This is a genomic window from Marinobacterium sedimentorum (genome assembly GCF_024267675.1).
Classification (GTDB): Bacteria; Pseudomonadota; Gammaproteobacteria; order Pseudomonadales; family Balneatricaceae; genus Marinobacterium_A; species Marinobacterium_A sedimentorum.
Genome location: NZ_JALDYX010000002.1, coordinates 57,672 through 173,014, shown reverse-complemented (window position 1 = coordinate 173,014; position 115,343 = coordinate 57,672). Strand labels below are relative to the sequence as shown.

The 115,343-nt window shown below is 59.5% G+C and carries 96 protein-coding genes, 1 other RNA gene, 1 pseudogene and 1 riboswitch (2 of these 99 cut by a window edge); of the genes and pseudogenes, 42 read left to right on the top strand and 56 right to left on the bottom strand.

Going from position 1 to position 115,343, the window contains the following annotated elements; genetic code table 11:
• The 5 genes from paaD to MRS74_RS03160 form a co-directional block, all read left to right on the top strand.
• On the top strand, positions 1-348 hold the 3' portion of the coding sequence (gene paaD / locus MRS74_RS03180; RefSeq protein WP_254578821.1) for a 1,2-phenylacetyl-CoA epoxidase subunit PaaD. It extends 213 nt beyond the left edge of the window; only the last 348 of its 561 coding nucleotides appear in the window; its start codon lies beyond the left edge, outside the window; its stop codon occupies positions 346-348.
• A 178-nt stretch (positions 349-526) separates the two neighbouring features.
• Positions 527-1,597, top strand: a complete 1,071-nt coding sequence (paaE, locus tag MRS74_RS03175) for a 1,2-phenylacetyl-CoA epoxidase subunit PaaE (protein ID WP_254578820.1) — start codon at positions 527-529, stop codon at positions 1,595-1,597.
• 203 nt (positions 1,598-1,800) lie between these two features.
• Complete coding sequence (locus MRS74_RS03170) at positions 1,801-2,820, top strand: TRAP transporter substrate-binding protein (RefSeq protein WP_254578819.1); 1,020 nt, start codon at positions 1,801-1,803, stop codon at positions 2,818-2,820.
• A gap of 11 nt (positions 2,821-2,831) precedes the next feature.
• The gene (locus MRS74_RS03165; protein WP_254578818.1) at positions 2,832-3,365 is read left to right on the top strand and encodes a TRAP transporter small permease; all 534 of its coding nucleotides are present in this window, start codon (positions 2,832-2,834) and stop codon (positions 3,363-3,365) included.
• A 122-nt stretch (positions 3,366-3,487) separates the two neighbouring features.
• The gene (locus tag MRS74_RS03160) at positions 3,488-4,816 is read left to right on the top strand and encodes a TRAP transporter large permease (protein ID WP_254578817.1); all 1,329 of its coding nucleotides are present in this window, start codon (positions 3,488-3,490) and stop codon (positions 4,814-4,816) included.
• Between the two features lie 203 nt (positions 4,817-5,019).
• On the opposite strand, the gene MRS74_RS03155 is transcribed toward MRS74_RS03160, so the two are convergent.
• The 3 genes from MRS74_RS03155 to MRS74_RS03145 all read right to left on the bottom strand — a co-directional run bounded on the left by MRS74_RS03155 (position 5,020) and on the right by MRS74_RS03145 (position 8,212).
• Positions 5,020-5,940: a glutaminase gene (locus MRS74_RS03155; protein WP_254578816.1), complete on the bottom strand. Its 921-nt coding sequence runs from the start codon at positions 5,938-5,940 to the stop codon at positions 5,020-5,022.
• 215 nt (positions 5,941-6,155) lie between these two features.
• A complete protein-coding gene (locus MRS74_RS03150; protein WP_254578815.1) occupies positions 6,156-6,530 on the bottom strand; it encodes a hypothetical protein in 375 nt (124 codons plus the stop codon).
• Between the two features lie 1,328 nt (positions 6,531-7,858).
• Positions 7,859-8,212, bottom strand: a complete 354-nt coding sequence (locus MRS74_RS03145) for a RidA family protein (RefSeq protein WP_254578814.1) — start codon at positions 8,210-8,212, stop codon at positions 7,859-7,861.
• Positions 8,213-8,486: 274 nt separating this feature from the next.
• Here MRS74_RS03145 and MRS74_RS03140 point away from each other — a divergent pair, with 274 nt between their 5' ends.
• Together MRS74_RS03140 and MRS74_RS03135 are read left to right on the top strand one after the other, a co-directional pair.
• Positions 8,487-9,281, top strand: a complete 795-nt coding sequence (locus MRS74_RS03140; RefSeq protein ID WP_254578813.1) for a tRNA (adenine(22)-N(1))-methyltransferase — start codon at positions 8,487-8,489, stop codon at positions 9,279-9,281.
• Positions 9,282-9,393: 112 nt separating this feature from the next.
• Positions 9,394-9,539, top strand: a pseudogene (locus MRS74_RS03135) (transposase); the annotation flags it as partial.
• A 176-nt stretch (positions 9,540-9,715) separates the two neighbouring features.
• Here MRS74_RS03135 and MRS74_RS03130 read toward each other — a convergent pair.
• Positions 9,716-10,531 (bottom strand): class I SAM-dependent methyltransferase, encoded by an 816-nt coding sequence (locus MRS74_RS03130; protein WP_254578812.1) that lies wholly within the window; start codon positions 10,529-10,531, stop codon positions 9,716-9,718.
• 1,127 nt (positions 10,532-11,658) lie between these two features.
• The gene (locus MRS74_RS03125; protein ID WP_254578811.1) at positions 11,659-11,961 is read right to left on the bottom strand and encodes a nickel-binding protein; all 303 of its coding nucleotides are present in this window, start codon (positions 11,959-11,961) and stop codon (positions 11,659-11,661) included.
• Positions 11,962-12,109: 148 nt separating this feature from the next.
• Here MRS74_RS03125 and MRS74_RS03120 point away from each other — a divergent pair, with 148 nt between their 5' ends.
• Complete coding sequence (locus tag MRS74_RS03120; RefSeq protein ID WP_254578810.1) at positions 12,110-13,105, top strand: GlxA family transcriptional regulator; 996 nt, start codon at positions 12,110-12,112, stop codon at positions 13,103-13,105.
• Between the two features lie 62 nt (positions 13,106-13,167).
• Here MRS74_RS03120 and MRS74_RS03115 read toward each other — a convergent pair whose 3' ends face one another.
• On the bottom strand, positions 13,168-14,196 hold the full coding sequence (locus MRS74_RS03115; RefSeq protein ID WP_254578809.1) for an alpha/beta hydrolase family protein: 1,029 nt from the start codon (positions 14,194-14,196) through the stop codon (positions 13,168-13,170).
• Positions 14,197-14,923: 727 nt separating this feature from the next.
• On the opposite strand from MRS74_RS03115, the gene dctP reads away from it, so the two are divergent.
• From dctP to MRS74_RS03100, 3 genes are read left to right on the top strand one after another with little or no spacing between them, the layout of a single operon-like run.
• The gene (gene dctP / locus MRS74_RS03110) at positions 14,924-15,934 is read left to right on the top strand and encodes a TRAP transporter substrate-binding protein DctP (RefSeq protein WP_254578808.1); all 1,011 of its coding nucleotides are present in this window, start codon (positions 14,924-14,926) and stop codon (positions 15,932-15,934) included.
• Complete coding sequence (locus MRS74_RS03105; protein WP_254578807.1) at positions 15,934-16,467, top strand: TRAP transporter small permease subunit; 534 nt, start codon at positions 15,934-15,936, stop codon at positions 16,465-16,467. The genes dctP and MRS74_RS03105 overlap by 1 nt, the downstream gene beginning before the upstream one ends.
• Positions 16,468-16,520: 53 nt before the next feature.
• Positions 16,521-17,846, top strand: coding sequence for a TRAP transporter large permease (locus MRS74_RS03100; protein WP_254578806.1), 1,326 nt, complete (start codon positions 16,521-16,523; stop codon positions 17,844-17,846).
• Between the two features lie 313 nt (positions 17,847-18,159).
• Here the strand turns inward: MRS74_RS03100 and MRS74_RS03095 are convergent, their stop codons facing one another.
• The 4 genes from MRS74_RS03095 to MRS74_RS03080 all read right to left on the bottom strand — a co-directional run bounded on the left by MRS74_RS03095 (position 18,160) and on the right by MRS74_RS03080 (position 20,387).
• The gene (locus MRS74_RS03095; protein ID WP_254578805.1) at positions 18,160-18,795 is read right to left on the bottom strand and encodes a glutathione S-transferase family protein; all 636 of its coding nucleotides are present in this window, start codon (positions 18,793-18,795) and stop codon (positions 18,160-18,162) included.
• Positions 18,796-18,831: 36 nt separating this feature from the next.
• Positions 18,832-19,530: a helix-turn-helix transcriptional regulator gene (locus tag MRS74_RS03090; RefSeq protein WP_254578804.1), complete on the bottom strand. Its 699-nt coding sequence runs from the start codon at positions 19,528-19,530 to the stop codon at positions 18,832-18,834.
• Positions 19,531-19,572: 42 nt separating this feature from the next.
• Positions 19,573-20,046, bottom strand: coding sequence for a GNAT family N-acetyltransferase (locus tag MRS74_RS03085; RefSeq protein WP_256557777.1), 474 nt, complete (start codon positions 20,044-20,046; stop codon positions 19,573-19,575).
• A gap of 110 nt (positions 20,047-20,156) precedes the next feature.
• Positions 20,157-20,387, bottom strand: coding sequence for a DUF2269 family protein (locus tag MRS74_RS03080; protein WP_254578802.1), 231 nt, complete (start codon positions 20,385-20,387; stop codon positions 20,157-20,159).
• Positions 20,388-20,946: 559 nt separating this feature from the next.
• Between MRS74_RS03080 and MRS74_RS03075 the strand changes: the two genes are divergently transcribed.
• From MRS74_RS03075 to MRS74_RS03060, 4 genes are all read left to right on the top strand, one after another.
• A complete protein-coding gene (locus MRS74_RS03075; RefSeq protein ID WP_254578801.1) occupies positions 20,947-21,120 on the top strand; it encodes a DODA-type extradiol aromatic ring-opening family dioxygenase in 174 nt (57 codons plus the stop codon).
• A 57-nt stretch (positions 21,121-21,177) separates the two neighbouring features.
• Complete coding sequence (fdhA, locus tag MRS74_RS03070) at positions 21,178-22,377, top strand: formaldehyde dehydrogenase, glutathione-independent (RefSeq protein ID WP_254578800.1); 1,200 nt, start codon at positions 21,178-21,180, stop codon at positions 22,375-22,377.
• Positions 22,378-22,587: 210 nt separating this feature from the next.
• Positions 22,588-22,812, top strand: coding sequence for a hypothetical protein (locus MRS74_RS03065; protein WP_254578799.1), 225 nt, complete (start codon positions 22,588-22,590; stop codon positions 22,810-22,812).
• A 473-nt stretch (positions 22,813-23,285) separates the two neighbouring features.
• A complete protein-coding gene (locus MRS74_RS03060) occupies positions 23,286-24,734 on the top strand; it encodes an NCS1 family nucleobase:cation symporter-1 (RefSeq protein ID WP_254578798.1) in 1,449 nt (482 codons plus the stop codon).
• Between the two features lie 178 nt (positions 24,735-24,912).
• Here MRS74_RS03060 and MRS74_RS03055 read toward each other — a convergent pair whose 3' ends face one another.
• From MRS74_RS03055 to MRS74_RS03035, 5 genes are all read right to left on the bottom strand, one after another.
• On the bottom strand, positions 24,913-26,502 hold the full coding sequence (locus MRS74_RS03055) for a phage tail sheath family protein (protein WP_254578797.1): 1,590 nt from the start codon (positions 26,500-26,502) through the stop codon (positions 24,913-24,915).
• A gap of 823 nt (positions 26,503-27,325) precedes the next feature.
• Positions 27,326-27,604, bottom strand: a complete 279-nt coding sequence (locus tag MRS74_RS03050; RefSeq protein ID WP_254578796.1) for a hypothetical protein — start codon at positions 27,602-27,604, stop codon at positions 27,326-27,328.
• A 465-nt stretch (positions 27,605-28,069) separates the two neighbouring features.
• Positions 28,070-28,708, bottom strand: coding sequence for a dihydrofolate reductase family protein (locus MRS74_RS03045; RefSeq protein WP_254578795.1), 639 nt, complete (start codon positions 28,706-28,708; stop codon positions 28,070-28,072).
• Between the two features lie 1,503 nt (positions 28,709-30,211).
• Complete coding sequence (locus tag MRS74_RS03040; RefSeq protein ID WP_254578794.1) at positions 30,212-30,361, bottom strand: hypothetical protein; 150 nt, start codon at positions 30,359-30,361, stop codon at positions 30,212-30,214.
• An 83-nt stretch (positions 30,362-30,444) separates the two neighbouring features.
• The gene (locus MRS74_RS03035; RefSeq protein ID WP_254578793.1) at positions 30,445-31,620 is read right to left on the bottom strand and encodes an MFS transporter; all 1,176 of its coding nucleotides are present in this window, start codon (positions 31,618-31,620) and stop codon (positions 30,445-30,447) included.
• A 178-nt stretch (positions 31,621-31,798) separates the two neighbouring features.
• On the opposite strand from MRS74_RS03035, the gene MRS74_RS03030 reads away from it, so the two are divergent.
• On the top strand, positions 31,799-32,728 hold the full coding sequence (locus tag MRS74_RS03030) for a LysR family transcriptional regulator (RefSeq protein WP_254578792.1): 930 nt from the start codon (positions 31,799-31,801) through the stop codon (positions 32,726-32,728).
• A gap of 363 nt (positions 32,729-33,091) precedes the next feature.
• On the opposite strand, the gene MRS74_RS03025 is transcribed toward MRS74_RS03030, so the two are convergent.
• From MRS74_RS03025 to maiA, 8 genes are all read right to left on the bottom strand, one after another.
• On the bottom strand, positions 33,092-33,682 hold the full coding sequence (locus MRS74_RS03025) for an NADPH-dependent FMN reductase (RefSeq protein WP_254578791.1): 591 nt from the start codon (positions 33,680-33,682) through the stop codon (positions 33,092-33,094).
• Between the two features lie 293 nt (positions 33,683-33,975).
• Entirely contained in the window at positions 33,976-35,250 is a 1,275-nt protein-coding gene (locus MRS74_RS03020) for a TRAP transporter large permease (RefSeq protein WP_254578790.1), read from the bottom strand.
• Positions 35,247-35,750, bottom strand: a complete 504-nt coding sequence (locus tag MRS74_RS03015; RefSeq protein ID WP_254578789.1) for a TRAP transporter small permease — start codon at positions 35,748-35,750, stop codon at positions 35,247-35,249. The genes MRS74_RS03020 and MRS74_RS03015 overlap by 4 nt, the downstream gene beginning before the upstream one ends.
• A gap of 44 nt (positions 35,751-35,794) precedes the next feature.
• The gene (locus MRS74_RS03010; RefSeq protein WP_254578788.1) at positions 35,795-36,775 is read right to left on the bottom strand and encodes a TRAP transporter substrate-binding protein; all 981 of its coding nucleotides are present in this window, start codon (positions 36,773-36,775) and stop codon (positions 35,795-35,797) included.
• 143 nt (positions 36,776-36,918) lie between these two features.
• On the bottom strand, positions 36,919-37,620 hold the full coding sequence (locus MRS74_RS03005) for a fumarylacetoacetate hydrolase family protein (protein WP_254578787.1): 702 nt from the start codon (positions 37,618-37,620) through the stop codon (positions 36,919-36,921).
• A gap of 40 nt (positions 37,621-37,660) precedes the next feature.
• On the bottom strand, positions 37,661-38,692 hold the full coding sequence (locus MRS74_RS03000; protein ID WP_254578786.1) for a cupin domain-containing protein: 1,032 nt from the start codon (positions 38,690-38,692) through the stop codon (positions 37,661-37,663).
• A 30-nt stretch (positions 38,693-38,722) separates the two neighbouring features.
• Entirely contained in the window at positions 38,723-39,934 is a 1,212-nt protein-coding gene (locus MRS74_RS02995) for a 3-hydroxybenzoate 6-monooxygenase (RefSeq protein WP_254578785.1), read from the bottom strand.
• A gap of 40 nt (positions 39,935-39,974) precedes the next feature.
• Positions 39,975-40,616 (bottom strand): maleylacetoacetate isomerase, encoded by a 642-nt coding sequence (gene maiA / locus MRS74_RS02990; protein WP_254578784.1) that lies wholly within the window; start codon positions 40,614-40,616, stop codon positions 39,975-39,977.
• Between the two features lie 184 nt (positions 40,617-40,800).
• Here maiA and MRS74_RS02985 point away from each other — a divergent pair, with 184 nt between their 5' ends.
• Positions 40,801-41,718 (top strand): LysR family transcriptional regulator, encoded by a 918-nt coding sequence (locus tag MRS74_RS02985; protein ID WP_254578783.1) that lies wholly within the window; start codon positions 40,801-40,803, stop codon positions 41,716-41,718.
• A gap of 232 nt (positions 41,719-41,950) precedes the next feature.
• Here the strand turns inward: MRS74_RS02985 and iolB are convergent, their stop codons facing one another.
• Both iolB and MRS74_RS02975 read right to left on the bottom strand, forming a co-directional pair.
• The gene (gene iolB / locus MRS74_RS02980; protein ID WP_254578782.1) at positions 41,951-42,757 is read right to left on the bottom strand and encodes a 5-deoxy-glucuronate isomerase; all 807 of its coding nucleotides are present in this window, start codon (positions 42,755-42,757) and stop codon (positions 41,951-41,953) included.
• Between the two features lie 59 nt (positions 42,758-42,816).
• On the bottom strand, positions 42,817-43,659 hold the full coding sequence (locus MRS74_RS02975) for a MurR/RpiR family transcriptional regulator (protein ID WP_254578781.1): 843 nt from the start codon (positions 43,657-43,659) through the stop codon (positions 42,817-42,819).
• A 551-nt stretch (positions 43,660-44,210) separates the two neighbouring features.
• Between MRS74_RS02975 and MRS74_RS02970 the strand changes: the two genes are divergently transcribed.
• The 5 genes from MRS74_RS02970 to MRS74_RS02950 all read left to right on the top strand — a co-directional run bounded on the left by MRS74_RS02970 (position 44,211) and on the right by MRS74_RS02950 (position 51,123).
• Positions 44,211-46,145: a bifunctional 5-dehydro-2-deoxygluconokinase/5-dehydro-2-deoxyphosphogluconate aldolase gene (locus MRS74_RS02970; RefSeq protein WP_254578780.1), complete on the top strand. Its 1,935-nt coding sequence runs from the start codon at positions 44,211-44,213 to the stop codon at positions 46,143-46,145.
• 16 nt (positions 46,146-46,161) lie between these two features.
• Positions 46,162-48,012: a 3D-(3,5/4)-trihydroxycyclohexane-1,2-dione acylhydrolase (decyclizing) gene (gene iolD, locus MRS74_RS02965; protein WP_254578779.1), complete on the top strand. Its 1,851-nt coding sequence runs from the start codon at positions 46,162-46,164 to the stop codon at positions 48,010-48,012.
• 68 nt (positions 48,013-48,080) lie between these two features.
• Positions 48,081-48,980, top strand: a complete 900-nt coding sequence (gene iolE / locus MRS74_RS02960) for a myo-inosose-2 dehydratase (RefSeq protein ID WP_254578778.1) — start codon at positions 48,081-48,083, stop codon at positions 48,978-48,980.
• A gap of 47 nt (positions 48,981-49,027) precedes the next feature.
• The gene (locus MRS74_RS02955; RefSeq protein WP_254578777.1) at positions 49,028-50,530 is read left to right on the top strand and encodes a CoA-acylating methylmalonate-semialdehyde dehydrogenase; all 1,503 of its coding nucleotides are present in this window, start codon (positions 49,028-49,030) and stop codon (positions 50,528-50,530) included.
• 254 nt (positions 50,531-50,784) lie between these two features.
• Positions 50,785-51,123 carry a DUF2956 family protein gene (locus MRS74_RS02950; RefSeq protein WP_254578776.1) on the top strand — a complete coding sequence of 113 codons (339 nt, stop codon included), beginning with the start codon at positions 50,785-50,787 and terminating at the stop codon, positions 51,121-51,123.
• Positions 51,124-51,150: 27 nt separating this feature from the next.
• Here the strand turns inward: MRS74_RS02950 and MRS74_RS02945 are convergent, their stop codons facing one another.
• The 8 genes from MRS74_RS02945 to fadB form a co-directional block, all read right to left on the bottom strand.
• On the bottom strand, positions 51,151-52,626 hold the full coding sequence (locus MRS74_RS02945; RefSeq protein ID WP_254578775.1) for a cobyric acid synthase: 1,476 nt from the start codon (positions 52,624-52,626) through the stop codon (positions 51,151-51,153).
• Positions 52,623-53,606 carry a threonine-phosphate decarboxylase CobD gene (gene cobD, locus MRS74_RS02940; protein WP_254578774.1) on the bottom strand — a complete coding sequence of 328 codons (984 nt, stop codon included), beginning with the start codon at positions 53,604-53,606 and terminating at the stop codon, positions 52,623-52,625. Before cobD ends, MRS74_RS02945 begins: the two co-directional genes overlap by 4 nt.
• 42 nt (positions 53,607-53,648) lie before the next feature.
• Complete coding sequence (gene cbiB / locus MRS74_RS02935; protein ID WP_254578773.1) at positions 53,649-54,614, bottom strand: adenosylcobinamide-phosphate synthase CbiB; 966 nt, start codon at positions 54,612-54,614, stop codon at positions 53,649-53,651.
• An 11-nt stretch (positions 54,615-54,625) separates the two neighbouring features.
• Complete coding sequence (gene bluB / locus MRS74_RS02930; RefSeq protein WP_254578772.1) at positions 54,626-55,168, bottom strand: 5,6-dimethylbenzimidazole synthase; 543 nt, start codon at positions 55,166-55,168, stop codon at positions 54,626-54,628.
• A gap of 111 nt (positions 55,169-55,279) precedes the next feature.
• Complete coding sequence (gene cobO, locus MRS74_RS02925; protein WP_256557760.1) at positions 55,280-55,933, bottom strand: cob(I)yrinic acid a,c-diamide adenosyltransferase; 654 nt, start codon at positions 55,931-55,933, stop codon at positions 55,280-55,282.
• The gene (locus MRS74_RS02920; RefSeq protein ID WP_254578771.1) at positions 55,930-56,511 is read right to left on the bottom strand and encodes a hypothetical protein; all 582 of its coding nucleotides are present in this window, start codon (positions 56,509-56,511) and stop codon (positions 55,930-55,932) included. The genes cobO and MRS74_RS02920 overlap by 4 nt, the downstream gene beginning before the upstream one ends.
• 14 nt (positions 56,512-56,525) lie before the next feature.
• Positions 56,526-58,313: a TonB-dependent vitamin B12 receptor gene (gene btuB / locus MRS74_RS02915; RefSeq protein ID WP_254578770.1), complete on the bottom strand. Its 1,788-nt coding sequence runs from the start codon at positions 58,311-58,313 to the stop codon at positions 56,526-56,528.
• A 133-nt stretch (positions 58,314-58,446) separates the two neighbouring features.
• Positions 58,447-58,717: riboswitch (cobalamin riboswitch) on the bottom strand.
• A 117-nt stretch (positions 58,718-58,834) separates the two neighbouring features.
• Entirely contained in the window at positions 58,835-60,976 is a 2,142-nt protein-coding gene (gene fadB, locus MRS74_RS02910) for a fatty acid oxidation complex subunit alpha FadB (protein ID WP_254578769.1), read from the bottom strand.
• Between the two features lie 256 nt (positions 60,977-61,232).
• Here fadB and MRS74_RS02905 point away from each other — a divergent pair, with 256 nt between their 5' ends.
• Positions 61,233-62,240, top strand: coding sequence for an AraC family transcriptional regulator (locus MRS74_RS02905; protein WP_254578768.1), 1,008 nt, complete (start codon positions 61,233-61,235; stop codon positions 62,238-62,240).
• A 626-nt stretch (positions 62,241-62,866) separates the two neighbouring features.
• On the opposite strand, the gene ilvY is transcribed toward MRS74_RS02905, so the two are convergent.
• A complete protein-coding gene (gene ilvY, locus MRS74_RS02900) occupies positions 62,867-63,754 on the bottom strand; it encodes an HTH-type transcriptional activator IlvY (protein WP_254578767.1) in 888 nt (295 codons plus the stop codon).
• A gap of 248 nt (positions 63,755-64,002) precedes the next feature.
• Between ilvY and ilvC the strand changes: the two genes are divergently transcribed.
• Positions 64,003-65,478: a ketol-acid reductoisomerase gene (gene ilvC / locus MRS74_RS02895; RefSeq protein WP_254578766.1), complete on the top strand. Its 1,476-nt coding sequence runs from the start codon at positions 64,003-64,005 to the stop codon at positions 65,476-65,478.
• Between the two features lie 162 nt (positions 65,479-65,640).
• Positions 65,641-67,083, top strand: a complete 1,443-nt coding sequence (gene modF, locus MRS74_RS02890; RefSeq protein WP_254578765.1) for a molybdate ABC transporter ATP-binding protein ModF — start codon at positions 65,641-65,643, stop codon at positions 67,081-67,083.
• A 59-nt stretch (positions 67,084-67,142) separates the two neighbouring features.
• On the opposite strand, the gene MRS74_RS02885 is transcribed toward modF, so the two are convergent.
• Positions 67,143-68,384, bottom strand: a complete 1,242-nt coding sequence (locus tag MRS74_RS02885) for a DEAD/DEAH box helicase (protein WP_254578764.1) — start codon at positions 68,382-68,384, stop codon at positions 67,143-67,145.
• A 1,477-nt stretch (positions 68,385-69,861) separates the two neighbouring features.
• Between MRS74_RS02885 and MRS74_RS02880 the strand changes: the two genes are divergently transcribed.
• The 4 genes from MRS74_RS02880 to MRS74_RS02865 all read left to right on the top strand — a co-directional run bounded on the left by MRS74_RS02880 (position 69,862) and on the right by MRS74_RS02865 (position 73,711).
• On the top strand, positions 69,862-70,245 hold the full coding sequence (locus tag MRS74_RS02880; RefSeq protein ID WP_254578763.1) for a VOC family protein: 384 nt from the start codon (positions 69,862-69,864) through the stop codon (positions 70,243-70,245).
• Between the two features lie 540 nt (positions 70,246-70,785).
• Positions 70,786-71,307 carry a hypothetical protein gene (locus tag MRS74_RS02875; protein ID WP_254578762.1) on the top strand — a complete coding sequence of 174 codons (522 nt, stop codon included), beginning with the start codon at positions 70,786-70,788 and terminating at the stop codon, positions 71,305-71,307.
• A 638-nt stretch (positions 71,308-71,945) separates the two neighbouring features.
• A complete protein-coding gene (locus MRS74_RS02870) occupies positions 71,946-73,148 on the top strand; it encodes a tetratricopeptide repeat protein (RefSeq protein WP_254578761.1) in 1,203 nt (400 codons plus the stop codon).
• A gap of 176 nt (positions 73,149-73,324) precedes the next feature.
• Positions 73,325-73,711, top strand: a complete 387-nt coding sequence (locus MRS74_RS02865) for a GFA family protein (protein WP_254579048.1) — start codon at positions 73,325-73,327, stop codon at positions 73,709-73,711.
• A gap of 484 nt (positions 73,712-74,195) precedes the next feature.
• Here the strand turns inward: MRS74_RS02865 and MRS74_RS02860 are convergent, their stop codons facing one another.
• The 3 genes from MRS74_RS02860 to MRS74_RS02850 all read right to left on the bottom strand — a co-directional run bounded on the left by MRS74_RS02860 (position 74,196) and on the right by MRS74_RS02850 (position 77,214).
• On the bottom strand, positions 74,196-75,128 hold the full coding sequence (locus MRS74_RS02860; RefSeq protein WP_254578760.1) for a sugar ABC transporter substrate-binding protein: 933 nt from the start codon (positions 75,126-75,128) through the stop codon (positions 74,196-74,198).
• Positions 75,129-75,348: 220 nt separating this feature from the next.
• The gene (locus MRS74_RS02855) at positions 75,349-76,365 is read right to left on the bottom strand and encodes a Gfo/Idh/MocA family oxidoreductase (protein WP_254578759.1); all 1,017 of its coding nucleotides are present in this window, start codon (positions 76,363-76,365) and stop codon (positions 75,349-75,351) included.
• 33 nt (positions 76,366-76,398) lie between these two features.
• Entirely contained in the window at positions 76,399-77,214 is an 816-nt protein-coding gene (locus MRS74_RS02850) for a TIM barrel protein (protein ID WP_254578758.1), read from the bottom strand.
• 778 nt (positions 77,215-77,992) lie between these two features.
• On the opposite strand from MRS74_RS02850, the gene MRS74_RS02845 reads away from it, so the two are divergent.
• The 3 genes from MRS74_RS02845 (at position 77,993) to MRS74_RS02835 (ending at position 81,765) form a co-directional block, all read left to right on the top strand.
• Positions 77,993-79,045, top strand: a complete 1,053-nt coding sequence (locus MRS74_RS02845; protein WP_254578757.1) for a LacI family DNA-binding transcriptional regulator — start codon at positions 77,993-77,995, stop codon at positions 79,043-79,045.
• A gap of 263 nt (positions 79,046-79,308) precedes the next feature.
• Positions 79,309-80,214, top strand: coding sequence for a dienelactone hydrolase family protein (locus MRS74_RS02840; protein WP_254578756.1), 906 nt, complete (start codon positions 79,309-79,311; stop codon positions 80,212-80,214).
• Between the two features lie 408 nt (positions 80,215-80,622).
• Complete coding sequence (locus MRS74_RS02835) at positions 80,623-81,765, top strand: sterol desaturase family protein (protein WP_254578755.1); 1,143 nt, start codon at positions 80,623-80,625, stop codon at positions 81,763-81,765.
• Between the two features lie 8 nt (positions 81,766-81,773).
• Here the strand turns inward: MRS74_RS02835 and MRS74_RS02830 are convergent, their stop codons facing one another.
• A complete protein-coding gene (locus MRS74_RS02830; protein WP_254578754.1) occupies positions 81,774-82,259 on the bottom strand; it encodes a group I truncated hemoglobin in 486 nt (161 codons plus the stop codon).
• A 351-nt stretch (positions 82,260-82,610) separates the two neighbouring features.
• Between MRS74_RS02830 and MRS74_RS02825 the strand changes: the two genes are divergently transcribed.
• The 5 genes from MRS74_RS02825 to MRS74_RS02805 all read left to right on the top strand — a co-directional run bounded on the left by MRS74_RS02825 (position 82,611) and on the right by MRS74_RS02805 (position 88,520).
• The gene (locus tag MRS74_RS02825; RefSeq protein WP_254578753.1) at positions 82,611-82,946 is read left to right on the top strand and encodes a putative quinol monooxygenase; all 336 of its coding nucleotides are present in this window, start codon (positions 82,611-82,613) and stop codon (positions 82,944-82,946) included.
• Between the two features lie 389 nt (positions 82,947-83,335).
• On the top strand, positions 83,336-84,376 hold the full coding sequence (locus MRS74_RS02820; RefSeq protein ID WP_254578752.1) for a sensor domain-containing diguanylate cyclase: 1,041 nt from the start codon (positions 83,336-83,338) through the stop codon (positions 84,374-84,376).
• Between the two features lie 193 nt (positions 84,377-84,569).
• The gene (locus tag MRS74_RS02815; RefSeq protein ID WP_254578751.1) at positions 84,570-86,249 is read left to right on the top strand and encodes a sensor histidine kinase; all 1,680 of its coding nucleotides are present in this window, start codon (positions 84,570-84,572) and stop codon (positions 86,247-86,249) included.
• A complete protein-coding gene (locus MRS74_RS02810; protein WP_254578750.1) occupies positions 86,246-86,938 on the top strand; it encodes a response regulator in 693 nt (230 codons plus the stop codon). The genes MRS74_RS02815 and MRS74_RS02810 overlap by 4 nt, the downstream gene beginning before the upstream one ends.
• 124 nt (positions 86,939-87,062) lie before the next feature.
• Complete coding sequence (locus tag MRS74_RS02805; RefSeq protein ID WP_254578749.1) at positions 87,063-88,520, top strand: carbon starvation CstA family protein; 1,458 nt, start codon at positions 87,063-87,065, stop codon at positions 88,518-88,520.
• Between the two features lie 314 nt (positions 88,521-88,834).
• Here MRS74_RS02805 and MRS74_RS02800 read toward each other — a convergent pair whose 3' ends face one another.
• Positions 88,835-89,218, bottom strand: coding sequence for a VOC family protein (locus MRS74_RS02800; RefSeq protein WP_254578748.1), 384 nt, complete (start codon positions 89,216-89,218; stop codon positions 88,835-88,837).
• 368 nt (positions 89,219-89,586) lie between these two features.
• Positions 89,587-91,407, bottom strand: a complete 1,821-nt coding sequence (locus MRS74_RS02795; RefSeq protein WP_254578747.1) for a monovalent cation:proton antiporter-2 (CPA2) family protein — start codon at positions 91,405-91,407, stop codon at positions 89,587-89,589.
• 274 nt (positions 91,408-91,681) lie between these two features.
• Here MRS74_RS02795 and MRS74_RS02790 point away from each other — a divergent pair, with 274 nt between their 5' ends.
• Positions 91,682-91,861 carry a hypothetical protein gene (locus tag MRS74_RS02790; RefSeq protein WP_254578746.1) on the top strand — a complete coding sequence of 60 codons (180 nt, stop codon included), beginning with the start codon at positions 91,682-91,684 and terminating at the stop codon, positions 91,859-91,861.
• 114 nt (positions 91,862-91,975) lie between these two features.
• Here the strand turns inward: MRS74_RS02790 and MRS74_RS02785 are convergent, their stop codons facing one another.
• From MRS74_RS02785 to peaA, 8 genes are all read right to left on the bottom strand, one after another.
• On the bottom strand, positions 91,976-93,391 hold the full coding sequence (locus MRS74_RS02785) for an aldehyde dehydrogenase family protein (protein WP_254578745.1): 1,416 nt from the start codon (positions 93,389-93,391) through the stop codon (positions 91,976-91,978).
• Between the two features lie 71 nt (positions 93,392-93,462).
• Entirely contained in the window at positions 93,463-94,809 is a 1,347-nt protein-coding gene (locus MRS74_RS02780) for an alginate export family protein (RefSeq protein WP_254578744.1), read from the bottom strand.
• Positions 94,810-94,980: 171 nt separating this feature from the next.
• Positions 94,981-95,658, bottom strand: coding sequence for a subtilisin-like serine protease QhpE (gene qhpE / locus MRS74_RS02775; protein WP_254578743.1), 678 nt, complete (start codon positions 95,656-95,658; stop codon positions 94,981-94,983).
• Positions 95,651-97,381 carry an ABC transporter ATP-binding protein gene (locus MRS74_RS02770; protein WP_254578742.1) on the bottom strand — a complete coding sequence of 577 codons (1,731 nt, stop codon included), beginning with the start codon at positions 97,379-97,381 and terminating at the stop codon, positions 95,651-95,653. The genes qhpE and MRS74_RS02770 overlap by 8 nt, the downstream gene beginning before the upstream one ends.
• Positions 97,382-97,512: 131 nt before the next feature.
• Positions 97,513-98,622, bottom strand: coding sequence for a quinohemoprotein amine dehydrogenase subunit beta (gene peaD, locus MRS74_RS02765; protein WP_254578741.1), 1,110 nt, complete (start codon positions 98,620-98,622; stop codon positions 97,513-97,515).
• Positions 98,623-98,637: 15 nt separating this feature from the next.
• Entirely contained in the window at positions 98,638-98,961 is a 324-nt protein-coding gene (gene qhpC, locus MRS74_RS02760; RefSeq protein ID WP_254578740.1) for a quinohemoprotein amine dehydrogenase subunit gamma, read from the bottom strand.
• Between the two features lie 2 nt (positions 98,962-98,963).
• The gene (peaB, locus tag MRS74_RS02755) at positions 98,964-100,394 is read right to left on the bottom strand and encodes a quinohemoprotein amine dehydrogenase maturation protein (protein WP_254578739.1); all 1,431 of its coding nucleotides are present in this window, start codon (positions 100,392-100,394) and stop codon (positions 98,964-98,966) included.
• 46 nt (positions 100,395-100,440) lie between these two features.
• Positions 100,441-102,045: a quinohemoprotein amine dehydrogenase subunit alpha gene (gene peaA / locus MRS74_RS02750; RefSeq protein WP_438362314.1), complete on the bottom strand. Its 1,605-nt coding sequence runs from the start codon at positions 102,043-102,045 to the stop codon at positions 100,441-100,443.
• Positions 102,046-102,283: 238 nt separating this feature from the next.
• On the opposite strand from peaA, the gene MRS74_RS02745 reads away from it, so the two are divergent.
• Both MRS74_RS02745 and MRS74_RS02740 read left to right on the top strand, forming a co-directional pair.
• Positions 102,284-103,015, top strand: a complete 732-nt coding sequence (locus MRS74_RS02745) for a response regulator (RefSeq protein ID WP_254578737.1) — start codon at positions 102,284-102,286, stop codon at positions 103,013-103,015.
• Between the two features lie 60 nt (positions 103,016-103,075).
• Positions 103,076-109,369: an AAA family ATPase gene (locus MRS74_RS02740; protein ID WP_254578736.1), complete on the top strand. Its 6,294-nt coding sequence runs from the start codon at positions 103,076-103,078 to the stop codon at positions 109,367-109,369.
• A gap of 98 nt (positions 109,370-109,467) precedes the next feature.
• Here MRS74_RS02740 and MRS74_RS02735 read toward each other — a convergent pair whose 3' ends face one another.
• The 6 genes from MRS74_RS02735 to MRS74_RS02715 form a co-directional block, all read right to left on the bottom strand.
• Positions 109,468-110,637, bottom strand: a complete 1,170-nt coding sequence (locus MRS74_RS02735; RefSeq protein WP_254578735.1) for an amidase — start codon at positions 110,635-110,637, stop codon at positions 109,468-109,470.
• Entirely contained in the window at positions 110,634-110,807 is a 174-nt protein-coding gene (locus MRS74_RS02730; protein ID WP_254578734.1) for a hypothetical protein, read from the bottom strand. Before MRS74_RS02730 ends, MRS74_RS02735 begins: the two co-directional genes overlap by 4 nt.
• Before the next feature lie 239 nt (positions 110,808-111,046).
• Positions 111,047-111,976 (bottom strand): phenylacetic acid degradation operon negative regulatory protein PaaX, encoded by a 930-nt coding sequence (paaX, locus tag MRS74_RS02725; RefSeq protein WP_254578733.1) that lies wholly within the window; start codon positions 111,974-111,976, stop codon positions 111,047-111,049.
• 84 nt (positions 111,977-112,060) lie between these two features.
• A complete protein-coding gene (locus MRS74_RS24155) occupies positions 112,061-112,243 on the bottom strand; it encodes a DUF6538 domain-containing protein (RefSeq protein WP_368671247.1) in 183 nt (60 codons plus the stop codon).
• A gap of 79 nt (positions 112,244-112,322) precedes the next feature.
• Positions 112,323-112,419: signal recognition particle sRNA small type (ffs, locus tag MRS74_RS02720), an RNA gene on the bottom strand.
• A gap of 110 nt (positions 112,420-112,529) precedes the next feature.
• Positions 112,530-113,147 carry a LysE family translocator gene (locus tag MRS74_RS02715; RefSeq protein WP_254578732.1) on the bottom strand — a complete coding sequence of 206 codons (618 nt, stop codon included), beginning with the start codon at positions 113,145-113,147 and terminating at the stop codon, positions 112,530-112,532.
• A gap of 228 nt (positions 113,148-113,375) precedes the next feature.
• On the opposite strand from MRS74_RS02715, the gene MRS74_RS02710 reads away from it, so the two are divergent.
• Complete coding sequence (locus MRS74_RS02710; protein ID WP_254578731.1) at positions 113,376-113,948, top strand: cytochrome b; 573 nt, start codon at positions 113,376-113,378, stop codon at positions 113,946-113,948.
• Positions 113,945-114,520 carry a YceI family protein gene (locus tag MRS74_RS02705; RefSeq protein ID WP_254578730.1) on the top strand — a complete coding sequence of 192 codons (576 nt, stop codon included), beginning with the start codon at positions 113,945-113,947 and terminating at the stop codon, positions 114,518-114,520. The genes MRS74_RS02710 and MRS74_RS02705 overlap by 4 nt, the downstream gene beginning before the upstream one ends.
• Positions 114,521-114,871: 351 nt before the next feature.
• On the opposite strand, the gene MRS74_RS02700 is transcribed toward MRS74_RS02705, so the two are convergent.
• A protein-coding gene (locus MRS74_RS02700; protein WP_254578729.1) for an LOG family protein crosses the window boundary here: on the bottom strand, positions 114,872-115,343 show its 3' portion. The gene runs 92 nt beyond the window's last position; the window shows 472 of its 564 coding nt (coding positions 93-564); the start codon falls outside the window, past its right edge; it ends in the stop codon at positions 114,872-114,874.

The window sequence follows — 115,343 nt, the reverse complement described above, 5'->3', positions numbered from 1 at the left end:
CCCACCTACTCCGGCTGCCCGGCCACCGCCTTTATCGAGCAGGAAATCCTGCAGGCGCTGCACCAGGCGGGCATAGCGGATGTGCAGCTGCACCAGCAGCTGGCGCCCGCCTGGACCACCGACTGGATCAGCGAGAGCGGCCGCAACAAGCTGCACGACTATGGCATAGCGCCCCCCGTGGGCAGTGCCAGCAAGCGCAGCCTGCTGGGTGAGGAGCCGGTCATCGCCTGTCCGCAGTGCGGATCGGAGCACACCGAACGGGTCAGCGAATTTGGGTCCACCGCCTGTAAGGCGCTGTACCGCTGCACCGACTGCCTGGAACCCTTCGACTATTTCAAATGCATCTGAGCCGGTTGCCCCTGCATTGGGTGTTAGGTAACGGTTGTGTGCCGGATGTTGGGTTTTGCACCTTCGGGCCGCTACCCAACCTACGCCAAAACCACGATTTGTAGGTTGGGTGGAGCGAAGCGATACCCAACACCCGAGGATCAGACAACCGATCCGAGTCAACAAGAGTGAGAAAATTATGAGCCGTTTTCATCTGCTGGAAGTCGCGGACGTACGCCAGGAAACCCGCGATGCGGTATCCATCGCCTTCAAGGTGCCCGCGGACCTGAAACAGGAATACCGCTTTACCCAGGGCCAGCACCTGGTGCTGCGTACCACCCTGGATAACGAAGAAGTACGCCGTTCCTATTCCATCTGTACCGGCATCCATGACGATGAACTGCGCATTGCCGTCAAGCGCGTCTCCGGCGGCCTCTTCTCCAACTACCTCAATGACAGCGCCAGGGCCGGCATGCAGCTTGAAGCCATGCCCCCGTCCGGCCACTTCTACACGCAGCTGGATGCCGCTCGCACGGGCAACTACCTGGCCGTGGCGGCCGGCAGTGGCATCACGCCCATTGTGTCCATCATCAAAAGCACCCTGGAAACCGAGCCCAAAAGCAACTTCACCCTGTTCTACGGTAACCGTGCCACCGCCAGCACCCTGCTGCGCGAACAGCTCGAAGACCTGAAGAACCGCTTTATGGAGCGTTTGAATCTGGTGTTTATCATGACCCGCGAGCAGCAGGACATAGAGCTGTACAACGGCCGTATCGACGCCGACAAGTGCCGCGAGCTGTTCGATCGCTGGCTCGAGGTGCCAACCCTGGATGCCGCCTTCCTCTGCGGCCCCCAGACACTGATCGAAACGGTGAGTGAAGAACTGCAAGCCCACCAGCTCGACAAGTCACGCATTCACTTCGAACTCTTCGCCGCCACCGGTGCCCAGCAGCAGCGCCAGCGTGAAGTAGCCGCCGATGCGCCCACCGAGCTGTGCCAGATCACCGTGATTTCCGATGGTCGCCAGCTGGCGTTTGAACTGGCCAAGAACAGCGACAGCATTCTGGATGCCGGTAACGCCCATGGCGCCGATCTGCCCTACTCCTGCAAGGCCGGTGTCTGCTCCACCTGCCGTGCGCGGGTGGTGGAAGGTGAAGTGGAAATGGACGCCAACTTTGCGCTCGAGGACTACGAACTGCGCGAAGGCTATGTGCTGTCATGCCAGTGCTACCCGCTGACCGACAAGGTGGTGCTGGACTTCGATCACTGAGCCCGGCCCCCGCCCCTGCGGCCCCACAACCGCCGGGACGGGATTATTTCCAGAACAGAAACAATGTTGTGAGCAAGACCCCGATGATCTGCGGCTTTGCCGGCGTTAATCTGGCGGGCATCCATGCTGTGGCTTGCGTCCGGCCTGGCGGCTTTAGCCCCGATCATTGAACGAAAGTTGATAACCATAATAAGGATACTTCGATGAACGCCAAAAAACTCATTGCACTCGCGACCTCCGTCCTTGCTTTTTCCGCCACCTCGGTGCTGGCCCAGACCGAAATGCACGTCGCCAGCTGGCTGCCGCCGACTCACCCGCAAAATGCCGTGGTCCTGCCCACCTGGGGCAAGTGGATAGAGGAAGCCACCGACGGTCGCGTCAGCCTTAAAATCGATTATGATCTGGGCCATCCCAAGGACATCTTTACCCTGGTGGAAGACGGCGTGGCCGATGCCGGCTGGTCTTTCCACGGTTATGTACCGGGGCGCTTTCGCCTGACCCAGATCGTCGAGCAGCCACTGCTGGGGGCCGGTGCCGAGGCCGCCTCCGTGGCCTACTGGCGCATCTACGAGAAATACCTCGCCAAGGCCAACGAGCATGCCGGCCTCGAAGTCGTCGGCCTCTTCACCCATGCCCCGGGCCAGATTCAGACCGCAGACCCCGTTAACAGCCTGGCGGAACTTGAAGGCAAGAAGATCCGCCTGGGCGGCGGCATCCAGAGCATTCTGGGTGAAAGGATGCATGTCACCGCCGTCAACGCGCCGGCCCCCAAGGTCTACGAAATGATGCAACAGGGCGTGATCGACGGCGCCCTGCTGCCGGTGTGCGAACAGAAAACCCTGCGCCTGAGTGAAGTCGCCACCAACCTGACCCTGCTGCCGGGCGGACTCTACCTGGGCAGCTTCGGCATTTTCATCAATCAGGATTTCATGGCTGGCCTGCCTGAAGCGGATCAGGCGGCGATTCGCAGCGTCTCCGGCGAGAAGCTGTCACGCCTGGCAGGGGAAGTCTGGGATCAGTGCGGTACCGATGCCCTGGCCGACAGCCGCAGCAATGGTGTCAATGTGGTGGAAGTCGCCGCAGACGCTCCCATGATGGACGAATTCCGCACCCTGGCCGCAGGTCTGGATGATGTCTGGTTCAAGGAAGTCAGCGATCTGGATGTGGACGCAAAGGCGGCACTGCAGGAACTGCGTGACGTCGCCCGCCACTATCAGAACTGAGGAGTAAAACCATGCGTTTTTCTGCCTGGCTGCACGAGCATTACAAGGAGAAAGGCCCGGTACGCTGGCTCGCCTTCGCCCTTGAGGCGTTGGCCGCCCTGACCCTGGCACTGCTGATGCTGCTGACCTGCGCCGATGTGGTGGGCCGCTACTTCTTCAGCAATGCGGTGGATGGCGCGGTCGAGATGACCGAAATCGCCATCGCCATTATCGTCTTCGCCGAGATCCCGGTGATCACCTGGCGCGCCACCCATGTGGTGGTCGATATCATGGATGGCTTCCTGGGCCCCGTCTGGGTGCGGGCGATGGAGGCGCTGTCGGTGCTACTGATCTCGGTGGCGCTGTACTTTCTGGGGCAGCAGATCTTCCTGCAGGCGGCGCGTTCCATAGGCCGCAACGAAGTGACCGAGCATCTGCAGATGCCGCTGGGCTACGTGGTGCAGTACATAGGCCTGATGTGCTGGGTTGCCGCTGCCGGCACCCTGGGCTGGGGCCTGTACCGCCTGTTCGCCGGCTCTGCGCCTGCGCGCGACGCCCTGCAATAAGAACAACATTCGGATACCAACGCCATGACTGTTGCCCTGCTTCTGCTGCCGATTGCGCCACGGGGTAGCCGCGCTCCCGGCACACCCGACTATAAGAACCCATAATACCGGATACCAACGCCATGACTGTTGCCCTGATAGGCTTCGCCCTGCTTCTGCTTTTGATTGTAATGGTGCGCATACCCCTGGCCTTCGCCATGGCCCTGGTGGGCTTTTTCGGCTTCGCCTACCTGTCGGGCCTGCGCATCGACAACCTGATGGATTTCCGCTGGACGGCGCCACTGGCCATGGCCACGTCGCGGGTCATTTCCACCGCCCAGGAATACAGCTTGTCGGTGATTCCGCTGTTTATCCTGATGGGCAACCTGGTCACCCGCTCGGGACTGTCCCACGAGCTCTATCGCGCCTCCAATGCCTTCATGGGCCACATGAAGGGCGGACTGTCGATGGCCACCGTGGTTGCCTGCGGCGGTTTTTCCGCCATCTGCGGCTCCAGCCTTGCGACCTCCGCCACCATGGCCAAGGTCGCCATGCCACCGATGCGCAAGTATGGCTACGATGATTCCCTGGCCACCGCCTCCATTGCTGCCGGCGGTACCCTGGGCATTCTGATTCCGCCCAGCGTGATTTTGGTGATCTACGGCCTGCTGACCGAAACCAGCATCCGCGAACTCTTTGCTGCAGGCTTTATTCCCGGCATGATCGGCATCCTGCTGTATCTGGGTGCCGTGCGCTGGGTGGTCTGGCGTCATCCCGAAAAAGGCCCGGGCGGCGAACGCCAGAGCTGGCCGCAGCGCCTGGGCGCGCTCAAGGATGTGCGCGATATCCTGCTGTTGTTCCTGCTGGTGATGGGTGGCATTTACCTCGGCGTATTCACGCCCACTGAAGCGGCCGGTATCGGTGCCGGCGGCGCCTTTGTCATCGCCCTGCTGCGCAAGTCCCTGACCCTGGCGTCGCTGTTCGAGCTGCTGACCGACACCGCCCGCACCAGCGCCATGCTGTTCACGGTGCTGATAGGCGCACTGATCTTCTCGAACTTCATCAACCGCGCCGGCCTGCCGGACGAACTGCTGACCTTCGTCACTTCGCTGGACGTATCGCCCATGACCGTGATCTTCGTCATCCTGATGATCTACATGGTGCTGGGCATGGTGTTCGAGAGCCTGTCGATGCTGCTGCTCACGGTGCCGATCTTCTTCCCGCTGGTGCAGAGCCTGGGCTTTGATCCGGTGTGGTTCGGCATAGTGGTGGTGATCGTGACCGAGATCAGCCTGATCACGCCCCCGGTGGGCATGAACGTTTTCGTGCTCAGCGCCGTGCTGCCGGACGTGCGCACCGGCACCATCTTTCGCGGCATCACGCCCTTCTGGTGCGCTGATATCCTGCGCCTGACCCTGATCACCCTGGTCAGCTGGATTTCGCTGGTACTGCCACAGCTGCTGTATCGGTAGCGTCAGCATTGGTACCAACCACCCTTAACAAAAAGCCGGGAAAATATTCCCGGCTTTTTGGTTTCAAGCGAGTCGATACCCGGATCAGATTACCAGAGCCCGCACAGATAACGGCGCTTGTGTGCAGACCACTGCGGGCAACCTGGTTATCGCTGACGGTAATACGCCTCTTGCGTTCACGGAACTGTCCCTGAGCAACTAACTCAGTGCCCGAACACCGACCAGCCGGTTTTTTGCACCAGCATTTCCAGCGCTTCGGTGCCCAGCTTGCTGTTGCCGATTCGATCCAGACCCGGCGACCAGACCGCAATGGAACCCTTGCCCGGCGCGATGGCCAGAATGCCGCCGCCGACGCCACTTTTGCCTGGCAGGCCAACCCGGTAGGCAAATTCGCCGGAGCCATCATAGTGGCCGCACATCAGCATCATGGAGTTGATACGCCGCGCCCGCTGGGCCGAAACCACCCGCACGCCGGTGCTCGAGTTCACGCCATCGGACACCAGGAACAGGCCGGCCTGGGCCAGTTGCTGGCAGGTCATGGAAATGGAGCAGTGATGGAAATAGGTGCCCAGCACCTGGTCCACCGGATGCTTGAGGCGGCCGAACGAGGCCATGAAGTGCGCCAGGGACGCGTTGCGATCGCCGGTTTTCAGCTCGGATCGCGCGACGGTCTCGTCAATGCCGATGGTCGAATCATTGGCGATAAATCGCACGAACTGCAGTATCTCCGCCAGGGTTTCCTTGGGCTGGTGCCCCATCATGATGGCATCCACAATGGCAATGGCGCCGGCATTGATAAAGGGATTGCGCGGTTTGCCACTCTCATGCTCAAGCTGCACGATGGAGTTGAACGGATCACCCGAGGGTTCCCGTCCAACCCGCGACCAGACCGCATCGCCGAGCTTACCGAGGGCGATGGTGAGGGTAAACACCTTGGAGATGCTCTGGATGGAAAACAGATCGCTGGCGTTGCCGGCACTGAAGGTACGCCCATCCGCCAGCGCCACACTGATGCCGAACTGCTGCGGGTCAACGGTGGCGAGCTCCGGAATATACTGCGCTACCTCTCCCCGGTCTTCCCGGGTGTTCAGGGTTGCGGTGATCTCGTCCAGAATGTCTTGCATGGGTGCTCCGGCAGGCGCCTGTGTTGTAATGGTTAGCGTTTGGCGGGCGCATTATAACCGGGGCTTGAAGGCGGGTACTACCCGATGGCACACAGGTTTTTAGGCTGGAAAACCGGGTGGGTGAAATCTGGGCCCTACATCGATTAAGGCTGGGCGCAAGCCAGGATGAGCACCACAAAAGCCGGCACCGTTAGGATCGCGCATTAAGTGCAATGCTATCGGTTGATTGCAATGCTGACATTGTAGGAAGCGCGTTCTGCCAAGCCATCAACGGTCGAGACGCCGACCTTGACGGACAGCAGTCCGGGTGAATACTGCGCATTTTGCTGTACCCAGTCCGCCATTGCCTGGCCCCAGGTGTCCAGTGCAGATTCCACGGCCTTAAAATCGTCAAGCACCATGTAGGGCGCCAGGAGTACCGGAACCCGGGACTCCAGTCCCGCAGCCAGCTGCATGACGAAATCCACCTCCAGTGCCAGACACAACGGCGGATCTGCCAGTGCATGCAGTGCTATCAGAAGCTGCTGATGAAATTCGTCCACAGAGGTCAGCACCATAGTGACCAACCTCGGGGTTTCGCTGGATTCCATTGCACTCTCCCTTAAGCCTGGCGTTCGAATCAGGGGCGAGCCCAGGCTCACCCCATCGGGATACTGTAGGGCGCCTCGAAAAACCGTAACGAGCGGTTCAGAGGCAAGGCGCACGGCGCGCAGGAACCGCAGTGTATGGGGTATACATGAGGATTCCGAGCACCGCGCAACGCAGCATATGAGTCACGCAGTAGGTTTTTAGAGATGCCCTGTACTGTTGCACGCTATATGAAGATTATAACGGCCCCTTTTTCCGCCATCCTGCGTTGTTCGTTGTCGCCGCAGCCCCACCAAGACTGTGCCTCACGCCTTGGCTGGCGAAAAAATAAGCGCGCTCTAAAGCCCCCCCAAGAGTGCACCAGGACACTAGAAATACACCCACCATAACGGCATACCGCTGCAGAACGTGACAATCACTGCCGAGATCGAGTCGGATCTATAATGCGGACTGGAGAGTATGAGGGTAATGAGCAAGGATACCAGTGGCCAGGGCAAAAAAACGATCAGGGCTCCCAGCATGATCTCTGGGCTGGATAGAAAAGTAGCTGGCCGCAGGAAAACGCAAATACTGAGCAGCCAGTAAACAACGAAGCTCATTATAACGACGCGGCCCTGAGCCGTGCGCATCAAAGCCTCTTTGACGAAAATATGCAGTGGTTTACTCTCTAAATCCATGCGTCTTCCTTGCGCTGCAACCACCCGTTGGTCGGGTGTACTGCCTTGCTTTATTATTATCCGCGCAAGCCAACGCTTAACACGATCACAAAATACCTGTTTATTAACCCGCCGGGTTGATACATGAAGCAGGGATGCTTCAGCACACACGCATCCATGCGTGTGCGGCATGACCGCCAAGGATGGCGGAAATCCTTACTTTGCAGGAGCAAAAGTTAAGGGACCGTACTTCCTGTACATAACGGGCAAACAGGGAGGGAACCTATTTGCCCGCCAGGTTAATAGCTCCATGCCCCCATCAAAAGCGCTTTCAATGCAGGGAAGCTATCACGCAGACATAACCTCATCCATCGTCCGTCCCTGTCAGGCTGGCTACTAAAAATACCCTTAACTCCCAGGTTGTGCCAGCTATAGCCTTGATATCGAAGCATATTTCAACAAAAAATAGTTTCTAAGACCGTCAGCACCGGCTGCCATCAAGGTCGGCGAAATGAGCTCGATACAGCCAGGGGCAACTGAGGTCGCGATCCGGCAGGATGAATAGCCCCTGTGCGCGTAAAAATCCGCTGAGGGCGGCGCTGGAGACAGAGGCCTGTCTTGCTGGCGCGACCCGCAGCTTATTAAAGGCCGATGTTTTTACACCCGCGTCAACCTTACTGACCCGCCGCCGCGACAAAGGCGATCTCCACCAGCAGTTCCGGCCGCGCCAGTTCCGCTTTTACGCAGGCGCGACTGGGCGCACAACCTGCCGGCAGCCAGGCCTCCCAGGCCGCGTTGAAGCTTGCGAAGTTGGCGAAATCGGTAACATAAATGGTCACGGACAGAATGCGCGACTTGTCACTACCCACGGATGCCAGCGATGCCTCGGCCTGCTCGAAAATCTGCTGCGCCTGCCCCACGATGTCTGCACTGGTATCGCCTTCGGCCACTTCAACAAAGTGTGCGATACCGTTATAGACAGTGGCGTCCGACCAGCGCGGACTCGGATTGATACGTTGAATATCCACAGAAAAACCCTGAGAAATAGATGATTGAATCAGGCGCGGATGATAGCCGATTCCCGCAGGCACGGTAAGGCAGGAGGCAAGGCGGGGCAAAAGCGGCAAGGCACAAGAAAGAACCAGAACAAGGCCTGTACCACCGCGGGATCTAGAAACGCAATTCCCAGGCAGAAGGCTATGGAGTCCGGTAACTGCCTGGCTTCTCCATGTTGGTGAAACCCACTACAATGCGCGCTTTTAGGCACAAAACACCCAGCAGAACGGAAATACAGGACAGACATTGGGCATCACACTGGGAAAGCGGCTTGCACAGATCGACGCCATGGTCAGATCAGGCTATGCCCATATCTGGGATTGTTGCTGCGATCACGGTTTGCTGGGGGCAAACTTGCTGTCACGCCAGATCGCACCCTGTATCCACTTTGTCGACAGAGTGCCCGATCTTATGCACGAGCTGGAGGCAAAACTGCAGCGCTTTTTTCCTCTGGAATCACCCCATCTCGGGCCTGACTTGAGTACGCCGTCACCCCGCGCCCTGCCATACTGGCAAGTTCACTGTTTAGACGTTGCCGCCCTGCCACTGCAGCAATATTGCGGAAAACACCTGGTCATTATCGCAGGTGTCGGCGGTGATCTGATGATGCAGCTTGTCGCAGCGATTCATAAGATGCACCCCGCAGCAGATATCGACTTCCTGCTGTGCCCGGTACACCATCAGTTTGCACTGCGACAACAGCTGATCCAGCTGAAATTTGGCCTCCGAGAAGAAGCCCTGGTTGAAGAAAAGCAGCGTTTCTATGAAGTCCTGCTGGTTTGCACCCACGCCGCAAGGAACCAAGACTGCGCCAAAATCAGTGTCATTGGCGAACGCATCTGGCAATCATCCAGCAGCGCCCAGGCAAAAACCGCCTCTGACTACCTGAAAAAAACAATCAGCCATTATCAACGAATACAACGGGGTAATGCTGTTGATGTTCAGCATATTATCCAGACATACCAGGCCGTGACTATTGGCCCATCGGCTGATAAAAATCCGGCCAACCGGCAACCTGCGACGAGTAAAACGAATACATAAAAGGCCCCCTCTTTGCCCGAGAGAGACGTCTTTTCCGCACGACTTAATGGATGCAGAAGGCAGAAGGCAGAAGGCAGGGCAAGAGATGGACAGGCACCTTCTTGATTAGGGCAAGCATGAAGCATCCGGCAAAAATACCAGCAACTCCCGCAACGGCAAGAGCCGCACGTCCGTTCGGTTCACTGCGATCTGGAGCTTGAGGTGCCGCATGACCGCAACGGCACGTTCGAGCTAAGGCTCGTCAGCACAAGCGAGAAGTGACTACCCTGGTATAACAACTCACAAGGGGTCTATCACACGACGACATTAGATCGGGTCGCGGCAATAAATATACTCTCCTCGCAATTGCTGTTCTCACAATTGCGGTCCTCGGAAGTGGCCCGCAATTGGCTGCAACCTTACGGGCCTGATGGCCGGCCCGTCCACAACAACAGTTACAGGCTGGCCACCGCAATGTGTGCAAACATCGGAAAGCTAACGCTGTCGGCGTCACTGTATTTGCGAACCGTTGGCTCTACTTCTACGCGAACGGCCTCAAGAAGAGCCGCCCGGGCTGGCGCGTCCAATTGGGCAAAGGCCGGCACCGCAGCCGCTGAACTGCTCACGGCAAGCGGCACAAAACGCTCCGGTTCGGGGAACCGGACCTTGGTCGATTCGAGGAGAATGTCCACCTTCTTAAATCCCGCCGCCGTACACAACGCCCGCAGCTCGTCGGCATCGTGCAAGGCAAACGGGGTCATGACGGCGGAAACCGGTAGCGAGAGTTGGCGCGCCACCGATTCCATCAACGCCTCAAACACGGGGTGTCGCCCGAGCGCTTGCAAGACGATCACCAAAGCCCGTCCACCGGGCGCCAAGACGCGGTGCATCTCGCTCAACGCGCCTACAGGGTCCGGCATGAACTGTAACCCGTGTTGGCAGAGCACGACATCAAAGGCGCCATCCGGAGACGGCAGGGCCATGGCATTTCCTTCCTGCCAGTTAATAGTCGCGCCAGACGGCACCGGCTGGGCACGAGCAACAGCGAGCATTGCCGGGTTCATATCAATTGCGACCACCTGCCCGTCCGCCCCAACCATTGGGGCTGCCTGGCGCGCAACAATACCCGTCCCGCATGCCACGTCGAGCACCCGCTCCCCTGCCTGGGGGGCAGCATGGCGGAGCAGAAGAGTGGCCCAGGGAAGGAACATGGCCGGGACAAAATAGTGCTCATATGTCTCGGCTGGATTCCTTGATTGCGGTTGGTTCATGGCGTTCTCCCAATATGCTGTGACAGGCAGGTGACGAACGAACAGAGCATCGGAAGCGGGGCCTAAACGATCACACGCCCATGACGCCCAACGCCAAGGTTTTGAGCAGCCTACGCAGCAGGCCGTCGCAGCCGAAGGCGACAAAACCACCTCGTTATGCATGGCGCTACTGCCGATTTTAAATTGCCTGCTTAACGGTTGGCGCAACTGATTTAGGTGTGATGCCAGGCTCTATACAGTATTTAGTTTGCAGCCAAATAGAAAGCTGATTTTGACCTTTGCTGATGTTACAGCCGCAACAACATAGTGCGATATTTTCCAGGGTAATAATGGAAGCATCAATGACGATGCGCTACCAGTTGGCCGCTGACCTCCCGGATACTTTTGCAGGGGTAATCTCACCGCGGAAAACCACACAATCCTTGTCTCTTTCGCGGACTTCCCTCTCAAGCCAATCTGGGATATTCCAGTTATTCGCCATATCAGCCCGGCGGGTTAATACATGAAGCAGGGATGCCTCATCATTGGCCGCAGGCCAATGCGAACGCCATCTTTTTCCCCTGAGGAAGGCCAGTATGTCCACGCACCTGCGCCCATTCTTTTGGAATAAAGAACCTATGGCGTCGCCGCTAACACGCCCATGTGCGCGGCATGACCATCAGGGATGACGGAAGCCCTTACATTGCAGGAGCAAATAGCAGGAACCGTAGTTCCTGTACATAACGGACAAGTAGGAAGTGGGTATAACATATTGATTTTCATTAATAAAAGTGTAGCTCGATTCCGGTGCGCACAACGGTTGAACTAGCAGCCTGTCGGACTTAACACTGATCTACTGCGGAAACGCCGATTTTGGCCATTTTTCGTACTCTTTTTTACTCGTCGCAGGCTCCTCGGTCTGCGACCCCGCTAAAGCGGTTCTTTTCACTGCGTTCCAAGTGTTAAATAGAACCACTATTCGCCTTAAAAGAGCCCAAAAACTGACTTAAAACGGCCATTCCCTCGCTACGACCGGTCAAGTCCGACAGGCTGCTAGCCGGCAATTTGCAGGGGGGCGCTAGGCCGAGTGAATTGCTTTGGTGGGAGGAGCGTGCTACCAACCTTAGCGTCGTTGGTAGCACCTTGGCTCAGGCAGCATCCGCAACAGACAGCGGATCCTCACGAACTATCACCGTGTTACAGATGGCGGTAACTTCATCAGCAGGCATTCCCACCCGTGCTGCGTGCTTTTGAATAGCAGCGTCATCGACAGCCTGATAGATACACACCGTACCCAGGGTACCATCAGATTCTTCAACGACATAAGAACGAATCCAGCGCACCTCGTCAGCCATTTCCTCATTACCGATACGCATTGACAGTGCAGCTGTGGCTTCCAGCTCGGCTGCATTCTTCCAGGCATTACGCCTGCGAATCACAAATGTTTTCATGGGAGTATTCCTCTATTGATAGTTGATCGTTACTGGCCGGTGAAGTGCTCAACCGACAGGACAGAGTGTGTCAAAAACCGGCTTTGCATACAGATGGCTTATTTGCCATTATTAGGTGGCATAAAAGCCATTTTGTAAGGAGGCAATTATGCATATTACGATCCTGGCTCCAGGCTTCGGTTATGCGTCAACGCTCATCGGCCCCTACGAAGTCTTTACCAGTGCCGGCGTCCTGTGGGATCTGCTCCAGGGCGAAGCGGCCGAGGCGCGCTTTGAGGTCATCATGGCGTCCGAGGATGGACAGCCGGTAACATACGATGGCGGTATCAGTATTCAACCCAAGACATCAGTCCGCAGTGTGCGCCGCACTGATCTCATCTTCGTACCGAGTATCGGCCTGGACTTAGAGCGTGTATTCAACAGCAACCCGCGCATGCTTAAGTTCCTGCAGCAGGAAGCAGCAAAAGGCACCTTGATCGCCGGGGTCTGTACCGGCGTGGCGATGCTCGCCGAAGCGGGACTGCTGAACGACAGACCGGCGACTACGCACTGGGCCCTGGCCGAGGAATACAAAGTCAGATATCCCAAAGTGAACTGGAAGGCTGAACTGTTTATCACCGAGTCCGATAACCTGTTTTGTGGCGGTGGTGTATACGCTTCACTGGATCTGTGTCTGTACCTGGTGGAACGGCTGGCGGGTTACGAGGTGGCAAAACAATGTGGCCGGGCATTGCTCATCAACGCGCCGCGCACCTGGCAGGCCAGTTTCAGCACGCCGCTCATTAACCAGCGACACCAGGATCAAAAAATCAGGCAGATTCAGGAGTACATGGAGGAAAATTTCAGCACCAGCTTCACCGTTGACGAAGTGGCGCAACACGCGGGAATGAGCACCCGAAACTTTACCCGCCGTTTCAAACAGGCCACCGGCGAGGCCCCTCTCAATTATCTGCACAAGCTGCGGGTCAATTGCGCAAAAACATTACTGGAGACCGATTTTATATCCGTGCAGCAAGTGTGTTTCGACGTAGGCTATGAAGACGCGCCGTTCTTTCGGCGGATTTTCAAACGCTATACCGGGTTGACCCCAAGCGATTATAAACAGCGGTTTGGCCGGCCAGGACGGATGGAGGCGGGTGGATGATTGTATTATTAACCCTGCGGGCTGATACCTGAAGCAGGGATGCTTCATCATTAGGCCTTCCACTACTGCTTGAGAGCGGCTTCGATCAAGCCAGTCAGGTGTGCATGAAGTGCTGCGCGTGAGCGCTTGCCCCCGTCACGACAGATACTGCCATCCTCACCCAAATCCTCAAGAATCTCTGCTCCGCCTTTTTTGCACAGGCTAAAAGCACTGAATGGCGTTGCATCAGCCACGGCCTGATAGTGGGATGTCGGTATTCGTACGGCCAGACCCGAGGCATCAAGTTCGGGCTTTATGCCATCAGACTCCCCAAGATTGAGAATACCGACTGGAACCGTAATTTCGGCCAGGCTGGCTTCTGTAAAGGCATGACTTAGCTCCGGATCAATGGCGACGGCTACCTTTACCCGCGCGTCCCTGTTCGAGCGCGCCAGGTCATGGTCGTCCGTGAGGCTCAAATCCACCGCGTTTTTCTCGAACCATGCGCAGTCCATTCCCAGGCCGGGCTTGTCGCATGATTGCCTGTAACTGGCCGGATCAAGCCGTGCACCGGCCAATGCAAGCGCCGACGTAGCACCCAGGAAAAACCCGACAACGCCAACATTAATCGGGTCAAGGTGCGGGCCCAGTGCAGCGTCACCCTCCAGGGCGGTTAGCGCTGCCCTTAGATCGCTGGGACGACGCCAGATTTCTTGCACAGCAACGCCGGCATCCTTGTCTTCCAGGTGGGGCGGTTGCGGCACAGCGACCAGGAAGCCGCGCGATGCCAGGTCAGCTGCAATCCAGTTGCTCATTTGCGGCGCAGCCCTCAAGCCTCCATGGGAAAGCAGCACAACCGGAAATTTTCCATCCGCAATACTCGCCTCCTGCCTGGCAGCGACCCCCTCGAAAATCCTGTTCTCGCCAACCAGACGCAGATCACCGTCGCTTTCTGCCGGGTACCAGAACTTCACGCTAATAGGGTTGTCACGGCCTGGCACCGCGACTGTTCTGGCCTGCAGACCCACGGCATCTGCCGCGTAAGACTGAACACTGGCCACCAACAGCCCAAGATGCAGCGCGACGGACAGCAAACAACTGTTAATTCTCATATGGTTTCCTGCAACTATTTATGACCTTCATTACCTGGCTGTCCGTCTGACCCGCAAAACGGGCGCACTTGGGGGCACGGGCGCGTCACAGGCTCACCCATGAGCCTTATGCGTTGCTGCCGGGAAACATTGTCCACCATGTCCTGTTGAAAGCTGATGACAAAATATTCAGCCGGGCGAATAACCGCGACCTTAATCGTCACCGTCATAATGCCGTTACGGATATCTGCCCCCGCCCCCGTGAGCCTCGCCCAACGCAGGTACAACAACTCGAGCCATCCTGCGACATCAAATCGGATCGGGGAAATAGCTATAAGTCCGCGGACTCCGCTGCAGCCCCGCCACTTCCAAGGTACCTGGCACCCGGCTCGTATTGCGTTGGGGCAGAGACAGACGATGGAATACGTCGGGCGAACGAACCGCCCCTGGTTGCACTAGCTGAACGTAGCTACAAACAGGTCATGCCCCCACAGAACCACAGCGTCATATATCCTGCGTATCAGGAAGAGTCTGAGCCTGAAAAAGCGCCTTGCAATAAGCTGTAAAAACAGTAATTACCCGACATCAGGCTGGTATTTTAGCCAAAAGAACCTATTTTTTAACAGTCAGCCGCCATCGGACGCAAAAATGCATCCCCAGGTCGCATATAAGCATATCGCATAGCGAGTAGCCTGATAGTAATGAGTTACTGATCCAGCAAGAATAATCAACAGGGAATCTCCGAGACATGAAACGACGCGATTTGATCAAAACTGCCGCCGCCGGACTCGTCGCTGCTCCATTGGCAATCGGCGCCACCTCAGCCAATGCTGCAACGACCCTGCGCATGCAGACTTACTGGGGCAAGGAAGCCAACGATATTTTCGATGCGTTTACCGATGATGTGAAAATCGCATCCAATGAGGAGCTCAAGGTACGTCGCTACACAGGCAGCTCCCTGGTACCCGATGCGGAGATGTTCCAGGCGGTCAGCAAAGGCACCATCGACATGTGCCAGGGCTACGCCGGTTACTGGCCGGGGCAGCTCGATATTGCATCCATCGAAGCCGGTCTTCCTGCCGCCTGGACCAACTACGACGAAGCCATGTACATCATGGATACCAAGGGCCTGAGTGACCTGATTCGCGAGTCCTACGCCGAACACAATGTTCATTACCTGGGCCCAATCATGGGTGGCCCCTTCGACCTGCTGACCAAGGAACCGGTGAACAACCTGGAAGACCTGAAGCAGATGAAAATACGTGCCACCCCCAGTATCTCGAAGATTCTTCAGCAGTTCGAGATCCCGACCGTATTCCTGCCCGGATCCGAGCTTTATGTCGGTCTTAGCACCGGCACCATTGATGGCGTCATTTACGCTGGCACTAACGAATACCTGTCGATGAAGCTTTACGAAGCAGCCAAGTACTATACCTCGCTGAACATGGTCAGCCCCGGCTATACAGACGAGATTCTGGTGAACATGGACAAGTGGAAGTCCCTCACCGACGAGCAGCGCAAGTGCATCGAACTGGCATTTGCCAAGCACGCAACCAAGATGCACACCTGGATGGTCAGCGGCTCCATTGATGCCTCTGCCACTGGCCACTTCGTTATGAGTGCCCTGCCACCGGAGGACTCAGCCCGCCTGCGCAAAGCGGCAGAGGTCATCTGGGAAGAGGAAGCCGCCAAGTCCGAACGTAACAAGAAGGCCATCGATATTCTAAAGGCAGCCGCCAAGGCAACCGGGAGAGCTTGATGAAAGGGATATCTCGATTTCTCGATACAGTTGACGGGATATCCGAATTCATTGGCAAGGCCGTCTCCTGGATGTGCCTTGTCATGATTGGCGTCCTGCTCTACGAAATCGCGGCCCGCTATTTCTTCCTCAGCCCGACCTCCTGGGCTCACGAAACCACCACCATGCTGTATGGCACTTTTTGCATACTGGCCGGCGCCTATACTCACCGACATCAGGCCCATGTGCGCAGCGAAGTCGTTTATCACCTGTTTTCCAAGCGCGGCCGTGCGATTCTGGATGTCATAACCGGGTTTATTATTCTCGTGGTCTTCGCGGTCTTCTTTTACGCAGCCTTCGAGTTTGCTCTCGAATCCTGGCAAAACAACGAAATGTCGTCCAAGAGCACCTGGGGGCCGCCCGTCTATCCGTTCAAAACCATGCTGCCCCTGGGGGTCGGCCTGGTCTGGTTGCAGGGCTTGGCAAACTGGATCAGAGACATCCAGATGGCCTTTAATCTTGTACCCACTGACGACTCCAGCGACGCGATATAAAGCTCGCAAAGTCGTAAAGCACCCTATCACCAAGACATTCAAAGGAATTCAAGGTGTCAGAACTTGATCCGCTACTCATTACGATAGGCATGTTCGGAGCCATGTTCGTGATGCTGATGTTGGGCGCTCCACTAGCCTGGTCGCTGCTCAGCGTTGGTATCGTATTCGCCTTTTCCCTCTGGGGACCGGGCTCTCTGGAACTGCTGGCCATCAGCTCTTTTGCGGCTATGGACAACTTTCTGCTCGTTGCCCTGCCGATGTTTATTTTCATGGGGCTGATGCTGGAACGATCAGGCATCACCGACGACCTGTTCGAGATGATGAACAAACTGATGGGGCATATCCCGGGCGGGCTGGGCATCGGTACCGTCATTATCTGCGCACTGATCGCCGCCATGGCGGGCGTTTCAGGCGCCGCAACGGTCAGCCTGGGCGTCATCGCCCTACCCGCCATGCTGAAGCGTGGCTATGACAAGAAACTGGTCACGGGCACTATTATGGCCGGGGGGGCTCTCGGGTTTCTAATTCCCCCCAGCGTGCTGATGATCCTCTACGCGTTCCTGGCCAGGGAGTCCGTCGGCAAACTGTTTGCTGCCGGGCTGATGCCGGGTCTTATGCTCGCGGGCATCTACATCCTCTATGTGCTGATCCGCAGTCGTATCAACCCGTCTCTGGCCCCCCCGGTACCCAAGGAAGAACAGGTCGACTGGGTCGGCAAGCTGAAGTCACTCAAAGCACTGATACTGCCAGGAGCACTTATTACCACAGTACTGAGCTGTATTATCTCGGGGATCACGGCGCCGTCCGAGGCCTCCGCGATAGGCGCAGCCGGCGCCATTCTCTGTGCTGCCATATACCGAACGCTGACATTTGCGATGCTCAGGGATGTATTACTGAGCACTACCCGCCTGATGGGCATGCTCATCTGGATCACCCTGGCAGCCATCTTCTTCAGCAAGGTTTACATTGGCCTGGATGCCGGATTCCTGCTGCAGGACATTGTCGAGAATACCGACCTCTCGCCAATGTGGGTCATTATCATGATGCTGTGTTGTTACTTCGTGCTCGGCATGTTCCTCGACGACTTTGCCATCGTGTTTATCACGGTGCCCCTGTTCGTGCCGATTGTCGAGACACTCGGCTTCGATACGATCTGGTTTGCCGTACTCTTTATCGTGAGTATGCAGTGCGCCTATCTCACGCCGCCCTTTGGCTACAACCTGTTCTATATGCGATCGGTGGCGCCGCCTGAAGTCACAATCTATGACCTCTACAAAGCAGCAGTCCCTTTCATTCTGCTGCAGATTCTGGGTCTTGGCCTGTTGCTGGCTTTTCCGCAAATAGCGCTCTGGCTTCCAGAAGTGCTGTACGGGCCCTGATCCGCATCCACCAACCCAAACACACAACACACAACACACAACACCACGCGGGGCCTTACAGGGCCCCGCGTGGCATTCAGCCTGCTGCAGAGCAAAGACAACCTGCGCTTCTGAATAACGGGAATTTCAGTATTACTGCGGTATCGATCTGCATGCCCGGGTTCTTTATGTCTGCATCCTCGATACCGAAGACCAGATTCGAGTTCACAAGAAAAATTGGAGTCTGACCCCAATTTTGTGATCCCTATTTTGTCTGTCCCGGATTCGGCAAGACCTTCGGGAATTGGGCCACCGAGACAGCGGCCCGGCATCGTTACAGGGCTTGAGGGGCGACCTTTGCCATCAGTTCCTGGATCAACGCATCGGCACGTTTCTTGGCCGGACGCTCCAGCAATGGCGCGACGTAGGCTTCGAATTCCGGCTTGCGCGCAATGAGGTTGAAGGCCATGCCGAAATCGAGCAGCGAGGCCACATAGACGTCGGCGGCGCTGAAGCGGTCGCCGGCCACATAGGATCGACCGGCCAGCCAGCCCGCGAGTGCATCGTAGGTCATCTCGAACGAGCCGTAGCCGAATTGCCGCTGCCCGTCGGCGCTATCGACATCCCATCCGGCGGCCTTGTTCGACATCGCCGGTTCACCGCAGGCGGCCGCGAAAAACAGCCAGCGGTAATAGTCGCCGCGCGCGTCCAGTGCCGGCGCCAGACCCGCCTTGGGGAACGCATCGGCCAGATAGGCGCAAATGGCGGCGGCCTCGGTCACGACCACATCGCCGTGCAGGATGGCGGGCACCTTGCCCATGGGATTGATGTCCAGGTATTCGGGCGCTTTCATGCTGGTACCGTACTCCAGTACCCGCACTGTATACGGCTGGCCGACTTCCTCGAGCATCCAGTGCACGATGGCGCCACGGGACTGGGGGTTGGTGAAGAAAATCAATTCCTGGGTCATGGTGGTCTCCTTCCACTTGGTGGGTGTGAGGCGACTTTACCCCGTACCACTGTCAGTTTTTGTCAGCAGTGTTTGGCGCCATTCCTTCATCATCTGATGACGGCGCCTGGGCGTCCTTTCGCAAAGCACCCGGGCCTCCAGGATGCGGTCGACACGAAAGTGGCGGTAATCATTGCGCAACTCGCACCAGGCCGCCAGCACCTGGGTGCTATCGAAGAAACCAACCGTCACCGGCCAGACCACCCGCTCGGTCCTAGCCCCTTGCTGGTCGGCATAATCAAGGGACAGCTTGCGCTCCTCGTTCAGCGCCTGACGGATCAGCGGCAGGTCTTCCCGCTGCGGCGGCTGCCGGTGGGGGACGATCACCAGGGCATCATCCTCGAAGCGCTGGCGCAGCTCCGGCGGCAGTACCGCCCCGAGTTTGGCCATGGCCTCCCGCGCCGCCTGCCCCATTTCACCGTCGGTGCGCTGCCCGACCCATTTGAGCCCGAGCGCCAGCGCCTCGATTTCCTGGTGCGAGAACATCAGCGGTGGTAACAGAAAACCCGGTTTCAGCACATAGCCGAGCCCGGGCTCGCCATCGATCTGTGCCCCCATCGACTGGAGCGTGGCGATATCCCGATAAAGCGTACGCAGGGATACCCCGGTTTCCTCCGCCAACAGGGCGCCGCTCACCGGCCGGCGGTGACGACGCAGAATCTGCAGGATGTCGAAAAGACGTTCGGTACGTGACATTGAAAGGACGCTACCACAGTTGAACCAGTTGGGATCATTACACTAACTGTTTGCGAAGGCTTCGAGCGCGTCTCCTGACAGCCGATACCCCACCCATTCATCCTGCGGCCTGGCACCGATCGACTGGTAGAAGCGTATGGCCGGTTCGTTCCAGTCCAGCACGCTCCATTCGAAGCGGCCGCAGCCCTTCGCCACCGCCACCTGCGCCAGGTGCTTCAGCAGTGCCTTGCCGGCCCCGGTGCCACGGTGCTCCGGTGACAGGTACAGATCCTCGAGGTAGAGTCCGTGCCGGCCGAGCCAGGTCGAGTAGTTGAAGAAGTACACGGCATAGCCGATCGGTTCGTTGTCCAGCTCGCAGATCAGCGCCTGGGCGGACGAGCCTGGGCCAAACAGCGAGCTTTCGATATCGGCCGCCGTGGCAACGACTTCGTGCTCGGCTTTTTCGTAGGCAGCGAGTTCCCTGACGAACCTGAGTATCAGGCCCGCGTCTTCGACGGTTGCCTGGCGGATTTTCATAGCGGGCACCTTTATATCCTTATCAAGATTACGATAGTCATGCGGGCACAGGCCGTGCCCGATTCTATGGACGTTTTAACTGTCCGGTCCAGCGCTGAACCTTTTTGTGTTCACATTCGCGCCAATGTTCCCAATAATCGCTCAGCGTTTTGGGCAAATACTGGATCAGCGATACCCGCCTTGGTGACCATCAGATAGATTATCAAGACAATCGCCAGGAATGCCGGAACGCCTGGCACAATCCAGCTTTTCATCAGCCGCCTGTAGGCCGGGAAAACATAATCGAGATAATCGTGCCAAATATCATCCTTGATAAACGGGTACGGTCGCAGTTTAAGCACTTGTCCTCTGTCGATATACAGAAGGGCTATTTTTACTCTTACCCCAAACATCCTATCGGCGCCCAGATGGCAGACAAGAGCTTTGAGGGCTTCATGAAACCCCGTAAGGTTCCAGAAGCTACCTGATGGCCAAGATAGTCGCCGGTATGGGCGCCTCCCACCTACCCTCCATCGGCCGGATCCAAGAGCCGCAAAAACAGGCGGATCGCGCCTGGCAAGAGCGTTTCGAAGGCTAGGAGGCGGTCAAGCGCTGGCTTGCTGAAGAGGTCAGGGCAGTCGTCGTCATCCTGGTCTACAATGACCACGGCACCGAGTATTTACTCGACCGTTTCCCGAGCTTCGCGCCGAGTGTCGAGCAGTACCGCGTTGCGGACGAGGGCTAGGCAAAAGGCCCCTGCCCGATTTCCCGGGCAACTCCGAATTATCCAAGCACCTCGCCAATTCACCGGTCACTGACGAATTCAACCTCACGCTGTGCCAGGAAATGGACCTGAACTAAGGTTTCCTGACCCCGGTGTCACTGCTCTGGTCATAAGCTGATGACAGCTGGCCGGTCCAGGTGGTAGCGCTGCTGGTCAACGTAATCCAGCATCCCATGCACAGCGGCAGGCGCAATTACAAGCTCGAACAGGCGATCCACCGCGCCGTCGCATCTTTTGTGCAACACCTGCGCGTTGCGGTGGTGGGTACCGGCATCGGCCTGCTTGCGCTGCAAGATGGCGCTGTGCCGTAGGGCGCGAACGCGCCGACGGTCTAGCCCCTCCTCCATAATTACAAAAAGGAGAACAACATGAGTGCGTCCACAGAAAACCGCGGGGTCGTCTACAAGGGCCCGGGGAAAGTCGCTGTCGAATCCATCCCCTATCCGAAACTCGCCATCGGCAAACGCAAATGCGGTCACGGCGTCATCCTGAAAGTCGTTACCACCAACATCTGCGGCAGCGACCAGCACATGGTGCGCGGCCGTACCACCGCACAGCCCGGCCTGGTGCTGGGCCACGAAATCACCGGCATCGTTATTGAGGCCGGCCACGATGTTGAATTCATCAAACCCGGTGACCTGGTATCGGTACCGTTTAACATTGCCTGCGGCCGCTGCCGCAACTGCAAAGAAGGCCGTACCGGCATCTGCCTGAACGTCAACCCGGCGCGCCCGGGTGCCGCTTACGGCTATGTCGACATGGGTGGCTGGGTCGGCGGCCAGACCGAATACGTCATGGTGCCCTACGCCGATTTCAACCTCCTGAAGTTCCCCGATGCCGACCAGGCAATGGAAAAAATCCAGGACCTGACGCTGCTGTCCGACATTTTCCCGACCGGCTTCCACGGCTGTGTTACCGCCGGCGTTGGCCCGGGTTCCACCGTCTATATCGCCGGTGCCGGCCCCGTCGGCCTGGCCGCGGCCGTGTCCGCCCAGCTGCTCGGTGCGGCCTGTGTCATCGTCGGAGACATGATCGAAGACCGTCTGGCTCAGGCTCGCAGCTTCGGCTGCGAAACCATCGACCTGACTCAGGAAGGTGAAATGGCCGACAAGATCGAGGCGATCCTCGGCGAGCGCGAAGTCGACGCCTTCGTCGACTGCGTCGGTTTCGAAGCCCACGCCTGCGGCAGCAATCACGGCAAGGAAGCGCCGGCCACGGTGCTGAACTCAGCCATGAATCTGACCCGCGCCGGCGGTCAGATCGGCATTCCAGGCCTGTACGTGACCGAAGATCCCGGTGCCGCGGACGACGCCGCCAGGCATGGGGCACTGAGCATGCGCTTCGGCCTCGGCTGGGCCAAGTCCCACAGCTTCCACACCGGCCAGTGCCCGGTAATGAAGTACCATCGCCAACTGATGCAGGCGATCCTGTTCGAGAAGGTCAAGATTGCCGACGCAGTCAACGTCCAGCTAATCACTCTGGACCAGGCACCGCAGGGTTACGCCGACTTCGACCACGGTGCGGCGAAGAAATTCGTCATGGACCCGCACGGAACCGTCGCGGCCTGACGCCACTGGCGCGACAGGGCGATTCCCTTGCCCTGTCGCCAAACCAACCACTGTAGCCAACCCGGTAGACGACAAGTCCCAGACGACGTGTACCGCGCCCGACTAGGCACCTGCGGGGTCATCTGCAGAGTCACCCATTAGCCGACTCCCCCCAGCGGCCGTATCGTTGAGAGACAACATCGACGAACAGCCACTAAGAGGAGCCGACCAATGAAACTGTATGCCGGGATCGATCTGCATTCCAACAACAGCGTCGTATCCGGTATCGATGAGACAGACCGAATCCATACGACAGGCAGCCAGCAAAGTCCGACGAAAACAAAAAGACCGGCCACCGCCACGAACCAGCGCGAGGCGGGCAAGCCCGGCAAGGTACTCGCCCCGGCAACCCGCAGAACTTTGGCATCTTTCGCCATCGCGTGCAGCGCCCCCTGAAACCCGTCACCGACGCTTCGGCCATCGGCCAGGTCGACCTAATGGCTTTTGCAGGCGACACAAGCCTTCGCCACCCGGTAATCCTGCCCCTGAAAAGGCCCCGCCGTCTGGAGAACAATACTGGGCTGCAGTGCCTCCAGGCCGCGCTCAAAGGAGTCACTCCGGTGGTCCTTTACCGCCCGATACCTAGGCACGCGGCGAAAGCCCGTTCAGCTGTGAAACCAGCTGGCCGATCGGCGCTGCGAGCGACCGGCGATATAGAGCCGTATTCCAGGTTCGCTGACCAGCCGGCAGCATATCCGGGCACCGAAATGCCCCGCTCCACCCATGACGACAAGGTTTCGTAATTTATCATCCATGTCGAGAATACCCGGGCTTTGTTGCATAGAATTGAAAAGCCACCTTAGCAGTTGAAGTCAGAACGCACCGATAGCCGGACGGCCCTTGGGCCCATCGCAACAGGGAGCCGAAAGATGCAATCAGACAAGACGAAGAAGATGCCATCCACAAATGGCGAATCAACCCACGGTACAGAGAACCCGCTGCGTCCGGTCACGAAGGAAGAGAAATCCTGGGGATGGTTTGCAATTTTCAACATCTGGGCAAACGATATCCAGTCGCTGTTCGGCTATTCGCTGGTGGCATCGCTCTTCATTTCCTATGGCGTCAGCGGCTGGACAGCGTTCGCCGCACTCATTAGCGCCGGCCTGATGGTCATGCTACTTGTCAATCTGTCCGGCGCTGCCGGTGAGCGTTACGGCATTCCCTACCCGGTGCTCGCCCGGGCCAGTATGGGCACGGCCGGGGCCAAGCTGCCGGCCGTGCTGCGCGCGACCGTCGCGGTCTTCTGGTACGGCGTTCAGGTTTACTTCGCCTCGACGGCGCTTGCACTGCTGATCCGGTCCGTAACCGGCATCACAGCGGGGGAGCAAATCCTTGGGCTCGACAGCATCGACTGGATGTCGTTCGTCATCGTCTGGGCATTCCACATTTTCATCTTCTGGCGCGGCATGGGCTGGGTTGAAACCTTCCTGAACATCGCCGGCCCGTTCGTATACGCGGTGATGATCGGCCTGGTGATGGTACTCTGGAGCAAATCGGACGGTCAGCTGCTGTCCCAGGCCCAAACGATCTTTGCGAACCCCGAAGCAACCTTGGGCTCGGAGATCAAGGGCTTTATCGCCATCGTCGGCACCATGGTGGCCTATTTTGCTGCCGTCATGATCAACTTCAGCGACTTTTCGCGCTACGCCCGGGACAAGAACGCGATGATCAAGGGCAACCTTGCCGGTCTGCCGTTCAACATGATCCTGTTTTCGGCGCTGGCACTGCTCACAACCGCCGGTGCTGCCGTCGTCTATGGCGAGGAGATCATCAACCCGACGGAAATCGTCGGCCGCACCGATAGCGTGCTTCTCGGCGTCATTGCCGCCATCACCTTCTTTGCCGCAACGGTCGGGATCAACCTGGTGGCGAACTTCGTTCCCGCGGTCAACGGCATCGCCAACCTGTCACCGCACAGGATCAGCTTCCGCAGGGCCGGCTTGATCACGTCGCTGTTTGCACTGTTCATCGGCGGATTCTGGACCAGCTTCATCAGCCAGTTCGGCATCAGCGGCTTCGTCAACACCCTAGGCGCGACCCTGGCGCCGCTTTACGGCATCATGATCGTCGATTACTACAGCCTGCGTAAACAGGTGCTCAGGCGCGACGACCTCTACGACATGAAAGGTGGCACCTATCACTTTGGCAACGGCTGGAATGACAATGCGCTCGTCGCATTCGGCATTGCGGGGGCGTTCTCGGTCGCCACGGTCTGGGTCCCGTTGCTGGGCCAGCTCACCGGTTATGCATGGCTCATAGGCGCGAGCCTGGGCGGACTGATCTACTACGTCCGTTGCAAAAAATCGCACCTTGTCTGAGCAAGGCAGCCACCTGGAATTCCCGCCGGGAATTCCAGGATGCGCTGAGGAACGCCGGGCTATTTTTACTCTGACCCCAAATATCTATGACCCCAAATATCTGTCCGGCGGGTCCGTAAAACGGACGCACTTGGCTGGATGGGCGAGTCAAAGGGTCACCGATGAGCCGTATGCGTTGCTACCGGGAAACATTGTCCACCATTATCTGTTGAAAACTGATGACAATAAATTCTGCCGGTCTAACGACAGCGACCTTAACCGTCACCGTCATGATACCGTTGAGAATATCTTCCATCGTCATGGTTGTACCCAGGCCGCATTCAACCTGGAAAGCATCCGACGCTTTCGCGCCCTGCAACCCGCCCTGTTTCCAGATATCGATCAGGAAACGGCTGATCGCACTTTTGACCGCCTCCCATGTATTAGCGTCGTTCGGTTCTGAGCCATAAGCCCGCACTGCTTGCCTGATCGACTGCTCTATGAGCGTGATAGTGCGGCGAACTGAAATATAACGCCAGTCCTGACTATTGCCATCCAACGTGCGTGCGCCCCACACCAGAATCCCCAGACCGTTGAAAAAGCGAATCGCATTGATCGACTTGCCGGATACCGCATCGACATTCAGATCCGCCTGCTGTGTATCATTCAAACGAATGGACAGACTGGCCGCGCCGACAATGCTGGTATTGGCAGCTGCGTGCCAAACACCATTCACATTATCGTTGACCGTATAAACGCCAGCCAGACCGCCGCTTGGCGGAAGCATATTGGCGTCCGCCAACACATGCTTAATAATCTGCGCATAGGTCCTGGACGCAGTCAGCAGCGCTGCATTAAGCTGAGAGCAGGTCAATGCGCCGGTATTCGGCGGATTTTCGATCATGCCAATGATCTTCTCAACCGCTGCATTGGGCGCAGAGGCCGGGTTCAGAATAGCGCCCAGCTGTTTGATATCACCACCAAACAGATTGGTATAGTTGATATCGCCATTGTCCATGATGGTCGTGCCAATAAATGGGTAATAGGCGGCGCCAAACATCAAACCATGGGACCCGGTATGATTGCGGAATGTCTCAATATCCTGGGTATAGGTGACCGGGTCTGGTGCTTTGCCGCCAATAACGTCGAACAGGCACATCGCAGTCTGTAGCTCCTCAGCCTGCAGCAACATGCTTTGCATTAGCGTGCCGTTGTCGTCCACTGACAACAGGGTCGCATCGGGACAGATGTACAGGGTTGGCTCCTGCTCATGTTTGAGCAGCTCCAGGCCATGCTGCAAATCGGCCAGCTGAACATGCGGATTGACAACTTGTGCCCCCACATCCGCCGCCGTGCGACTTGGGACGCCATAGGCGCCGACAGAAACAATGTAAGCATCCCCTCCGCCATTTTGATAAAACAGGCGAATGCTGTTGTAGAGATAGTAGAGGGTGCTGGGGTCAGGGACGACAGCATAAAAAGTGCCGTTTATCTCCAGATAATCCCCTTTGGACGGTTTCTGCCCCTGCTCCAGCAGATAATACTCGGGACTATATTTCGACGCAGGATCGGCTGGCGGAGCCGGATCAGCTTTCATATATATGGATTGAAACTCGGCGAACGAGGAAATCTTATGTGCCTTTCCGTAGTAAGATTCTCCTTCGTATTCCGCCGTGGGCGTGTAACCAACAAACGCTGGCACCGCTGTTTCCACCGGAACAACAGAATTGGGAAATTCGTTTATTTCATCTATATACACGCCAGGTGTTTTTATATTAGAGCTGGACATGCCTTTCGTTCCCTTTGGTTAGAGTCGTCAAACATTCTGCGTCGCTATAGTTATACAGCCACACTGTATAAATAGATATTATTAACCTGGTCTGCAAATAGGTTCATCTATGCCTTTATACGGGGATTAGGTGCCTATCACGGTGCTGACATCGGTGGATGTATCGCCGTTTGTAGGAGCCAGCTCCGCGGGCGATTAGCGCTTGGTCGGGCACCCGATTCGCCCGGAGACCGGGCTCCTACAAATGTCCTGCACTGCTTCGGCTGACAATGTATTTTTCAGCCGGGATGATAGTGTTTGTCTTGAAGGTGATGAAACCGAAGCAGGTTGATGGGGAGTCCGGTTCACATGAAAATAATAGCTTCCCACGGAAATACCGATAAATCACCGAAGCCGCGTAACTGCGAAGTCCTGGTGAGCAAAGCGAGCGTTTTTGACTGATTTACCGTGCGTTTTATCATAGGCAGTCACCATTACCACATGCAGTTAATAAACTAACCAAAAATATTATGGCAAATAAGATTAGTACGTAAATTAACCAGACCACTAAAAGATTAGGCCTTGAAAAAATCTTTATTCTGCTGAATGCATAAACGCCGACACACATAGCTAATAACGAATACACCATTTCGAGCGTAGCGAGGTTTGATCTTAGATTTAGCCAGTACGACGATTGCACTCCGAAAAAGACTATTAGACTGGGAGCGGCTATAGACAGCATAATCGATTGAAAAACACTAAGTTTCATACATCTTTTTGACACATAACCCCCAATGAACGACAGTGAGCGATCTTGACCCCATTGCTATTTTTCATTTGCCTTTTATTTTCTCCAAGCACCCCACATCGCGAAGCCTTCAGCAATCGCCGCCCATTGAACCAGCCCTAAAGTTCCTGCTGCCAGCGAACCGATAAAAGTTCCGTTTGGGACAATAAACCATGACAATAGCGACATGGGAAAACCTGTAATGGTCAGCCAGATATGAGAACTAATGCCGTATTCACCATGGTTTTCGAACAATACGCCATACGCCGAAACGGCCAGACAGACCAATACCCAGCCGCCATATATCTTGATTGTCTTTAGTGTGCTCGGTGCCATTTCGATTATTCACGATGTACATCGTGGCCATGTCGGCCGCTTTGAAACTACCATTTTTGGCGTAGACACACTGGCCGTTGTGACTGCGGACATGAGATCGCACACCAGCGTTTCGATCAAAATATGATCGTGGTTCGGCATCAGGCATTACGCCCAGAATTCCGTTCAAAATTCGTTCGTGAACTGATGCATCGGCTCATTTTAATACTGATTGTCGTCCTCGCAGATAAAGAGGTCACGGGGTCAGGTCTTGCCTTTTACCCCTCAGATAAAAAGGCAGAGCAAAAGACAAGACCTGACTCCATAGCAACGCGAGTAGGTATTTCAAGAATTATTCCTCCCGGCTTTTCTTTATCGAAAAGATCGGGTGACTGATAGTTGAACGTGACGGTACCTTCCGGTCGCCGTATCGCGTGCTGAATATTCCTGAAAACATAGGGACGGCTCACAGGTGTTAGGTCTCTCCTACTCACGCACATAGCGCAAGTGTGTAGCGGTTGGACTATCAACCACCTTGTCAATTCGAAACTGCGGCACGGGCTCGCGTAGGTTATCGAAAAGGCGTTGCCCTCGACCGAACATAACTGGCGCTTGTGCGATCTCCAACTCATCGATCACACCCAGATTTAAATACTGCTGGATTACGTTTGCGCCACCCGAGATGCGAATATCGCGATCGCCCGCGGACTCTCTGGCCTGTTCAAGGGCGCTCTCTGGACCGTCGTTGACGAAGTAGAATGTCGTCCCGCCCGGTCGGACCCAAGGTTCGCGCTTCTCGTGGGTAAGAACGTATAATGGAGTGTGAAACGGAGCTTCCTCGGGCCATGAAATTTCGCCTTGTTCGAACATTCGCTTACCCATGATGCTGGCACCGCTACGCTCCATGGTATAGCGAAACATATCATTAACCTGACCGGTCTCTCCGCCGGGCCCGAACTTGAGGTTCTCGCGGAAATATTGCAGTTTAAGAACCCAGCTCATCATCGCACCCCACTTTGCACCCCAGTCCTTGTAATCAGGCCTATCCCAATTCTCTATCGCCATTCCTTCCGGTGCCATGTAGCCGTCAAGGCTTAGTCCGATGTTTACGAAAACTTTACTCATTGCATTTTTCCTCAAGCTTTCACGTTGTATGTAACAACTAGTCGAAGTTGAGATTGAATAATCGACATACTAAATAGAATTTGTCGACCGAATCAGACTGACGGCCTAACATTTGTATCCTAGCCTCTGAGGCCGTTTTGACTGAGGCCAGTATTCCCTGATGAATTCTCGTCAAAAACGACACAAAGCCAGGCAGCATCAGCCTTCCAGGTCATCTGTTCAATCGAACTGAATCTGACAAAACGATCACCAAGCCTCATATCCACAATTTTACGCCTCGATGTAACTTTTTGATCCTAAAGAAGTATTAGCACATATTTTGCCGCATATCGAGATACTGGCCTGCAAGGCCGTTTATCCGGCCGGATTGACCGAAAGCGCCAAAAACCACGCTACCGCCCTACTGACGACAGTATACCGCCTGCGATGCAACACAGGCCGGGCCAGGAAAACATAGGAATTGAGAATGGGGGCAATTCACCCAGCCTGGCTTCCGTTGCTCAGCTGACGATTTTCTTGTTTGACGATCAACACCAAGCACCGATACTCCATGAGTGCCCAAGGAATAATGCCGAAAGCAGGGATAAGGAGCAAGGGCCTCAACACTAGCACCAAGACATCAGAACGGCTTCCCCCCCCCTTGTGAAGCCGGCGAGCACTGAGGTCATTCGGTGAATTGGCCCGAAGGGGTGAGACAGGGACTGTCGAGCCGCAGATTAGGCACAGGATGTGCCAGCTCTTCACCTTGATGGCCGGCGCCCGCACAATGGCGTCACAGCGCAACGAAAAAGGCTTCATTGGGGCGAGTTCTTTAAGGTAAAAAGCTTTTGCCTACCTTCCTTGTCACATAACAAGGAAAGTAGGTCGCCGACAGGCGTAATACAGACTCGCAGCAATCCCGCAAACCATCCGCCGGCAGGCATGGTAATAGAACCAAAAGCCGCATGACAGTACGCCAGCCGATACCGAAGCACTGCCTCCATTTTCAGAGCTTCGCCGCGGGACGCGGCTCCTACGGGGCTCGAAGTTACATCGCCGACAGGCGAAATACGGACTCGCAGAAAACCCACAAACCATCCGCCGCCAGGCATGGTAATAGCACCAAAAACTGCATGACAGTACGCCGCCCAATACTGGAACACAATCTTCATTTTCAAAGCTTCGCCGCGGGACGCGACTCCTACGGGGCTCGAAGTTACATCGACGACAGGCGAAATACGGACTCGCAGAAAACCCGCAAACCATCCGCCGGCAGGCATGGTAATAGAACCAAAAGCCGCATGACAGTACGCCAGCCGATACCGAAGCACAGCCTCCATTTTCAGAGCTTCGCCGCGGGACGCGGCTCCTACGCGTCCCGAGGCTATGTCGCCGACTGGCGAAATACAGACGCGCAGGAGCGCCACGAAGCCCCCGTCTGCCCAACCCAATTCCTCCTCAGGCCTCCTCCCGCTCGCGCAGTATCGCCTCCAGGCTGATTTTCGGGCACAGGGCATCATTGATCTAATCGATCAGGTTGCGCCCGGCGCGCCTGATGTACTTCTCGGTGGCCGCATCCAGGCAGTTGCCTTCGGCATCGAAGACCTGCTGGATCTTGGCAATGGAGACCGCCAGCGGCAGCAAGGCTGCAACTGGCAATTGCGTGCCCAACATTCGCGATCTCGCGCCTTTTCTGGTGCGAAAACAGCCTTCGGCAGGACATGCTCACAAAGGTCAACAGTCCCTAAACAGGGGGCTCAGTAAGCAGCGGCAAGCTGCTCTTCTTGCGCCTTTTTATGCTTCTGGAACAGCAATACCAGCACCAGGCCGGCGGCAGATGTCGCGGCACCCGCCAGCGCAACGCTTGGCAAGCCCAGCCCGAGATGAATCACCGCACCTCCCAGTGCAGCCCCGCTGGCATTACCCAGGTTGAACGCGGCAATGTTCATTGACGACGCAAGATTCGGTGCGTCTGCGGCTTCGCGCACAACCAGAGCCTGTAACGGTGGCACTATGGCAAAGCTGGCGATGCCCCAGAAGAAAATCAGCGGTGGCACGATCAGGGCATGCTGCATGGTGGCTGCAAATAGCGTCAACAGGATGACTGATCCCAGCAATGACATCACCAGCGTGCCGGTCAGGTTACGATCGGCAAAGCGGCCCGCCAGCCCGTTGCCGACCGCCAGACCCAGGCCATACAGCACCAGCATGCTGGTGACAAACAGGGTTCCGACGCGGGTCTCGTCTTGCAAAATCGGTGCTATATAGCTGAACACGGTAAACATCGAACTGGAGCTAACCACGGTCAGCAAGAGTGCAAAGAGTACCGAGCCTTTACCGAGCACCTTGATCTCATTGGCGATGGTGGTTTGCCCATCCACGGCCAGTTTAGGTAGTGAGACGCGTAGCGCGACCAGGGTAAACAGGCCCAATACAGCCATCCCCATAAAGGCGGTTCTCCAGCCGATGGTTTCACCCACGTAGGTTGCCAGCGGCACACCGCCGATATTGGCAATGGTCAGGCCGGAAAACATGGCGGCCACCGCGCCTGCACGCTTGTGCGGCGGTACCAGTTGCGTGGCGACAACGGCGCCCACGCCAAAAAACGCACCGTGATTGAACGAGGTAACAATACGACCAATCAGCAGGGTGCCATAGCCGTCCGACAGTGCCGAGATCAGGTTGCCGATGGTGAAAATGCTCATCGCCAGCAGCAGCAGACTGCGGCGCGACATGTTGGCAAACCCCAGTGTCATGATCGGCGCACCGACCACCACACCAAAGGCATAAGCGCTAATCAGCATACCGGCGGTCGGGATACTCACGTCCAGATCGCCGGCAATGACCGACAACATGCCCATGGGAGAAAATTCGGTAACACCGATACCGAATGCCCCCAGGGCCAGCGCCAGCAGCGGCAGGTTAAGCTTCATTGTGATCTGTCTCCTCAATTTGTTCATTCGGGGAGTGTAATGTACTCACCCGTTCCCGATAAGTGGGCACCGTGGTCAACCAGCTTTGCGTTCAATTCAAAGATGGAGTGGGTAAAATGTCGATCGGAGGGATTTTCGTCATTACACTGGGCGCCGGCAGCCAACAAAAGAGAACACAATGGACAACAAAAGGACGGACCGTACCGCCGAGATGGAAACCTTTCTGGCCGTGGCCTGTGCCGGGTCACTCAGTGGCGCGGCCCGGCAACTGGGACTCACGCCCTCGGCAGTCAGCCGCCTGGTGACGCGGATCGAGCAGCGCCTGGGCGTGCGGCTGGTGGTGCGCACCACACGCAGCCTGCGGCTAACCCGCGAGGGGGAGGATTATGCCCTGGCGGCACGCCGTATACTGGCGGATCTTGACCAAACCGAATCCGCCATTGCTGACAGAGCCAGCCCCAGAGGACTGGTACGGATCAGTGCCGCCCTGGCACATGGTCGTCTGTCCATTGTGCCATTGCTGCCGGAATTTCTGGCACGTTATCCGGATATCACCGCAGAAGTACAGCTCAGCGATGAAATATCGGATGTGGAAGGGGGGCATATCGACGTTGCCATTCGCTTCGGGCCGCTGCCTGATAGCTTGCTCAGCGCCCGTCGACTGGGAGAAACCGGTCGTTCGGTCGTCGCCTCACCGGAATACCTGCAACGCCACGGCTATCCCCAAACGCTAGAGGACCTGGCGCATCACAACTGCATGGACTTCAGTTTCAAGCGCATCGAACCGGGTTGGCCCTTTCAGGTAGACGGTGAAAACGTCATGTTGCCCATCGACGGCAACGTGCACGCCAACAATGGCGAAACCCTGGTACAACTGGCCTTGCAGGGGGTGGGTATCACGCGGCTTGGCGACTTCCATATCGGCCCTGAACTTGAATCGGGGCGGCTGGTCCCTTTGCTCGACGACTTTAACCCTGGTGACACCGAAGCCATCCATGCCGTATTTTTCGGCGGTACCACCATGCCCGCCCGGGTACGGGTTTTTGTCGACTACCTGGTTGAGAAAATGACGACGGGGAACGGCCAGGACCCTTTTAATGCGGGTTAGGGGATAGTGGATATTGGCAGATGCTCGCGGACGCGGGATAGCCAGGCAGCAATGCGATATACCTGCGCAGGACCTCGCTACACTTGCCCGCTTTTGAATCCAGCAGCATAACTGGCCGACAAGCATGCCGGCCGCTCAGAGCCCGGCCAACAGAACGGCCACCCTCCCCTTATGAGCAGGAAATTGCTCCTGCATTTTCTGGCTACCGGCCATCCATGGCCATACGTCGGCGAGACAGGGACTGTCGAGCCAACGCCAGAAGAGCTTCGCCGCGAGACGCGGCTCCTACGGGGCTCGCGGGCATATCGCCGACAGACTCGCAGAAACACCACAAAGTCCCCGCCTGCCCAATCCAACTCCCCCTCAGGCCTCCTCCCGCTCGCGCAGTATCGCCTCCAGGCTGATTTTCGGACACACGGCATGATTAATGTAATCGATCAGGTTGCTGGCTGAGCGCCGGATGTACTTCTCGGTGGCGGCATCCAGGCAGTTGCCTTCGGCATCGAAGACCTGCTGGATCTTGGCAATGGAGACCGCCAGCGGCAGTGGCATGGCACCGACATGGGCGCAGATGGCGCGCAGCTGTTCAGTGGACTTGATGGCGCCGATTGCACCGGCGGCCACACCCAGGATGGACACCGGTTTGTCGCCGAGCACGCTGGGAAAGCCGAGATTGTCGATGGCCAGTTTCATCGGGCTGCTGATGCCGCCATGGTATTCGGGGGATGCCAGCAGCACGCCGGTGGCGCCCCCCACGGTCTGCTGGAACTGCTTGATGGCGGCGGCATTTTTTGGCGACAGGCCCGGCAGCGGCAGGTCCAGGGATTCAAGCCGGATCGACGTTACCTCGACCCCGGGCGTTTTCTTCAGCTCGTCGATGGCCAGCTCCAGCGCCATGGCGGTGTAGTTGCCGGGCCTTACGCTGCCGCAAATCGTTACTATCCGGATGCTCATATCAATCTCCCTTGCCATTATCGGTGCCTTTATCAGGCTGCTTTCAGCTGGGCGCTGCTGCGCGACACGGGCGCCGCAGCCAGGATTGAAAAGCTTAGCAGCTGGTCAATCAGCCGCAGTACCGGCCAGCGAATAAAGGGCCCGCAGGGGCGAGACAGGGACTGTCGAGCCAACGCCAGAAGAGCTTCGCCGCGAGACGCGTCCTACGGGGCTCGCAGGCTTATCGCCGACAGGCGAATACAAAAAAAGCCCCGCAGGCAAAAGGTGCCGGCAGGGCTCGAAAAGGAATACCGTCAGCCGGCCATCAGGCTCGGCAGCCAGAGGGAAATGGCCGGGAAGAGCGCGATGATCAGCATGCAGGCGAACATCGACAGCAGGAAAGGCACCATGGCGCGGAACAGCGCCCCCATTGGCAGGTTGGCCGCGGTCATGGCGATGTAGAGGCCGGGCCCGACCGGTGGTGTCACCAGCCCCACCAGGGTCGCCAGGCTGATCATGACGCCAAAGTGGATGGGGTCGATGCCAAAGGACAGCGCCGCCGGCAGGATAATGGGCACTATGACGATCATCACGCTGATGCTCTCGAGGAACATGCCCAGCACAATCACCAGCACATACACCAGCATCAGGAAGAGGATGGGCGAGGTGGTAATGCCGCTGATCCATTCCACCAGCATATCCGGCACGGCTTCAAACGACAGCGCCCAGCCAAAGACCGAGGCGGTGGCAATCAGGCCGGTGATGGTGGCGGTGTTCAGCGCCACCGAAGCGAAGATGGCGCCCAGGTCCTTGATGCGAATCGCCTTGTAGGCCCCGGCGCCGATCGCGAACGCCATGATGGAGGCTACGGCGCCGGCTTCGGTGGGGGTCATGACACCGGCAATGATGCAGACGATCACCACCAGCGGTATGGTGGCCGGCAGCAGACCGGCAAGCAGATCCTTGCGCACACGGCTGCTCGGGTGACGCTCGCCGCTGGGCAGGCCCTTGACCAGACCGGTGATAAAGATCACCAGCGCAAAGCCCGCCACGATCAGCAGCCCCGGCAGAATGCCGGCGATAAAGAGCGCCGAAATGGGCTGATAGGCCACCACGCCGTAGATGATCATCAGCATGGACGGCGGAATAATGGGCCCCAGCAGGCCCCCGGCCATAGTCACGGCGGCGGAAAATTCCTTGTTGTAGCCCTTTTCCACCATGGCCGGGATCATCAGCCGGCTCATGACGGCGATCTGCGCGGTGGCCGATCCCAGAATGGAGGCCGCCATGGCATTGGTCAGCAGGTTGACGTAGGCCAGCCCGCCCGTGAAACCGCCGACGAACACATCGGCGGCATTCATCAGCCGTGTGGTCAGGCCGCCGCGGTTCATCAGCTCACCCACCAGCATGAACAGCGGGATGGCCAGCAGACCGTTCTGGTTCAGCGACCCATACAGCTGGATCGGCAGCGATGTCATCAGTACCGCGAGGTCAGCCTGCAGCAGGAACACCAGGGTGCCCAGCAGCAGGGTGATAAAGATCGGCAGGCCAGCCAGCAGGCTGATAAAAAACACAGCGGACGTCATCATGCGGCAGCCTCCTTTAATACGGGCCTGGTAGCAGGGCACGAAAGCCGGACCAGCTGGTGCCAGCTCATGCAGTAGAATGCCGCCACCAGCACGCCGTAGTTGTACCAGCGCGGCAAGCCGGTGGTGGGGGATACATCGGCCTTGATTTCCGGGCGCAGGATCCAGTCGGTGGCGTAATAACAGAACACCAGCAGGGTGACCAGCACGACCAGGTTCAGCAGGCGCTCCATCCACAGCGCCGCCGCCCCTGTCAGTCCCGCCAGCAGCAGGTCCACCCGCACCAGCTGATTGGCATGGAGCAGATAGCTGACACCGATAAAGGTGGCCGAGATGAGGATTTGCACCGCCACTTCCTCGGCCCAGAACAGCGGACTGCTGAAGAAGTAGCGCAGCACCACCTGGGCCGACAGAATCAGCGTCAGGCTGGCGGTCAGGCCGATCAGCAGCGCGTATTCAATCTGCCCGATGAGCCGGTCGAACCTTGTTATTAAACCAGACATAAGCACCTCGCCTGGCAGAGGCGCACCCCTGCCCTGTTTATTGTTTACCGCGTCTGCTCATAAAAGCGTTTGATGGCAGGGTTACCCGCGGTGTAGCTGTCGACGATGCGCTGGGCCACCGGCGCCAGCTGTGCGCGGTCAAATTCAGTGACGGTGACACCCTCGGCCTTCAGCCGTTCCAGGTTGCTGACCTCGGCTTGCGCCTGCTGCTTGAAGCCCCAGGCTTCGGCTTCGTGGAAGGCCTTCAGGACCTGGTTCTGCTTGTCTTCACCCAGCTTGTTCCACCAGACTTCAGATGCCACCACCACGCCCGGGAAGGCCATGTGGTTAGTCAGGGTCAGGTAGGGCGCCTGCTGGTACATCTTCAGGCCAACGACGATATCCAGGTCCACATCCACGGCATCGAGCAGGTTGGTGGTCAGGGCCGGTGATACATCGCTGATGGCCAGCGCCGTGGGCGCGGCACCCAGCTGGCTCCACCAGTCATTGAACAGCTTGTTGGGGAAGGCGCGGATCTTCTTGTTGGCGAAGTCGTCCAGGCTACTGATCGGCTTGGACGAAATGACATGGCGCATGCCCGCCAGGGTATACCCCAGGCCCACCAGCTTGTGCTGTTTCAGGTCGGCCAGCATCTGCTGGGCCGCGGGCGTCTGCGTGGCCTCGGCGGCATCGGTCACGTTGTCGAAGGCAAAGGGCAGGAACCAGCCGTTGAGCTCGTCAGCGCGGTTGGAAAGACTGCCGGCCGTGAGTATGGCCAGCTGCATGCCACCGCTTTGCAACAGATCGATCATCTGGTCATCGCCGCCAAGCTTGGACAGCGGGAATATCATCAGCGAATCCTTGCCACCGGAATCGGCTTTAAGGTTGTCGTTAAAGCGTTCGGCCACCTGGTGCCAGATATGGCTTGGCGGCGTCACATGGCCCAGGCGCATGCGCTCTGCACTGGCCGACAGACTCAAGGCCAGGGCGGCAGTGGCAACGGCAGGGATGGCGACACAGCTAACAAGCTTTTTGATGTTAATCATGGGGATGAGCTCCACTTTTATAGTTATTGCATGCCTGGCCGGCAGATACCGGCGCAGGCAAACCCTGCCCGTTGGCCGCCCAGACGATGGGCGCCATTAGGTTTAAAGAGACGTCAGGGGTTGGCGTTAAATCAGTGCCAGCTTTACTTCTTGATCGTCAGCTCGATATCGCCGACCTTTGCCACGGAACCTGTGATCCTGTCGCCGGCCACGACCGCGCCGACGCCATCGGGCGTGCCGGTGAAGATCAGATCGCCGGGCTGCAGGTGATAGAACTTCGACAGGTGGGCGATGATTTCGGGCACATTCCAGATCAGCTTGTCGACATCGGACTGCTGCTTCACGTCACCGTTGACGGCCAGTTCGATCTTGCCGGACTCGATAATGCCGGTGACTTCCTTGGGCACGATGGCGCTCATGATGGCGGACTCTTCGAAGTCCTTGCCCAGATCCCAGGGGCGGTTGGTGCTGCGCGCCTTGAGCTGCAGATCGCGGCGGGTCATGTCCAGACCGCTGGCATAGCCGAAGATGATGTCGTTGGCATCGCTCTCGGGCACTTCGAAGCCTTCCTTGCCGATCGCCACCACCAGTTCCATTTCGTAATGGTAGTTGCCGGTTTGCGGCGGATAGGCGATTTCACTGCCGGACGGCAGCAGGCTGCTCGGGTGCTTGGTGAAGTAGAAAGGTTCCTGCTCGGACTTGTCGACGCTCACACCCATTTCAGCGGCGTGGGCATGGTAGTTGCGGCCCACGCAGAAGATGCGGTGTACCGGAAAGAGTGCATCGGTGCCTGCCACTGTAGCCAGGGGCTGTTTTTTGGCCGGGAATAAGAGCTGTTCAGACATTATCCTGTTCTCCTGAAAATGGTCGTCAATAGGGGGCTAATCAATAAATACCGAGGTACTGATGCAGCGGGCCTTCGTCCGCGGTGATCATGAACGCCGGCTGATCGGGTGAGCGGTTGCTCAGGGTGATCTCGGTGTAGCCGGGGGCGGACAGGGTGTCCTTTTCCACCCAGCTCAGGCCATCTGCGCCATCAACGCTCATGGCGCCCTCGCCTTCCACCACATGAAACACGCAGGCGGTGGTGCGTTTGGGCAGGCGGATGCTCTCGCCCGGGCGCAGCATCAGGGCACCGAAGCCAATGCTCGGGAACAGGCTGGCGCCGGTTTCGGGGTTCACATAGCTGATCCGCAGCAGGCCCTCGCTGTAATGGCTGGCCATTTCCACCAGGCAGGCGCGGGTCTTGTCCCAGGGATAGCGCAGCTGCGGCGAGTCCTGGGCGGCACGTTCAAAATTGATGTTCGGCACCACGCCTGCGGCGCTGTACTCGGCAAAGGACTTGTCCTGCGCACGGTTATCCTGCTGCGGTGTACCCTCGATGGCCCAGGAGCCTTCGAGCTGATACATCAGCGGCAGATCCAGCACATCCAGCCACATGATGGGGCCATCGCCCTCGTGCTGATGCTCATGCCATTTGCCGGACGGCGTCAGGATCAGGTCGCCCCGCTCCATGCGGCAAACTTCGCCGTCCACGGTGGTCGAGGCACCTTCACCTTCGATGATGATGCGCACCGCATTGGGGGTGTGGCGATGATTGGGCGCCGACTCACCCGGCAATATCAGCTGTATGCCCAGATAGATGCTGGGGGTGGCCTGCATGTTGGTCAGGCCGTGACCCGGATTGGCCAGCACCAGTACGCGTCGCTCGGCCTTTTCCATGGGGGTCAGTTCGCCAGCCTGCAGCAGCAGCGGACGCACGCTGGCATAATCCCAGCGCAGGGCCTGGGTCTTGCGGCTCGGCACATGGGGCGGCAGTACGGCGCGCATGTTGGGCCACAGCGGCACCAGATTGTGCGCCGTCAGCTCATCACGGTAGCTTTGCGGCAGATCTTCCAAAGTTCCAAGTGCTTGCATCGGTATTCTCCTCCTTAATAAGGTGCGCGCTTACTTCTCGCCCGGCTGCTTCAGGCAGTTGGCGACATTCCAGCTATAGAGCCACTCGACCGAATCGTAGAAGCGTTCCTGCGAGCGACCCGCCCACAGCTGGTTACGCACCAGACGTTCAACGCCCTTGGCGTGATAGAGCCGGCCCATTTCACGGGCGGACCAGAGCACCCGCGCGGTACGGGGAATACGGATGGTCTCGTACAGACGGAAGGCCTTCTCCAGATCGTTGTCGCAGGCCCGGATCGCCTCGCCCAGGGTCACCGCATCTTCCAGCGCCATGCAGGCGCCCTGGGCAAGATACTGGGTCATGGGATGCGCGGCGTCGCCCAGAATGGTGGCGCGACCCTGGCCCCAGCTGCCTACCGGATCACGGTCGGCGGTGGCCCAGCGCATCCAGGACTTAGGCTTGTCGAGCATCTGGTGCGGGCGGGCATGAATAGCCTCGAAGTAGGACAGCACTTCTTCCTTGCTGCCTTCGCGCACGCCCCATTCTTCCTGTTCGTTACTGTGGAAGGTCACCACCAGGTTGTACTGCTGGCCGCCGCGCAGCGGGTAATGCACCAGGTGGCAGCGCGGTCCGGCCCACAACATGGGCGCATTCACGCGCAGATCTTCCGGCATGTCTTCAACGTCAACCACGGCGCGATAAACGACATGGCCGGTCACCTTGGCCTTATCGCCCACCAGCTGTTGACGCACCACGGACTTGACGCCGTCGCAGCCCAGCAAGGCGTCACCTTCGAAGCGGTTGCCCTTGCTATCGATCACGACCACAGCGTCGTCCTTGATCTCCATGTTTTCGATCTTGGTGGAGGTGTGGAAACTGATCAGCGGGTGTTTTTCCACCGCTTCCAGAATCGACAGATGGATGTCGGCGCGGTGAATAACGCCATAGGGGTTGCCAAAACGCTGGCGGAACGGCTCGCCTACATCCACCCGACCGACTTCGGAAGCATCAATGGCATCCATCATGATCAGATGGTCGGTGAACACCGAACGGCTGCGGGCCGCCTCACCCACACCCAGGGCATCGAGTGCCGCATAGGCATTGGGGCCCAGCTGAATACCGGCGCCGATTTCGCCGATGGTATCGGCCTGTTCAAGCAGCTGAACACTGATACCCTGCCGGGTCAGCGCCAGGGCCGCAGCGAGGCCACCGATACCACCACCGACGACAATAACGTTTTGCTGTGGCTTGTTGTTATTCATACTCATACTCCGTAAATGGGATTCACGATTACAGGCTCGATCAGCGCTGATAATCCGGCTGTGCGCTCGGCGCCGCCTGCTCAAAGGCACTCTGGCGCTGACAGTGCTCGTATACCGCCATGACCCGCGGATAGGCGGCCATGTCAAAGCCCATGCGCAGCACATTGGCCACCTGGGGCACCAGGCAGACATCGGCCAGGGTCGGTGTCTGGCCAAAGCAGTAAGGCGCCTTGCCGTTGCGCTGCAGCAGGGTTTCCAGCGCATTGAAGCCTTCGCGGGCCCAGTGCCCATACCAGGCGTCTTTCTGGGTATCGGTCAGGCCCAGTTCGTTTTTCAGGTAACCCAGCACCCGCAGGTTGTTCAGCGGATGCATGTCGCAGGCAATGCCATTGGCGACTTCCAGTACCCGGGCGCGCAGCTCGGGTTCCACGGGAATCAGGCGGGGTTGCGGGAAACGGGCATCCAGATAGTCGATGATGGCCATGGACTGGCTCAGCGTGGTGCCGTTATCGTCGACCAGCAGCGGCACGCCCCTGGACGGATTCAGCGCCGCATAATCGGCAAAACGCTGCTCGCCCACACGGATATTGACGCCGTGATAAGTGTAGTGAACGTCCTTGAGCGCCAGCGCGATTCGCACGCGGTAGGACGTCGAGCTGTTAAAGAAACTGTATAGCTGCATCGAACCAACCTCTTGTTTTAGCGGTACCGGCCCGTCGACGACTGAAGCCTCAGCCTAAGCTGTCAACGACCCCCGGTGAGCGATGTCGTTGTGATGACCCTGTGTACGAACGATTATTCACCAGACAACTCATATTGAATAATGATATGTTGCGATACATCCATATGATTTAGGGTATACCACGATGGACTGGACCCGCCGTCTTAGGCTCAACCACCTGCACCTGCTGATCAGCCTGCACGAAACCGGCAGCCTGAGTGACGCGGCCCGGGCGTCGCACAGCACCCAGCCGGGGCTGTCGAAATGGCTCAGGGAACTGGAAGAGGATGTCGGCGGACCGCTGTTCGAGCGTCATGCGCGGGGGCTCACAGCCACGCCCATGGGCTTGCTGCTGATCGGCCATGCCAGGCGCATGGTGACCGAAATGTCCCGCGCCCAGCACAACCTGGAAGCCCTGCAGGAAGGCAGCTCGCGCACCTTCGCGGTGGGCACCTCACCGGCCTCGGCCCCCAGCTTTGTACCGGCCGCCATCATGAAATTTCTTGAACGGCACCCCAAGGCACGCATGGAACTGCAGGAAAGCACCATGAACGATCTGCTGGAAAAGCTGCAGCTGGGCAAGCTGGATCTGGTGGTCGGACGGCTGGACAACTACCAGCCGCAGCCAAACCTGTGCAGCGAACGGCTCTATGACGAGCCGCTGCGCATCATGGCCCGCCCCGACCATCCGCTGGCCAAGCGCCGCGACCTTGGCTGGGACGATGTCTACGCCTACGACTGGATAGTCTGGCCCCGGGGTACACCCATTCGCAGCAGGCTGGAAGTGGCACTGACCCGCGCAGGCCTCAAGCCGCCGCCCTACCGGGTGGAGTCCTCCTCCCAGGTGGGCAACCTCTGGCTGCTGCAGTACAGCGACATGCTGGCGGTGGGATCGGAACGGGTGGCGCGGCATTTTACCGGTCGCGGCCTGGTGGTGCCGCTGGATATAAAGATAGATACAGTGGAGGGCTTTGTCGGCATGTGCTGGCGCGACGAGGCCAGCGAGGACAGCGCCATTAACGATCTACTGGAATGCTTTCGCAGCTCAAAGACAATTAACTGATGGCAAGGCGAGGCCCGCAGCCATGACAGCATCCTCGATCTGCTGCAGTGCTTTCGCAGCCCCAGGCCTGGAATGAGCCTGCGAATGCCGGGATGCGTTCGAGCAGGCAGTCCAGGTACAGCGTTCACGTTGATGGGAGCACATAAAACAGCATTTGAAAAACGCCGCGGCCAGCCGGGTGGACAGAGCCACAGCCGGCTGGCCGCATTGATTAACCAGACAACGCGCCTGATCAGTCCTTCTTTATCATCCATTCGTGATCGGGATCATTGTGGAAGATCCAGGTGCGCTCGGGACCTGCCATCACATTAAGGTAATAGAGGTCGTAACCGTGGGCCGCACCCACCGGATGATAACCTTCTGGCACCATTACAACATTGTGGTCTTCCACCGCCATGGTTTCGTCCAGGCTGCGATCATCGGTATAGACGCGCTGAAAGGCAAAGCCCTGGGGCGGATTGATGCGGTGGTAGTAGGTTTCTTCCAGCCGGGTTTCCGCCGGTGCCGCGTCGCGATCATGCTTGTGCGGCGGATAGCTGGACCAGTTCCCGCCCGGGGTGAAGACTTCGCACACCAGCAGGTGTTCTGCCGCCATATTGCCAAACAGGATATTGCACACATGACGCTGATTGGTGCCCTCGCCTCGCATCTCGTAGCGGGTATCGGCCGGGGTAATCAGGCGGGCGCCAAACTCGCCCTTGGCGGGTGCCTTGCACAGCGCCAGTTCCAGTGCTGTAGTCGCAGTAACGCGAAAACGATCCGAAGGTGGCACATAAACGCTGTAGGGTGCCTTCTGCTCAAATACGCTCATGCGCTCGCCAAGCCCTGCCCAGCTTTCCTGCTCAGTGGCAATATCCGCCAGACCACTGACCAGCACCAGGCAGACCTCCTGATCGCCGGTAGCCTGCTCCAGCACCTGGCCGGGCTGCAACTGGTAGACCTCAAATCCGACATAGTCCCAGCCTGCGGAAGCGGGAGTAATGCGCTGAATACAGCCCTGGTCATCGGGCGTTGTCGGGCGGGACAGGAGCTTGGACATGAATTTCACCTTCTTTAGGGTTAAGAGTTCAATGGGTGCCAACCAGCCCCGCCCGGCATTCAGCCGGCCACACGCTGCTTGTCGACCCGGTACGCCAGGCTGATGGACAATGCCTGGGCCAGACAAAGGGTGGAGCCCAGGGCGCGGAAGCCATGCACTTCGGCATCTCGCACCACAAAGCAGACCGAGGCCAGCGCCGCCAGCGGGCTGAGCTGGCTGTCGGTAATCAGAATCAGCGGCACACCGCGCTCGACCGCAGCCTTGGCCACGTCCTGGGTTTCCGGTGCATAGGGATGGAAGCTGGTAGCAATGATCGCATCGCGCTCGCCAATGGCGCCGCCCTGCTCGGCATACATGCCCCCCACACCGTCAATCAGATAGGCGCGACGGTCAATATGGCGCAGCGCATAGGCAAAATAGGTCGCCACCACGAAAGCACGACGCACCCCCACCACATGGGTGGCTTCGGCAGCGGCCAGAATATCCACCGCCCGCTCCAGGTCTTCCTCCCTGATGCTCTCGCGCAGCTGCTCCAGCGCCACGGCGCTGGCGCCGGCAAACTGCGACAGCAGCTGCAGCGGCGTATCACGGCTGTCATCCCCCAGCTCTTCGCGCGCGATGCGGATGCGCTCGGTATAGCTGGGGGATTCCTGAATCAGCTTTTGCTGGAACAGGCGCTGCATTTCGCTAAAGCCGCTATAGCCAAAGGCATTGGCAAAGCGCACCAGGGTCGAGGGATGCACACTGGCATCCTTGGCAATCACCGCCACTGTGCCAAAGGCTATGGCATTGGGGTTGTCCATCACGTACTGCGCCACCTGGCGCAGGCGCTTGCTCAGCACCGAGTGCTGCTCGGCGATGGCTACCTTCAGATCGGCCAGCGTTTGGGGTACTGCATTCATGGTTCGGCGTCCCTCTAGTGTTCAGGGTTCCTTATAACCCCCGCGCCACCGAATTGGAATGAAATTTCCAAAAATGAAGTAGCCTTGGCCATTTCACCCCAAAGGGGGCGGCATTCAGGCCCGTGCGATAAGCAAACCATAAGGAATTTATGTTCCCATATCAATATTTACAGAATATTTATTCCATAATAGTCTCAGCAGTGCGCTCGCCTACACAGAAACGCTCCCCTTAAAGAGCCAGATACCGCAGCCTGGCCGCCAGCGCGCCCTAGCCACTGTGGCGCTGAGGTTATTTCACAGGCCGAAATAAAAAATATTTTCCATTTTGTTGCTGTTATGGAATTTTTGTTCTATTCTCGAACCAGACACTCACTACTGACAGCTCACAGAGCCCGTGGGAGTACCGCACAACGTGCCCGATGACCGCCACTAGAGCCCTATAGTCGGTCATACTGGATAGCGAGCTGCGGCAACAGATTTGGAATCATTAGTTTCAAATTACGACAATAAGCACAGTCGCCGTGGGACGCACGGCCCAGGAGCATCACCCTATGAGCAACTTCAGCGCCAGCAGCGCAGACCGGCCACTGGATGTCATCTGTCTTGGCAGAGCCGCGGTGGACCTGTACGGCGAACAGATTGGCAGCCGCCTGGAAGACATGTCCGGCTTTGCCAAATACCTGGGCGGCTCATCGGCCAACATCGCCTTTGGTACCGCACGCCTGGGTCTCAAATCCGCCATGCTGACCCGGGTGGGTGATGAACACATGGGGCGCTTTGTGCGCGAAGAACTGGCCCGCGCCGGTGTTGATGTCAGCCATGTGAAGACAGACGCCGAGCGTCATACTGGCCTGGTGATTCTGGGTATCAAGGATCAGGAAACCTTCCCGCTGATCTTTTACCGTCGTGATTGCGCCGACATGGCGATCAGCAAGGATGACTTCTCGCCCGAGTTCATCGCCTCCAGCCGCGCCCTGCTGATTACCGGCACGCACTTTTCCACCGAGCAGACCTACGCTGCCAGCAAGGCGGCCATGGAGCACGCCCGTGCCGCCGGAACCAAAGTCATTCTGGATATCGACTATCGTCCGGTGCTCTGGGGTCTCACGGGTATAGGTGAAGGCGAAAACCGCTTCGTCTCCGATGACAGCGTCAGCGCCCACCTGCAAACCGTGCTGCCCTACTGCAACCTGATCGTGGGTACCGAGGAAGAAGTACATATCGCCGGTGGCAGCACCGACACCATCAGTGCGCTGAAGAAAATCCGCGAACTGAGCGATGCCACCATAGTGCTCAAGCTCGGCGCCCTGGGCTGCACCGTGCTGGAAGGCGCCATCCCCGACAGTATGGACAGCTTTGATGTCTTCACCGGCGTGCGCGTTGAAGTCCTTAACGTGCTGGGTGCCGGCGATGCCTTCCTGTCCGGCTTCCTGCGCGGCTGGCTGCGGGATGAAAGCCCCGAGCGCTGCTGCGCCTACGCCAACGCCTGCGGGGCACTGGTGGTGTCGCGTCACGGCTGTGCACCGGCAATCCCCAGTGGCGAAGAGCTGGACTATTACCTGCAGCACGCCCACGAAATTCCGCGTCCTGATCAGGATACCGAACTCAACTACCTGCACCGCGTGACCACCCGCAGCAATGGCGAATGGAACGAGATCTGCGGTCTGGCCTTTGACCACCGCAAGCAGCTGTTCGACATGGCCAAGGCCACGGGTGCGGATCCCGCACGCATCAAGACCCTCAAGCGCCTGCTGGTCAAGGCCACCGAGCGTGGCGCAGCAACCGCCGGCCTCAACGGCAATGTCGGCGTGCTGATCGACGATACCTACGGCCAGGATGCGCTTAACGATGTCACCGGCCAGGGCTGGTGGATTGGCCGACCGGTCGAACTGCCCTCGTCCCTGCCGATTGAACTCGAAGGCGGTCGCTCCATTGGCTCCCGCCTGCGCGAATGGCCCCGCGAACACGTGGTGAAATGCCTGATCTTTTACCATCCGGACCACGCCATCGAGACCCGTCTGGCCCAGGAACGTCAGGCCATGGAGCTGTACAAGGCCTGCTGCGCCTCAGGCCATGAACTGCTGCTGGAACTGATTCCGCCCAGGGACATGCCGCAGGACGACAGCACCCTGGTGCGCTCCATCGCCCGTTTCTACAACCTGGGTATCCGCCCCGACTGGTGGAAACTGCCGTCGCCAAGCCGCGCGGCCTGGGCACAGATCAGTGATCTGATCAAGACCCGTGCTCCCCACTGCCGTGGCGTGGTACTGCTGGGCCTGGATGCACCGGTTGCCGAGATCCGCGAAGGCTTCAATAACACAACCGGCTTTGATATCTGCAAGGGCTTCACCATTGGCCGCACCCTCTGGGCCAAAGAGAGCCGCCAGTGGCTGGCGGGTGATCTCGATGATGAAGGCCTGATCAACAGCGTCAGCAACAACTACCTGCAACTGATTCAGTACTGGCGCGAACGCACCGCCAGCTAAGTCGGAGAGACTCATAATGAAAACAATCAGACTCACCATGGCCCAGGCCGTCATTCGTTACCTGACGGCCCAGAAAGTGCTGATCGACGGTGAACTCAAACCCATGTTTGCAGGCTGCTGGGCCATCTTCGGCCACGGCAATGTGGCAGGTCTTGGCGAAGCGCTCTATCAGGTGCAGGACCAGCTGCCCACCTACCGCGCCCACAACGAACAGGGCATGGCCCATGCCGCCATCGCCTATGCCAAGACGCTGAATCGCCAGCAGATGATGGCCTGTACCGCTTCCGCAGGTCCTGGTGCCGTGAACATGGTCACCGCCGCTGCGGTGGCTCATGTCAACCGTCTGCCGGTGCTCTTCCTGCCGGGGGATACCTTTGCCACCCGCCTGCCGGACCCGGTACTGCAGCAGGTCGAGAACTTTCACGACCATACCCTGACGTCCAACGACTGCTTCAAGCCGGTGAGCCGCTTTTTTGACCGCATCACCCGCCCCGAACAGCTGCTGACCTCCCTGCCCCAGGCCATACGCGTACTGACAGATCCGATCGAGTGCGGACCTGTGACCCTGGCGCTGCCGCAGGATGTGCAGACCATGGCCTACGACTATCCGGAGCATTTCTTTAACGAGAAATTGCACCAGCTGCGCCGCCAGGCACCGGACCTGCGCGAACTCGAAGACGCCATCGCCCTGATTCGACAGGCCAAGAAGCCGCTGCTGATCGCAGGCGGCGGCGTGCACTACTCCGGCGCCCTGGCAGAGCTGGATGCACTGGTAACCCGTTTTAACCTGCCAGTGGGTGAAACCCAGGCCGGCAAGGGCGCCCTGCCCTGGGACCATGCACGCAACATGGGCACCACGGGCGTTACCGGCGCGGCCTCCACCAATGCGCTGGCGGCCGAAGCCGACCTGATCATTGCCGTGGGCACCCGTCTGGGCGATTTCGCCACCGGTTCCCGCGCCCTGATCAACCCGGACGCCCGCCTGCTGTGCATCAACGTGGCATCCTTCGATGCCATCAAGCACAAGGCACTGCCGCTGGTCGGCGACGCCAGGCTAACCTTGCCGCTGGTGCAGGCCGGCCTTGAAGGCTGGCAGCCCGAAGGCAGCTGGATCGAGAAAGCCGCGCAGCTGCGCGAGCAGTGGAATCATTCAGTGGATGTGGCCACCACGGACCGGGGCACCAACCTGCCCACAGACGCCGAAGTGGTGGGAGCGGTCAACCGCGCCGCCGGCGAAAAAGACATAGTGGTCTGCGCTGCCGGCGGCCTGCCGGGCGAGCTGCAAAAGTTGTGGCGTACCCGCTACGACCGTGGCTACCACATGGAATACGGCTATTCCTGCATGGGCTACGAACTGGCCGGAGGCCTGGGCGCCAGGATGGCCAAGCCGGAGTCCGAAGTCTTCGTCATGGTCGGTGATGGCTCCTACCTGATGCTCAACTCCGAAATCGCCACCTCGGTCATGCTCGGCCACAAGATCGTCATGGTCGTGCTGGATAACCGCGGTTATGGCTGTATTCACCGCCTGCAGCAGTTCTGCGGCGGCCCCGGCTTCAACAACATGCTGGAAGACTGCCTGACCGTAGAGGGTGGCGCGCCCAAAACCGATTTCGCCGCCCACGCCAAGGCGCTGGGTGCGAACTCCGAGAAAGTCGGCAATATCCAGGAACTGGAAGCGGCGCTGGTACGCGCCAAGGCATCGCCGATCAGCTACCTGATCACCCTGGATACCGACGTGGTCAATGATTCTGACATTGGCGGTTCCTGGTGGGATGTGGCCGTACCGGAAGTATCACCGCGCGATCAGGTGGTTGAAGCACGTCGTCGTTACGAATCCTTCAAGGCTCGCCAGCTACAGAACATCTAGCAGACTGCTAGCAGGCTGTCTGCTAACGCACTCGATAACACACCTTTATTACCTATTTGGAGAACAAGATGAGTGTACGTATTGGTATCAACCCGCTGACCTGGACCAACGACGACATGCCGGCGCTGGGCGCCGACACCTCGCTGGAAACCTGCCTCACCGAAGGCAAGCAGGCCGGTTACGCAGGCTTTGAGCTGGGCCAGAAATTCCCCCGCACCCCCGAAGCCCTGGGCCCCATTCTGGACAGCCATGGCCTGAACCTGGTGTCCGGCTGGTACAGCAGTGAGCTGCTGAACCGCAGCGCCGAAGATGAAATTGCTGCACTGCAGGATCACCTGACACTGCTCAAGACCCTCGGCGCCAAGGTCATGGTGTTCTGCGAAGTCACCGGCTGCGTGCACGGCCAGATCGAAACTCCGGTGACCCAGCGTCCGGTGATGAACGACGCCCAGTGGGCACTGTTGCTGGAGCGTATCAATACGGTGGCCGAATACTGCCTCGCCCAGGGCGTGCGCCTGGCGTACCACCACCATATGGGCACCGTGATCGAAACCGAAGCCGAAGTCGACCGCCTGATGGCCGGCACCTCGGATGCCCTGGGCCTGCTGCTCGACACCGGTCACATGACCTACGCAGGCGGTGACCCGCTGGCGGTACAGCAGCGCCACGCGGCCCGTATCTGCCATGTGCATTGCAAGGACATCCGTCCCGAGATCATGCGGGATGCGAAAAACCGCGACCTGAGCTTCCTCAGCGCCATGCTCAGCGGTGTTTTCACCGTGCCGGGCGATGGCTTTATTGACTACGAAACCCTGTTCAAGGCCCTCAAGGCCAGCAGCTACGAAGGCTGGCTGGTGGTTGAGGCCGAACAGGACCCAAGCGTTGCGCACCCGCTGACCTACGCGACCCTGGGCCGCAATCACCTGCAGCGTTTTTGTGACAGTGCCGGACTCGAAATCCGCGCTTAACGCGCACAGATCCGAACACTCACTAATAAGATTCAAGAGGAAATAACATGAAAACTCTGGGCAACTACATCGACTGCGAACATGTCGCCAGCCAGAGCGGTCGCACCGCGACCGTCTATAACCCGGCCACCGGCGAGCCGAGCATGCAGGTGGCGCTGTCCAGCGCCGATGAAACCCGCGCCGCCATCGCCTCGGCGGAAGAAGCACTGCAGGGCTGGAGCAAGGTATCCCCGCTGAACCGCGCCCGGGTCATGTTCAAGTTCAAGGCGCTGGTGGAAGAGCACGCCGACGAAATTGCCGCCATGATCACCGCCGAGCACGGCAAGGTGTTCTCCGATGCCAAGGGCGAGCTGACCCGTGGCCTGGAAGTGGTGGAATTTGCCTGCGGCATTCCGCACCTGCTCAAGGGCGAGCACAGTCTGAACGTCGGCCGTGGCGTGGACAGCTACTCCAAGATGCAGCCGGTGGGCGTCTGTGCGGGCATAAGCCCGTTCAACTTCCCGGCCATGGTGCCCATGTGGATGTTCCCGGTCGCCATCGCCTGTGGCAACACCTTCGTGATGAAGCCGTCCGAGAAGGACCCCAGCACCACCTACCGTCTGGCCGAGCTGCTGGCCGAGGCGGGTCTTCCCAAGGGCGTATTCAACATTGTTAACGGCGACAAGGAAGCCGTCGACGTGCTGCTGACAGACCCGCGCGTGGGCGCCATCAGCTTTGTGGGCTCCACCCCTATCGCCGAATACATTTACAAGACCGCCAGCGAACACGGCAAGCGTGTACAGGCACTGGGCGGGGCCAAGAACCACATGGTGGTCATGCCGGACGCCGATCCCGAGCAGGTGGTTCATTCCCTGATGGGCGCCGCTTACGGTTCCGCCGGCGAGCGCTGCATGGCCATCTCGGTAGCGGTCTGTGTCGGTGACGAGGTCGCGGACAACCTGATTCACCGCCTGGGCGAAGAAATCGCCACCATGCGCGTAGGCCCCGGTGTCGGCCTGCCGGAAGAAGCCCATATGGGCCCGCTGATCACCAAGGAACATGCGGCCAAGGTAAAAGGCTACATTGATTCCGGTGTCGAAGACGGTGCCAAACTAGTTGTCGACGGCCGCGATTTTGTTGCCAAGGACCACGAGAATGGCTACTTCGTCGGCCCGACCCTGTTTGATCAGGTCGCCCCCGGCATGCGCATCTACGACGAAGAGATCTTTGGCCCAGTACTCTGCGTGGTCCGGGTCAATTCCTACGCCGAGGCGGTTAAGCTGATCAACGAGCACGAGTTCGGCAACGGCACCGCCATCTTTACCCGTGATGGCGACAGCGCCCGTCAGTTCTGCGAGGAAATCCAGGTGGGCATGGTCGGCGTCAACGTGCCGATCCCTGTTCCCATGGCCTTTCACAGCTTCGGTGGCTGGAAGCGCTCCCTGTTTGGCCCGCTGCACATGCACGGCCCAGATGGCGTTCGCTTCTATACCAAGATGAAAACCATCACCGCCCGCTGGCCCACAGGCCTGCGTGCCGGCTCCGAATTCTCGATGCCGACCATGAAGTAAAACCCCGGAAAGGTCCCGCCTCGGCGGGGCCTGGCGTGTAAATCTCTGGCACTTTACAGCCTGAGACCCATTTTGGAGCCCTTGTGGCTCCTTTTTTTGCTTTGCGCTGCGACGCCTGTGATGCAAAGGCCGTGATGAAGGCGTGGGCCTCAACCCTGCGGCTATTCATCATTTCATCATTGACCCCGCCGGGGTTCACAGTCACCGTAGACCACTGAATAAACGGAACCGCACAGAGAGCACAGAGATCACCGATGGTCAGATATTCCAAACAGAAGGCGCCCTCCCCCGAAACCCAGGACGAAGCCCAGAAGCTTGCCCGTGCCACCCAGCAGCCGGGGCAGACCAAAGAGCAGACAAGGCTGATCGCCAGGGGAATTCAGCGCGGCATCGATGAGTACAAGAAACAGCACAAGGCCAGATCGCGGGAACTGAACAAGCGCGTCAAGCAGGTCAAGGCCCAGAGCCAGACATCCGATGCCGAGGCGCAACCCCAAGCCACGCACGCCCAGGGACGCCCGGCGCTGCTGCCCTGGATACTGCTGCTGCTGTCCTGGGTGCTGTTCGCAGGCTTTGTGATGCTCAAACCCTGACACCCAAAACGCGCTTTATGGATAGAGCTACAACTCGAGCAACCGATCCACCGCAGCAAGATCCAGATGCGCTTCCAGGCAATCCGCCAGGCGGTCTATGCCAGCTTCGCGCAGTGCCTGATAGTCCGGGCTTTTGGCCTCGCGAAATCCCGCCCAGGCCAGCAGCGCATCGGTGGCACCGGCCTGGTCAAACAGACCGTGTAGATAAGTGCCAAGAATCTGATCATCACCACTCAGGGCACCTTCATCGCGGCCCTCGATCTGCAGCGCCGGGCGCTGCAGACCGGGCCCCCGGGTCACACCCAGATGAATCTCGTAGCCCGATACGGCTGCGCCGTTCAGCACCAGAGTGCCCGTCACGTTGCGCAGCTGCTTGTGGGGCTCAAGCCGTGTTTCAATGTCAAGCAAGCCCAGGCCTGCGCTACTGCCCGGCGCCCCTTCGATGCCCAGCGGGTCCTGCACCTGCAGACCCAGCATCTGATAGCCGCCACAGATACCGATCAGCTTGCCGCCGTAACGCAGATGGCGCCGGATATGCGCCTCCCAACCCTGGGCGCGCAGCCAGTGCAGGTCGCTGCGCACCGACTTGGAGCCCGGCAGGATAATCAGGTCGGCGGGCCCCGGTGTCTCGCCAGGCCCGACAAATTCGAAGTCGATCTGCGGGTGCAGACGCAAGGCATCGAAGTCGGTGTGGTTGCTGATATGGGGCATCACCGGCACCTGCACCCGCAGGCAGGCGCCCTCGGGTGCAGGCACATGATCCCGTGGCAGCGCGTCTTCGGCCTCCAGATGCAGACCATGCAGATAGGGCAATACAGCCAGCACCGGCTTGCCGGTGCGCGCCTCCAGCCAGTCGAGGCCCGACTGCAGCAGCGCAATATCGCCGCGAAAACGGTTGATCACAAAGCCCGCCACCCGTGCCTGCTCGGTTTCGCTCAGCAGCGCCAGGGTACCCACCAGGTGGGCAAAGACACCGCCGCGATCAATATCGGCAATCAGGATCACCGGGCAATCCACCGCCTCGGCAAAGCCCATGTTGGCGATATCCCGGTCACGCAGATTGATCTCGGCGGGCGAGCCCGCCCCCTCCACAACTACCGCGCGATACTGCTCGCACAGGCGCCCGTGGGACTCCAGCACCGCCTGCATGGCGACCTTTTTGTAATCGTGGTAGATACCGGCTTCCATAGTGGCGATGGCATGGCCGTGGATGATCACCTGGGCGCCGGTATCGGAATTAGGCTTGAGCAGCACCGGGTTCATGTCGGTGTGCGGCGCCAGACGGCAGGCCTGTGCCTGCACCGCCTGGGCCCGCCCGATTTCGCCGCCATCAACGGTAACGGCGCTGTTGAGCGCCATGTTCTGCGGTTTGAACGGTGCCACGGCGATGCCCCGGCGCGCCAGCACCCGGCACAGGCCGGCGACCAATGTGCTCTTGCCGGCATCGGAGGTGGTGCCCTGGATCATCAGGGTTTTGCTGATTATCGGTGTTGTGGCGCTCATGCATTTATCTCCGTCAGGGCCCTATCCAGCCGTGCCCAGCCGGCTTCATCCGGCGGCAAGCCAAAGCGCAGGCTCGCGGGCACTTCAAACAGTCGTGTAAAAATGGCCCGCCGCGCCAGTTGCACATGCAGATGCGCAGCATCTGCGGTACGAACCCACTGGAACAGGGCGCTGCCGCCACTGGGCGCCAGATGATGACGCTGCAGCAACACCGACAGGCGATCACTCTGCTGCGCGAGCTGCGCACGCATGGCCTGCTGCCAGCTCCGATCACCCAGGGCCTGGGTGGCCACCGCACGGGACGGGCCCGACAGCGCCCAGGGCCCGAGCCGTTCACGCAGCGGATTCAGAATGCCAGGCTCTGCCAGTACAAAGCCGACGCGGATACCCGCCAGGCCAAAAAACTTGCCCACCGAACGCAGCACTATAAGCCCGGGAAGCCCCGCATAGGCTGCAAGGCTTGCTGCGGGTGTGGCATCGATAAAGGCTTCGTCCAGCACCAGCCAGCCGCCGTGCGCCGCCAGCTGGCGCTGCCAGCCCAGAAGTTCATCGGCACTGAAACGCTCGCCACAGGGATTGCCCGGATGAATCAGCACCAGCACATCAGACGCCGGCAGGCTCTCTCGCAGCTCACGCACGGAAACCGGTGTTACCTCATGGCCTGCCAGGTGCCAGGCGTGCTGATGCTCAAGGTAGCCCGGCGACATTACCCGTACCCGACTGGGCGGGCGAAGCCCGGGCAGCGCCTGGATGGCCGCCTGGGAGCCCGCCACCGGCAGCAGACTGTCGCAGCCATAATAGGCGCGGGCTGCCGCTTCGAGGCCATCGTCATCCTCCGGCAGGCGCGCCCAGCACTGCGGATCCAGCGCTGGCACCGGCCAGGCGTGGGGATTCAGGCCCGTCGACAGATCCAGCCAGCGGTGCAGCGCGATGCCCTGTTGTCGGGCCGCCGCCCGCAGGCGTCCGCCATGTTGCAGCATTGTGAGTATCCGAATTGATTCAGTCATGGGCGTTAGCGAAAGTCAGCGCAACGCGTTCAAGAGCCCCGCGGCCAGCAGCACCAGCACCCAGAGCACAAGGCTGCGGCGCACCAGCGTCAGCGCCCGCGGAATATCGGCCGCTACCGGCTCAGGCCCCTGCCCGAGCCAGGGCTTTTGCAGCCATTCCCCCCGGTAGCGGGCTGGCCCGCCGAGACGAATGCCCAAAGCGCCGGCACCTGCGGCCATCACCGGGCCACCGTTGGGGCTGTCACAAGCTCCTGCCTGAGCGCGCCAGCAGCGCAACGCCACGCGGGTCTGGCCCAGCAGCGCATAGCTCAGCGCCGTAAGGCGGGCCGGCAGCCAATTCAGGGCATCGTCGATACGGGCACTTGCCCTGCCAAAGTAAAGGTAGCGCGGCGACCGGTAACCCCAGCTGGCATCCAGCGTGTTGGCCAGGCGAAACAGCACCACGCCGGGCAGTCCCGCCAGGGCAAACCAGAACAGGGCGCCGAATATCGCATCGTTGCCGTTCTCCAGAATTGACTCAATAGTTGATTTTTCAATATCCAGTGTTGCGGCGTCCCTACTGACTATTCGCGCTGCATAGTCCCGGGCCGTGGTTTCCTCACCTTGTTGCAAGGCCCTGAACACCGGTTGTGCATGATCGTGCAAACTGCGATGTCCCAGTGCCCAGTACAGCCCCAGCACAGCGCCCAGCTCCCCCAGCAGCGGCACACCGGACAGCAACCAGGCAAGTACAACTCCGGGCAGCAGCAACAGCAGCCAGGCCATAGCACCGGCGCTTATCTGGGCCAGAGCGCCCTGCCCCCAGCGACCATGGAACCTCTGCTCAGCCCAGGCGGCGAGGCGCCCGAAGGCCACCAGCGGATGCCAGCACAGCGGCGGCTCGCCCAGCCAGGCATCGAGCAGCACCGCCGCCAGCATGATCAGGGCGGTTGTTAGCAGATCATCCGGGGGCAACGCATCGCCCGCAAACAGGCTGTGCATCAGGCCCTGCATTAGGTCGCGCCCCAGCCATCGGTGAACAGCAGATCGCACAGCGGCCGGGGTTCAGCCCAGCCACTGTCCTGCAGCATGGGCCTGGGGTAAAAGGCTTCAACCTGGCCCAGACAGAGCACGGCGACAGGCTGACTGCCCGCCGGCATGCCCAGCAGATCCGCCAGGGCGACGGGGTCGAACAGCGATACCCAGCCCATGCCGAGTCCTTCGGCACGGGCCGCCAGCCAGAGGTTCTGGATGGCGCAGGACACCGAGGCCAGGTCCATTTCCGGCAGGGTACGGCGGCCGAATACATGAGCTTCGCGCTTGTCCGCCAATGCAACCACCAGCAACTCGCCGCATTCGCGCACGCCTTCCACCTTGAGGCGCATGAATTCCTCTTCCCGTTCCCTCAGCGCCCGGGCCGTATTGCAGCGTTCCTGCTCCACCAGCGCGGCAATGGCCGTGCGCAGCGTTGTATCGCAGATACGGATAAAGCGCCAGGGCTGCATCAGGCCGACGCTGGGCGCGCAGTGTGCCGCCTCCAGCAAACGCGCCAGCACCTCACAGCACCGGGTACAAAATGCCGCATGTCACGCCGCTCTCGAATGGCGCGATAGACCGCAGCACGCTCGGCGTCACTGAAGGCCTGATCGGGGTGGGTCATGGCTGCTTCAAAGTTCGATACCGGGCTGGGCCTTGATGCCGGCACGAAAGGCGTGCTTTAGATCACCCATTTCGGTGACGGTATCGGCCAGCTCGATCAGTTCGGCCGGCGCACCGCGCCCGGTGATGATCAGGTTCTGATGCGCTGGCCGCGCCTGGGCGGCGTCAATCACCGCCTGCAGTGGCACATAGCCGTACTTGAGGGCGATATTGAGCTCATCCAGCACCACCATGTGAATGGCGGGATCGGACATCAGGCCGCGGGCGATATCAAAGGCCGCCATGGCCGCCGCGACATCCCGCTCGCGGTTCTGGGTTTCCCAGGTGAAGCCCTCGCCCATGACGTGGTAACTCACCCCCGGCAGTGTGCGAAAGAAGGCCTCTTCGCCGGTGCTGAAGGCCCCCTTGATAAACTGCACCACGCCCACGCGCTGACCGTGGCCCAGGGCGCGTGCCACCATGCCAAAGGCCGAGCTGCTCTTGCCCTTGCCGTTGCCGGTCAGCACCAGCACTATGCCGCGCACCTTGTCGGCGCGGGCGATGGCGGCGTCCACCACATCCTTTTTGCGCTGCATGCGCTTTTGATGGCGCTGCTCCTTCCCCGCCTGTGCAGCGGCCTGTTCAGCCGATGCTTCGGGTTCTGCCGATGTTGAATCGCTCATAAGATCTCCGTCTGCTGGCTATGCCGCAGTTTTGCAGCCGACAACCAGGCCCCGTGCAGCAGGGTCGTCAGGGCGATATAAAACGCCATGGATTCCAGGCTCAGCGGCCCGTAATACAGCATGCGCTGGGCAAACTCCGCCAGGTTCGGGTCGGCAAAGCGCCCCGAGAAGTAATAGTAGCTGCCGCTGGAAATCAGCTGACAGAGGCTGGAGGCCAGCAATACCGACAGCAGCAAGGGCCCCAGCATGGACCAGTGCGCACGGTAGCGCGTCGCCAGCCACTGACCGCCCATCCAGAGCGCACCGTAAGCCGGCAGCAGCATGGGATAGGACACCGTGATGCACAGGTCAATGGCACCCTGAAAGCCCACGGCGATAAAGTCCAGCAGCACGGCTTCGGCCATCAGGCCGGCAAAGGCCCATGTGGATCTGAGGTAAAAACCGGCGATAAAAAACAGGGCCCAGGAGGCGCTGGGCAGATTTTCCAGGCTGGCAAAATGATGGCCGCGGGAAGCAGCCATCATCAGCGCCAGCACCAGGCCCAGCACAAGCTGGGCACGGGAGCTGAGTTGCAGCATTGTCTATGTCCTGATCAGGGCTGGTAGGCCAGCGTAACGAAGACAGTACGGCCGTCCTCGTTGTAATCCGCCGCAGTCTGGTACTGGTCGTCAAACAGGTTGGCCATCCGCGCCTGTACCGACCAGTCAGCCGCCAGGGCATAGCTGGCGCGCAGATCCAGCGTGCTGTAGCCATCGAGCTTGCGGCTGTTGGCCAGGTTGTCGTAACGCGAGCTCTCGAGATGCAGGCTGGCACCCAGACTCAGAGCGCCGATCTGGCGATCCAGATCCAGCTGCAGGGCTTCGCGGGCCCGGCGCGGCAGGTCGTTACCGCTATCCTTGTCTTCAGGCTCCAGCAGCGTCAGGTTGCCGCTGAACAGCCAGGCCCCCAGAGACTGGGTCAGCACGGTTTCAATACCGCGAATACGGGCATTCTGGATATTGGCCGGACCAAAGATCGAGGCGTCATAGGCGATCAGATCGTCGATGCGGGTATCATAGACATTCACCGCCCAGCGACCATTCCCCAGAGGGCCAGACAGACCGACCTCCAGCGAGCGGGACTCTTCAGGGCCCAGATCCGCATTGCCGTAGCCAGGATAATAGAGTTCGTTAAAGCTCGGTGCCTTGAAGGCCGTACCGTAGCTAGCGTTCAGGCGCAGATCATTGGCCAGGGCATAGCCCCAGGCCAGGCTGCCGGTGTTGTGGCGACCGAACTGCTGGTTGTCATCAGTGCGCAGACTGGCGATCAGGTCATGTCGGCCCAGGGACGTCTGATACTGGGCAAAGGCACCCCTGTTGTCTTGCTCGGTCACGTCAAAGTCGGTGTTACTGAAGACCTTATCCTTCTGGTAATCCAGCCCCAGGGTCAGCAGATCGGCCACACCAACAGCGATGTCGTTCTGCCAGGAGACATTGTCGCGCACCGTATCAAAGCGGCTGCTGAATACGCCATCGAGGAAGTTGTCACTATCATCCCAGCTGCGCCCAAGCTGCAGGCTGGACTGCCAGTTGTCGGTCAGCGCCGTGGACAGCCGCGCCCCCAGCACCTGCTGGCGCGACTCGCTCTCGTTCTGGAAACTGCCGTCAAATTCCGCTTCACCATCAGCGCGCAGCCAGTGCAGTTCGACTTCAGAGCTGTCGCCAAACTCGCGCCCGACGCGCAGCGATAGAGCGCGGTTGCTATAGCCGTCCTTGTCGCTCTCGCCATCATTCTTAACGTCAATGCCGTCGGTATTTAACGCGCTCAGCCCCAGGTTGAACCAGCCATCGGCATCACCGCCGGAAAGGCCCGCATCGGCCTGGTGACTATTATGGCTGCCAACGGAGACGCTGAAACGCGGCTTGACCTCGCCCGTAGCTGTGCCCTTGCGGGTAAAGATCTGTATAACACCGCCAATGGCTTCGGAACCATAGAGGCTGGAGCGAGGCCCGCGCACCACTTCAATACGCTCAACCTGTGACAACGGCATGTCCTGAAAGGCATAGGTGCCAAGTGTTGCCGAGCCCACCTTGATGCCATCGATCAGTACCAGCACATGGTCGGAGTTGGTGCCACGCAGGAACACCGACGAGGACTGGCCAAGGCCGCCATTGCTGACCACCGAAAGACCGGGCACGCGGCGCAGAATTTCCGGCAGCATTGTCGCCTGGCTGCGCTCGATGTCGTCACGACTGATAACGGTGACCGCGGCCAGGGTTTCATCGGCGGTTTCGGCAGTACGGGTCGCGGTGACGATCACCGGATTCAGGGTACTGGCCTGGTCAGCCAGTACCACGGAGGAGCTCAGCAGCAGGGCTGCCGGAAAAGCATAAGACTTCATTAAACACAGATCCTTCCCGTGCTCACCCGCACGGCAATCAACAAAGAGAGAGGTCACGCGGAAGGATAAAAACGAGAACGCTGCGCGCTGCAAAACCTGAGCGCCTGCGTGCCGCTGCAAAGCCCTCCGCTATGCCGACAAATTGCTTTTGGCCGGTCTCCGGACTCACGACAGAATGCAGATGCATCCTGAAACAGCGCCTTCCCGTGTATGAACACAGTGGCGTGTTGCTGTTTCGCGCAGCCTCCAGGCACCAGGGCGCCAAAAGGGTATACGTCGTTTACCGTTGCGGGGGCAGTGCCGGCATTGCCGCGAAGGGGATCAAACCCCGTCGCCTGGCGCACCGGCTTCCCGATTAAACCCAGGGTCACAAACCCTTGGGTACCAGAAGCAGGAGCGCATTGTAGGGAGCTACCGGGGTAATTACAAATGCAGACAGGTGCTGCCAGATAAAGCCAAGCCCGCGGCCCGAGAAACCGGACAGCGGGCTTGGAAGCGCCTACACAAGTGATGGCAGATGCTTAAAAGAAGGTTTCACCGCCAAGCACGCGCGCTTTCAATCCTTCAGTCACCTGGTAAAGCGCACCACTGGCAGCATGCCGCTCGACCCGCTGGCAGAAATCCGCCGCCCCCAGGCTGTCGATATAGCGCAGCGCGCCACCGCGAAAACGCGGGAAGCCCAGCCCCAGGATAAGGCCCATATCCACCTCGGCGGCGGAGTCGGCGATACCATCTTCCAGACAGCGCACCGCCTCCATGCACAGCGGAATCATCATGCGATCCAGAATGTCCTGGTCAGTCAGCGCCAGTGCAGGCCCCTTGGCCGCGTCTATCAGCTGCTGTGCCCTGGTCGCCGCCACCCGGGTACGGCGACCCTTGTCATCCACGCCGTATTCATAGAAGCCACGGCCATTCTTCTGCCCCAGACTATCGGCCTCCAGCAGTTGCTCGGCGATGCAGACGCCATCGTGACCCATGCGCTCGGGGAAACCTTCGATCATCACCTTGTCGGCATGCACGCAGGTATCCAGACCAATCACGTCCATCAGGTAGGCCGGGCCCATAGGCCAGCCAAAGGCCTCCATCACCCCGTCGATGCGCTCGAAATCCACGCCGTCAAGCAGCAGGCGGTTAAAGCCGTTGAAATAGGGAAACAGGATGCGATTCACCAAAAAGCCCGGGCAATCATTGACGACGATGGGGCTCTTGCCCATCGCCTGGGCATAGGCGACGGTGGTGGCCAGGGTCTGGGGGCTGGTGTCGCGGCCCCGGATCACCTCCACCAGCGGCATCAGGTGCACCGGGTTAAAGAAGTGCATGCCGCAGAACTGCGCCGGGCGCTGCAGCGATTCGGCCAGTGAGCTGATGGAAATGGTCGAGGTGTTGGAGGTCAGCACGGCATCATCGCGCAGCCTGGATTCCACGTCAGCCAGCACGCTGGCCTTGATGGCGGCATTTTCCACCACCGCCTCCACCACCAGATCCACCTGATCGAAGCCCTGGTATTCAAGCGTCGGGCTTATGGCCTGCAGCACCCGGTTTTTGCCCGCCTCATCCAGCCGGCCTTTCTGGATCTGCCGGTCCAGCAGCTTGGCCGCCGTTGCCGTGCCCAGCTCCAGCGCCTGGGGCTGAATATCCTTCATCAGCACCGGCGTACCGCTGCTGGCGGACTGATAGGCCACGCCGCCGCCCATGATGCCGGCACCAATCACCGCCGCCTGCTTGACCTGCCCCGCCTGCTTGAGGGCATTTTTGGCCTTGCGCTTGAGCAACTGATCGTTAAGGAAGAGGCCAACCAGGGCCTGGGCCGAATCGCTTTTCAGCAGCTCAATAAAGCCCTGCTGCTCCGCCGCTAGCGCCGCCTTGAACTCCAGCGTGATATCACGCAGTACCAGCGCCAGTAAGCTGGGTGCGGCCGGATAGTTGGGATCGAGCTTTTCGCCGAGCTGTGTGTCCAGCGCTGCCAGCTGTTTGTGCAGGGTATCGCTGGCTACCAGCGGCGCCTGCTTGCGCTGCCGGACAAGGTGCAGGTCGCACCCCTCTGCGATCTTCTGGCGCAACAGCGCCAGCGCGCTGGCGTGCAGCGCATCGGGCTCGGCCACGGCATCCACCGCGCCCTGTTTCAACGCCGCCTCAGCGCCCTGCGGGCGCCCGCTGAGCATCCAGGACAACGCAACCTCGGCACCGATCAGACGGCTCAGGCGTACCGTGCCACCCCAGCCCGGAAAGAGCCCAAGATGGACTTCCGGGAACCCTACCTTGCCATCGCTGGCCAGCACGCGAAAATCCGCCGACAGCGCCATTTCAAAGCCGCCCCCCAGCGCCAGACCATTGACCGCCGCCACCGACACCAGTGGCAGGCTTTCAATTTCACACAGCAGTGCGTGCACGCCGGCCATCCAGGGCGCCAGTTCCTCTGGCCCCTGCTTGGAGCGACGCGCCAGTTCAGGAATGTCGGCACCGACGATAAAGTTGGACTTGGCACTGCGCAGCAGCAGGCCATCTATACCCTGGGCTGCACGCAACTGCTGCACCGCCGCCTGCAGTTCCTCGAAAACCGCACTGGTGAGGGAGTTGACCGATGCGCCCTGCACATCGAATACCAGCTCGGCGATGCCGGGCTCTACAATCTGCAGGCTGATGGCCTGTCCTTCATACATCATGTTCGCATCCTTCAATTCAGTCGTTGCCGTTACCCTGAGCCGGGGCGGCGGTGATGGTTCGGCCTGGGCGCCAGTCGCCGGGCCAAAGTCGCAGCTTCCCAACAGCACATACAGCAGCCCGTCAGTCTGGATCAGCTTGTGGGGCACGACAATGACAAACCCAGCCGTATAATTAACATATCCGGACAGCCACCTTACCCTGACCTGCCCCGTTGCGGCATAATCCGTGATCAGCATAGCCAATACGGACAGGCCCATGAGTTCACCGCGCCATTCCATCTCGGTCCACTATGCCCGCACCTTTATTGCAGGGCTGGAACGCCATGGCCACAACTGCGACGCGATTCTGCAGCGGGCGGGCCTGCACCGGGGCCTGCTCGACAATCCCCAGGTACGCATCACGCCCCATCAGCTCAGCACCCTGGTGCAGCAACTCTGGCAGACCGCGGACGATGAATTTCTGTGCCTGGGCACCCGCCCCTGCCGCTTTGGCATATTCCCGCTGATGGCCCGCCAGGCGCTGTACGGCACAACGCTGCGGTCGGTCATGCGGCGCAGCTGTCACTTTTACAATCTGGTGTCCGAGGCGGTGGAGTTTCGCTTCGAGGAATGGGATGACCGCGCCCGCCTGAGCCTGCGCCTGAGTGACCCGAGTCTGGACACCGAACACAGCCTGTGCGAATTCCTGCTGCTGATCTGGCACCGTTTCCCCGGCTGGATGATTGGCCGGCGGGTGGAACTGAGCCGCATGTGCTTTACTCATGCACGCCCGCGCCACGCCGCCGAATACCGCCTGATGTTCCCGGCGCCAGTGGCCTACGAACAGTCTTTCAATGGCTTCGAGTTCAGTCGCGACCAGCTCGATGCCCCCATTGTGCAGACGGTTGCCAACCTGCGCAGCTACATGAAGCGCGCCCCGCTGGACTGGTTCAGTCGCCAGGCCTTCTACCCCATCTATACCCGCCGCGTGCTGGATCACCTCGAGCGCGCCGACAGCCTGGCCAGCACCAGCATGGACGACACCGCCACAGCGCTGCACATGACCACTCGCACCCTGAGGCGCAAGCTCACCGACGAGGGCACCCACTTTCAGGATATAAAGGACGGTCTGCGCCGCGACACCGCCATTCACCTGCTGAGTCAGCCGAGCCTGCCGGTATCGGGTATCGCCAGGGAACTGGGGTTTTCGGAGCCCTCGGCGTTTACCCGGGCATTTCGGCACTGGACCGGGGTGTCGCCAAGCAGTTATCGCAAGCAGGGGTGAGATGGGGATCGGGTACGGCAATCTTCCGCCATACACGGCAATGCTCCGCAAGGCTGCGTAGGGTGCTGATGAGCGTAGCGAACCGCACCGTTTAGCGGGATGCTGGAGTTAAAGAAATTCAACTACATAGGTAACAGTTGAGTTCAATGACCTGGGTGACACTTTGCTGGATTTTTAGGTGATTAAGGTGGATATAGATCCTTCGAAAAGTCCAGTATTACAATCAGATACAGTGACCTTCTGATGTTCCCTGTTACGACCTCTTGGTCGTGTCACTTTCTTTGCACGCGCAAAGAAAGTAACCAAAGAAAGGCGCCCCCGAAGAAGCCTTTTCGCTGCGCTCTGAGATCATTCGTCGGGCTGCGCTGAAGGTACATCCATGTACCTCATCGCAGGCGCAACAGTCCCTGTTACGCCCCTTCGGGCCAATTCGCCAAATGACCCCAGTGGTCGCCGGCTTATGGCCATGGATGGCCGGTAGTTAGAAAATGCAGGAGCAATTTTCTACTCATAAGGGGGTAACAAGAATCGTTCTGATATCCCTGTGGTGGGGATTTAGCTATGCGTCGGTTCAACAAACCCTGTCAGCGCCGCTTTTCCTTGCCCCTCGCCCCTCGCCCCTTGAATCACTGTTCTGGAATCAGTGACCAAAACGCGTTCACCAGCGGGTTATTGAGGTTTTTCTTCAGCGCAAACAGGCCTATGTCGTAGGGCTCGAGTTCCGGCTGCACGTCCAGTATGCGGATGCGGTTCGCCATGGGGCTGTTGTTGAGCACGATTTCGGGCACTACGCCTATGCCGAGACCAAGGCTGACCATGCTGGCGATGGCCTCGTTGCCCGCCACCTGGGCGTAGATGCGTGGGTTGACATCCATCTTGTGAAACCAGGCATCGATGCGTTTGCGGGCGATGCCGCCCTCCGCCAGTATCATGGGCACCTTGGCCCAGTGCGCCGCCGAGGCCGGCGGAGTCAGGGGCACATCCGGGTCGCTCTGTTCCAGCGGTGCGATAAAGCGCAGCGGCGATACGGTGATGGGCTTGCATACCAGGCCCCGTGGCAGGGAACGGGGCTGGGCGGCGATGCTGATATCCTCTTCGCCGGCGACGACCCTGGCGATGGCGTGTTCCGGATCGCCGGTGTGCAGCTTGAGCTCGATATCCGGGTAGTCGTGGCGAAAGCGGTTCAGCAGGTCGAACAGAATGCTGTACACGGCGGTTACCGAGCAGTACAGGCTGATTTCACCGTGCAGCTGATCGGCCCCGCCCGCCAGTGCATTGCGAATCAGGTTCCACTGCGAAATCGCCTCGCGGGCATATTGCTGGAATTTCTGCCCCTCGTCGGTAAGGGCCACAGTGCGGTTATCGCGCCGGAACAGCATGACACCGAGTTCGTCCTCCAGCTGGCGGATATTGCGCGACAGGGCCGACAGGCTGATATGGCAGGCAGCGCTGGCGCGGCCAAAGTGGAGGCTGTCGGCCAGGGCGAGAAAGTGTTTCAGGTTGCGTATGTCCATACCGCTGATCATATCCCATGTTGCAAAATATGGCACATGGTGTTGCGTTTATATCGATTTACGAAAGAACACATCTTCGCTACAGTAGCCCCACTAGAATTTCAGGCCGTGCAGAGCTTCATGCAGCGTCTGGGGGTATAATACCCCGCCAGATTAAATGGGCTGCACAGCGCTTTGTTTACGCAAGCCTGGCTTAATACGTTGTTTTAGCTGCGCTGGCAGCTGCTTACATAAACGGGAATTTCAATATGCCAAACAATTATTTCAACACCCTGCCCCTGCGTGAGCAGCTCGAGCAACTGGCCAAGTGCCGTTTCATGGACATTTCCGAGTTTTCAGACGGCGTTTCCGCTCTGAAAGGCAAGAAAATGGTCATCATCGGTTGTGGCGCCCAGGGCCTGAACCAGGGTCTGAACCTGCGCGACAGCGGCCTGGATGTATCCTACGCCCTGCGTCAGGCGGCCATCACCGAGAAGCGCCAGTCCTGGAAAAACGCTTCCGAGAACGGCTTCACCGTCGGTACTTACGAAGAGCTGGTTCCCACTGCTGATATCGTCCTGAACCTGACGCCTGACAAGCAGCACACCTCCGTGGTAAACGCGGTTATGCCGCTAATGAAAGAAGGCGCCTGCCTGTCTTACTCCCACGGTTTCAACATCGTTGAAGAAGGCATGAAAATCCGTGAAGACCTGACCGTCATCATGGTTGCTCCCAAGTGCCCGGGTTCTGAAGTGCGCGCCGAATACGTGCGTGGCTTCGGTGTACCGACGCTGATCGCCGTTCACGAAGACAACGATCCCAAGGGTGAAGGTCTGGCGCTGGCCAAGGCATACGCCGTTGGCACCGGTGGCCACAAGGCTGGCGTGCTGATGTCTTCCTTCATCGCCGAAGTGAAATCCGACCTGATGGGCGAGCAGACCATCCTCTGCGGCATGCTGCAGACCGGCTCCCTGCTGTGCTTCGACAAGATGATCGAAGAAGGCATTGACGCAGGTTACGCCTCCAAGCTGATCCAGTTCGGCTGGGAAACAGTGACCGAAGCGCTGAAATACGGCGGCGTGACCAACATGCTGGACCGCCTGTCCAACCCGGCCAAGATCAAGGCGTTTGATCTGTCCGAAGAGCTGAAAGTCATCATGCGTCCGCTGTACAACAAGCACCAGGACGACATCATCGACGGCACCTTCTCCCGCACCATGATGGAAGACTGGGCCAACGACGACAAAAACCTGCTGGGATGGCGCGCTGAAACCGCCGAAACCGCGTTTGAAAAGACGCCGGCCGGCGATGTTGAAATCTCCGAACAGGAATACTTCGACCACGGCATCCTGATGGTTGCCATGGTCAAGGCGGGTGTTGAGCTGGCCTTCGAAACCATGACCGCTGCCGGCATCGTTGCCGACTCCGCTTACTACGAGTCGCTGCATGAAACACCGCTGATCGCCAACACCATCGCGCGCAAGAAACTGTACGAGATGAATGCAACGATCTCCGATACCGCCGAGTACGGCTGCTACCTGTACAACCACGCCTGCCTGCCGCTGCTGGCCGACTTCATGAAGGGCATCAAGTCCGACGTTATCGGTCGCGGTCTGCCGGTTGACGACAACGGCGTCGACAACGCACGTCTGATCGAAGTGAACACAGCCCTGCGCAGCCACCCGGTTGAAGCGATCGGCGCTGTACTGCGCGGTCACATGGCCGACATGAAGAAGATCGTATAAATCTTCTTGAGTGAGCACTGCCTGGGGTACGCCGCAGGCATCGCGCACTGATGAAAGCCGGGACCAGCGTCCCGGCTTTTTTTTGAACGCGATTTTTTAAACTGCTTTTTGAAGACGCCCTTCAAAGGCGTCTGACAAACAACCCTGGCTGGATTCTCTCCCATGACTACTCGCCGCCCTATTCGCCTGGAAGCGCTTACGATTCAGTTTGATGAGCGCTTTCAGCTAAACAACATCAACTGGCAGATTGAACCCGATCAGCACTGGGTCATTACCGGCACCAACGGCGCCGGCAAGTCCGCCCTGGCCGCCGTGCTGGCAGGCGCCGGTGAGCTGGTCTCGGGCAGCCTCAGTGGCCTGCCGGCGCGGGTCGGCGTGGTATCTTTCGAGGCCCAGGCCGAGCTGATCGAGGCCGAACGCAAAAAGGATGACGCCGATATCCTCGATGTCATCTCCGAAGGCACCCCGGTGCATGAAATGCTGTTCAAGGATTGCGCTGATCCCGCGACCGCCCGTGACCTGGTGGCCCGCTTCAAGCTTGAGTACCTGCTGGATCGCGCCTTCCGAAAGCTTTCCACCGGGGAATCGCGCAAGGTCATGCTGATTCGGGCGCTCGCCAGCAAGCCCGACCTGCTGGTGCTGGACGAACCCTTCGATGGCCTGGATGCCGACACCCTGGCGATGCTGCAGCAGTATCTGGCCACGCTGATCGAGACAGTCCCCATGGTGCTGGTGCTGAACCGCTTTGATGAATTCCCCGACTTCATCACCGACATCGCCTACGTTAACCAGGGCGAGCTGCAGCTGCAGGTGAAGCGTGATGACCCCAGGGCCTATGCCGAGCTCTACCAGCTGCTGCACCTCAAGACCACCCAGCTGGCGGTGCCGCCCGCGGACCCTGAAACCGCCATCCCGGCGCTGGACCCACAGCAGCCGCTGGTGCGTCTCAAGGACGTGGGCATCAAGTACGATGACAAGGCGCTGTTCAGCGATCTTGACTGGACCATAAACCCCAACCAGCACTGGCAGCTCAGTGGCCCCAACGGCAGCGGCAAGACCGGGCTGCTGTCGCTGATTACCGGCGACCACCCCCAGTGCTACGTCAACGATATCTTTGTGTTCGGCTTCCAGCGCGGCAGCGGCGAGAGCATCTGGCAGATCAAGCAGTTTATCGGCTATGTCTCCAGTGCGCTGCAGTGGGAATACCGGGTGGGTACCAGCCTGCGCAATGTCATTATCTCCGGTTTTTACGACAGCATCGGCCTGTACAGCAAGTACAGCGACCGCCAGCGCCAGATTGCCGATCAGTGGCTGGCACTGCTGGGCATGAGCCACCGGGCCGACCAGCCGTTCAACAAGCTGTCCTACGGCGACCAGCGCCTGCTGCTGATCGCCCGCGCCATGGTGAAGCACCCACCGCTGCTGATTCTGGACGAGCCCTGCCTGGGGCTGGACGACATGAACCGCCAGCTGGTGCTGGCCCTGATCGAGAAGATCTGCGCCGGCAGTGAAACCGCAGTGGTTTATGTGAACCACCATCCGGAAGACCGGATCGAGGGGATCGACAACTACCTGGCGCTGAACACGCCCGCACCGACCCAATAAGACTGAGTGCCCGGGCCAGGCCCGGGCACTCTCCCCTGCTGAGCTCAATCCAACGACGATCAGCGGCGACGGCGATCCGGTTTCTTGCCCAGGGCCCGTTCCCGTGCACGTTTATTCTGGGTGCCCTTGCTGAGGTTGCGGGTATTGCGCACCTCTTTCGTCAGGTCCGGCTCATAGCCTGGCAACCATTGCTGCATCAGACGCTCATCGAGGATGACCTCGATCTGTTCCAGCAGGTAGTTTTCCGCCGGGCTCAGCAGCGAGATCGCCATGCCGGAGCCGCCCGCACGGCCGGTACGGCCGATACGGTGGATATAGTCCTCGCCGTTATAGGGCAACTCATGGTTGATCACATACTGCAGCTGATCGATGTCCAGCCCCCGCGCCGCCACATCGGTGGCCACCAGTACCCGGGTGTCCCCCGCCCTGAAGGCTTCCAGCGCCCGTTCCCGCGCGCCCTGGGATTTGTCGCCGTGGATCGACTGGGTTTTGAGGCCGTCCTTGCACATTTCGCTGGCAAGCTCGTCGGCCCCCTGCTTGGTACGGGTGAACACCAGCACCTGATGCCAGTTCTTGCTGCCGATCAGGTAGGAAATCAGCTCACGCTTGCGATCGGCATCGACGGCGTACACCACCTGCTCAACCTTGCGGGCAACAGTATTGCGGGCATCCACCTCAATCAGGGTGGGATCGGTCAGCAGGCTTTTGCTCAGTGCAAATATCTCAGGCCCAAAGGTGGCGGAGAACAGCAGCGTCTGCCGCGCAGCGGGAATGGGTTTGATAATACGGCGCACTTCGTCGATAAAACCCATATCCAGCATGCGATCCGCCTCATCGAATACCAGGTGCCGCACCTGGCCCAGGTCCGCCGCCCCGCGACTCACCAGATCCAGCAGACGCCCGGGCGTGGCCACCAGAATATCCACGCCGCTGGCGAGCGCCGCCATCTGGGTGTTAACACTGGCACCGCCGTACACCAGCGCCGTCTGCAGCGAACTCTGGCTGCCATAGGCCACAAAGCTCCTGTACACCTGCTGGGCCAGCTCCCGCGTAGGCGTAAGCACCAGCGCCCGGATGACAGGCTTGGGGGATTCTAAAACAGGCGCTTCGCTCAGCAGTTGCAGAATCGGCAGCGCAAAGGCGGCGGTTTTGCCAGTGCCGGTCTGGGCGCCGGCCATCAGGTCCTTCCCGGCAAGAATGGCCGGAATGGTGGCCGCCTGAATCGGTGTGGGTTCGGTGTAGCCCTGTGCGGTGACGGCATCGATCAGTGACTGATTAAGACCGGTGGTGGAAAATCCCATGGTGTTGTCTGGCTCTGCTGGTCTGGGTGGTGGGCGGGTATTATACCTGTTGTTGAGAGTTGTTCGGGTGGGATGGATACGCTAACTGTCGGTGGGTCGCTGATGGGAGTTAAAGCTTGGTAGCTCAGCCTGAAAAGCACAGGCACATGGGTAACAGGGCGGTTCAATGACATGGGGGACAGTTTGCTGCACCTTAGGCATCAATGAAGGCGGTCTGTACCCTTCGAAAAACTCGGCATTTCAACGAGCTGCGGTGACTTTCTGACAATCCCTGTTACGACCTCCTGGTCGTGTCACTTTCTTTGCACGCGCAAAGAAAGTAACCAAGGCTTTTTACCTTCAAGAATACGCCCCGAAGAAGCCTTCCCGCTGCGCGCTGAGGTCATTAAACGGGCTCCGCTGACGGTACATCCATGTACCGCATCGGAGGCGCAACAGTCCCTGTTGCACCCCTTCGGGCCGGATCGTCGAATGACCTCAGTGCTCGCCGGCTTCATAAGGGGGATCGGAGCCGTTCTGATATCCCTGATGTTATACCGCTCTGCAGGATTGAAAGTGTACGCAGATGCTTTTCTCGTTTGCTTTTTTTGCCCCTTTCCACTTTCAACTTGTACCTGTTCTAGGGCATCATGACCCCGGCATCAACGGAGTACTGGTGCGATGTTTTAATCATCAATCAAGCACAATCGTCAGCTGAGCAACGGACGCCAGGCTGGGTGAACCATATCCCCCACTCTCAATTCCTCTGTTTTCCTGGCCCTGCCTGCGCTACACCGCAGGACTGTATTCCGACACCGGGCGGGCGGTAGCGTGGTTTCCGGCGCGTTGGGCAGAGCTGGCAAAAGAGCTGGCTGTACCAATATGATCTGAACGGCTCATTCAACCTTGCATTGTGCCTGGTTTTGACGAAAATTCATCAGAAAATACTGGCCACAGGAAAAACGGCCTTCAAGGATAGAATACAATTCTACAGGAAGAAAAATGGAACCCTTAAGCCTTAGAGCAAAATTCAAGGATGCATTGAAAATTGCCATAAAAAATACTTTGCTACCATTTCTATTAGGGATTTGACTGACTGCTTATAGAGGCAACATCCACTCAGATAGCATTGCGTTTATATCTCTACTGCTGACTGGAATACTAGCTTTTTTAGCTTTAATTCTGTGGTCCATACCTTGTCTAGAATTAACTAGAGATGGTATTAACTTTAAAAACTGGCGAGGTAGAGATGAGTTCTGCGGTTGGAGTAACGATCTAACCTTAGTGCGAACAAGACAGGGAGGCTATCTAGCCTATTTGTTAAAAAACTCACGTCAAAATAAAACTTATAAAGTTCCAAGCGTTTTATTCATATACCCCGACGTTCAGAATTTTATAAATACGTATGCACCAAGATCTCATGTTTTCAGGAGCCATCTTAGTGTTTCCTCCGATCCTTACTTACAGTGATTATCCATACCCGTTAAGGGAGTCGTAAATGTTTAAAGTAAAAGCAACCCAGCACGTTTTGGCGGTCAATGATCTTGAGAAAACCGAGAGTTATTTTCTCGACAAGCTCGGGTTTGCGGTCCGCTTCCGGGTGGAGGGCTGGTCCTTCCTTAGCCTTGGCAGCTTCCATGTGATGCTGGGGCACTGTCCCGACGAAGTACCGGCCCGCGATACGCATAACCATTCGTACTTTGCCTATGTGAATTGCGAAGGTATTGATGAGATCTATCGTGACTACCAGCAGCGCGGCGTCGAAATCTGCCAGGCCATATCCGATCAGCCCTGGGGCATACGGGAATTTGGCCTTGCCACACCAGAGGGCCACCGAATAATGTTCGGCGAAGACATTAAACCGTCAGGTAGCGCAGGATAAACACCGGTAGCCTGAAACGTGCAGACAGTTAGGCGCAGTGTGCAGATACCCTAAAGGGCACCTTGGCCTTAGTCGTTGCTAAACACCGCAACACCGCAACACCGCAACACCGCAACACCGCAGATGCATGCTTTCCCGCCGCCCTTCGAGCGTCCAGCGACTCATGGGGAGCTGTTCACAGATCCCTCGTCTGTACACCTCAAGGCGGACGCACAGAAAGAGGCTGGCGACGCGAGGTACGTTTCTTGGACCAGAACGGGCGGTATTTGTTGAATGTTACCTGGATTGTCAGAATATTTTACAGACGCAGCCCTGCTGAACTTCGAATCCAGCTAATCCCAATGTGTTTTCAATAGTTTATTATTATGGCGTAGTTGTTGCTCAATATTAGCCCGGGTTCTGAGATACACGTTCTCTCATGAATGGCATGATGAATATTGCTCGTTTAGGAGAAAAATTTGACAAGGCCAGCCAGAGTGGCCAGATAACTGCCGCTTCGTTCTGGTTTTCAGGCCCCTCCGGCGGCGATAGGGGAAGAAAATGAATGATAAACATAATTTTACGTTTTTCGGTGCTGTTTTGCTGAGTTTCGGGTTAACCATTCCGGTGTTGGCCATCGGAGACTGCTTTCCCATAAAAGGGAAGATTGTCAATAATGCGCTTGGTCCCGGGAGCACACTTGGAGTAGTACATGCCAGTTTCCGCGGAAATAAATTCAAGTGCGGGTTGAGGGGAGACGGAAAAAATCAGGATCCTAACGACCCTAACGATATCGGGCCTCTGAACTTTAATCACACTCTCGTATGCGACGACGACGCAGGCGGTAACCTCCCAGTACATTCACAATTGGTATTTGACACGAGCGGCTACCCAACAGCTGCACCAGTAGATTGCGGGTTTGGTAATCTTCAGAGCTTCCCTTTTATTGAAGAGTCGCAGCCCGTACCTGGAACCGGAACTGGTCAATTTTATGGGATAACGGACGGTTCCATAACCATACAGGGAACCTTGTTCTGCAGTCTGGCAATTGACATGAATTTTTCTGGAGAACTGTGTTTCTAGAACGATGTTAGCCCGATTATTGCCGCATAAACAAGAAGGGCGACAGCAGCCTGCCGGATTTAACACTGATCTACTGTGGAAAAGCCCCTCTCTTTCAAAAAGAGTGGTCATTGTGTGTGCTTTTTAATAGAACCACTATTCACAAGCTAAATCCCTGTAGCTTGCCCGGTGGGCAGCTTACGCTGTGTAAATCGGCTATCCTGCCGATTTTTCGCCTCAAAAGAGCTAAAAATTGCCTCATTCAACCCTCGGGGCGATTGAACGTGCAAACCCCGAAAGGGTGAAGCACATGGATGTGCTGAACAAAACGGACTTTCCCTCGCTACAACCCGTCAAGCCCGACAGGCTGCTAGCACGGGGATTGGGGTGCCCCCCGCTTAGGCTATCCGCATCTATACTGAACCGCGATCCACAATCCGCTCGACACGCCGCTGCTCGTGCTGCATGCCTACGCGGGAGATCTTCTGGGACCCCGAGACCCACAAGGAGATTCCGTTCGACTGGGCCAAGGTAAGCTCCAGGTAGCTGCGTTCGAAACAGCCGCGACGGTATTGGGCGCCGCTGGCCGGCCCCACCCGCGTGACCCCGTCACCCTGGCGCCACCTGGGTGTATTAACTGCCTTATTGGGACGCTCACCATGCTTGAAACACGCACCGGCAATAAGTTATCCGTTAGTTCCCCAGAAGCTGCCAACCTGTACCAGAACGCCGTCGACCTGATCCTGGGATCGGAATCCGGCGCTGCACAAGCCCTGGACCGGGCACTCGAGCTCGAACCTGAGTTCGCGTTGGCAGCAGCGGCGCGTTACTACGTGGCAAAAGATGTTGGCGAACCCGGGGCACAAGCCTACCGGGCGCTTGCAGAAGGCGCATCCCTGGGCGCATCCGACTGGGAACGGGAACATGTCGATGTGCTGATCGGCATCATCGACCAGCCCGGCGCTACCCTGGAAAAGACAAGGGCGTACATCGAAACCACGCCTGCCGATTTGCTGGTCGTTTCCCAGATGGCGGGTTACCTGCTGTTCTACGGCGGACCTAAAAAGCTGGATGCGGTACTGAATGTTTTCGAGTCCGTTCAAGAGGCCCTGGGCAACGACTGGGCATTCCTGGCCCGGCTTGGATTTGCGGCCAGTGAAGCAGGACAACGCACCCGTGGCCGCGAGCTGCTCGAACGAGCGCTGGATCTTAGGCCCCAGGCGCTCTATTCCATTCACGGTTTAGCGCATTTGCTGCACGATGAGGGTGCCGCTGAAGAATCGGTAAAGGTGCTGGAGGACTGGCTCAAGGTACATGAGGCAGGTGCCCGGGAAGGACAAATGTATGGGCACGTGCAGTGGCACCTGGCCCTGGCCGAATGGCAAGTAGGCGACCGCGAAGCCGCGATGCAACGTTACCTGGCATTTTGCGCACCCAAGACCACCACCTGCGGCCCGATTCTCACGCTTGCCGATTGTGGCGGTTTCCTGCTCAGGGATTACCTGCAAAGTGGCCAGGCGAGTCCTTTGCGAACTGATGTGCTCGAGCATATCGAACGCGTCTGGGGGATGATGGGCCATCCTTTCATCGCGCTGCACCTGGCTGGCCTGTACGCGAGCGCCGGGGATCTGGGCGGGCTTAAACGTTGTGAAGACACCCTTTCCAGCAAAGCTGCCGGGGTGAATCGCGATCTATCGCTTGCGCTGGTGTCCGCATTGAGTGACTTCGTGACCGGCGACTATTCGCGCGCCGCGCAGACCCTTGCAGCACTGCCCCCCAGTGCGCGTATCGGTATTGGCGGCAGCAATGTCGAGCGAATACTTGTCGACTTGCTTGAAACCCGTTGCCTCGCGCAACAATAAAAACGGGCAGCTTAGGGAATTAGCTGCCAGGCACTTTTCATCGTAGCCTTTAAAGCGTTAACGTTGCGCTCGCCGGGATACGCCAACGCCTGTTATTCTGCTTAAGGGTCAGGCAATTTTTCGGTCAGACATAAAAACATGGCTTCTTTATAAGCCATTCAGATATCGAGGTGGAAATGATCACGGGTAGCTGCCTTTGTGGAAAGGTCAAATACGCAATTTCAGGCCAGGTTGGCGATATTGTCCACTGTCACTGCAAAACCTGCCGGAAGGCGCATGGCTCGGCCTTTTCAAGTGTTGCTGCGGTAAACGATAACGACTTTACAGTATCGGGCAGTGATAACCTGAGCTCGTTCGAATCATCAGAAGGCAAAAGGCGCTACTTCTGCTCGAACTGTGGCACACAAGTATACGCCAAGAGAGCCAACACCCAGCATGTCATCTTGCGTCTGGGGTCTTTGGACGATGATCCACAATCCAGCGAAAAGAGCCATATATGGGTTTCAGAAAAAGCCAGCTGGTACTCAATCAATAGCCAACTACCAGAACACTCCGAATTTTAATAAATGGCGCTATCTTCGATAGACATGAGGGCACCTCGATAGACCGTAACGAGCAGGCTTAGAGGCAAGGCGCACGGCGCACAGGAACCGCAGTGTATGGGGTATACATGAGGATTCCGAGCACCGCGCAACGCAGCCTATGAGTCGCGCAGTAGGTTTTTCGAGGTGCCCATGAGTCCGCATCGCAGCCGCTGTTCGCCCGCAGACCGGGCACCTAGGGTTTCCCCGCCTGCCTGCCCCAAAGAATCATCAGAACGGCCTTTTCTCCTGCTTCATCATTGGCCGCAGGCCAATGCGAACCCCACAAAAACCAGCACGTCCACGCACTTGCGCCTGTTTTTGTGGGGTGACTGGCAAATAGGAAGGGAGCCTATTTGCCAGCCAGGTTAATAGTACCGCCGACCAGCAGGTTAAGACGCCCAAAAAAGGGGCCGCCGTAGATAATCCTCGGCGGCCCCTTTTTATTGCGAAAACAACCGCCGGATCAGTTCTTGTTCAGGAACTCCTGGTAGTTCGCAGTGGTGACCAGTTGAAACGGTACCCAAACCTTTTGATCGACACTTTCGCCTTTGGCAAGCCGAATGGCCGCTTCTACCGCGCCCCGTCCCTGAGCTCCTGCGTCCTGAAACACCGTCACATCAAGATCGCCTGCGGTCATGGCCGCCAGGGCATCGGCGGTGGCATCGACACCGGCAACAACCACATCTTCCATCTTGATACCTGAAGCTTTCATGGCCTGAATGGCACCGATGGCCATCTCATCGTTGTTGGCAATGACGGCATCGAATTCGATACCTGCAGACAGCCAGTTTGTCATGATGTCATTACCCTTGAAGCGCTGCCACTCTCCGGACTCCTCGGCGACCACCTCCATGCCGGAACATTCCGGGGTAGCGATCACGTCGTGAATATCCTTGGTCCGCTGAATACCGGTCTGATCGGTCAGAGCACCCATCAGTACCAGCACTTTGCCTTTACCGCCAAGAATTCGGCACACTTCCTGAGTCTGCAGGGTCCCGGAATCGACTTCGTTGGAGGCAACAAATGCCTGGTTGTCCGGCAGCATATCAACATTGATCGGCTGGCGGTTTACATACACCAGCGGAATATTGGCCGCTTCGGCGGCATCGCTGATGGAAACGGTGGCATCGGTGTCGACCGGACTGATTACGATCGCATCCACACCCGATGCGATAAAGTTCTGAATCTGATTGAACTGGGTACCGACCTCATTTTTACCGTCTTCAATCTGTGCGGACACACCCACTTCCTTTGCATACTTTTCCATGCCGGTGCGTAGCAGCGTAAGGAAATTGTCGTCATAGGTCGCCATGGCAATACCAATCTTCAGATCCTGTGCGGCTACCGAACCTGAAACTGCCAGCATCACGCAAGCGGCTGAAAGTAATTTTTTCATTTTATTTTTCTCCTGGTTTTTAAATATTAACCCGGCGGTTAATACTGAAGCAGGGATGCTTCATCACTGGCCGCAGGCCGGTGCGAACGCCAGAAAAACCAGCATGTCCGCGCGCCTGCGCCCGTTTTTGTGGCGTGACGGACAAATATGTAGGGAACCTATTTGTCCGCCAGGCTAAAAGAAGAGCTCTTGAACAAGCTCTTCCGTGTTGCAACTACATTTAAATAAGGCGCACAGGGCCCTTGTCTTTGATGGACTGAATGCATGCCAGGGCAATTTCCAGTGCAGCCCGCGCGTCTTCGCCGGTCGGCCCGCTGGTCTCGCCGCTGCCCACGGATTTGATAAAGGCGGCGAACTGAGCCCTGTAGGCGCCGACAAAATGATGGGCATCCAGGCGCCAGGTGTCGTTGGAAACACCCTGGGCACCGAACAGTGTCATGCTGGAACGCCTAACATCGCCCATGGTAATCATGCCCGCCGAGCCGAACACCTCGCCTCGTACATCATAGCCATAGAGCGCACTGAAGTTTGCCTCGGCCACAGCCATGGCACCGTTGTCAAAACGGATGGTGACAACCGCTGTATCCAGATGCCCGGCATCCTTGAAGTCTGGGCGGATAAGCGCATCGGCGATGGCGTAGACTTCAACCGGCTTGGCGCCCGCGTTGAGCCACAGCAGAGTATCGAAGTCGTGAATCAGGGTTTCAAAGAAGATGGTCCACTGCGGCGTCTTCGCAGGGTCTCCCTTGTAGGGGCCCGGATCGCGGGTCAGCGAGCGCAGCAGTTGCGGTGTACCGACCTGGCCATTAAGGATGGCTGTATGTCCTTCGGCAAAGGCCTGATCCCAGCGCCGGTTAAAGCCCACCTGCAACACAACCTTGGCCTCTTTGGCTGCGGCAATGGCACGGTCCGCCTCTTCGACGGTAAGGGCCATCGGCTTCTCGCAGAAGATGGCTTTGCCTGCCTTGGCCGCGGCTTCTACGATGCCGGCATGAAAGCGCGCCGGTGTGGCGATGATTACGGCATCGATGTCGGGGTTGGCGAGCAGCTCCATGGGGTCGGTCGTGGCGATCGGGCACCCCAGTTTTTGCGCGAGCTTTTCAGCTGCACCGGGCACCGGATCGGCAATGGCCGCAAGATTCGCATCCACCAGACGCAGGGCAATCGTCTCAGCGTGAAAGGATCCGATACGTCCGGCACCAATCAGGCCGACGTTGACAGGTTTATTGAGGGACATGGTGTTTCCTCTGAGCATGGGTTGTTATTGGGTTTAAACAGCAAAGGGATAGGTAAAGGCTTTGCGGAAGCGGTCGAGGGCGAGTTCATCATCGCCGCTGGCCCATCCTTCCAAACCGATATTGCCGCGGTATCCAACGTCATACAGTGCCTGGGCGATGGCCGGATAATTGATTTCACCGGTGCCGGGCTCGCAGCGTCCGGGCACATCGGCAACCTGGATCTCCCCGATATAGGGCGCGCTTCTGCGGATCAGTTCGATCAGGTTCCCCTCACCAATCTGGGCGTGATAGATATCCAGCATCATCCGCAGGCCCGGACGATTGACGCCGGCCACCAGGTCCAGCGTGTCCTGTGCCCTGGCAAAGGGAACGCCCGGGTGATCCACTTCGGTATTCAGGTTCTCGAGAACGAAGGTCACGCCATGCTTTTCGCCGAGATCGGCGAGGCGATTCAGTGTCTGGTAGGCTTTGATCCACATGGCGCCGGTCGTCGCATGGGCCGGTTTTACGGGCAAGCCGCGATTATCCAGACCGGTGCCATGGAGATTCAGGCGGGGAATGCCCAGATCCCTGGCAACCGGAATTGACTGTTCGGCCGTGCGCAGGAGTTCATCGGCCCCTTCGTCATCCGCCAGAGTGCCGGTGACATAACCGGTCATGGACGAAAAGGTGGCACCGGTATTGGCCAGCGCCTTGATATCGTGTTTGGTCCAGTCCCAGATTTCGACCTGAAAACCGAGTTCATCGATTCTCTTTATCCGCTCGATAACAGAGAGATCCAGAAATACCATTTCAGAACAAATGGCCAGCGTAAAAGGCTGGTTGGTATTAGGGGCAGTGGTGGTCATTTATTTTCTCCAAAGACCTTATTTATATTTTTAAAAACCAAGCATCCACACGAGATTAGAAATCTTCTGGTTCAGCAATCCTGTTTCAGGCGCTTTGCGGATAACTTTTTTACCGTTCACGACTCAATAGATCGGCCCCTCTACAGGCGATGAAATCAGCGTTGCACAACTCTGCAACCGGGTGCAGATTGGGCTCAATATGCACCCGGTTGCAGATCGATGTCAACAGGGTATTGAAGATTTTCCAAGGTCCCGACGACAGGCAGGCTGATCGCCTGATGGCCCTGCAGCATCCGCCACCTGGCGGACAAACCGCCTTGTCTGCGAGATTGTCTGTCCCACAGTAAGGCCGCACCAACACCAACCGGCGGACTTTCTGAAATACTTTGGAGCCTTACAACGGGAAACCGGCGTAATGCGCAGGATGAGTTAACTCCAGCGCAGGCACTCCACGGCGTTCAGGCCGCGCCCTGGCAGCCGGTCTAGTTATCTGGTCGCCTGCTCTTGTGTACTAAGCACACAAAAAAGCCCGGGCCATTTGGCCCGGGAAAAGTCCATCGGCGAATCCATCAGTAACCGTTGTGAGTGACGGGAGCCCGTCCCTTGGCAGCCCGTCGACGGCGACAACACCTTGTGGCGTGCAGTGGCGGCTGTGCCGCAACCTGGCGAGCCAGACCTGCAACCGGGTGCAGACAGGAGCCAAAAAAACGGGTGATTCTGCACCCGATTGCAGATAAGATACTTCACTCCTTTGAATAGCGTCAAGCATTAAAAAACCATGGCCAACAAAGACAGCAAAGACAACTCACGCAAGGTAACAGCAAGCGATGTTGCAGCGCGCGCGGGCGTCTCGAAATGGACGGTGTCCCGTGCCTTCACAGCAGGCGCCTACATCTCGCCCGCCAGCATGAAGCTTGTGATGAAAGCGGCGCAAGAGCTGGGCTATCGCCCCAACCTGCTGGCCCGCAGCCTCACCAAGAAGCGTTCTGGCATTGTCGGCCTGGTGGTGGATGAGTTCAGCAACCACAATATATTGCAGGTTCTGGGTGAAGTAACCCGCCAGCTGCAACGCAAGGGTTACAGCACCATGCTGCTGAATATCAATGTCGACCACAGCTATGAGCCGGCGCTGCTGCTGGCCGATCAGTTCCAGGTGGATGGCGTGATTTTTCTGGGCGCCGTACTGCCCGATGAATTCGTGCACCTGATCAAGGAAATCCGCCATATCCCACTGATTGTCCTGTACCGGGACAGCAGCATGCCTGGCATTCATGTGGTCAATGCGGACGATTTCAGGGCCGGTGAGGAAATTGCGGAGCTTTTCCTGCACCAGGGCTATCGTCGTATGGGATACATGGCTGGTCCGCCGAGCGGTTCCACCCGTCTTGAACGCGTCGTCGGTTTTAAAGCGGCACTGGAGCGCAACGGGCTTGGTCTCGACCTGCTGCTCGAAGCCGGTGCCTACCAGCAGCAGCGGGGTTACGAGACGCTAACGGACTACCTGAAAACCACCGCGAACACGGACCGGGTTGACGCAATTTTTTGCGAAAACGACAGCCTCGCAATCGGCGCCCTGGATGCACTGCGTAACTGGGGACAGGGTGTCGAGATTGCGATTGTCGGGTTCGATGGAATTGAGCTGGCCGGCTATTCCAGCTACAACCTCACCACCTACCGGCCACCCATTGAACAACTGGCGGGCGAAGCCATTGGCAAGCTCGATAGCGGTGGTGAAGAGGAAAGCCGGTTTATTGCACCGGGACAACTGGTTTTGAGAAAGTCCCATCTCAAGGGCGGACGGCAGACCGGCAAGCCCCCGTATCACCTTTAATACAGCGAACCATACCGCCTCCCGAAAGCTGCGGCACAAAAGGACTACATCGCAAACACCCGCGCCAGCAAACAGAAAGACTCGGCAACTCCGGCGGATTGATCGCTTAGCGGCGTACAGCCGTACGACAGAGAGCCACGCGTCTGCCGTGTAATCCACCTGCATCTAAATGAATGTAAAGGTCGACGGCGTTGCAGGTGCGTGCGCCACATTCTGCTAGCCTGAATAGCGTTGTTTTCGGCTAATGACCAGGAGGTTATGTTATGCATACTCACAAGAGTAACAGCGAGCCACAGGTAATCCCGCAGGAAGCTTTTGACTGGTACGACGAATACGCCCACGGTGACATAACCCGGCGTGAATTCCTGTCGCGCCTGTCGACCCTCACGGTGCTGGGCTTCAGCATGAGTGTGCTGTCGGCGGCATTGCTGCCCAACTATGCCCTGGCCGAGCAGGTGTCTTTCAATGATGCCGATATCAAGGCGGAATATGTCACCTTCCCGTCGCCCGCAGGCTATGGCGAGGGGCGGGGCTACCTGGTCATCCCGAAATCCGTCACCACCTCGGCCCCGGTGGTTCTGGTGGTGCACGAAAACCGCGGCTTGAATCCCTATATCGAGGACGTGGCGCGGCGGCTTGCCAAGGCCGGCTTCATCGCCTTTGCCCCCGACATTCTGTACAGCCTGGGCGGCTATCCGGGTAATGATGATGAAGGCCGGGCGCTGCAAAGCTCGATGGACAAGGCCAAGATCGAACAGGATTTTATGGCCGCGGCCAGGTTCCTGAAAACGTATCCGCTGAGTAACGGCAAGCTGGGCGTGGTGGGTTTCTGTTTTGGCGGTTATGTCACCAACATGCTGGCGGCAAGTCTTCCCGAGGTGGTGGATGCCGCGGCGCCGTTCTACGGTACGCCGCCGGCCAAGGACATCCGCATGAATATCAGGGCGCCCTTGCTGGTTCATCTGGCGGAGCTGGACAAGCGCGTGAATGCGACCTGGCCCGAGTATGAAGCGGACCTCAAGGCCGGGAAAAAGCAGTACAGCATGCATATGTACAGCGGTGTAAATCACGGCTTCCATAACGACTCCACCGAACGCTACGACGAGGCGGCGGCAGAACTCGCATGGAGCCGCACCATTGAGTTTTTCGACCTGCACCTCAAGGCCTGAACACTCCGAGCGCAGTATCCCTGCAACATGCGGCCAGCAGACGCAACAGCGCCTGCTGGCCGGCCATCTGTTTACCTGTTTGCCAGTCACCCCACAACAACAGGCGCAAGTGCGTGGACGTGCTGCGCTCTTTCGAGAGAACGGGCGGGGTTCGCATTGGGCCATCTGTGCAACAGAAGGCCCAATGATGAAGCATCCCTGCTTCATGTATTACCCCGCAGGGTTAATACTCCAAAATATTAAAGCCTGCCCTCGCAGCCACCCTTGCTCCACCCCTCGCACCCGCTTAAAGAGTCCATTACTATCGCCATACGCACGGACCGGTTTTACAACTACGGCAGGTACAAGGCGCTGCGTTGAACATCAACGTGCGATAACAAAGGCTTTGGTAATAAAAAAAGGCAACGGATGAAACACGACTACTCCTACAGGGAACGGCAACAGGAGCTGGATAGCGGGCGCCAGTTTCGCCTGGGTGATGGCAAGATCAGCGGCTACTGCTCGGTGGCACTGGGCACCCTTAGCCTGCTCGCGGTACTGGCCTACCTCTATCCTGCGTATCTCACGACCATCGAACTGCGCCAGGCCTATGACGCGGCCTTTTTGCAGCAGTTTCTCAAGTACGGCATGTATTTTTCGCTCTTCTTCGGCATTCTCAGTTTTGTCCTGAACGGCTACAAGCGTCTGGGGGCGGCGGGCATAGTGCTGACCCTGATCGCCTTTGCCCTGGGCGGCTATAGCATTCCGGTGGGCCCGGTGGAACCGCGCCGGCTGTCACTGGGAGTCGACTGGCTGATTCTGGCCTTTATGGGCTCAAGCGCAATATTCATGACGCTGGAAAAACTCTTTCCCAAATACCGCAACCAGGTGGTTCTGCGTCCTGAATGGGGGCTGGATCTGCTCTACTTCTGTTTCAATCACCTGGCCATCTCCGCCATTCTGATTTACGGCAACTACCACGCCAGCCACTTCGACTGGGCCCTGAGCGAAACCGTGCAGGAGGCCATCCGCTCGGTGCCGCTGTTGCTGCAGGTAATGGTCATCATTCTGTGCGCCGATTTCGTGCTCTACTGGGAGCATCGCCTCTACCACGAAGTACAACTGCTCTGGCCCATCCATGCCGTGCACCATTCGATAGAACACCTGGACTGGCTGGCGGGCTCGCGCGGGCATTTTATCCAGGTCTTCTCCGAGCGAGCCATGGTGATGGTGCCGCTCTATCTACTGGGCGCAGATCAGGCAGCGCTGGATATCTATGTCGCCTTTGCGGCGCTGCAGGCCATTCTGATTCACTGCAACCTGGGTATTTCCTTCGGTCCGCTGAAGTACATCCTGGTCACGCCGCAGTTTCACCACTGGCACCACAGCTCGGAAAAACCCGCCATCGACACCAACTACTCGGCCCATACGGTACTGTTCGACCGCCTGTTTGGCAGCTACCATATGCCCGTCAAACACTGGCCGGCCGAATACGGCACCACGGTACGCCTGCCCAGAAGCTACATAGGGCAGCTGTTCTACCCCCTTAGCAAGCACCTGAAGAAGAAATAACGCCGGATTTATGGCCCCGACATGCTGACTGCGACGATATCCGCCTGGGTCGAGCCGACAATATCCAGCAACTCCCCGGTTTCGGTCTCGGGTACCTGATGTTTTGCCAGCACGTCCTTGAACAGCATGACCATCTGGTCCCACTCCGCTGCGGTGATGTTCAGGTGCGCGTGGGCCGTTTTCATGTCACGACCCTGGTAGCTGCAGGGCCCACCGGTTACCTCGCAGACCATCGCCGTTACCTGATACTTGAGATAGGGTGCAGGCACCACTTTGCGGCTTGCCTCCACCGCCTCGTTTGCGTTGAGCACGCTGTCCGCGACCACCACATCAATAAAGTCATTCACCACCACGGAAATGGGCGCAAGGCCGCCCAGCCGGTCAAACAGTGATGGCACTGGCGCATCGCTCTGCGCCAGGGCCCCCGGGGAGCCCGCCAGTATAAAGGCGGATAGGCAGAACGATTTCAGGTATTTCAACTCGGGATTGAACATATGAACCTCCGTCTGGTTGTCAAACAGGGTAACGCACCCGCTGTTTGCACCGGCACGCGCACCACGCCACTGCGACCAAGGGCATTTCCAAGTGTAGTAGTGGCTGCCCCCGACGACAGGCATCGGCTGCACGCCAACCCTGCCGCTCGTCGTGGTATACCCGGGCAGGAAAAATTTACCCATACGGGTACAAACCTTTATCGAATGCCTGCTGCAGTCACAGGCAGCGCTGCCGTTGATCTGATGGGCCGCGACCAACAGCGGCGCTGTCCAGCATCCCCTCCATGGGACAGGCAGCGCCCGGCTACGTATACTCCCGATTTGGTCAATCACACTACCTGGAGCCCGCCGATGTCTTCCCTCGTTTACTGTACCGCCCAGTTCAAGCCCCGCCCCGGCAAGGACGCCGAACTCTTTGCCAAATTGCAGACCCTCGAACCCAATACGCTGCGCGAAGACGGCTGTGTGCAGTACCGTGTCACCCGCCAGATCAGCAGCCCCTTCGCTGACGGCGAAAGCTACCCCATAGTGTTCCATGAAATATGGCAGGACATGAAAGCCTTCGAACAGCACTGTCAGCGCCGCGAGATCAGCGAGTTTTTCAGCCGCTACTGTGAATCGCCGAATGGCCTGGCGCAAGCCTGGAACGTCTGTGTCTATTCAGACGCCGCCGATGAGCCGGCCTGAGGGCAGACCGGAATATCTGCGGTCCGCACTTAAAAATATGCCGTAAACATGCCTGATATCGGGCGCGCTCATTTGGCTCGGCCTGGCATGGACGAGCCGTTGTCGCGCTCTATCACAAACAGGTTTTACAGCCAAAGTGCTGCTAGGATTAGCGTTACCGCGCCAGGATCACCCCCTGAGCGCACGGGCGCACGGGCCGGTTAATCCCAGGCCCTGGCAAAGCGCCTGGCATTCAGCATGCCTGTACGGGATCTGATAATGATAAAACCTAGCAGCCTGATTTTGTCACGCAGTGACCACTGCGTTGCTCCAAAGCGCACGCAACCTGCCCTGTTCTGTTATTGCCCCGCGTTACAGCTGTATTCCCTGGCAAGCCGGGTCCCTGACTGATGTATAAAACCTACCAGCACGAATCCCTCATCGAGGCCGACAGGACCCTTAATCAGCTGCTCGATGTCATTGTTGAGGGTACCTGGGACTGGCGCGCCGACACCGGCCATGTCGCACGCAACCCCGGCTGGTATCGCATGCTGGGCTATGCAACAGGCGGCTTGAAACAGGATGTTTTTACCTGGGAAAACATTATTCATCCGGATGATTATGCCCGCGTGGTCGATTACATCGAAAGCTTCATCAGCGGTGTCCGGGAAGACTATTGCATCGAATATCGCTGCAGAAAAGCCGACGATACTTACCTCTGGATACGGGATCACGCCCACATTATCAGCCGCCACCCCGATGGCAGCGCCTCCCGCATCATCGGTGCCCACGAGGACATCCATCAGTACAAGACCATTCAGGTTGAGCTGATCGAACAGAACAGACACCTGCGTGATGGCAGTATCACACTGGAGAATAGCCTGCAGCAGAAGGCACGCGAGCTGGAAGAAAAAAACCGGGAACTAGAGGCAAAAATACGCCAAATAGAATATATCTCCAATACCGATCAGCTGACCGAAATCGCCAACCGCAAGCGCTTCGTAGAGGACATCCAGCATGAAATCCGCCGCGCTCTGCGCTACAAGCACCCTCTGACCCTGGCCATTTTCGATCTGGACCTGTTCAAGAACATCAACGACAGCCACGGTCATGGAGCGGGTGACCAGGCGCTGAAAAGCACCGCCGAGCTGGTGCGCAGCAACATCCGCAGCGTGGATTGCTTTGCCCGCTGGGGCGGTGAAGAATTCACCCTGATCTTCCCCAACATGACACTGGAAAACGCAGTGCTGGCCTGCGAGAAACTGCGCAAGCTGATTCAACAGCACCGGATCGAGCCCGACCTGAGCTGCACCGCAAGCTTTGGCGTCAGCCTGTTCACGCACGGCGACTGTTTCGAAGACCTGCTGCGCCGTGCCGATGACGCTCTTTACCGCGCCAAGGCAAAGGGCCGCAACCTTGTTGAAAGTCAGGCAGAAGTATTTGTTTCCTGAACAGGTACTAGTCGGCATCGGAAACGGTGGTCTAGTACCCAAAGCTTCGGCCGGTTATCCGGTTGCGCCGCACGGGCAGGAAAATCTGACTGTGCAGCGGGAATGATCGTCACTCTGTCCCCATGCCGCCGGGCACCGGCTCTGTCATACTGATGACCCCCGACCCTGCCTTTGATGAGTGATGGATTACCTGATGGAGTCGATAGACCTACAACTGGTGGTGCCGCTGTTTCAGCAGATGAGTGTCTATCTGCTGATCGCCTATCTGTTTTCCAAGACGCCGCTGTTTCGACCACTGGCCAACCTGTCCAGCTGGCCGATTCACAAGCTGATGGTCTACGCGATCTTTTCCGGCTTCTGCATCCTGGGTACTTATTTCGGCCAGCAGACACTGGATGCCATCGCCAATACCCGGGCCATCGGCGCCATTCTCGGCGGCTTGCTGGGCGGGCCCCTGGTCGGTACCGCCGTGGGCCTCACCGGCGGCCTGCACCGCTACTCCATGGGCGGTTTTACCGATGTGGCCTGTGCCATTTCCACCACCTGGGAAGGGCTGATGGCCGGCCTGGTGCATGCCTACTGGCAGCGTCGCGGCCAGACCGAACGCATTTTCAATCCCTGGCAGGCGCTGCTGCTGGGCGTGATTGCCGAAGGCTGCCAGATGCTCATCCTGCTGGCGGTGGCCAAACCCTTTGATCAGGCACTGGATCTGGTCAAGGCCATCGCCCTGCCGATGATGCTGGCCAATGCGCTGGGCGCGGCGCTGTTCATGAGCTTTATCCGCGACGCCAAGTTCCAGCCCGACGAGCTGGCCTCGCGCATCTCCCAGCGGGCGCTGCGCATCGCAAGGCGCTGCGTCGGCCTGCTGGATAATGGCTTCAACGCCGCCTCGGCCCAGGCCATTGCCGAAGTGGTGAAGGATGAAACCGGCGTGGCGGCGGTGGCCATCACCGACCGTGACCGTATTCTGGGCTTTACCGGCATGGGCGCTGACCATCACCAGGTCGGGCGGCCTATTTCCTCGGCGATCACCCTGGAGGCCATCCGCGACAACAGGGTGGTGTTTGCCGACGGCCTGACCACGCCCTACCAGTGCTCGATCGCCACCCAGTGCGAGCTGGGCTCATCCCTGGTGGTACCGCTCAAGGGCGAGCAGGACGTGATCGGCACCATCAAGCTGTACGAGCCCAAGCGCAAGCTGTTTCGCAACCTCAACCGCAGCCTGGGCGTCGGCATCGCCGGGGTTCTGTCCAACCAGATTCTGCACAGTCAGCTGCAGGCCAGCCGCGCCCTGCTGGCGGAAGCCGAGCTGCGCGCGCTGGAAGCCAAGGTCAACCCCCACTTCCTGTTCAACAGCCTCAATACCGTTGCCGCGGTGCTGCGACGGGCGCCGCAGGAGGCGCGCGGCCTGATCCTGCACCTGGCCGCCTTTCTGCGCGGCAACCTCGACCGCAACAGCGTGACCGTGCCGCTGGCGCAGGAGTTCGCCCATGTCAGCCACTACCTGGCCATCGAGAAGGCCCGCTTTGGCGAGCGCCTCGATTTCGTCGAGGAGCTGGACGAAGCGCTGGAAGACGAGAGAGTACCGGCACTGGCCATCCAGACCCTGGTGGAGAATGCCATCAAGCACGGCATCAGCCGCGCGGAAGCCGGCGGTCAGGTACGGCTGAGCGCGCGCCTGAACGGCGATGACATCTGCGTGCGGGTGGAGGACAGCGCGGCCCAGCAACCAAAACACAGCGATGGCCTTGGGCTGAGCCTGGTGCGAGAGCGCTTTGCCGCCCTGGGGGTCTCTTGTAAACTTGCGCTCCACCACCAGCCGGGGCAGTACACCCGGGCTGAGCTGATCTGGCCAAGAGGTAGCCTGTCATGATCCGTGCCCTGATCGTGGACGATGAACCCCTCGCACGCGAGGAACTGGCGGCGCTGCTGGACGAAGCCGGCGGCGTCAAGGTGGTCGGTGAAGCGGGCAACGGCAAAGAGGCGCTGCTCAAGGCCAAGTCACTGCACCCGGATGTGATCTTTCTGGACGTTGACATGCCGGGGCTGTCGGGGGTCGATGTCAGCGGCCTGCTGTCCGACCCGCGACCGCTGCTGGTCTTTGTCACCGCGCACCAGCAATACGCGCTCGACGCCTTCAACGAAGCCGCGCTGGATTTCCTGCTCAAGCCGGTCGACCCGGAGCGCCTGGCCCGCACCCTCAAGCGCATTCGCGTGCTGGGAATCGGCGAGGCCGCGCCGCTGGAAAGGCTGGCCTGCTACCAGGGCAACAGGGTACGGCTGATCCCGCCCACCGAGATCGACTGCGCCTATGTCGACCTGACCGGTACCCAGGTTCAGGTCGGCGGTGAACAGCTGCACTGCCAGCTGCCGCTCAAGACGCTGGAAGCGCGCCTGCCGCTGATTCGCATCCACCGCCAGTACCTGGTCAATCCCGATGCCATCAAGGCCATCGCCCTGAAAGACGGCGGCGCCGAAATTGAAACCCGCCACGGCATGCTGATCCCGGTGTCGCGCCGCTACCTCAAACAGCTCCGGGACAAGTACCTGCTGCCCATCTGACCGCTCGGCGTTAACCGCTCAACCCTCGCTTTCGACCGCTCAGGCAAAAGCCGGCTGCCGCGCAGGCAACGGTTCTTTATGCTCCCCCCAAACCAACACTACAAACACAACAAGGGGAAAAGCCATGCAGTGGTTCTTGCTCGGCGTCGCGCTGCTGATCGGCGGTTACTTCATCTACGGGAAAATCATCGAACGGATCTTCGGCATTAGGCCGCATCGCCAGACACCCGCTATTGCCAACAACGACGGCGTTGACTTTGTGCCCATGTCCACCGGCAAGGTGTACCTGGTGCAGCTGCTCAACATCGCAGGTCTGGGTCCGATCTTCGGCCCCATTCTCGGTGCCCTGTACGGGCCGACGGCCCTTCTGTGGATCGTCTTCGGGTCCGTCTTCGCCGGCGCCGTGCACGACTACTTCTCCGGCATGCTGTCGGTGCGCGCCGGCGGCGCCTCGGTGCCAACCGTGGTGGGCCGCGAACTGGGCAACGTCGCCAAGCAGTTCATGAACGGCTTCGCAGTGCTGCTGCTGTTGCTGGTCGGGGTGGTCTTCACCCTGGGCCCGGCCAAGCTGCTGGGGAACCTGTCCGGTACCTCCGTGCCCGTGTGGGTGGCCGTCATCTTCGGCTACTACATGATTGCCACCATCGTACCGATTGACAAGATCATCGGCCGCTTCTACCCGCTGTTCGGCGCGCTGCTGGTGTTCATGTCCGTGGGCCTGCTGGTGGGCCTGGCGGTGAGCGACAAGCCGTTCTATGCCGCCGGCATCACGCTGGAAAACCTGCATCCGCAGGACCTGCCGCTGTGGCCGCTGCTGTTCATCACCATTGCCTGCGGCGCCCTGTCGGGTTTCCACGCCACCCAATCACCGCTGATGGCGCGCTGCGTGCAAAACGAGAGCAATGGCCGCTTCGTCTTCTATGGCGCGATGATCGGTGAAGGCGTGATCGCGCTGATCTGGGCGACCCTGGGGATGTCCTTCTACGAGAGCCCCGAGGCCCTCAACGCGACCCTGGCCAATGGCGGTCCGGCGGCTGTCGTGAACGACGTGGCGACCTCGCTGCTGGGCGGTGTCGGTGGCATCCTCGCCATTCTCGGCGTGGTGGTCCTGCCGATCACCTCCGGCGATACCTCGTTCCGCGCCGCACGGCTGATCCTGTCCGACTTCCTGAAGTTCGACCAGAAACCCATTGTCAAGCGCCTGCTGATTGCCCTGCCGCTGTTCGCCGTCGGCTTCGCGATCAGCCTGATGGATTTCAACCTGATCTGGCGCTACTTCGGCTGGGCCAACCAGATGACCGCGGTGATCATGCTGTGGGCCGCTGCCGCCTGGCTCAAGCGCCACGACAAGTTCCACTGGGTTGCCACGGTGCCGGCCACCTTCATGACCGGCGTGGTCAACGCCTACCTGCTGTCGGCCGAGATCGGTTTCGGCCTGCCGCTGAGCGTGGCAGGTCCCGTCGGAATTGCATCGTCCGCCCTGGTGCTGCTGTGGCTGCTGACGCGCGGCCGCCGGGAGCAGGACGAACTGGACGAACTGGACGAACTGGACGTACCGGCCATCGCGGCCGAACGGGCCTGAACCGCACACCCATCCTGACAACACCAGGCACCAAAAAACGCCACCGGGCTTATTGCCCGGCGGCGTTTTTTTATTGGCCTTTTTTGGCCTTTATTGGGTCTCCCTCGCCAACTTGTTCGTGCTGGCAGGTGGCACCGGGGGAACTGAAGTGGACCGGCACCCGTATCGATCTGATCTTAGGTTCAAACACCCAGCTGCGCGCCCTGGCCGAAGTCTATGCACAGGCGGATGCCAGGGTGAGGTTTGTCCCTGATTTCGTTACCGCCTTAACCAGGGTGATGAACCTGGATCGCTTTGGTCGTGGCGAACCAGGATTAAGCGGCGCTGTCGTTGCGCCAGGTCAGGATCTCGAGCAGGTGGCCGCTGGGGTCGCGGAAATAGAGACCGCGGCCGCCCTGATGGTGGTAGATCTCGTGCGAGCGGCTTCGCGCAGGATCGGCCCAGTAGTCAAGCCCCCTGGCGCGAATCCGGGCGAAGGCGGCGTCGAACTCGGCCTCGCTCAGCGAGAAGGCATAGTGCTGCATCGAGACCTTGCCATCGGCATCGGCAAAATCGAGGCTGACGCCGTTGGCCAGCCCGACCACTTGAAAGTGCCCGCCGGCAACGGCATCCGGCAGGCCGAGAATGGTGGTCAGAAAGTCGGCGGACGCGACCTTGTCGCCTGACCAGACGATGGTGTGGTTCAGCTCAATGGCCATGTCACAGCTCCTCCCAAGCCCCGCCGTTCGACGGTCGGCATGGGCCTTCAGTCGTGCAGTCTAATGCCCTGCACCTTTGACCTGTCAATGGCAGTTTTGTTGTAACGCGCCAACCAGCCGAGCACGCCAACCTATTAACCTGGCGGTGAAACAGGTCGTCCCGCCCTGTTTCATCATCGCCCTTGAAAATCGGGCGGAATTTGTGAAATCCCTGGATTTTCAAGGGCTCGCATTGGCCGTTGGCCAATGGCGGCGCATCCTGCGCCACAGTATTAAACCGGCTCTACAGACGTAAAATGCCACCGGTTTAATACTCACTGCCCTGTACCCGGGTAGCCCGATCCGCGGCCTGGCGAACACCGGCAGACTCAGTGCCTGCCGGCCGTCGCCCTATCCTCGACCCGATCGGACTCGAACAGCGTTTCCAGTTCCGTCCGCGCCTCGCGGGCAGTCTGCATGATCGCCGCCTCGTCGCCCCGCACCTCGTACTGCGCATCCAGCAGATCCTCGTCGTGCTGGCGGAAACGCTGCACCCGAACATCCACCTGTGCCGGCTCGAAGCCGAGGGTCAGCAGGGTTTCGCGTCCCATCTCCAGGCTCGAAAAGAACGCCTCCCGCACCGGCACAGCGCCAAGGCTGCGCAGGAAGCGCGCATCGGCCCGGTCGCGAGCGCGCGCGATCACCTTGATAGCGGGATAAAGCTGGCGCAGCCGTTCGACGATCCGGCGGTTGTTCTGGGCATCGTTGGTTGCTACCACGAAGCAGTCGACAGCGGGCGCCTGAGCGGCGCGCAGAACCTCCGGCCGCAACGGGTCGCCGTAGAAGATCGGCATATGGCCAAAACTGCGGGTCAGCTCAATGGTTTCCACCGAGGTATCCAGCGCCACGAAGGACACCCGCTGCGCATGCAGCAGCCGCGCGACCATCTGCCCCATGCGCCCCATGCCGGCAATCAGCACCCGCGGCGTATCGTGATCCATGGTCTTGTACTCCTCGGGCACCGCCCGGGCCGCCGGCACGGCTTCGCCACGGGGCAGTGCCGACAGACCGAGCACGATCAGCGGTGTCACGACCATCGACAGCGTGATGACCAGCACCAGATAGCCGTGCTCCGTAACGCCAATCAGCCCCTGATCCCGTGCCATCTGGAACACCACGAAGGCGAATTCGCCGCCGGTGGCCAGCACCACGCCGAGCTTCAGGGCGCTGCTGGAAGACAACCCGCCCGCCAGCCGTCCCACGCCGAAGATCAGCGGCAGCTTCAGCAGAATCAGCAGCAGGGTCAGACCGAGCACGATCAGCGGCGCGGTCACCAGCAGGCCGATTTGTGCCGTCATGCCGACGCTGATAAAGAAGAGCCCGAGCAGCAGCCCCTTGAAGGGTTCGATCTGGGCTTCCAGTTCGTGACGATACTCGGAGTCTGCCAGCAGCAGCCCGGCGAGGAAGGCGCCAAGCGCCATCGAGATGCCGGCCAGCTCCATCAGCCAGGCGGTGCCGATCACCACCAGCAGTGCCGTGGCCGTCGACACCTCCTGCAGGCCGGTTTTCACCACTATGCGAAACACTGGCCGCAGCAGGTAGCGCCCGCCGATCACCACCAGGCCGATACTGCCAACCACCCGGAGCAACGGCATCCAGCCGTCATCGGCCTGCATGTCACCGGCGCCGCTGAGCAGCGGCACCAGCGCAATCAGCGGTATGGCGGCGATATCCTGGAACAGCAGGATGGCGAACGCCAGGCGTCCATGGGGCCGTTGCAACTCCTTGCGCTCGGCCAGCAGCTGCAGGCCAAACGCGGTGGACGACAGCGCCAGCCCGAGCCCGAGCACCAGTGCGGCGGCCGGCGTCTGCGCAAAGCCTAACCAGGCCACCCCTGCGATGGCCGCGCCGCACAGCAGCACCTGCGCCAGGCCCGCGCCGAATACCGACTTGCGCATGACCCAGAGCCTGCGCGGCGACAGTTCGAGGCCGATAATGAACAGCAGCAGCACCACCCCGAGCTCCGAGATATGGCCGACGCTCTCGGGCTGGCGAATCAGCCCGAGCACCGAAGGCCCGATCAGCACGCCGGCCAGGAGGTAACCGAGCACGGCCCCCAGCTGCAGCTTTTTGGCCAGCGGAACCATCAGCACCGCGGCCAGCAGGAACACCACCACCGCCTGCAGCGCGCTTTGGGTTTCATGGGGCATGAATCACTCCTTTTATATCGCGCCTGAGGTCGAGGACCGGCGCCCCGTTTCGCTGGGGAAGGTTTTACAGGGGAAGGTTACGCAGGAGACAGTTTAAGCCGTTGGCTCCGTAAACAGGAAGGGCGCCTCTAAAGGCGCCCTTCTACAGCAGTCAACGGTTTGCGTTTCGCTCCGGCGGCTGCAGATTCCAGTTCACGATGGCCACCCTTGCCATTCGGCTAATCGCTCCCCTTCTGCGAAGAACCAAAAAAAGGGCCCCAGGGGGCCCGAAAAAGTGATCCGCCAAGCTGCTATTAACCTGGCGGTGAAACAGGTCGTCCCGCCCTGTTTCATCATCGCCCTTGAAAATCGGGCGGAATTTGTGAAATCCCTGGATTTTCAAGGGCTCGCATTGGCCGTTGGCCAATGGCGGCGCATCCTGCGCCACAGTATTAAACCGGCTCTACAGACGTAAAATGCCACCGGTTTAATACTCAGTTGGCGGATACCCTCATTGCTACGCTTGAATGCATTGAAGTGCGGTAAAACAGGCCTCTGTGTTTTTAGTGATCCTACGGTTACCGGGGGATTAGCCGCGATTGATATTGAGCAGCTGGCTCTGGGTGTACTCGAGCAGACCATCCTGGCCGAACTCGACACCAAAGCCCGACATCTTGCTGCCGCCGAACGGGCAGTGCGGCAGCACCTCTGCGTGGTTGTTGATCCAGGCGGTACCGCACTCCAGCCGCGAGGCAATGGCGCGGGCCTTGTCGATATCGCTGCCCCAGACAGAACCGCCCAGACCATTGGGGTTGTCGTTGGCACGGCGCAGCGCATCTTCCACATCGCTGTAGCGGATCACCGGCAATACCGGGCCAAACTGTTCCTCGTCCACCAGGCGGGTACCATCGGCGATGTCGGCAACAATGGTCGGGGCGTAGAAATAGCCCTTGTCGCCAATCCGTTCGCCGCCGGTCACAATGCGGGCGCCGTTCTGGCGGGCATCCTCGACCAGTTCGGATACCAGATCGAACTGGTCGCGGTTCTGCACCGGACCAAAGGTAACGCCCTCCTCCATGCCGGGACCGACCTTTTGCGCGCGGGCCATCTCGGCCAGTTTTTCGACCAGCGCATCGTACTGCGATTCATGCACGTACAGGCGCTTGAGCGCAGCACAGGTTTGGCCCATGTTGAGGAAAGCGGTCTGGAAGATGGCCGGTGCCAGCTTGTCGATATCCGCATCCGGCAGCACTATGCCGGCGTCGTTACCGCCGAGCTCCAGCGTCAGGCGCTTCATGTTATCGGCGGCGTTACGCATGATGGTCTGGCCGGTGGGTGTAGAGCCGGTGAAGACGATCTTGCGGATGCCCTCATGCTTGACGATGCTGCTGCCGATACCGCCTTCGCCGGTGATGACGTTGATGACGCCGGCCGGCAGGCACTCGTTCATCAGTTCAACCATGCGCAGGGTGTTGAGCGGCGTCATCGACGACGGTTTGACTACCACGGTGTTGCCGGTACGCAGCGCCGGCATGACATGCCATACCGCGATCATCAGCGGCCAGTTCCAGGGGGTGATCGAACCGACCACACCCAGCGGCTTGCGGTGCAGCTCGGCAAGACGCACATCGCTGTCCTCGATCACCTCAACCGGAACCCCCAGCGACGCAGTGTAGCGTGTCCAGGCAACGGCACCGCCGACTTCGAACCGCGCCAGCGCCAGCGGCTTGCCCTGCTCCAGGGTAATGATTTCGGCCAGTTCTGCGGCATGTTGCTCGAACTTGTCGGCAATGGCGTTCAGGGCGGCTACCCGGGTGGCGTCGGTGCTGTACTGCCAGGTCTTGAAGGCCTCTGCGGCGGCCGCGACCGCCTGATCCACCTGCTCCGGCGATCCGGACGGACACAGGGCGACAGTTTCTTCAGTGGCCGGATTCAGCACTTTGAAGGTGCCCCGTGTGCCAGCAACAGCCTGGCCATGAATGGTCATGGAAAAATCGGTTTTCATGCAAAGGTCCTCACATTCAAAGTCGGGCCGCCGGCAACGGCGACGCGACAAAAAGTCACAGTGTCAGTTCATTAAAACGGCATAATGGCTATGAGTTGAGCATAGGTGTTTGTATCGTCGTTACCAATCTGGCTGCCACCCATGGCATCGCTGTTATCCGGCGAATAGAAGCCCAGCAGCGGACTCAGGATCAGGTGATCGTTGACCACCCACTCGGCGTACAAATCCAGCTCCTGCCCGTTCAGGCCACCCGTTCCCGCGCTGGTATCACTGAAATCGAAAAACAGTGCCCCGAAGCTCAGCATCTCGGTGGGCTGCAGTTTCAGGCCCAGATGCTGCACTTGGGCATCGCTGTTGAAGGGGCCGGCATAGTTGGCCGCCACCTCGCCCTGGAACCAGGTGCCATAGCCACGGCTAAAACCAAAAAACAGCGGATCGAAGCCTTCATCAAAGCTCGCATAGCGGTAAGTCAGGCTCGGTGACCAGGGCGCGTCGGCGAAGGTCCAGCCGGCTTCGGCGTACCAGGCATCGGCATCCTTGCGGCTGCTGTCGCCCTGATCCTGGGTGACGTATTCGCCGGACAGAAACAGGTTGTCGACGCCGGCATTACCCTGGAAACGCAGGCTCAGGGTTTGCTGACCATCACGGTGCGTCAGTCCCAGTGCCTGGGCATAGCGGTCGTTCACATCCAGGCCTTCGATATAGGCCAGTGCGACTGTGCCGGCCGCGCTTACATACTCGGTATTGATGCCACCGAGTTCCATATCCGCCTGGCCGTGGTTGTCGGACTCGAGCCAGAACAGGTCGGCACGCAGGCCTTCGCTGCCGCCGATCCGGGCCACGGCAGTGCGATCGAACGCCTTGCGCGCCGCCAGCCAGTAAGCGCCACCACGATCAAAATCCAGCCCGCCACCGTTGAGGGCATCACCGAGATTGAGCGAATCGCCATTGATCAGGAAGCCATCGCCGATGCTGAAATTCTGCCGGCCAAACGACAGTTCCAGGCCATTCTCACCCAGCGCGGGTAGCCGATTGCCGGAGCGCCAGCCCAGATAGGCATCTTCAAGGTCAGTGTCGCGCTCCTTGCCGGAACTGAATCCGCCGGCATCGCCGTCACCCCAGGTACCGGATGACAGCAGGCTGACAGCGCCGAACAGAGCCGCGTCCGCCGCCATGCCATGGCTGCCGGACAGGCCATACTTTATGTAGCCTTCCTGCCAGCTGGCCCCGCCGGTGTCGCCATCAAACAGGTAGTTTTCATCGCTGCTGAAGGCACCGAACACGGCCTCGATATTCAGATCCAGGCTGTTGCCGTCGGCATCCAGCAGGTTGTAGGCCGAGGCCGGCGTGGAAAGCACCGCGGCAATGGCCGCCGGCAGCAGGGAACGGTAAAGCGTACGCAGATTCTTGTTATGCATGGGCTGTGCTGTCCTTCCGGGCTCCGGTGCCGCAGCACCGGGGTTACTGTGAATACTTGCCCTAGACTAAAACGCCGCTGTAAACCAATTACGCGCAGCTTGTGCTGTTTTGTGGGGATATTGTAACAGGATGTAACAGAAGCACCGGGCTGTCGCACGACACACCCCGGATCAGCGACGCTGCTCGGGCCCCTGGTAGCTGGACTGCTGGATCAGCCAGTGGCGGGCGGCGGCCAGGCCGCCCTGCCCGCCTTCGGACAGGTAACGCGCCAGATGGCCGGTCATATGGGCGCAGCCCATGCTGGCGCCGGAGGCCCCGAGGGCACCATCGAGCGGCCTTACATGGCCGCCGAAATCGGCGAATTCGGTTTCCAGATGGCAGATTTCATCACGCGCGCAGCGGGCATCGCCGGTCATGCGAAAGACGCCCGGGTAAGTGGATGGGTAGACCGGTTCGCCACGGGCGGGACTGGCGGCGCAGAGCAGCACGCCGGCGCTTAGTGCGCGCTCACAGGCCTCTCGCAGCACCGGCCTGTCCTGGCGCAATCCCAGGCTCAGGTTGATGATCGCAACCTGCTGTTCCACCAGCCAGTCGATGGCCGCCGCGACCTGCACCGCCGTGGTGGAGAAACGGTCGTGGAATACCTGGGCCAGCGCAAAGCGTGCATCGGGCGCCAGTTCATGAATGATGTCCAGCACCATCGAACCATGCCCGAGCCGGTCGTCGACGCCCTCGGTCTGCCAGAGTTGCTGCTGCTCAATGACAAAACCGGCCGCCGCCTCCACCGACAGCTGCATCCTCTCATTCGCGCCGCTGTCGACAATGCCAACCCTGAGCGCTTTAGCCATCGACCGCCTCGCCCGCGATCTCGCGCAGCTGCGCATCCGCCATGACCAGGGTCAGGTCAGCCCCGGCCAGGGTGCTCCTGCGGTGGCTGATGAGAATGCGGGTGCGGTCGGCAAAGAGTCGGTCGACGGCGGCAATGACCTGGGCTTCGGTGGCTTCATCCACCGCCGAGGTAGCCTCGTCCAGCACCAGCACCGCCGGCTGTTGCAGCAGCGCCCGGGCAATGGCGATGCGCTGGCGCTGGCCGCCGGACAGCTGCTGACCGCGCTCGCCCATCAGGGAATCGATGCCCTGGGGCAGTGTCGCGATCAGATCACCAAGCTGCGCCTCCAGGGCGGCAGCCAGTACGGCCTCATCCGTTGCGCCGGGGCAGGCATAGCGGATGTTGTCGGCCAGCGTGCCGCGAAACAGCGTGATGTCCTGGCTGACGACCGCAATGGCACGGCGCAAATCCACCAGGCTCAGCTGTCTGATATCCAGCCCATCGAGACTAAGCTGGCCTGCCTGCGGATCGAAATGGCGCTGCAGCAGGTCGATCAGGGTCGACTTGCCGACGCCTGAGGCACCGCTGAGCGCCACCTTCTGACCGGGCCTGATATGGCAGCTGACCCCATTCAACACAGCAACATCACGTCCGGGATAGGCAAAGGTCACCTCACTGAGGCGCAGCTCACCGCGCAGATGCTGGGGCAGTGGCACAGTCACGGCGCTGGCCTGCACATCCACCGGCGCCTGGCGCAGTTCGTTCACCCGTCCCAGGCTCACGCTCATGCGCTGCACGGCGACATAGAGCCCCAGCAGGCTGTTGACCGGCCCCGTCGCCATGCCCAGATAGGTCGAAAAGGCGATCAGCGAGCCCAGCTGCCATTGCCCGCTGATCACCCACCAGCCACCGATCAGAAAGGCGGCGGCGCGGGTCAGGGAGGTCAGTGTGCCGGGAATGGCATGGGTAAAGAACTCGGTGACCTGCAGTTTCAGCAAATCCGACAGGTAATGATCGCTGTGCTGCTGCAGCCGGTCCCGCTCAGATCCTTCCTGGCCCACCGACTGGATGAATTTCATCGCCGGCAGGGTTTCCACCAGAAAGCTCGACAGGTCCGCCGAGCGCTCTCGCAGCGCCCGGGCCCGCTGTTCCACCTTGCGCCGCATCCAGCGTAGCCAGAGGGTCTCCAGCGGTATCAGCACCAGCACCAGCAACGACAGTTTCCAGGACAGGGTCAGCAGCAGCATCAGGGCGCCGATCAGGCCGATCACACTGCTGACGGCGGAAAACAGGCTGTCCACGGCAAAGCGCTGGATTTCGGCCACATCGCCATCGATGCGTGACAGCAGATCACCGATGCGCCGGCGGCCAAAGAAGGACGGCGACAGTTTCTGCAGGTGGCCATACAGATCCGAGCGCAGGGCAAACAGGATGCGCCCCGACAGCCGTGTGTGCAGATAGCGGTTCAGGCCGCCGAGCACGGTACTGAACACCCCCACCAGAATCATGCCCAGGGCGATTTTCACCAGCGTCTGATAGTCGCCGGCCAGCAGGCCATCATCGATCAGCAGCTTGGTCAGCCAGGGCTGCAGCAGCACCAGCAGGGTTGCCACGAACGACAGCAGCAGCAGGCCGCCGATGGCACGGCGCTGCGGGCGTACAAAGCTGTAAAGCCACTCAAAGCCCCGGCGCAACGCGTCCCGGTTATCGGCGTGGATGGCGCTTACCAGCCAGTTCAGCATGGGCAGTCCTGATTATTTTTATAGGTTAAATAGCAAACGCCAACAGCAGCGAAGGCCAACATCATAACGGAAAAACGGGAGGCGACGCAGTGCGTCAGCTCCCGTTCAGTTTTAACAAGCATCAGAAGGCGTCAGTCCCGGATCGTCGCCACGCGCAGATCCGAGGTGGTCATGTCCCCGCTAAGCTGGATCGACCCGATTTTATCCAGAGTTTCCGAGTCGTGAATCGAGATATCGCTGCTGGTGCCACCGACGTAGATCGTCTTGCCATCGCCCGAAATGTTCAGGTTGTAGTAGGTGTGCGGCATCTCGTGCACAATCAGTGTCTCGTGCTTGCTGATATCGTGCTTGGACAGCGTATTGAAGCTGCCATAAAGGATATTGGAATCCCGCGGATCGGTGAGGAAGTTGAAGACGATAAACTGGAAGGGTACGGTTTCCATGCGTTCCGCTTCCCCCGTCGTCAGGTTGACCCGACTCATGCCCCACCACCATTGCGCCGTTTCCATGTTCATGGATTCGTCTTCGAACTTGGCGGTACTGTACGGCATCAGGTACTCGTTGGTCTGCTCACCCTGGGAGTGCATGGCGAACGCATCGGGCGGTGCCCAGAGCGGCCCGCGATCCCAGTTCTGCAGCGCCGTGACCATCCGCACCGCACCGGTCTGGGTGTTGATGGCCGTGACATCACCCCCCCCGAGGATAACTTCACCGGTCTCGGTCGCCGCAATCTTGGTGATGCGACGCTCCACCGGGAAAGACCGCACTGGTTTGGCGCCCATGCCGTCAGCGATCTTGTACACCGCGAGTTTGGGCTCGAGAATTTCAAACCGATCCGGCAGGTGTCGCACCGGGTTCTGTACGGTATAGAGCTCGGTGCCATCGGTGCTGACCGTAATCGACTGCACCGACTTTACCCGGATGTTGCCCTCGGACTGCGCGACATGAAAGGTGATGTCGCAGTTCTGAATCGAAATGCCGTAGACATCTTCTGTCATGTTGCTCAGCACGTAGGCGGTCTTGCCGTTGGGTGCCAGTGCAATGGAACCGGAGCCGAACTTGCCGGGGATATCGCAGCTGCGCTCAACCTTGTTGGTCGCCATGTCGATCACATGCAGCTGACCGGGGCGCGTGACCGTCAGCAGGTATTCCTGATCGGCGCTGGCTGGCGCCGCCGACATCAGCGCCGCTATACCCATAGGGGCGAGCAGGCTGGATTTTACTAGGGTATTCAATTTCATCTGGGCCGCTCTCCGTTACTCGCCGTCCTCAAAGATACCGTCCAGCTTGCGCCAGTCCTTATCTGCCTTCGCCACACCCTCACCCCAGTCCGGGTAGCTGTTCATGGTGTCCGGCACCTGTGCCGGCCACCAGCAGGCATCGGCGCAACCGTAGAGGTCGGACTCCATCGGCTGACACAGCGACCCCAGGCCGCCGAAGGGGTCCAGTTCCCAGCCGGGATCGGTAGTCGCGGTACAGCCCACAACGGTCTGCATCGCAACAACATCTTCAACGTCTTCCGGGCTCACTGCCTGGTTGATCAGATGGGCTTTTTTATTCAGTGATTTAAGATGTTTCATTATCAGGCACTCCTCCTCGGAGAGACGTAGGCCTCGAAGAACCCCGGGTTCCTGAGCATGATCCGCGAATAGACTTCCACACCGTAATCGATCCAGTCGCGCAACAGATCGCAGTAGTGGTAAGCCGGTCGAGACGGATCTCCATATTTGGCATAACTTTCGTGGTAGCAGCCCCCCGAACAGAGGTTGCGGATACGGCAGGTTTCACAGCCGGTATTGCTGCGATCCAGGCGTTGTTCCACAAACTCGGCCAGACGCGGCTTGTCGATACCTGTCTTGACATTGCCGAACAGCGGCATGTCGGAGCCGGTAAAGCGGTGACAGAGGTTAAGACCGCCGTCCTTGTCCACCGCCAGCAGGCCGACACCGGCACCGCAGGGCAACAGTTTCTTGTTGCCCTCGTACATGTCGGTGAGCATCTGGTGCATATTGCCAAAACCGAAATTCTCACCCCTGGAGGCTGCCTCCAGGTACTTCAGCCCCAGGCGTTTCATGCCGGCAAACACCTCGAGCTGCTCGTCGGCGGTGAGGTTGTATTCCTCGATATCCCCCGAGGTCACAGGCCCGAAGCCCACTTCGGCAAAACCCAGCTCGTGGTAGAGGTGATCGAAAATACGCTCCACATCGGTAACACCCCGGGTGAGGGTCACACGACACCCCACCGGACGGGCGGTATAACGGGACAGCAGCAGCTCCACCTTGCGCTTGACCACATCGTAGGTGCCCTGGCCGCCGACGGTGATACGGTTCTTGTCGTGCATCGCCTTGGGGCCGTCCATCGAGATGGTCAGGCCAAAGCGGTGCGCATTGAACCAGTCGATCAGCTTTTCGTTCAGCAGGGTGGCGTTGGTGGTGAGGGTGAAATCGACCGTGGCATCAAGCGCCGCGAACCGCTCTTCACAGTAGTCCACCACCCCACGGATCAGCGGCATGTTGCTGAGCGGTTCGCCACCGAAAAACACCACGTTGTAGCGCGCCTGATCCGGCGATTCGCGCAACAGCATTTCGACCGACTGAATCGCCGTGTCATACCCCATCAGTTCCCCCTTGGAGGGGATGGTGAGGTCTTCCTTGTAACAATAAGTGCAGCTCAGGTTACAACCGGTGTTGACGTTCAGCACCACGGTGGTGAGCGGGAATTTGGTAACTTTCTGTGGCGTGGCGTTGATCCGCGCCACCACACCCTCATCGACGATCATCTCCAGTGCCTTGAATTCCGCCAGGGCCTCGTCGAGACCCTCGCGGCCAAAGCGGCTGACAAGGGGCGCCAGCAATTCGTCCGTAACCCTGTCGTGCTGGTCGAACACGCCCAGCATTTCCCGACTCAGTTCATCCAGCTCGAAAATACTGCTGCTGGGCACGTGAAACAGCATCTGCCGTGCATCCACATCGATGCGATGCAGATTGGGTTTTACCAAAGACATAGTGCCCATAATCACCTCTTGTTGTTCTGTTCAGTGGCCAGGGATGCGCGCATGCTCAGTCCAGCACGCGGCGGACGAAGTCCGGCACGGACACCAGCATGCTGCCCTCACCGCGCACCTGCGCATCGCCATCGTTCACACTGGCAATCACCGTCAGGCGTCCGACATTGTTGGCTGACATCTTGCGGGCAGGGTTGGGGCCGGCATCGCCCGGTGTGAAGATGCCATGGGCATCGATGCTGCCGGCAAAGTCTTCGTCCTTGTCGTGGGCCGCCACTTCGTCGGCCGGCTTGATGGACCAGGTCGCCGGCATGTAGCCCAGGCGCAAGTCATCCTCGGTACCCGCCTTACCATCGGCACCAGCGCTGTAGCCAACCGCACGGTAGACCGCCCGAACCTTCTCCATTTCGCCGCCGTTACCGCCGATGCGGGTGAGGGCATTAGCGGGCACCACTTCGACGCGGGCCAGCGTCTGGTACACGGACAGACCGCCTTCAAGGCTGGCCGACCCAACACTCGGGCTGCGGGCCCCCTCGGAACCGGTCGCCCTGGCCAGCACACGGATGCTATCGTCGTCGCGCTCCAGCACTTTCTCGATCTCGATGCCCTCGCCTAGGGATACATCACCTTCCAGATGCTGGCCGAGAATGGTCAGCTCGGCGCTTTCGCCTTGGCGCAGTAAGGACGGCATCACGGCGATCACTTCGGCTTCACCCTGGTCGCGCACGGCCCGCAGCTCGCCACCGATGGCCCGCTCGGCGGCCGGGAACATGCGCCCTGCCATCTCGCCGCCCTTGGCATCGGCCGCCATCACCTGGCGCATCTTCACGCCATCAATGGTCAGCGCCGCGCGCCATTCGTAACCGGTGTAGACCCGCGCGTTGCCGCTGCCGGACAGTTTGCTGCCGTCGGCGTACTGGCCCTCAAGCTGCAGCTGATAGCCGCTCTCGGATTTGGCGGCGTTCATCCAGGCATCGAACTGCCCCTTGCCGGGAACGAATCCCAGCACGCGCCAGCGGCCGGTCAGGTCGGCCTTGGGCGCCGTCTTCCAGCTATTCCATTGCGGCGTGATCAGCGGGAAATTCTTACCCAGCTCCACTGCGGTCTCATTCTTGGCGATGTCATACCAGGCCCGGTCACGGGCCAGGGAATGGAATTCGATGGTGGGGAACTGCCCCATGTGGAAGTCCACCAGGCGCTTCCACTCGTCCTCGCTACGGCGCTGTAGCGAGAAGCGCGCGCCTGAATGGCAACGGGCGCACATCTGGCCAAGGCCTTCGTCGATGCCCTCTTCAACCCGATTGGTGTCCTGCTCCAGCAGGTAGCGGTAGGGCTCGGCCTCCGTCGGCGCCAAGCCCTGGTTGTCCGCCAGATACTGGATCAGCGCACGCTTGTCTTCGGGCGATATCTTCGCGCCGCGCAGCGCCTGCATGCGGTTGATGGTCATCCGCCAGCCTTCCGGCGTCTTGCGCTGTTCGCTGATGCGCGAAAACGGCGCCGCCTTGTCACCAGTCTCGCTGTGACAGGCCAGGCAATTGTTACGGATAATCGTCTCGCCGTCCGGCTGAGCGGCCATTGCAGGGGCCGCGAGCACTGCTACCAGTGCCAGGGCCGGTCCCACGAGGGGCACGCGTTTCTTGTTCTGCTTAGTCAAAGCCACCACTCCCTCACTGATGATGTTGCACTTGGAGCCAATCTACACCTTAGCTGTAAATGAAGTTCCCTCCATTTGTGCTAAGTTGTAGACGAATGTAACGAGCTGTAACAACACCCTGCCGAAAATTTAAAACACTCTGTTTTTAAAGGATTTAATTAATCAAAGTCCGAATCACGCCCCGCTTTCCCCGGCCCTGCGCCGTTGCTAGACTCTGAGCCCTGAAGACTGGAGAGCCCGATCAATGCCAACCAACCCCACCCGTGCGGCCCACATACTGATCGTGGAGGACGATTTCGCCTCCCGCTCGCTGCTGGTCAGCTACTTCGAAAAGGAGGGCTACCGGATAAGCGAAGCCGAGCAGGCCGACGACCTGCCGACTCGCGTCGGCCGTGACGGCATCGATCTGGTGTTGCTCGACATCAACCTTCCCGGCAAAGACGGCCTGACCCTGACACGGGAACTGAGGGCGACCTCCACCGTCGGCATTATCCTGGTCACCAGCAAGGGCGACGAAATAGATCGTATCGTCGGGCTGGAGCTGGGTGCCGACGACTATGTCACCAAGCCGTTCAACCCCCGCGAACTGCTGGTGCGGGTCAAGAACCTGCTCTGGCGCGCCCGGGGTTCCAGCCAGGGCGCCGGTAACGGCAACCGCGAAAGTCTCTGCTGGCATTTCGAGGGCTGGGCGCTGGATATCAACAAGCGCCAGTTGGCCGGGCCCGACGGCCAGCTCGAACGGCTGCCCGAAGGTGAGTTCAAGCTGCTGCAGGCGCTGATAGACCACGCCGGCCACGTGCTCAGCCGCGACCACCTGATGGATGCAATCCACGACCGCGAATGGACCCCCAATGACCGTTCGGTGGATGTGCTTATCGGCCGCCTGCGCCGCAAACTGGGGGATAATCCCTCCAATCCGCAGCTGATTCTCACAGCCCACGGTGCCGGCTACGTTTTCGCAGGTACCCTGAGTTGAACCCATGACCATGGCCGCTCAGCAGTATTGGCGTCTTAGCCGCACCGCCAGGAGGATCCAATGAACGCGCCCGGCGGCTACCACATCGAGGCCGAACTGCACCGGGGCGCGGCCTGCACCCTGAGCCGCGCCATCCGGCTCGCGGACAATCAGCCGCTGGTAATAAAGCAGCTGCGGCGCCAGCAGAACAATCCCGAGCGGCTGAGCCGCTTCCAGCACGAGTTCGATATCCTCGAAAGCCTCAAGATCGCGGGCGTGCCCCGGGTCCTGCAACTGCTGCAGCTCGACAGCGGACCGGCGATCCTGTTTCGGGATATTGGCGACCTGCCGCTGCGCCGGGCGCTCGACGCGGGAACCGGGAACTGGCAGCAGTGGCTGCCGGTGGCGTTGCGCCTGGCCGAGACCCTGGCCCAGTTACACGAGGCGCGGATCATCCACAAACAGATCCGCCCCGAACACATCATTCTCGACCGCCGGACCCTCGAACCCACGCTGATCGACTTCAGTCACGCGACCCGGCTAAGTCGCGAGCAGGCGAGCTGGGGCACGGCTCGGCTGGAAGCCGCGGCGCTGCCATACCTGGCGCCGGAACAGACCGGGCGCATCAACCGGTCCATCGACTATCGCACCGACTACTACAACCTAGGCGCGACCCTGTTCGAAATGATGACCGGCCAGCCGCCTTTCTGCAGCGACGACGGTCTGGAACTGGTACACAGCCAGATCGCCAAGCCCCCCGCCTGGCCCGATGCCCTCAACCCGCGGCTACCACGGGCGGTTGCACGGATCATCCACAAGCTGCTGGCCAAGGACGCCGCACTGCGCTACCAGTCGGGCTACGGCCTTTGCCACGACCTGCGCCGCTGTGTTGAGCAGTGGCGCCGCGAGGGCCGGATCGACGACTTCGAGGTCGGAAGCGAGGACCGCTCTGCCCGGCTGCAGTTGCCACAGGCGCTCTATGGCCGCGACGAACTGCTGGGCCAGCTCAGCGGCATCTACGACCGCTGCGCCGGTGGCGACCAGGCACTGGTGCTGATCAGCGGCTACGCCGGCGTGGGCAAGTCGAGTCTGGTGCACGAACTGCGCCAGCACGTCAACGCATGCGGTGGCCATTTCAGCAGCGGCAAGTTTGACCAGTTCCGCCGCAACCGCCCCTATCTCGGCATCTACATCGCGCTGCAGGGGCTGATCCGGCAACTGCTGACCGAGTCCGAAAGTCGGATCGACCGCTGGCGGGATAGGCTGCAGCAGGCGCTTGGCGGCCAGGCCGAGGTGCTGATCAAGCTGGTGCCGGAACTCGAGCTGATCCTGGGCCCCCAGCCGGAGGTTCCGCTGCTGCCCCCGCTCGAGGAGCAGAACCGATTCTCGCGCCTGATCCGCCGCATGCTCGGCGTCCTGGCCGGCGCCGGGCATCCGCTGCTGCTGTTTCTCGACGATCTGCAGTGGGCCGACCCGGCATCGCTGCAACTGCTTGAAAACCTCGTCGGCTCGGCCCAAGTCCCGCATCTGCTGCTGATCGGCAGCTACCGAGAGCAGGAAGTCGGTGCGGGCCACCTGCTCGAACGCACCTTGACGCAGTTACGCCAGGGTCCCCGACCGCCGCAAGAGTACCGCCTGGAACCGCTCAACCTCACCGACGTCTGCCAGCTGTTGGCGGATGCCCTGAGTGACGCAGCGCCCCGGTTGCGGCCGCTGGCGCAGCTGTGCATGGAGAAGACCCAGGGTAACCCGTTCTTCCTCAGCCAGTTTCTCTATGCGTTGCACGAAGACGGTCTGCTGCAGCTGCGCGACCAGACCTGGCATTGGGAGGAGGATGCCATCCGCGCCCAGGCGATGAGCGACGACGTCCTGACGCTGATGGTCAGCAAGATCCAGCGACTGCCACCGGGCACCCAGCGCATCGTGCCGCTGGCCGCCTGCATCGGCAGCACCTTTACACTGCGCACCCTGACGATCGTCAGCGAGCAATCGGCCAGCGACGTCGCCGAGCACCTCTGGCCAGCGCTGACCGAAGGCCTGATCGTGCCGCTGGACGACAGTTACCAGCTGCTGCGCCTCGATAACGGGCGCACGCGCTACCGTTTCGTGCACGACCGCGTCCAGCAGGCGGCCTATTCGCTGATCGAGGAGGCGAACCTCAGGCCACTGCACCTGCGTATCGGCCGGCTGATGCAACAGAGCCTTGATGCCGCCGACATCGAGAGCCGGGTGTTCGAGATTGCTAACCACCTCAACCAGGCACGGTCGCTGATCGATGCTCCCGGGGAACGGCTGGCACTGGCACGGCTGAACCTGCAGGCGGGAGCGCGCGCGCGCCAGTCCGCCGCCTTCGATAGCGCCCTCGAATACCTGCAGGCGGGCCTCGAACTGCTGCCGCCCGGGATCTGGTCCGACGACTACGACCTGGCGCTGAACCTGCACCAGGCCTGCGCCGAAGCGGCCTGCATACGTGGCGAGACGGAGTTGATGGATCGCCTGATCGACCGGGTCGAGCAGCACGGCCGCTGCCTGCTCGACCGGGTGCGCGGCCAGGAAATCCGCATCCAGTCGCAGATTTTCCGCAATCGTTTCCAGGCCGCGCTGAAAACCGCGCTGCGGGTGCTGGCCCAGCTCGGTGTCGATCTGCCCGAGAAGCCGGGCCGGCGTCACAGCCTGGCCGGGCTGCTGCGGGCCGAGTGGCAGCTGCTCAGCCGCACGCCCGAGCGCATCCTGAAGGCGCCGGCGGCCCGTTTGCCGGAGACCGAGGCGGCCCTGCGCCTGCTCACCGGCATGTTCGGCGTGGTGAAATTTTCCAGCTCGGGCCTGCGACCGCTGGTCACAGCCCGCAGCGTCGAGCTGACGCTGCGCCACGGACGTACGCCGGACACGGCCCTGGCGTTGGCCGGTTTCGGCGGTGTGCTCTGCGGCCAGTTCGACGCCACCGGCCAGGGTTACCGGCTGGGTCAGCTCGCTCTGGAACTGGACCGCAGTGCAGCGACACCGCTCAACCACCACCGCACGCTGTACCTGTTCAACGCCTACGTCCGGCATTACCGGGAGCCGCTCGCGGCCTGCCGCGATGACCTGCAGCATGCCCACGACCTGGCGCAGGAGACCGGCGATGTTGAATGGGCCGCCTACGCGCTGGCCGGCCATATCCAGTACAGTTTTCCACTGTCCTCCAGCCTCGATGCGCTGCAGCCTCTGCTGGCCGATTACATCGACCAGCTGCGCAAGTCCGGCCAGCAGCAGTCGCTGCAGTACTCGCTGCTGCTCCAGCAGGTGGTGGACAACCTGAGGGGCAACAGCACGACTCCGGGGCGCCTCGACGGCCGCTACTACCGCGATGTCGAAATGCTGGCCCGACATCGCAAGGACAACCACCTGACCGCCCTGGCTCTGCATCATTTCTACAGCGGACTGCTAAGCTTCGTGCTCAACGATTACGCCAGTGCCCGGCTGCAGCTGCGCGACGCGCACCGGCTGCGCCTCTACATCGGCGGCACCTTCTCCGCCGCCTGGCTCGGCAGCTGGCGGCTGCTGACGGAACTTGCGTTGCTGCGCAACCGCTCCGCCGCCGGCCGCTGGCGGGGCCTGGTGCGGCTTCTGCCGGCGCTGGTCAGACTGCGCAAAAGGGCCTTGCAGGCGCCGGACAACTACCGGCATTCGCTGTCACTGGTCAAGGCGGAGTTCTGCCGCCTGCGCGGCCGTGCCGGGCGGGCGACCCGGCATTACGACCGGGCGATAGAGCAGGCAGAGCAGCAGGGCTTCCTGTTCGAGGCGGCGCTGGCGGCCGAATGTGCCGGCAGTTTCTACCTCGACGGTGGCAATACGCCCATCGCCCGGCTCTATCTGCAACAAGCGCGGCGACGCTACGCCGACTGGGGAGCGGTGGCGAAACTGCGGCAGATGGAGCAGCGCTACGGTCCCGACCTGGTGCGGGGCGATGCGGTCTCCGCCGCCCAGGAGGCGGCCCCGCCAGCCGCCGGGATCCTCAGCAACCAGGCGTTCGACATCGCCTCGGTGATCCGCGCGTCCCAGGCGATCTCCGACGAAATTATGCTGGAACCCTTACTCGGCCGCCTGATGCACCTGGCGCTGCAAAATGCGGGCGGCCAGCGGGCGCTGCTGGTCCTGTCCCGCGACCGGCAACTGCTAATCGCCGCCCAGACCGATGCCGAGCAGGATCCGCGCTTTTTCAGCGACCGGCCGCTGGATGACGGCGACGACCTGCTGCCGGTCAGTCTGCTGCACTACGTAGCCCGCACCCGGGAAGACCTGGTGCTGGACGACGCTAGCATCCATCCGATGTTTGCCCAGGATACCTATATCCGCGCACAGCAGCCGCGATCCTTGCTCTGTCTGCCGATTCTGTACCACGGCAACCTGACCGCCCTGCTCTACCTCGAGCATCGTGAAAACCGCGATGTATTCGACGCAGATCGTCTCAAGACCCTGCAGATCCTGACGTCCCAGGCCGCCATCTCGATCGAGAACGCCAAACTCTACTCGAGCCTGCAGCAGTCCGAACGGGATTACCGCTCGCTGTTCGAGAACGCCATCGAAGGCATTTTCCGCATCCTGCCGGAAGGCCGCTTCATCTCGGTCAATCCGGCGCTGGCGCGCATGCTCGGATACAGCGGCCCGGACACTTTCGTGCAGCAGGTCGACAACGTCGGCCGGCAGTGCTTCAGCGACCCGTCGGCGCTGCGACGCTTTATGCAGACGCTCGATCGCGAGGACCGGGTACTGAACTTCGAAACCCGCTGGTATCGCCGTGACGGCGAGACCCTGTTCGTGTCGGTGTCGGCACGCCGGGTGCTGGGCGAACAGGACAATCTGCTCTACTACGAAGGCTCGCTGAGTGATATCAGTGAACGCAAGGCCAAGGAACAGGCCGAACTGGCGCGGGAAAAGGCGGAAGCCGCCAGCGAGGCCAAGAGCCAGTTCCTGGCCACCATGAGCCATGAAATCCGCACGCCGATGAACGGCATTCTGGGCATGGCCCAGTTGCTCATGCGCGCCCCGCTCTCGGCCGAGCAGCAGACCCAGGTCAATGCCATCTACCAGTCTGGCCGCACCCTGCTGTCGATCCTGAACGACGTGCTGGATTTCACCAAGATCGAAGCCGGCCAGCTGACGCTGGAACAGCGGCCGTTCTCGGTACGCCAGGTCATCGACGACATGCGCCCGCTGCTGGAGTCCCTGGCCCGGGAAAAGACCCTGCAGCTGATCGTGCGCCTGGACAATACCCTGCCCGATGCCGTCTGCGGCGACAGGCGCGCGCTGAGTCAGGTGCTGCTCAACCTGAGTTCCAATGCGCTCAAGTTCACCCAGGAGGGTTATGTGGCACTGCGGGTGCGCAGCCAGGCACTGGACGACAGGCGGGTACGGCTGCGCTTCGAGGTGGAGGATTCCGGCATCGGCATACCCCAGGGGGCCAAAGAGCGCATCTTCGCCCACTTCAGCCAGGCCGACAGCACCATTACACGGCGCTTTGGCGGCACCGGGCTGGGCCTGTCGATCTGCAGGCGCCTGGTGGAGCTGCAACAGGGCCGGATTGATTTTAGCAGCACCGAGGGCCGCGGCAGCCTGTTCTGGTTCGAGCTCGACTATGCACTGGCCGAGCACCCCGCCAGCGATGCGCCTGAGCCTGTCCAAAGGTCAAAGCCCGCCCGGGCGCTGGATATACTGCTGGTCGAGGATACCGAGATCAACCAGCAGGTCACCCGCGGACTGCTCGAAAGCGAAGGTCACCGCGTCAGCATCGCCGATGACGGCTATACCGCGCTGTCGATGCACAATGACCATGACTACGACCTGGTGCTGATGGATATCCACCTGCCGGACATGGACGGTGTCGAAACCGCCCGGCGTATGCGCCAGCACCCCGACAGCAGCCGGGCCGCGGTGCGCATTATTGCCCTCACGGCCTCCGTCACCGGGCCGGAAATTCAGCAGTATCTGGACGCCGGCATGGATGCCGTTATCGGCAAGCCTTTGCAGTTCAGTGAACTGCAGCGCCAGCTCTACGACGAGCGGGCCGGATTCGCCGCGCCACCGCCCGAAACCGGCAATGACCTGCTCGACACCGGACTGCTGGCCCAGCACCGGCAGCTGCTCGGCGAGGAGCGTTTCGAATCGCTGCTGGCCCGGATGCACGAGCAATGCGAGCAGTTGCTTGACGCGTTGGAAACATCCGACACCGCGCACCCCGAACAGCTGCACAAGCTGGCCGGCACCTGCGCCAATTTCGGACTGTCAGCGCTTTGCGCCAGGGCGCGCGAGCTGGAGAAGTCTGCAGCCCTGGTCGAGGCCGAACAGCTCGCGCAGTTGCGAGAGCTCTACCGACGCAGCCTCGAGGCGCTTGATTAGCCCTGTTCGCGGCGGGACGCCGCTCCTACGGACAGAGGCGTACCGATATTCTGCGGGAGCGGCGCCTCGCCGCGAAAAACCACCCGCGGCAAAAAGGCTTAGGCGCGGGGTTTGGGTCTCGTTGGGTGCGCGACATCTAGGGGATCCCAGCCAAGACCACCGGCCGTAGGAGCGGCGCCCCGCCGCGAAGCCCTCACGCGGTATAAAGGCTTCGGCGCCTGGTACCAGCGGGTACGCGCTTCGGACGCGGCATAGACATCCATGGCGGACAACTCGAGCCCGCCTTCGATTTCCCAGATCGCCTCCGGCTTCATCAGCGCCCGGTTCTCCTCCCTGGCATAAAGTCCCTTGGCGATGCCGGCGATGAGGAAGTGACGCATTGTGAGCCAGGTCTGCCAGACCTCGTCCATCGGATGCTTCATGTCCACCGCCTCGACGCTGACGCCCATATCATTGAAGCGCTTGAGGGCCGACTCGCACAGCGACAGCACGCCCTCCTCCATCGGCAGATAGCCCTGAAAGTCGCCGAGCCAGGCGATCTTCATGCCTTTTGTCTCGATATCCAGGGAGCCTGCGAACTGCGCAGGGTCCGATTCCAGCGACAGCGGTACCCGGGAATCGAAACCGGCCATGGTGGCGAGCAGCTGGGCGGCATCGCGCACGTTGCGCCCCATCGGACCCTCGTAGCCGAGCTGCTGGTAAAACACCTCACCGGTCGGGCCGAAGGGCACGCGCCCCTGGGTCGGACGAAAACCGATGACGTTGTTGTAGGCCGCCGGGTTGCGCAGCGAGCCCATCATGTCGCTGCCATCGGCCACCGGCACCATCGAGGTGGCCAGTGCCACCGCCGCGCCACCGCTGCTACCGCCAGCGCAGAGTTTCGAATCCCAGGCGTTGCGGGTAACTCCGAAAACGCTGTTGTAGATCTGCGAGCCGAGCCCGAATTCCGGGGTGTTGGTCTTGCCGATCAGAATGGCACCGGCATTGCGCAGCCGCTCGACGAAGACGGCGTCGTGTTCCGGTACCCAGTTTTTGAGGATTGGCGAGCCCATGGAGGTGGCGATACCCCGGGTCGCGGCCAGGTCCTTCACCGCATGGGGAAAGCCGTGCATCCAGCCGCGATACAGGCCCTTGTTAAGCTCGGCATCGGCCTGACGCGCCTGGGCCAGCAGCTCCTCGCGCGGACGCAGCGAGACGATGGCGTTGTAGGTGGGATTGTATTTTTCGATGCGGTCCAGGTAGGTCTGCATCACTTCGACACAGCTCACCTTGCCGGCCTTGATGGCCGCGACAGCTCCAGCGCCGAGAGCCCCAGCCGCTGTTCCGGCGAGTTGACGGCGCCGGCCTTGACGGCCCAGGCCGGCAGCGCGGATGCGGCCAGCGACAGGGCGCCGGCACGCAGAAAGTTGCGACGATGCGTATTGATTGTTGTTGTCATGCCCTCGATCCCGTTTGCTCGTGGAGATGACAACATCATTCTTGGGAACGCCCGCCAGCGCCAGCCAATCTGGTTCCACCAGATGGAACCAATTTGTGTGAGGACCCTAGTGTACTGCTTCGCTCTTAGAGGCGCTTTTAGCGGGTCGCCCGCAGGGAGCACCCATTAGGGCGAAGCAGTACACTAGCAAGTGGCAGGAATCGGGCGCACAGCGGAGGTCTGCGCAGCCTGAGCTAAGCTCAGGCCTTAACGCCACCGAAGCGCTTGTAGAAGGTCGGCATGGGTTCGGGCAACGGGCCATCGGCGGTTTCGAAATTCTCGGCGATATATTGCTCGGAGGCCGCGCACACCAGGCTGTAGAGGTTGCGGCACAGCTGACGCGCCGCCACACCGCTCCAGTCCGGCGGCAGCAGTTCGGCCGGCAGTTGCGGGTCGCGCAGCAGGACCTTGCGGTACTCGTGAATAAGCAGGGTACGGGCAAGGAAGCACTCGCAGGGGTCGAGACTGTCCTGCGCCTTCATCTCCTGCCACACCGGGCGAAAGCGTTCCAGAAAGTGCCTATAGCTGTCCGACACCTGATCCAGATTCCAGCACTCGCGGGACTGTTCACGCAGCGCCTGGGACGAAAAGGCATCACCTTCACGGGTTTCAAACAGAATGCAGTCATCCAGCGCACCCAGCTCCTGCAGGGTGTTGCGTACCTCCTGCATGTCGCAGTGGGGCATGGCCATGAGAATCGGCGAGAAGGAACCAAAGCCCATCCAGCTCAGCTCGTCGCGAACCTGCTGGCGATTGTCCACCGGCACCTGGGACAGCACCGCCAGACACCAGGACCCGTCCCACTCAGGCAGCACCGGCAGATAGATACGCTTGAAGGCCTTGTCAAAACGCCGCCGCCCCTGGGCCGTGAGGCTGTAATAGCTGCGCCGCCCCAGCTGCTCGGCCGACAGCCAGGATTCCTCCTTGCTCAGACGAAACACCGAGGTGCGCACCAGGCGTTGATTCAGCCCGAAGGATTCCAGCACCTTTATCAGGCTACCCAGCCAGACGGTACCGCCGCGCGGCACTATGGCATCACCAAAGATGGTAATGATCAGTGATCCGGCCCGAATCGGACGCTGGGTGCAAAACTGCTGGACAAGCTCGGCTAAATGACTGGAATTGCTCATAAAATTGGCGTGTTCAATGGCAGCGAAGGTAGCCTCATTCTATAGAGCAGCGCCTATTGATGCAAAGCACAAGGCCCTTGCCAATCAAACCGAAAATTCACCGAGGATCCATATCGGGGCACATGTTGCGATGGCCTGACGCCTGCACTTGGTCTCAAGCGAGCGACGAATATCAGGTCTGGGAAAAGATGAACGCAGGGGCTTGGGTATACGTAAGTAGAAAACGGAGTGTCGAGAGGGCTCGATATACGCAGTAGGTCTGGCCATGTGTCGCACTTGTACGCGAGACATAAGGCAACACCAATAACTCAAGGTAAAACAAGAAGTTATCTAAAACTGGGGGCAGCTCCACCAGCCACATCCCGGCACACGAGTCGACCGCTGTGGCTGCTCCCTTCCAGGCCTGACCAGATTCACGGTTTATCGTTGCGGGAGGACCAGCAGAGCTACCATAACATGGTCGTCTGACCAGCCTCGAACGAGACAGGCGCGCAGTATACCAGCCTCGATGAAGAATGCAAAAGGATTGATTGCAAAAGAAAAAATCACTGCGCTACGCCTGCAACTGCACCACGCGCAGCGCCAGCAATAGCAGAATAACCCCGGTGGTTCGATCGATAGTGCGGCTACGGTGGGCCAGCCAGGCCAGCACCCCGGTACGGGACAGAAACAGCGCCACCAGGCAATACCAGAGGCCGTCTATGACCGCCGCCGTACCAATCATCAACGCCTGGCCTGCCAGCGACATGCCAGGGGATACGAACTGGGAAAACAGCGCAAGGAAGAATACGGCCAGCTTGGGATTAAGTACCGAGATCATGAAACCATCAATACCAGCACGTACCAGGCTTGCAGGCTTGCCCGCCTCGGCCTGCAAAGCCCCACCACCGGAACTGCGCAGCGCCTTGATCCCGAGCCAGACGAGATAGCCCGCGCCCGCCAGCGTAATGACTCTGTATAACGCCTCGGACTCAAGAATCAGCACCGACAGGCCGGCGACAGTCACCAGCGCCCAGAGCGCGACACCGAGCGCATGACAGACGCCCGTCATCATGCCGTGGCGCCCACCGCCGCCCAGCGTATGACGCAGCACGACCGCAAGGCTCGGGCCTGGTGATACGGCACCCGCCAGGCAAATCGCACAAAGTGACAACCAGCTCATCCATGTCATGGGGCAAAGCATCCTTTTCCGGTGTAAATGAATGTTGAAATAACGTTTAATTCGAATAAAGTTTCGCCGCGCCAGCAAATCCGCGACAGGCTCGACTGCACTGTGCTGCATGACGCTGCCTGGAGCTGCCTGGAGCTGAATCTACCGCGCTCCCAGACTGCGGAACCTATACTGTACGCAACGGACTAATCTACCCGATACGAGGGGCAGGAGCACCAAAGGGCAATCATGGCAGTGAAGTTCAAACTCAGAAACGACGATGAAACCTATGGCTGGCCCCTTATCAGTCTGCACTGGCTCATGGCTGTCGCGGTCTTCGGGCTCTACTTCCTCGGCCTTTATATTATCGACCTGGGTTACTACGACCCCAACTACAAGACACTGCCCCACTGGCACCGCAGTCTGGGCATGTTGCTGTTGCTCATGCTGGGTCTGCGCTTGCTGTGTCGCTGCATGGATCGCGCGCCCTGCGCCCTGCCCGCCCACGGGCTCGCCACCCGTCTGATGACCAAAAGCGCCCATTCCCTGCTCTATCTGCTGATGATCACAGCGCTGATCTCCGGCTATGTCATGTCAACCGCAGGAGACCATGACATCGCTGTATTCAACTGGTTCTCGGTACCGCCGCTACCAATCGAGCTGCATCACCAGGCCGACAAGGCCGGCATTATCCATTACTGGAGCTCAACGGCCCTGATTGCGCTTTCTACGGTGCATGCCCTGGCGGCGCTGAAACATCATTTTGTCGACAAAGACTCAACCCTGACACGCATTCTTGGAATTACCCGGGAGAACCCATGAAAACGAACCTGATCAAATGCCTGGCACTGGGCGGACTGCTCGCCGCAGGGCCGCTCTATGCCGCCGAATACGCCATCGACACCGAAGGCGCGCACGCATCCGTCAACTTTCGCGCCAACCACCTGGGCTTCAGCTGGGTCACAGGCCGGCTGGAAAAGTTCGATGGCAGCTTTAACTACGATGCCGCCGACCCGAACAGCGCCAGCGTAGCCATCACCATCGAGGCCGCCAGCGTCAACACCAACCAGGCCGAGCGCGACAAGCATCTGCGCAGCGCCGAATTTCTGGATGCGGCAACCTACCCTGAAATCACCTTCATCAGCACCTCCTACAAGACCAACGGTGATGGCACAGGCGTACTCAAGGGCGATCTGAGCCTGCACGGCATCACCAAGCCCGTGACCATCAACGTCACCCGCGTCGGCGAAGGCGATGATCCCTGGGGCGGCTATCGCGCAGGCTTTAAGGGCACCGCCGAGCTGAAACTGAAAGAATTCGGCATCAACTACAATCTGGGGCCCGCCGCTGAAACCATCTATCTGGATCTGAATATCGAGGGCGTGCGCAAGTAGGAGGCTGTCCGAGGATGCTGACCGTAGCGAGAGCCGGCTGATTCGAGCTGGTTTTGCGCTGTTATAAGGCGATAAATCGGCAGGATTGCCGATTACCACAGCGTTAGCCGCCCACCGGACAAGCTACAGGGATGTAGCTTGTGCATAGTGGTTCCATTTAACGCAAAACGGCACGAAAATCAGCCCCCTCCCATTATTAAAGAGTCAGGTGCTTCGCAGCAGGTTAAGTAATGCCAGCCCGCCTCGCAGCCACCTTTGTGCTGACAATTAACATCTGACATGCCCCCAAGGCGCCCCGGCAATCGTTCGCCAGGCGCCTTCACTGCTTGAGCACGGCCGCAGCCGTACCCCTCAGCCCCATTTGTCCGCCGGCGGCTGATAGAACTTAAAGGCCGTCAGCAACTGCTCCGCATCACGCTCAACCAACAACATGTCCACGTACTCGGGCCGGACAAAACCTTCCTCGCCGCTGTGGTGAACAAATTCCACCAGCTTGTCGTAGTAACCATCGATACTGAGCAGGCCAAACGGCTTGTGGTGAATTCCCAGCTGTGCCCAGCACCAGATTTCAAAAATTTCCTCAAAGGTTCCCACACCGCCTGGCAACGCGATAAAGGCATCCGCCAGATCCGACATCAGCGCCTTGCGCTGGTGCATGGTTTCCACCAGCCGCAACTCAGTCAGTTCCGGGTGCGCCAACTCCCGATCCGCCAACCCTTTGGGCAATACACCTATCACCTTGCCGTCCTCACTCAGGGCACCGCTGGCGACCGCGCCCATAAGACCCACCCGGGCACCGCCGTACACTACTTCAATACTGCGC

Coding starts and splice junctions, on each gene's coding strand:
- paaE (WP_254578820.1), top strand. CDS start 527: ATGAGCCGTTTTCATCTGCTGGAAGTCGCGGACGTACGCCAGGAAACC.
- MRS74_RS03170 (WP_254578819.1), top strand. CDS start 1,801: ATGAACGCCAAAAAACTCATTGCACTCGCGACCTCCGTCCTTGCTTTT.
- MRS74_RS03165 (WP_254578818.1), top strand. CDS start 2,832: ATGCGTTTTTCTGCCTGGCTGCACGAGCATTACAAGGAGAAAGGCCCG.
- MRS74_RS03160 (WP_254578817.1), top strand. CDS start 3,488: ATGACTGTTGCCCTGATAGGCTTCGCCCTGCTTCTGCTTTTGATTGTA.
- MRS74_RS03155 (WP_254578816.1), bottom strand. CDS start 5,940: ATGCAAGACATTCTGGACGAGATCACCGCAACCCTGAACACCCGGGAA.
- MRS74_RS03150 (WP_254578815.1), bottom strand. CDS start 6,530: ATGGAATCCAGCGAAACCCCGAGGTTGGTCACTATGGTGCTGACCTCT.
- MRS74_RS03130 (WP_254578812.1), bottom strand. CDS start 10,531: ATGAACCAACCGCAATCAAGGAATCCAGCCGAGACATATGAGCACTAT.
- MRS74_RS03125 (WP_254578811.1), bottom strand. CDS start 11,961: ATGAAAACATTTGTGATTCGCAGGCGTAATGCCTGGAAGAATGCAGCC.
- MRS74_RS03120 (WP_254578810.1), top strand. CDS start 12,110: ATGCATATTACGATCCTGGCTCCAGGCTTCGGTTATGCGTCAACGCTC.
- MRS74_RS03115 (WP_254578809.1), bottom strand. CDS start 14,196: ATGAGAATTAACAGTTGTTTGCTGTCCGTCGCGCTGCATCTTGGGCTG.
- dctP (WP_254578808.1), top strand. CDS start 14,924: ATGAAACGACGCGATTTGATCAAAACTGCCGCCGCCGGACTCGTCGCT.
- MRS74_RS03105 (WP_254578807.1), top strand. CDS start 15,934: ATGAAAGGGATATCTCGATTTCTCGATACAGTTGACGGGATATCCGAA.
- MRS74_RS03095 (WP_254578805.1), bottom strand. CDS start 18,795: ATGACCCAGGAATTGATTTTCTTCACCAACCCCCAGTCCCGTGGCGCC.
- MRS74_RS03090 (WP_254578804.1), bottom strand. CDS start 19,530: ATGTCACGTACCGAACGTCTTTTCGACATCCTGCAGATTCTGCGTCGT.
- MRS74_RS03085 (WP_256557777.1), bottom strand. CDS start 20,046: ATGAAAATCCGCCAGGCAACCGTCGAAGACGCGGGCCTGATACTCAGG.
- fdhA (WP_254578800.1), top strand. CDS start 21,178: ATGAGTGCGTCCACAGAAAACCGCGGGGTCGTCTACAAGGGCCCGGGG.
- MRS74_RS03065 (WP_254578799.1), top strand. CDS start 22,588: ATGAAACTGTATGCCGGGATCGATCTGCATTCCAACAACAGCGTCGTA.
- MRS74_RS03060 (WP_254578798.1), top strand. CDS start 23,286: ATGCAATCAGACAAGACGAAGAAGATGCCATCCACAAATGGCGAATCA.
- MRS74_RS03055 (WP_254578797.1), bottom strand. CDS start 26,502: ATGTCCAGCTCTAATATAAAAACACCTGGCGTGTATATAGATGAAATA.
- MRS74_RS03050 (WP_254578796.1), bottom strand. CDS start 27,604: ATGGCACCGAGCACACTAAAGACAATCAAGATATATGGCGGCTGGGTA.
- MRS74_RS03045 (WP_254578795.1), bottom strand. CDS start 28,708: ATGAGTAAAGTTTTCGTAAACATCGGACTAAGCCTTGACGGCTACATG.
- MRS74_RS03040 (WP_254578794.1), bottom strand. CDS start 30,361: ATGTTGGGCACGCAATTGCCAGTTGCAGCCTTGCTGCCGCTGGCGGTC.
- MRS74_RS03035 (WP_254578793.1), bottom strand. CDS start 31,620: ATGAAGCTTAACCTGCCGCTGCTGGCGCTGGCCCTGGGGGCATTCGGT.
- MRS74_RS03030 (WP_254578792.1), top strand. CDS start 31,799: ATGGACAACAAAAGGACGGACCGTACCGCCGAGATGGAAACCTTTCTG.
- MRS74_RS03025 (WP_254578791.1), bottom strand. CDS start 33,682: ATGAGCATCCGGATAGTAACGATTTGCGGCAGCGTAAGGCCCGGCAAC.
- MRS74_RS03020 (WP_254578790.1), bottom strand. CDS start 35,250: ATGATGACGTCCGCTGTGTTTTTTATCAGCCTGCTGGCTGGCCTGCCG.
- MRS74_RS03015 (WP_254578789.1), bottom strand. CDS start 35,750: ATGTCTGGTTTAATAACAAGGTTCGACCGGCTCATCGGGCAGATTGAA.
- MRS74_RS03010 (WP_254578788.1), bottom strand. CDS start 36,775: ATGATTAACATCAAAAAGCTTGTTAGCTGTGTCGCCATCCCTGCCGTT.
- MRS74_RS03005 (WP_254578787.1), bottom strand. CDS start 37,620: ATGTCTGAACAGCTCTTATTCCCGGCCAAAAAACAGCCCCTGGCTACA.
- MRS74_RS03000 (WP_254578786.1), bottom strand. CDS start 38,692: ATGCAAGCACTTGGAACTTTGGAAGATCTGCCGCAAAGCTACCGTGAT.
- MRS74_RS02995 (WP_254578785.1), bottom strand. CDS start 39,934: ATGAATAACAACAAGCCACAGCAAAACGTTATTGTCGTCGGTGGTGGT.
- maiA (WP_254578784.1), bottom strand. CDS start 40,616: ATGCAGCTATACAGTTTCTTTAACAGCTCGACGTCCTACCGCGTGCGA.
- MRS74_RS02985 (WP_254578783.1), top strand. CDS start 40,801: ATGGACTGGACCCGCCGTCTTAGGCTCAACCACCTGCACCTGCTGATC.
- iolB (WP_254578782.1), bottom strand. CDS start 42,757: ATGTCCAAGCTCCTGTCCCGCCCGACAACGCCCGATGACCAGGGCTGT.
- MRS74_RS02975 (WP_254578781.1), bottom strand. CDS start 43,659: ATGAATGCAGTACCCCAAACGCTGGCCGATCTGAAGGTAGCCATCGCC.
- MRS74_RS02970 (WP_254578780.1), top strand. CDS start 44,211: ATGAGCAACTTCAGCGCCAGCAGCGCAGACCGGCCACTGGATGTCATC.
- iolD (WP_254578779.1), top strand. CDS start 46,162: ATGAAAACAATCAGACTCACCATGGCCCAGGCCGTCATTCGTTACCTG.
- iolE (WP_254578778.1), top strand. CDS start 48,081: ATGAGTGTACGTATTGGTATCAACCCGCTGACCTGGACCAACGACGAC.
- MRS74_RS02955 (WP_254578777.1), top strand. CDS start 49,028: ATGAAAACTCTGGGCAACTACATCGACTGCGAACATGTCGCCAGCCAG.
- MRS74_RS02950 (WP_254578776.1), top strand. CDS start 50,785: ATGGTCAGATATTCCAAACAGAAGGCGCCCTCCCCCGAAACCCAGGAC.
- MRS74_RS02945 (WP_254578775.1), bottom strand. CDS start 52,626: ATGAGCGCCACAACACCGATAATCAGCAAAACCCTGATGATCCAGGGC.
- cobD (WP_254578774.1), bottom strand. CDS start 53,606: ATGCTGCAACATGGCGGACGCCTGCGGGCGGCGGCCCGACAACAGGGC.
- cbiB (WP_254578773.1), bottom strand. CDS start 54,614: ATGCACAGCCTGTTTGCGGGCGATGCGTTGCCCCCGGATGATCTGCTA.
- cobO (WP_256557760.1), bottom strand. CDS start 55,933: ATGAGCGATTCAACATCGGCAGAACCCGAAGCATCGGCTGAACAGGCC.
- MRS74_RS02920 (WP_254578771.1), bottom strand. CDS start 56,511: ATGCTGCAACTCAGCTCCCGTGCCCAGCTTGTGCTGGGCCTGGTGCTG.
- btuB (WP_254578770.1), bottom strand. CDS start 58,313: ATGAAGTCTTATGCTTTTCCGGCAGCCCTGCTGCTGAGCTCCTCCGTG.
- fadB (WP_254578769.1), bottom strand. CDS start 60,976: ATGATGTATGAAGGACAGGCCATCAGCCTGCAGATTGTAGAGCCCGGC.
- MRS74_RS02905 (WP_254578768.1), top strand. CDS start 61,233: ATGAGTTCACCGCGCCATTCCATCTCGGTCCACTATGCCCGCACCTTT.
- ilvY (WP_254578767.1), bottom strand. CDS start 63,754: ATGGACATACGCAACCTGAAACACTTTCTCGCCCTGGCCGACAGCCTC.
- ilvC (WP_254578766.1), top strand. CDS start 64,003: ATGCCAAACAATTATTTCAACACCCTGCCCCTGCGTGAGCAGCTCGAG.
- modF (WP_254578765.1), top strand. CDS start 65,641: ATGACTACTCGCCGCCCTATTCGCCTGGAAGCGCTTACGATTCAGTTT.
- MRS74_RS02885 (WP_254578764.1), bottom strand. CDS start 68,384: ATGGGATTTTCCACCACCGGTCTTAATCAGTCACTGATCGATGCCGTC.
- MRS74_RS02880 (WP_254578763.1), top strand. CDS start 69,862: ATGTTTAAAGTAAAAGCAACCCAGCACGTTTTGGCGGTCAATGATCTT.
- MRS74_RS02875 (WP_254578762.1), top strand. CDS start 70,786: ATGAATGATAAACATAATTTTACGTTTTTCGGTGCTGTTTTGCTGAGT.
- MRS74_RS02870 (WP_254578761.1), top strand. CDS start 71,946: ATGCTTGAAACACGCACCGGCAATAAGTTATCCGTTAGTTCCCCAGAA.
- MRS74_RS02865 (WP_254579048.1), top strand. CDS start 73,325: ATGATCACGGGTAGCTGCCTTTGTGGAAAGGTCAAATACGCAATTTCA.
- MRS74_RS02860 (WP_254578760.1), bottom strand. CDS start 75,128: ATGAAAAAATTACTTTCAGCCGCTTGCGTGATGCTGGCAGTTTCAGGT.
- MRS74_RS02855 (WP_254578759.1), bottom strand. CDS start 76,365: ATGTCCCTCAATAAACCTGTCAACGTCGGCCTGATTGGTGCCGGACGT.
- MRS74_RS02850 (WP_254578758.1), bottom strand. CDS start 77,214: ATGACCACCACTGCCCCTAATACCAACCAGCCTTTTACGCTGGCCATT.
- MRS74_RS02845 (WP_254578757.1), top strand. CDS start 77,993: ATGGCCAACAAAGACAGCAAAGACAACTCACGCAAGGTAACAGCAAGC.
- MRS74_RS02840 (WP_254578756.1), top strand. CDS start 79,309: ATGCATACTCACAAGAGTAACAGCGAGCCACAGGTAATCCCGCAGGAA.
- MRS74_RS02835 (WP_254578755.1), top strand. CDS start 80,623: ATGAAACACGACTACTCCTACAGGGAACGGCAACAGGAGCTGGATAGC.
- MRS74_RS02830 (WP_254578754.1), bottom strand. CDS start 82,259: ATGTTCAATCCCGAGTTGAAATACCTGAAATCGTTCTGCCTATCCGCC.
- MRS74_RS02825 (WP_254578753.1), top strand. CDS start 82,611: ATGTCTTCCCTCGTTTACTGTACCGCCCAGTTCAAGCCCCGCCCCGGC.
- MRS74_RS02820 (WP_254578752.1), top strand. CDS start 83,336: ATGTATAAAACCTACCAGCACGAATCCCTCATCGAGGCCGACAGGACC.
- MRS74_RS02815 (WP_254578751.1), top strand. CDS start 84,570: ATGGAGTCGATAGACCTACAACTGGTGGTGCCGCTGTTTCAGCAGATG.
- MRS74_RS02810 (WP_254578750.1), top strand. CDS start 86,246: ATGATCCGTGCCCTGATCGTGGACGATGAACCCCTCGCACGCGAGGAA.
- MRS74_RS02805 (WP_254578749.1), top strand. CDS start 87,063: ATGCAGTGGTTCTTGCTCGGCGTCGCGCTGCTGATCGGCGGTTACTTC.
- MRS74_RS02800 (WP_254578748.1), bottom strand. CDS start 89,218: ATGGCCATTGAGCTGAACCACACCATCGTCTGGTCAGGCGACAAGGTC.
- MRS74_RS02795 (WP_254578747.1), bottom strand. CDS start 91,407: ATGCCCCATGAAACCCAAAGCGCGCTGCAGGCGGTGGTGGTGTTCCTG.
- MRS74_RS02785 (WP_254578745.1), bottom strand. CDS start 93,391: ATGAAAACCGATTTTTCCATGACCATTCATGGCCAGGCTGTTGCTGGC.
- MRS74_RS02780 (WP_254578744.1), bottom strand. CDS start 94,809: ATGCATAACAAGAATCTGCGTACGCTTTACCGTTCCCTGCTGCCGGCG.
- qhpE (WP_254578743.1), bottom strand. CDS start 95,658: ATGGCTAAAGCGCTCAGGGTTGGCATTGTCGACAGCGGCGCGAATGAG.
- MRS74_RS02770 (WP_254578742.1), bottom strand. CDS start 97,381: ATGCTGAACTGGCTGGTAAGCGCCATCCACGCCGATAACCGGGACGCG.
- peaD (WP_254578741.1), bottom strand. CDS start 98,622: ATGAAATTGAATACCCTAGTAAAATCCAGCCTGCTCGCCCCTATGGGT.
- qhpC (WP_254578740.1), bottom strand. CDS start 98,961: ATGAAACATCTTAAATCACTGAATAAAAAAGCCCATCTGATCAACCAG.
- peaB (WP_254578739.1), bottom strand. CDS start 100,394: ATGGGCACTATGTCTTTGGTAAAACCCAATCTGCATCGCATCGATGTG.
- MRS74_RS02745 (WP_254578737.1), top strand. CDS start 102,284: ATGCCAACCAACCCCACCCGTGCGGCCCACATACTGATCGTGGAGGAC.
- MRS74_RS02740 (WP_254578736.1), top strand. CDS start 103,076: ATGAACGCGCCCGGCGGCTACCACATCGAGGCCGAACTGCACCGGGGC.
- MRS74_RS02730 (WP_254578734.1), bottom strand. CDS start 110,807: ATGACAACAACAATCAATACGCATCGTCGCAACTTTCTGCGTGCCGGC.
- paaX (WP_254578733.1), bottom strand. CDS start 111,976: ATGAGCAATTCCAGTCATTTAGCCGAGCTTGTCCAGCAGTTTTGCACC.
- MRS74_RS24155 (WP_368671247.1), bottom strand. CDS start 112,243: ATGGCCAGACCTACTGCGTATATCGAGCCCTCTCGACACTCCGTTTTC.
- MRS74_RS02715 (WP_254578732.1), bottom strand. CDS start 113,147: ATGACATGGATGAGCTGGTTGTCACTTTGTGCGATTTGCCTGGCGGGT.
- MRS74_RS02710 (WP_254578731.1), top strand. CDS start 113,376: ATGGCAGTGAAGTTCAAACTCAGAAACGACGATGAAACCTATGGCTGG.
- MRS74_RS02705 (WP_254578730.1), top strand. CDS start 113,945: ATGAAAACGAACCTGATCAAATGCCTGGCACTGGGCGGACTGCTCGCC.